This window comes from Legionellales bacterium (genome assembly GCA_026125385.1).
Classification (GTDB): domain Bacteria; phylum Pseudomonadota; class Gammaproteobacteria; order JAHCLG01; family JAHCLG01; genus JAHCLG01.
The window spans coordinates 1-104,344 of the sequence record JAHCLG010000007.1 but is presented as its reverse complement, the minus strand read 5'-3'; the positions used below and the strand labels follow the sequence as shown (position 1 = coordinate 104,344).

General features: G+C 39.6%; 79 protein-coding genes and 1 tRNA gene. 42 read left to right on the top strand and 38 right to left on the bottom strand.

Annotated elements, in window-relative coordinates; genetic code table 11:
* Nucleotides 1-3: 3 nt before the first annotated feature.
* Nucleotides 4-1,641, bottom strand: a complete 1,638-nt coding sequence (locus KIT27_04400) for an electron transfer flavoprotein-ubiquinone oxidoreductase (protein MCW5588886.1) — start codon at nt 1,639-1,641, stop codon at nt 4-6.
* 130 nt (nt 1,642-1,771) lie between these two features.
* Here KIT27_04400 and KIT27_04395 point away from each other — a divergent pair, with 130 nt between their 5' ends.
* Genes KIT27_04395 through KIT27_04385 form a run of 3 tightly spaced genes read left to right on the top strand, consistent with a single transcriptional unit; the run spans nt 1,772 to nt 4,839 of the window.
* Nucleotides 1,772-2,524, top strand: a complete 753-nt coding sequence (locus KIT27_04395) for an electron transfer flavoprotein subunit beta/FixA family protein (protein MCW5588885.1) — start codon at nt 1,772-1,774, stop codon at nt 2,522-2,524.
* A complete protein-coding gene (locus KIT27_04390; GenBank protein ID MCW5588884.1) occupies nt 2,521-3,465 on the top strand; it encodes an FAD-binding protein in 945 nt (314 codons plus the stop codon). Before KIT27_04395 ends, KIT27_04390 begins: the two co-directional genes overlap by 4 nt.
* Before the next feature lie 9 nt (nt 3,466-3,474).
* Complete coding sequence (locus KIT27_04385; protein ID MCW5588883.1) at nt 3,475-4,839, top strand: leucyl aminopeptidase family protein; 1,365 nt, start codon at nt 3,475-3,477, stop codon at nt 4,837-4,839.
* A gap of 37 nt (nt 4,840-4,876) precedes the next feature.
* Here the strand turns inward: KIT27_04385 and KIT27_04380 are convergent, their stop codons facing one another.
* The 5 genes from KIT27_04380 to KIT27_04360 all read right to left on the bottom strand — a co-directional run bounded on the left by KIT27_04380 (nt 4,877) and on the right by KIT27_04360 (nt 9,304).
* Nucleotides 4,877-5,140, bottom strand: coding sequence for a CopG family ribbon-helix-helix protein (locus KIT27_04380; protein MCW5588882.1), 264 nt, complete (start codon nt 5,138-5,140; stop codon nt 4,877-4,879).
* 92 nt (nt 5,141-5,232) lie between these two features.
* Nucleotides 5,233-6,012, bottom strand: a complete 780-nt coding sequence (locus KIT27_04375; GenBank protein MCW5588881.1) for a 5'-methylthioadenosine/adenosylhomocysteine nucleosidase — start codon at nt 6,010-6,012, stop codon at nt 5,233-5,235.
* A 125-nt stretch (nt 6,013-6,137) separates the two neighbouring features.
* Nucleotides 6,138-7,004, bottom strand: a complete 867-nt coding sequence (locus KIT27_04370) for a hypothetical protein (protein MCW5588880.1) — start codon at nt 7,002-7,004, stop codon at nt 6,138-6,140.
* A gap of 49 nt (nt 7,005-7,053) precedes the next feature.
* Nucleotides 7,054-8,226, bottom strand: a complete 1,173-nt coding sequence (locus tag KIT27_04365) for an MFS transporter (GenBank protein MCW5588879.1) — start codon at nt 8,224-8,226, stop codon at nt 7,054-7,056.
* 7 nt (nt 8,227-8,233) lie between these two features.
* Nucleotides 8,234-9,304: an alpha-hydroxy-acid oxidizing protein gene (locus KIT27_04360; GenBank protein ID MCW5588878.1), complete on the bottom strand. Its 1,071-nt coding sequence runs from the start codon at nt 9,302-9,304 to the stop codon at nt 8,234-8,236.
* Between the two features lie 504 nt (nt 9,305-9,808).
* On the opposite strand from KIT27_04360, the gene KIT27_04355 reads away from it, so the two are divergent.
* Nucleotides 9,809-10,084: a hypothetical protein gene (locus KIT27_04355; GenBank protein MCW5588877.1), complete on the top strand. Its 276-nt coding sequence runs from the start codon at nt 9,809-9,811 to the stop codon at nt 10,082-10,084.
* Nucleotides 10,085-10,276: 192 nt separating this feature from the next.
* Here KIT27_04355 and KIT27_04350 read toward each other — a convergent pair whose 3' ends face one another.
* Nucleotides 10,277-10,504 (bottom strand): hypothetical protein, encoded by a 228-nt coding sequence (locus KIT27_04350; GenBank protein ID MCW5588876.1) that lies wholly within the window; start codon nt 10,502-10,504, stop codon nt 10,277-10,279.
* Nucleotides 10,505-10,885: 381 nt separating this feature from the next.
* Between KIT27_04350 and KIT27_04345 the strand changes: the two genes are divergently transcribed.
* Nucleotides 10,886-13,177 carry a hypothetical protein gene (locus KIT27_04345; GenBank protein ID MCW5588875.1) on the top strand — a complete coding sequence of 764 codons (2,292 nt, stop codon included), beginning with the start codon at nt 10,886-10,888 and terminating at the stop codon, nt 13,175-13,177.
* Nucleotides 13,178-13,311: 134 nt separating this feature from the next.
* Here KIT27_04345 and KIT27_04340 read toward each other — a convergent pair whose 3' ends face one another.
* Genes KIT27_04340 through KIT27_04320 form a run of 5 tightly spaced genes read right to left on the bottom strand, consistent with a single transcriptional unit; the run spans nt 13,312 to nt 20,589 of the window.
* Nucleotides 13,312-15,312 carry an AMP-binding protein gene (locus KIT27_04340; GenBank protein ID MCW5588874.1) on the bottom strand — a complete coding sequence of 667 codons (2,001 nt, stop codon included), beginning with the start codon at nt 15,310-15,312 and terminating at the stop codon, nt 13,312-13,314.
* 2 nt (nt 15,313-15,314) lie between these two features.
* Nucleotides 15,315-16,217, bottom strand: a complete 903-nt coding sequence (locus KIT27_04335; GenBank protein ID MCW5588873.1) for a hydroxymethylglutaryl-CoA lyase — start codon at nt 16,215-16,217, stop codon at nt 15,315-15,317.
* Nucleotides 16,214-18,190, bottom strand: coding sequence for an acetyl/propionyl/methylcrotonyl-CoA carboxylase subunit alpha (locus KIT27_04330; GenBank protein ID MCW5588872.1), 1,977 nt, complete (start codon nt 18,188-18,190; stop codon nt 16,214-16,216). The genes KIT27_04335 and KIT27_04330 overlap by 4 nt, the downstream gene beginning before the upstream one ends.
* Nucleotides 18,183-18,971, bottom strand: a complete 789-nt coding sequence (locus tag KIT27_04325) for an enoyl-CoA hydratase/isomerase family protein (protein MCW5588871.1) — start codon at nt 18,969-18,971, stop codon at nt 18,183-18,185. Before KIT27_04325 ends, KIT27_04330 begins: the two co-directional genes overlap by 8 nt.
* Nucleotides 18,972-18,984: 13 nt before the next feature.
* Nucleotides 18,985-20,589 carry a methylcrotonoyl-CoA carboxylase gene (locus KIT27_04320; GenBank protein ID MCW5588870.1) on the bottom strand — a complete coding sequence of 535 codons (1,605 nt, stop codon included), beginning with the start codon at nt 20,587-20,589 and terminating at the stop codon, nt 18,985-18,987.
* Nucleotides 20,590-20,846: 257 nt separating this feature from the next.
* Here KIT27_04320 and KIT27_04315 point away from each other — a divergent pair, with 257 nt between their 5' ends.
* The 3 genes from KIT27_04315 to KIT27_04305 are packed head-to-tail and all read left to right on the top strand — an operon-like array spanning nt 20,847 to nt 22,816.
* A complete protein-coding gene (locus KIT27_04315) occupies nt 20,847-22,040 on the top strand; it encodes a hypothetical protein (protein ID MCW5588869.1) in 1,194 nt (397 codons plus the stop codon).
* A complete protein-coding gene (locus KIT27_04310) occupies nt 22,037-22,429 on the top strand; it encodes a response regulator transcription factor (GenBank protein ID MCW5588868.1) in 393 nt (130 codons plus the stop codon). Before KIT27_04315 ends, KIT27_04310 begins: the two co-directional genes overlap by 4 nt.
* Nucleotides 22,430-22,438: 9 nt before the next feature.
* Entirely contained in the window at nt 22,439-22,816 is a 378-nt protein-coding gene (locus KIT27_04305) for a response regulator (protein ID MCW5588867.1), read from the top strand.
* Nucleotides 22,817-22,917: 101 nt separating this feature from the next.
* Here KIT27_04305 and KIT27_04300 read toward each other — a convergent pair whose 3' ends face one another.
* Entirely contained in the window at nt 22,918-24,099 is a 1,182-nt protein-coding gene (locus tag KIT27_04300) for an acetyl-CoA C-acyltransferase (GenBank protein MCW5588866.1), read from the bottom strand.
* 14 nt (nt 24,100-24,113) lie between these two features.
* Entirely contained in the window at nt 24,114-25,274 is a 1,161-nt protein-coding gene (locus KIT27_04295) for an isovaleryl-CoA dehydrogenase (protein ID MCW5588865.1), read from the bottom strand.
* A gap of 157 nt (nt 25,275-25,431) precedes the next feature.
* Here KIT27_04295 and pyrD point away from each other — a divergent pair, with 157 nt between their 5' ends.
* Complete coding sequence (pyrD, locus tag KIT27_04290; protein MCW5588864.1) at nt 25,432-26,442, top strand: quinone-dependent dihydroorotate dehydrogenase; 1,011 nt, start codon at nt 25,432-25,434, stop codon at nt 26,440-26,442.
* 76 nt (nt 26,443-26,518) lie between these two features.
* Nucleotides 26,519-28,882 carry a penicillin acylase family protein gene (locus KIT27_04285; protein MCW5588863.1) on the top strand — a complete coding sequence of 788 codons (2,364 nt, stop codon included), beginning with the start codon at nt 26,519-26,521 and terminating at the stop codon, nt 28,880-28,882.
* Between the two features lie 2 nt (nt 28,883-28,884).
* Here KIT27_04285 and KIT27_04280 read toward each other — a convergent pair whose 3' ends face one another.
* The 3 genes from KIT27_04280 to KIT27_04270 are packed head-to-tail and all read right to left on the bottom strand — an operon-like array spanning nt 28,885 to nt 35,838.
* Nucleotides 28,885-29,790, bottom strand: a complete 906-nt coding sequence (locus KIT27_04280) for a 5'-nucleotidase (protein ID MCW5588862.1) — start codon at nt 29,788-29,790, stop codon at nt 28,885-28,887.
* On the bottom strand, nt 29,787-33,158 hold the full coding sequence (locus tag KIT27_04275; protein MCW5588861.1) for a UvrD-helicase domain-containing protein: 3,372 nt from the start codon (nt 33,156-33,158) through the stop codon (nt 29,787-29,789). Before KIT27_04275 ends, KIT27_04280 begins: the two co-directional genes overlap by 4 nt.
* Nucleotides 33,148-35,838, bottom strand: a complete 2,691-nt coding sequence (locus KIT27_04270; GenBank protein ID MCW5588860.1) for a PD-(D/E)XK nuclease family protein — start codon at nt 35,836-35,838, stop codon at nt 33,148-33,150. Before KIT27_04270 ends, KIT27_04275 begins: the two co-directional genes overlap by 11 nt.
* 585 nt (nt 35,839-36,423) lie before the next feature.
* Here KIT27_04270 and phaC point away from each other — a divergent pair.
* Complete coding sequence (gene phaC / locus KIT27_04265; GenBank protein ID MCW5588859.1) at nt 36,424-38,220, top strand: class I poly(R)-hydroxyalkanoic acid synthase; 1,797 nt, start codon at nt 36,424-36,426, stop codon at nt 38,218-38,220.
* Between the two features lie 249 nt (nt 38,221-38,469).
* On the top strand, nt 38,470-38,622 hold the full coding sequence (locus tag KIT27_04260) for a hypothetical protein (protein MCW5588858.1): 153 nt from the start codon (nt 38,470-38,472) through the stop codon (nt 38,620-38,622).
* A gap of 387 nt (nt 38,623-39,009) precedes the next feature.
* Here the strand turns inward: KIT27_04260 and KIT27_04255 are convergent, their stop codons facing one another.
* Together KIT27_04255 and KIT27_04250 are read right to left on the bottom strand one after the other, a co-directional pair.
* Nucleotides 39,010-39,942, bottom strand: coding sequence for an aspartyl/asparaginyl beta-hydroxylase domain-containing protein (locus KIT27_04255; GenBank protein ID MCW5588857.1), 933 nt, complete (start codon nt 39,940-39,942; stop codon nt 39,010-39,012).
* Nucleotides 39,943-40,018: 76 nt separating this feature from the next.
* Complete coding sequence (locus KIT27_04250) at nt 40,019-40,765, bottom strand: class I SAM-dependent methyltransferase (GenBank protein MCW5588856.1); 747 nt, start codon at nt 40,763-40,765, stop codon at nt 40,019-40,021.
* A 136-nt stretch (nt 40,766-40,901) separates the two neighbouring features.
* Between KIT27_04250 and KIT27_04245 the strand changes: the two genes are divergently transcribed.
* Nucleotides 40,902-41,171, top strand: a complete 270-nt coding sequence (locus KIT27_04245) for a hypothetical protein (GenBank protein ID MCW5588855.1) — start codon at nt 40,902-40,904, stop codon at nt 41,169-41,171.
* Between the two features lie 58 nt (nt 41,172-41,229).
* On the opposite strand, the gene KIT27_04240 is transcribed toward KIT27_04245, so the two are convergent.
* The 3 genes from KIT27_04240 to KIT27_04230 all read right to left on the bottom strand — a co-directional run bounded on the left by KIT27_04240 (nt 41,230) and on the right by KIT27_04230 (nt 44,468).
* On the bottom strand, nt 41,230-42,435 hold the full coding sequence (locus KIT27_04240) for an ATP-binding protein (GenBank protein ID MCW5588854.1): 1,206 nt from the start codon (nt 42,433-42,435) through the stop codon (nt 41,230-41,232).
* Nucleotides 42,436-42,504: 69 nt separating this feature from the next.
* Nucleotides 42,505-42,843 (bottom strand): P-II family nitrogen regulator, encoded by a 339-nt coding sequence (locus KIT27_04235; GenBank protein ID MCW5588853.1) that lies wholly within the window; start codon nt 42,841-42,843, stop codon nt 42,505-42,507.
* On the bottom strand, nt 42,840-44,468 hold the full coding sequence (locus KIT27_04230; protein ID MCW5588852.1) for an NAD+ synthase: 1,629 nt from the start codon (nt 44,466-44,468) through the stop codon (nt 42,840-42,842). Before KIT27_04230 ends, KIT27_04235 begins: the two co-directional genes overlap by 4 nt.
* A gap of 226 nt (nt 44,469-44,694) precedes the next feature.
* On the opposite strand from KIT27_04230, the gene KIT27_04225 reads away from it, so the two are divergent.
* From KIT27_04225 to KIT27_04210, 4 genes are all read left to right on the top strand, one after another.
* Nucleotides 44,695-46,308, top strand: a complete 1,614-nt coding sequence (locus KIT27_04225) for a hypothetical protein (protein ID MCW5588851.1) — start codon at nt 44,695-44,697, stop codon at nt 46,306-46,308.
* A 35-nt stretch (nt 46,309-46,343) separates the two neighbouring features.
* Complete coding sequence (locus tag KIT27_04220; protein ID MCW5588850.1) at nt 46,344-47,684, top strand: sigma-54-dependent Fis family transcriptional regulator; 1,341 nt, start codon at nt 46,344-46,346, stop codon at nt 47,682-47,684.
* A 182-nt stretch (nt 47,685-47,866) separates the two neighbouring features.
* The gene (locus KIT27_04215; GenBank protein MCW5588849.1) at nt 47,867-48,394 is read left to right on the top strand and encodes a GspH/FimT family pseudopilin; all 528 of its coding nucleotides are present in this window, start codon (nt 47,867-47,869) and stop codon (nt 48,392-48,394) included.
* A gap of 70 nt (nt 48,395-48,464) precedes the next feature.
* Nucleotides 48,465-48,998 carry a GspH/FimT family pseudopilin gene (locus KIT27_04210; protein MCW5588848.1) on the top strand — a complete coding sequence of 178 codons (534 nt, stop codon included), beginning with the start codon at nt 48,465-48,467 and terminating at the stop codon, nt 48,996-48,998.
* On the opposite strand, the gene KIT27_04205 is transcribed toward KIT27_04210, so the two are convergent.
* Nucleotides 48,995-49,213 carry a hypothetical protein gene (locus KIT27_04205; protein ID MCW5588847.1) on the bottom strand — a complete coding sequence of 73 codons (219 nt, stop codon included), beginning with the start codon at nt 49,211-49,213 and terminating at the stop codon, nt 48,995-48,997. The genes KIT27_04210 and KIT27_04205 overlap by 4 nt on opposite strands.
* A gap of 180 nt (nt 49,214-49,393) precedes the next feature.
* Nucleotides 49,394-50,788, bottom strand: a complete 1,395-nt coding sequence (locus KIT27_04200; GenBank protein MCW5588846.1) for an oligopeptide:H+ symporter — start codon at nt 50,786-50,788, stop codon at nt 49,394-49,396.
* Between the two features lie 190 nt (nt 50,789-50,978).
* Between KIT27_04200 and KIT27_04195 the strand changes: the two genes are divergently transcribed.
* Nucleotides 50,979-52,316, top strand: coding sequence for a hypothetical protein (locus tag KIT27_04195; protein MCW5588845.1), 1,338 nt, complete (start codon nt 50,979-50,981; stop codon nt 52,314-52,316).
* A 259-nt stretch (nt 52,317-52,575) separates the two neighbouring features.
* Here KIT27_04195 and KIT27_04190 read toward each other — a convergent pair whose 3' ends face one another.
* Nucleotides 52,576-53,304 (bottom strand): class I SAM-dependent methyltransferase, encoded by a 729-nt coding sequence (locus KIT27_04190; protein ID MCW5588844.1) that lies wholly within the window; start codon nt 53,302-53,304, stop codon nt 52,576-52,578.
* A gap of 1,051 nt (nt 53,305-54,355) precedes the next feature.
* On the opposite strand from KIT27_04190, the gene KIT27_04185 reads away from it, so the two are divergent.
* Nucleotides 54,356-55,867 (top strand): hypothetical protein, encoded by a 1,512-nt coding sequence (locus KIT27_04185; protein MCW5588843.1) that lies wholly within the window; start codon nt 54,356-54,358, stop codon nt 55,865-55,867.
* 182 nt (nt 55,868-56,049) lie between these two features.
* On the opposite strand, the gene KIT27_04180 is transcribed toward KIT27_04185, so the two are convergent.
* Nucleotides 56,050-56,664 carry a hypothetical protein gene (locus KIT27_04180; protein ID MCW5588842.1) on the bottom strand — a complete coding sequence of 205 codons (615 nt, stop codon included), beginning with the start codon at nt 56,662-56,664 and terminating at the stop codon, nt 56,050-56,052.
* Nucleotides 56,665-57,005: 341 nt separating this feature from the next.
* A tRNA-Ser gene (locus KIT27_04175) sits at nt 57,006-57,096 on the bottom strand.
* Between the two features lie 276 nt (nt 57,097-57,372).
* Between KIT27_04175 and KIT27_04170 the strand changes: the two genes are divergently transcribed.
* From KIT27_04170 to KIT27_04160, 3 genes are all read left to right on the top strand, one after another.
* Nucleotides 57,373-59,838 carry an acyl-CoA dehydrogenase gene (locus KIT27_04170; GenBank protein ID MCW5588841.1) on the top strand — a complete coding sequence of 822 codons (2,466 nt, stop codon included), beginning with the start codon at nt 57,373-57,375 and terminating at the stop codon, nt 59,836-59,838.
* On the top strand, nt 59,814-61,109 hold the full coding sequence (locus tag KIT27_04165) for an acetyl-CoA C-acetyltransferase (GenBank protein ID MCW5588840.1): 1,296 nt from the start codon (nt 59,814-59,816) through the stop codon (nt 61,107-61,109). Before KIT27_04170 ends, KIT27_04165 begins: the two co-directional genes overlap by 25 nt.
* 76 nt (nt 61,110-61,185) lie before the next feature.
* Entirely contained in the window at nt 61,186-63,285 is a 2,100-nt protein-coding gene (locus KIT27_04160; GenBank protein MCW5588839.1) for an enoyl-CoA hydratase/isomerase family protein, read from the top strand.
* Nucleotides 63,286-63,611: 326 nt separating this feature from the next.
* Here the strand turns inward: KIT27_04160 and KIT27_04155 are convergent, their stop codons facing one another.
* Nucleotides 63,612-64,790 carry a hypothetical protein gene (locus KIT27_04155; GenBank protein ID MCW5588838.1) on the bottom strand — a complete coding sequence of 393 codons (1,179 nt, stop codon included), beginning with the start codon at nt 64,788-64,790 and terminating at the stop codon, nt 63,612-63,614.
* A 239-nt stretch (nt 64,791-65,029) separates the two neighbouring features.
* Complete coding sequence (locus tag KIT27_04150) at nt 65,030-65,404, bottom strand: hypothetical protein (GenBank protein ID MCW5588837.1); 375 nt, start codon at nt 65,402-65,404, stop codon at nt 65,030-65,032.
* A gap of 562 nt (nt 65,405-65,966) precedes the next feature.
* Here KIT27_04150 and KIT27_04145 point away from each other — a divergent pair.
* From KIT27_04145 to KIT27_04130, 4 genes are all read left to right on the top strand, one after another.
* Complete coding sequence (locus KIT27_04145) at nt 65,967-66,215, top strand: hypothetical protein (GenBank protein ID MCW5588836.1); 249 nt, start codon at nt 65,967-65,969, stop codon at nt 66,213-66,215.
* Nucleotides 66,216-66,486: 271 nt separating this feature from the next.
* A complete protein-coding gene (locus KIT27_04140) occupies nt 66,487-68,862 on the top strand; it encodes a 3-hydroxyacyl-CoA dehydrogenase/enoyl-CoA hydratase family protein (GenBank protein ID MCW5588835.1) in 2,376 nt (791 codons plus the stop codon).
* A 30-nt stretch (nt 68,863-68,892) separates the two neighbouring features.
* Nucleotides 68,893-70,092 (top strand): acetyl-CoA C-acyltransferase, encoded by a 1,200-nt coding sequence (locus KIT27_04135; protein MCW5588834.1) that lies wholly within the window; start codon nt 68,893-68,895, stop codon nt 70,090-70,092.
* 30 nt (nt 70,093-70,122) lie between these two features.
* Entirely contained in the window at nt 70,123-71,433 is a 1,311-nt protein-coding gene (locus KIT27_04130; protein MCW5588833.1) for a transporter, read from the top strand.
* Between the two features lie 54 nt (nt 71,434-71,487).
* Here KIT27_04130 and KIT27_04125 read toward each other — a convergent pair whose 3' ends face one another.
* Nucleotides 71,488-71,892, bottom strand: coding sequence for a hypothetical protein (locus KIT27_04125; GenBank protein ID MCW5588832.1), 405 nt, complete (start codon nt 71,890-71,892; stop codon nt 71,488-71,490).
* Nucleotides 71,893-72,124: 232 nt separating this feature from the next.
* On the opposite strand from KIT27_04125, the gene KIT27_04120 reads away from it, so the two are divergent.
* The 7 genes from KIT27_04120 (at nt 72,125) to KIT27_04090 (ending at nt 80,965) form a co-directional block, all read left to right on the top strand.
* Complete coding sequence (locus KIT27_04120; GenBank protein MCW5588831.1) at nt 72,125-72,709, top strand: DUF924 domain-containing protein; 585 nt, start codon at nt 72,125-72,127, stop codon at nt 72,707-72,709.
* A 117-nt stretch (nt 72,710-72,826) separates the two neighbouring features.
* On the top strand, nt 72,827-73,165 hold the full coding sequence (locus KIT27_04115) for a DUF1820 family protein (protein ID MCW5588830.1): 339 nt from the start codon (nt 72,827-72,829) through the stop codon (nt 73,163-73,165).
* Between the two features lie 11 nt (nt 73,166-73,176).
* On the top strand, nt 73,177-74,199 hold the full coding sequence (gene nagZ, locus KIT27_04110) for a beta-N-acetylhexosaminidase (protein ID MCW5588829.1): 1,023 nt from the start codon (nt 73,177-73,179) through the stop codon (nt 74,197-74,199).
* On the top strand, nt 74,199-75,332 hold the full coding sequence (locus KIT27_04105; GenBank protein MCW5588828.1) for a mechanosensitive ion channel family protein: 1,134 nt from the start codon (nt 74,199-74,201) through the stop codon (nt 75,330-75,332). The genes nagZ and KIT27_04105 overlap by 1 nt, the downstream gene beginning before the upstream one ends.
* Nucleotides 75,319-75,879, top strand: a complete 561-nt coding sequence (locus KIT27_04100; GenBank protein ID MCW5588827.1) for a hypoxanthine-guanine phosphoribosyltransferase — start codon at nt 75,319-75,321, stop codon at nt 75,877-75,879. The genes KIT27_04105 and KIT27_04100 overlap by 14 nt, the downstream gene beginning before the upstream one ends.
* A gap of 11 nt (nt 75,880-75,890) precedes the next feature.
* Nucleotides 75,891-79,142: a DEAD/DEAH box helicase family protein gene (locus KIT27_04095; protein ID MCW5588826.1), complete on the top strand. Its 3,252-nt coding sequence runs from the start codon at nt 75,891-75,893 to the stop codon at nt 79,140-79,142.
* Between the two features lie 245 nt (nt 79,143-79,387).
* Complete coding sequence (locus KIT27_04090) at nt 79,388-80,965, top strand: hypothetical protein (GenBank protein ID MCW5588825.1); 1,578 nt, start codon at nt 79,388-79,390, stop codon at nt 80,963-80,965.
* Nucleotides 80,966-81,133: 168 nt separating this feature from the next.
* On the opposite strand, the gene mfd is transcribed toward KIT27_04090, so the two are convergent.
* Complete coding sequence (gene mfd / locus KIT27_04085; GenBank protein ID MCW5588824.1) at nt 81,134-84,583, bottom strand: transcription-repair coupling factor; 3,450 nt, start codon at nt 84,581-84,583, stop codon at nt 81,134-81,136.
* Nucleotides 84,584-84,668: 85 nt separating this feature from the next.
* Between mfd and KIT27_04080 the strand changes: the two genes are divergently transcribed.
* Together KIT27_04080 and KIT27_04075 are read left to right on the top strand one after the other, a co-directional pair.
* Nucleotides 84,669-85,580 (top strand): hypothetical protein, encoded by a 912-nt coding sequence (locus KIT27_04080; GenBank protein MCW5588823.1) that lies wholly within the window; start codon nt 84,669-84,671, stop codon nt 85,578-85,580.
* A gap of 9 nt (nt 85,581-85,589) precedes the next feature.
* Nucleotides 85,590-86,354, top strand: a complete 765-nt coding sequence (locus KIT27_04075) for an SDR family NAD(P)-dependent oxidoreductase (GenBank protein MCW5588822.1) — start codon at nt 85,590-85,592, stop codon at nt 86,352-86,354.
* 100 nt (nt 86,355-86,454) lie between these two features.
* On the opposite strand, the gene KIT27_04070 is transcribed toward KIT27_04075, so the two are convergent.
* The 7 genes from KIT27_04070 to mutS all read right to left on the bottom strand — a co-directional run bounded on the left by KIT27_04070 (nt 86,455) and on the right by mutS (nt 94,722).
* Nucleotides 86,455-86,922 (bottom strand): hypothetical protein, encoded by a 468-nt coding sequence (locus KIT27_04070; protein MCW5588821.1) that lies wholly within the window; start codon nt 86,920-86,922, stop codon nt 86,455-86,457.
* A gap of 168 nt (nt 86,923-87,090) precedes the next feature.
* Complete coding sequence (rpsT, locus tag KIT27_04065; protein ID MCW5588820.1) at nt 87,091-87,357, bottom strand: 30S ribosomal protein S20; 267 nt, start codon at nt 87,355-87,357, stop codon at nt 87,091-87,093.
* Between the two features lie 139 nt (nt 87,358-87,496).
* On the bottom strand, nt 87,497-88,792 hold the full coding sequence (locus tag KIT27_04060) for an MFS transporter (GenBank protein ID MCW5588819.1): 1,296 nt from the start codon (nt 88,790-88,792) through the stop codon (nt 87,497-87,499).
* Between the two features lie 3 nt (nt 88,793-88,795).
* The gene (locus tag KIT27_04055; protein ID MCW5588818.1) at nt 88,796-89,836 is read right to left on the bottom strand and encodes a succinylglutamate desuccinylase/aspartoacylase family protein; all 1,041 of its coding nucleotides are present in this window, start codon (nt 89,834-89,836) and stop codon (nt 88,796-88,798) included.
* A 116-nt stretch (nt 89,837-89,952) separates the two neighbouring features.
* Nucleotides 89,953-91,005 carry a hypothetical protein gene (locus KIT27_04050; protein ID MCW5588817.1) on the bottom strand — a complete coding sequence of 351 codons (1,053 nt, stop codon included), beginning with the start codon at nt 91,003-91,005 and terminating at the stop codon, nt 89,953-89,955.
* 4 nt (nt 91,006-91,009) lie between these two features.
* On the bottom strand, nt 91,010-92,074 hold the full coding sequence (locus KIT27_04045; protein MCW5588816.1) for a hypothetical protein: 1,065 nt from the start codon (nt 92,072-92,074) through the stop codon (nt 91,010-91,012).
* 101 nt (nt 92,075-92,175) lie between these two features.
* Entirely contained in the window at nt 92,176-94,722 is a 2,547-nt protein-coding gene (gene mutS, locus KIT27_04040) for a DNA mismatch repair protein MutS (protein ID MCW5588815.1), read from the bottom strand.
* Between the two features lie 55 nt (nt 94,723-94,777).
* On the opposite strand from mutS, the gene KIT27_04035 reads away from it, so the two are divergent.
* From KIT27_04035 to csrA, 7 genes are all read left to right on the top strand, one after another.
* Entirely contained in the window at nt 94,778-95,287 is a 510-nt protein-coding gene (locus KIT27_04035; GenBank protein MCW5588814.1) for a CinA family protein, read from the top strand.
* Between the two features lie 117 nt (nt 95,288-95,404).
* The gene (locus KIT27_04030; GenBank protein ID MCW5588813.1) at nt 95,405-95,677 is read left to right on the top strand and encodes a helix-turn-helix transcriptional regulator; all 273 of its coding nucleotides are present in this window, start codon (nt 95,405-95,407) and stop codon (nt 95,675-95,677) included.
* Nucleotides 95,678-95,785: 108 nt separating this feature from the next.
* The gene (recA, locus tag KIT27_04025) at nt 95,786-96,826 is read left to right on the top strand and encodes a recombinase RecA (GenBank protein MCW5588812.1); all 1,041 of its coding nucleotides are present in this window, start codon (nt 95,786-95,788) and stop codon (nt 96,824-96,826) included.
* Nucleotides 96,827-97,100: 274 nt separating this feature from the next.
* Complete coding sequence (locus KIT27_04020; GenBank protein MCW5588811.1) at nt 97,101-99,344, top strand: hypothetical protein; 2,244 nt, start codon at nt 97,101-97,103, stop codon at nt 99,342-99,344.
* A gap of 154 nt (nt 99,345-99,498) precedes the next feature.
* A complete protein-coding gene (alaS, locus tag KIT27_04015; GenBank protein MCW5588810.1) occupies nt 99,499-102,105 on the top strand; it encodes an alanine--tRNA ligase in 2,607 nt (868 codons plus the stop codon).
* 136 nt (nt 102,106-102,241) lie between these two features.
* Complete coding sequence (locus KIT27_04010) at nt 102,242-103,501, top strand: aspartate kinase (GenBank protein MCW5588809.1); 1,260 nt, start codon at nt 102,242-102,244, stop codon at nt 103,499-103,501.
* Nucleotides 103,502-103,688: 187 nt separating this feature from the next.
* Nucleotides 103,689-103,895 (top strand): carbon storage regulator CsrA, encoded by a 207-nt coding sequence (csrA, locus tag KIT27_04005; protein MCW5588808.1) that lies wholly within the window; start codon nt 103,689-103,691, stop codon nt 103,893-103,895.
* Nucleotides 103,896-104,344 lie beyond the last annotated feature (449 nt).

Sequence of the window (104,344 nt, the reverse complement as noted above, 5' to 3'; positions counted from 1 at the left end):
TCATTACATCGCCCCATAATTCGGTCCGCCACCACCTTCTGGTGGCACCCAATGAATATTTTGTTGCGGATCTTTAATATCACATGTTTTACAATGCACGCAATTTTGAGCATTAATCTGTAATCGTGCAGGTTCATTTTCCAGTTTAACGATTTCATAGACACCGGCGGGACAATAGCGTTGTTCGGGAGAGTCGTATAAATGATAATTCACATCAATGGCTAAGGCAGGATGACGCAATTGTAAATGACACGGTTGATTTTCTTCGTGAAAAGTTCCTGATAAATAGACACTCGATAAGCGATCAAAGGTGAGAGTATTATCGGGTTTAGGATAGTGGATCGGTGAATAAGCGTTACTGCTTTTTAATTGGGTGTGATCGGCTTGATGATGGAAAGTCCACGGTGTTTTACCTCGCAATAAATACGTATCCACCGCACAATAGAGTAATGCTGGCCATAATCCCCAGTGAAAGCTCGGGCGTAGATTGCGCACAGGATATAATTCCTCTTTGATCCACGATTGTTTTATGGCGTGATTAAATTCAATTAATTCAGGCAAGTAATTTTTTTCTGGATGCAGGTTTTTAAACAGTGTTTCTGCCGCTAACATCCCGGATTTCATGGCGGTATGTGAACCTTTAATTTTTGCCACATTTAAAAATCCAGCACTGCAACCGATGATCATGCCGCCAGGAAAGGTTAATTTAGGAATGGATTGCCAACCGCCTTCATTTAAGGCACGTGCGCCATAGGCAATGCGTTTTCCACCGCTAAATATAGGTTGGATAGCAGGATGCGTTTTAAATCGTTGCAATTCTTCAAAAGGACTGAGATAGGGATTTTGATAATCTAAACCCACGACTAAGCCTAAAGCCACTTGATGATTTTCTTGTAAATGATAAATAAACGAACCGCCATAGGTATTATTATCCAAAGGCCAACCGATGGTATGAACAACGCGCCCAGGATGATGTTGTGCGGGATCAACTTGCCATAATTCTTTAATGCCAATCCCATACGTTTGTGGATCGGCTTGTTCACGCAGCTTAAATTGTTTGATTAATGATTCGCTTAACGAGCCTCGACAACCTTCTGCAAAAATCGTTTGTTTCGCATGAAGCTCCATGCCAGGTTGAAAACGCGCCGTTTTTTCGCCGTTTTTATCGCGCCCTAGATCGCCTGTAGCAATGCCTTTGACGCTGCCATTATCATCCAATAAAATTTCACTGGCGGCAAAACCCGGATAAATTTCTACACCCAATTGCTCTGCTTGTTGAGCGAGCCAGCGGCAAACATTTCCAAGACTAACAATATAATTGCCATGATTACGCATCTGGGGAGGTGTGGGCAATCGATAGGATTTTTTTTCAGTCAATAATAAAAATTGATCTTCTATGACTGGCGTGGTGATGGGCGCTGCTAACTCCTGCCAATTCGGCAATAATTCATTTAAGGCGCGAGGTTCTAGTACCGCACCCGATAAAATATGAGCGCCAACTTCACTGCCTTTTTCGACAATACACACCGAAATATCACGATCGGCAGTTTGCGCTAATTGCATTAAGCGAATGGCACAAGCCAATCCGGCTGGACCTGCCCCTACAATAACGACGTCATAGCTCATCGATTCGCGTTCCATAGTTACCTCGCTGTCTTCTTCATGCTTAAGGATAGCGTTGAAGTATTTTATTGAGTTTTTCAGGCGCTAATCTTGACGGACGCAAGCCAACTCGTCAACATTAGCGTTTTATTGATAATTGGGAGATCGCATGAAAATTCTCGTGCCAATGAAACGTGTTATCGATGCGTATGTAAATATTCGGGTTAAATCCGATCACAGTGGCGTTGAAACCGCGAATGTGAAAATGTCAATGAATCCTTTCGACGAAATTGCTATCGAAGAAGCTATCCGTTTAAAAGAGCAGGGACTCGCCAGCGAAATTATTGTGACATCGATTGGTGAAACGGCTTGCCAAGAAATTTTGCGTACAGGTTTGGCGCTGGGGGCTGATCGTGCGGTGCTAGTTCAGAGCGATGACAATTTGCAACCCTTAACCATTGCAAAAATATTAAAAACCATGGTTGAACGCGAAGGCATTCAATTAGTAATCATGGGTAAACAAGCCATCGATTTTGATAATAATCAATGCGGGCAAATTTTAGCGGGATTATTAAATTGGCCACAAGGTACCTTTGCCTCCAAGATTACCATTCACGATCAAAAAATCGAAGTCACTCGCGAAATTGACGGCGGTTTAGAAACCTTGCGTTTAAATCTACCTGCAATTATCACCACGGATTTACGCTTAAATGAACCTCGTTATGCCTCATTGCCGAATATTATGAAAGCTAAACGAAAACCTTTAGAAACTTTAACATTAACGGAGTTAAATATTTTAGCCGATCCTCGATACACTATTGAGAGTATCACGCCACCCCCGCAACGCCAAGCCGGGATCAAGGTGGAGAGTGTTGAACAATTAATTGATAAATTAGTCAATGAAGCGAAGGTGATCGAATGAATATTTTAATTATTGCAGAACACGATAATCAAACTTTAAAAGCGAATACCGCGAATGTGGTGAGTGCGGCATTGCGCTTATCCGCGAATATTCACCTATTAATTGCAGGCTCGGCGTGTCAGCAAGTCGCACAACAAGCTAGTGCCCTGAATGATGTTAAAAAAATACTTCTAGCGGATCATCCATGCTATCAACATCAGTTAGCCGAAAGTTTAGCTTCATTAATTGCAAGTTTAAATTCGCAGTATGATTTTATTTTAGCGCCAGCATCAACGTTTGGAAAAAATATTTTACCCCGGGTGAGTGGATTAACCGATAGAGTGCTATTAAGCGATATCACGGAAATTTGCGATCCTCTCACCATTATTCGTCCGATTTATGCGGGAAATGCGTTTGCTAAAATTCGTTTATCGTCTGCTAACGCCTTATTAAGCGTGCGCACCAGTGCTTTTTCTCCAGCCTTGAGTGGCGAAGGACATGCAGCGATTGAAGCATTAACCACAGTATTTGAACATTCAGCCAGTGAGTTTATTCGCCAAGAATTAAATGTGAGTGCTCGTCCTGAATTAGGTCAGGCGCGCGTGATTATTTCGGGCGGTCGTGGTATGCAAAACGGCGAAAACTTTAAATTATTGGAAGAATTAGCCGATGTATTGCACGCCGCGATTGGTGCTTCACGCGCCGCCGTGGACGCAGGTTTTGTTCCTAATGATTATCAAGTCGGGCAAACAGGAAAAATTGTCGCGCCACAATTGTATATTGCCGTGGGCATTTCTGGTGCCATTCAACATTTAGCTGGAATGAAAGATTCTAAAGTTATTGTTGCGATTAATAAAGATGAAGAGGCACCCATTTTTCAAATTGCGAATTATGGCATCGTTGGTGATCTATTTAAAATTATTCCCGAATTAATTACGCAGCTAAAACAACGCCAGACTTAAGAGGACACCATGTTACCGTATTTTTCACAAGAGAATTCTGCAATTTTACTAACCGTGGTCACAGAAACTGAGTTTGCAACTTGGCTTACTCAACAAGACCCTATTTTGCAAAATAAACTTCAAGCCCAGGGATTTACCGGTAAAGAAAAACAAATTTTTTATCATCATGATGATAGAGGTTGTTTAAATACAGTGATTGTCGGTTGCAAAGACATTCAAGCATTTTGGGGATTGGCATTTTTACCTGAATTATTAACTCAAGGAGTTTATGAAATACGTGATGAGCGCCTTAATCCACAGAATTTAGCCTTAACGTGGGGCTTAGCGTGTTATCAATTTACCCGCTATAAAAAAAATGAAAAAACATTTCCCCAATTAAAATTATCTGAAAAAATAAATTATGCCTTATTAGAAAATATGTTGGTGAGTCATTATTTAATTCGCGATTTAATTAATACCCCCCCACAAGATATGTTACCCACGCAGTTGTGCCAAGTGGCTCGTGACTTAGCTCAACAGTATCAGGCAGAATTTACGTGTGTGCAGGGCGCAGAATTAGCGCAGCACTTTCCAGCGGTCTACACAGTTGGTAAAGCAGCAGACGATAAACCTTGTCTTGCTGATCTACACTGGGGTAATCCTCAACATCCTTTGGTTACGTTGGTGGGTAAAGGCGTGTGTTTTGATAGTGGTGGCTTAGATATTAAATCTTCCTCAGGAATGGCACTCATGAAAAAAGATATGGGGGGTGCCGCACACGTTTTAGGATTAGCGCAATTAATTATGGCGCAACAATTACCGATCCGCTTACGCGTGCTGATCCCCATAGTGGAAAATGCCATTAGTGGCAATGCCATGCGACCTAGCGATATCATTACCACTCGCAGCGGAAAAACGGTGGAAGTGACCAACACCGATGCCGAAGGGCGTTTAATTTTATGTGATGCGCTAACCGCAGCACTGGATGAGAAACCAGAATTAATTATTGATATTGCGACGTTAACCGGTGCTGCTAAAGTGGCGGTGGGCACCGAGATTGCGGCTATGTTTGCCAATCAAGATAGCACAGCCTCAGCCTTAGAAATCATCAGCCAAGAGTGTGCCGATCCCTTGTGGAGATTGCCACTGCATCAACCGTATTTAGACATGATGCAATCCTCGATTGCCGATTTAAAAAACTCAAGCGACAGTGGCTATGCCGGCGCCATCACCGCTGCGTTATTTTTACAAGAATTTGTCGATAAAAACACGGATTGGGTACATTTTGATTTAATGGCCTGGAATACTGCCGCCAAACCAGGACGGCCCCAGGGAGGCGAAGCACAATTGCTGAGAGTATTATTTGCGTATTTAGCGCAACGGTTTGGAGCATAATTTTTTTTATTGAGTGCTGGGTATCGTTAGGAAGATCCTATTCATCCTCGCTTCCCCAGCTATTGACCCAATTTGTGACTTGCGTATGATTAATAAATTTTGCACCTTTAGTATTGGCTTTTTTCAATGCTTTTTTAATAGCACTCACTTGCCAAGCTTGAACCGCTAAGTAGCTTTCAATAGCTTCTGTTGCTAAGAATGATTTTGTTCTGCCCGTTGCATCGGCAAGTGCTTCTAACTGATCGCGTATTTCTGGAGGAAGACGGACACTGAGTGTGGCGGTCGCGTTGGATTGAGCCATAATCTTTACCTTATCGTCCACGTTGTATACGAAAACTATAATGAATAAGGCCTTACTTCACAAGCACCAAAAATAAAAAATAAACCATCAAATTATGGAAGATTTTGTAATAAGGGTAAAAATTCTGCCAGTATTGAATTACAATAAGGCGCCGCAATTTTTTGCTTAAAACGATGATAGTGAGTAATAGATTCGTGGAGATAGGGACAATCTGAGATTACCCGAACCGCGATACAAGGAATGCCAAGCTCAGCACAACTTTGCGCTACCGCAGCGCTTTCCATTTCCACACATAATAAACTTGCATTAAATTCAGTGTTAATCGTTGCAATTAATTCATCTAGAACACTCGTATCAACAATAAATTTATCACCTGTGCCGATTAATCCACAGTGAACCACGGGTTTTTCAATACCAAATTCAGTCAATTGAGAAATATCAATTTTGCGGGACAAATTATTAACTAGCTGTTTACTTGCTTTAACAGCCAAACTACTGAGTAAAGGATCCACCGAGATAATAGCTTCATGAGAAAAAGGTATTACGAAGCGCGGAAAGTTAGGCCGAGCATCTACGTCATGTTGAATAAATTGAGTCGAAATCACAATATCTCCCACATGAATTTTTGTGGAAGTGCTACCCGCTAAACCAGTCAGTATAATAATGTCGACATTATATTTGGTTTTGAGTATACCTGCGGTCATGGCAGCATTGACTTTCCCAACACCACAAAGACACAATACGACCTCAGTACCATATAACTTTCCGATATACGTAGTTTTACGCCCAATTGAACTTTGGCTAACTTCCTGCATGCACGGTATTAGATCTTGAATTTCTTCTTGCATAGCAACCAGTAAACCTATACGCATGGCAAGTTCTTGTTGGCTAAATGTGAAATAAATAAAATATTCATATTCTGCTTTGCCTGATGTTGGATGCTTGATGTGAAATTTTAATAATATTTTTGATACACATAATTTTATTATTCATAACCTTACCTTAAACGATCAGAAGGCAATAATCGATGTATATCAAAGCCATAAGATATAAGTTCTTCAATTATCTCTGCCTTTGAAACACCGCTTGGTAATTCTAACTTTTCGCGAACATTTTTAATGTGTGTTTCAACGGTGCGCTTTGAAATAAATAATTTTTTTCCAATTTGAGTAGCATTCATGCCTAGAGAAGCTAACCGAATACAATGAATTTCTTTATGCGATAGGTAAGCCGTTTTATAGTTTCCATGAACTAGATAACGCTTTGGTTTAGTCGTTTTCACAAACTCGCTAATATTGAGTGTATCTTGCTCAAGATTAGAAATGACTTGGCGATATTCGCCTCGATCATTAAGTTTTATTTTATTCTGAGCATCACATGCACGGACAATGAGTTGATCTGCCGCAGTATAAAAAAAATGTGTAAATTGCACTAAGCAGTCTGAATAATTAGTATATAGTTGATTCATAAATTGATTTTCGTTTTTTGTGCCGAAATGAAAAAAATCGGCATAGCCATTGCGAATAAACAAAATACTAATACCAACCCCTACACCAAACAATTTACTTTGCGCTTGTCTTACAGGCGAATCATGAAATTGCGTCCACGGAATTACTTTAATTTTGTTAGCTAGGTATTCATTTTCCACGAAAACCTTATCAATTTTTACTTGTTTGTATAGTTTATTTTCATAGAAATGATTTGTCCATTCAGGATCTGTTGTTAAACAGGCCTCGGTACCATCTTCAAAACGGCGTACAAAATTCAAATACGATGTATTAAAGTGTGTTTTAAGTGGTGATGCTATATCATGCATGTCTTTTGCTGTTGTATTAAAAAACGATTGAAAACCCGAGCTTGACATCCACTTTCCTTAACTTTGCAAGATTAAATTTATTAATCTTAAATTATTTTCATGTCACCTTCAATAAAATAAAGCTTAATATTAATGCTGTGAATGATGTAATCGTAAGAATTAATACAATAATGTCGTGAGTATTCGTTAACTCTATGATAGAACCAATTAATGGATCAGACAACGCGATAAATCCAATTGAAACCGCGGAAACAATTGAGCTAGCTCGCGCAGCATGTTGACGGTTATTTAATTCAATAATGAGTGCTGCAGCAGGTGTTTGAGTGGTACAAGTAAATCCGGTAATAAAAAACGTTGCGATTAATGCAATTGGAGAATTGATAAAATTAATAGATAATATAGTTAAAAAGTTACAGCAGGCACCTATAGCCATAAGTTGGGATCGTGGTAAAAAACGATCGGAAATGTATCCCATAATTGGTGCTCCAATAATATCACCAATAAATAAAGTACTCGTTGCAATAGTGGCCTGTATTGCGCTGATATGAGTATGTGAAGTTAGATAGATAATGCCCCATGATGCACCTAGAATAAAAAGCGGCATATTTATCATCCCTGCAAATAATGCGATCAATATATTTTTATTCAAGCTGAGAAGCTTACTGAATACTTTTAGATCATCAATAAAACTTGATGATGATTTTTTAAAGTTCGAGTTGCTAAGCAACCATGCAACTACTATAATAACTACCAATGATAAAATAACGTTTACTATCAATATTGGCATAAGTCCCATTCGTTGTAATATAAAACTTAGTGGAGATTGAGCTACAACCCCTGCCAACATAATGCTAAAACCGGAAAAACCGATTAATACCCCTAAATTTTTAGAGTTGAAGTTATCCGACAGAACTTTTAAGGCGGTTAAATAACTAAATGCACCAGCAAAGCCAGCACCTGCGCGCCATAATAATGCACTTGCATAATGGGGAATGATAATGAATAGGCTTTGGGAAAGTGCATTAATAATCAAAGAAATGATAATTAAGTTTCGTGATTTGTATTTATCAAGCAAAAACCCGGCTGGGATCAGTAATGCGAAATTAATATAAAAGAACATTGAATTTATAATACCGAGCTGAATAGGAGATAGCATCAATAAATGTTGTAAATACGGAGATACTTCGTTCATCATATCTAGCTGAAAGAAATCATAAAATAAAAAGAGATAAATCCCTGATAATAACTTGATAAAACGTGAAGAAGGCATATGCTAGTTATTCCCAATAAATATAGTCGCGACCATAAAGATGCAACTCATTTAATTTTGAAATGCCACATAATCGCATGCCGTTAATCAACTCCGCTAACATTCGAACAAGTAGATTTTTAACCCCCTCACGCCCACTATGATGCAATGCCCATAAAATGGGTTTTCCAATCATCACAGCATTTGCACCAAGACAAAGCGTTTTTAGGACGTCAAAACCAGAAGTCAAACCACCATCGATAATAATGGGAAATTTATTACCAACATTTAGACGGATTTTCTCTAACACTTGTAATGGATGTACTGTAGTATCAAGTTGCCTCCCACCATGATTTGATAAAATAATACCGGCAAAACCCTTTTGAGCCGCTAATTCAGCATCTCGTGGATGCAATATGCCTTTGAGATAAATATTGGCATTACTACTCTGTTTAATTTCTAGCAATTCATCCCAACTAATATCTTTGGCAAAGAGCGACTGATTTTTATAATGACGGTTATTTTTATCAATATCAATTGCATTTAGTACGTGCAAGGGCATTGACTCAGGAAGCACATGGTGCTGAACATGATCATTTCTACGCATACCTAAGTATGCGCTATCAACGGTAATAATTATGTTGACAATATTATGCTCTTTGCAAAGATTCAATAAGGTTTCAAATTTATCTCGTTCTGCTAGTACATAAACTTGCATCCATAAGTCGGGAGATACTTTGGTTGTGGCTGAAAGTGAAGATGTAGACATTAAGCTTTGACAATAAATAACGTGGGCTTGTTTTGCACCATGCGCCGTTTCTATTTCCCCATTTTTATGTAATAAACCATGATACGCAGTTGGAGCAACGATCAATGGATTTGCTAGTTCAAGCTGATTAATCAATATTGAAGTATCTGGGTCAGTTAGTCCAGTTAGCACACGAGGTATAAATGAGATTTTATTATAGATAGAACAATTACTACGTAAAGTAACTTCATTTGATGCACCTCCAAAAAAATAATCATAGATCGGCTGTGTTAAATGCTGCTTTGCATATTCTGCCAACGTATCAATATCAGGAAAATACTTATCTGCCATAGTAAATTTTGATGAATATTATTTAGAGCTGCAATATTACAGAAAAAGCCCTTGTATATAAATAAAAAACATAAATTAAATTTCTTTAGATAGCCTAAGTCAATGTTATACCCAACGCACTTCAAGATGCGGCTGAAGTCAAAATCTAGGGTTAGAAATTTTCACTGATTGTCGAAGTGAATTATCCTGATAAACACATATTTTTCCTCTTTTTTTGCGAAAGCTTGCTTTCGCACTTATTACCTAACGCCTGCAATTTAATCTCCGACTCCCCGCATCTTCATTGGCGAGTGGTATAGCATAGTTTTACACTTCAACCTATCCAAATTAGACCGTGGAAAGCGTCTCGGAGACTATATGGATAATTTTTTTCAATAACACCACTGTAAAATCCGTATGCTCTACGGAGGCATGAATAAACAAAAAAATTTAACATACAACAGCTTGGTCAAAAGTGCGCAAGCACAAAGAGCAGAATTTAGGTAGTTCTATTAGGAGAAAAACATGCAAGATATTAGCGACTCTTTCAAAACTAATCACTCAAATACTTACAATAGGCGTTATCAAATTATTAAACATACCTATTTAAATTCAGAACCAGAAATAAGTTTATTTGATAATGAACTACTAACCGACAAAGAGTTAGTCCTTACTCAATTAATTGATCAAGATGAAATTTTAATTAACTTAAGTGCAAATGATATTCGTTCACTTATGTCAATGTGGGCAGAACATTTTATTAAACGTGAGAGGGAGGATATTAAGAACATAAAAAACTAGATCTTTAATTAATTTTTTTGGATAAATTTTCTACAAGACAATCGGATTTAAAAAATATAAGTTTTTGGCTTGCTGTCTAAGTTTAGGTGGTTATGAGCAATTATTTCCAACAATCTCTCTGTTATATCATAATCACCCTTTTATTAAGCAAGATTATTTTCTTTTACGCCGCCAATATCCATTTTCTAAATTTTACTCACAATCCACTTTAGAACAATCGTCAAAATAATTTGGCATTGTTTGTTTTAGGTCTTGCTGTTTTAAACTAATGAAGTGCTGGTTATCTCCAGGCGCTTTGGTTTGCTGTGCGCTGGGGCTCTGTTGATGATTGGTATTGCTGCTATTATCTGTTGGTGTTGCGGCTATCATCGTACTTGGAATGCCGAGTATAACGATAAGCACAATGCTTCGCATTAACATACTCCACCTCCCATTTGGTGAGAATTGTGAGAGCGATTATACGCCCGCCATTTTGGCAATGCTATAGGGCGATAATTAATTTTTTTAATAAATTTCACGCTGAATATTCTGTTAATGCTGAGCGGCACGAGCAAAGCTCGAGCTTGCTTGTCAAGGGGGAAAATCGCGATTTTACCTCTTGGGAACCTCCATCGCGATGTTTGGCCATTGAAGATGCTTACCACCTCTTGAAGGCCGTGAAGTATAGAAGGTATTGTGTTATTTTCCAGTTAAGGCAGCAAAAATATATACATTGTGAGAAGCGGTATTTTAATACATAATTAATTTAACAATAAAAAGAGAATAGGGATTAAAAGCGAATTACCAGCGTGGAGAGCCAAAATGAGTGGTAACGAACCTTCCAGCCAGAAAGCTGTAGTCTCTGGTGTTGATATTATAAACTCACTGTTATTTTCACCACCCCATCCTGCGAACGGTGCTTTTTTATTTCAGCATTTTAATACGCATAAATATAGTATAAAAATCCCACAGGCATTGGCCAAGAAAATCGTTATAACCGTGCCGCCTTCGCCTGATGAGCCTGCTACCCAAGCCCTGCTTGCTACGATGGATGAGGGTTCTAGCAGCAATAGTCTATCACCGATCCAGTTAACGAGTTTGGGTAGTCCAACTGATTTAATCGAACTGGGTTCACGATTATTTTTTGAAGAAAATAATAATGATTCTTCAAGCTTGCAAAATAAACTCGATTTTGTTTTTAATAATTTTGGCAATATTTCGCTGCAATTAACTGAGCTTGCCAATCGCAATTTTACTGACTTATCAAATACCAGTAATTTTAAAATTTCATCACCAGTATTTACTCCAATTGCTGTGAATGTATTAGATAATATCAGCAGTGAAAAGCAAACGATAACTATTCCAGTTAATAATGTCGTGGTTACCGTGAATGAAAATCTACCCGTAATTGCACTCCCTAATCAACCACAATCTAATATTCCTCCTGCTAGCATTGAAATTCCAGTGAATAATACGGAAACTATACCGCCAGTTTCTCAAGACGTTGTGGAATCACCTGCTCAATCAATCCCGAATGGGGATAATTCGCAGCCACCGATGAATACGGATACAGCAAGTGGTGGATCTGTTTCACCTCAACCAGAAAATCCACCACCTTCCATTGAGACCTCGACAGAGCCACCCACACAAAATCCTCCACTCGACAATAATTCCACCGGAGAAATTCCTGAGACACCAAATGCCAATGAAAATCACAATCCTACGCCAATTGCTATTCCGGAGATGGTGCGGGAAATTATAACAGGAACAGAAAAAGCCGATGTCTTAGAATTTTTTAATCGAAATATTGAGGTTAATACCGGGAAGGGTAACGATGTGCTAACCATCCATAATGGCAATAATCAGATTGAAATGGGCGCAGGAAATGATAAAGTCATTATTTTTTCGGGAAAAAATAACGTTTCTTTAGGTGTCGGAAATGATCAAATTACTTTAAATGGTGGGAATAATACTATTCTCAGTGGAAGTGGTGCTGATCAATTCACTATTTTAAGCGGAAATAATACGGTTGATAGCGGAGAGGATGCCGATAAAATTAATATTTATAATGGTAATAATACTGTTGTAACTGGAAGTGGCAACGATCGCGTTGAATTATTTAATGGACATACTCAGTTAGATACTGGCGAAGACGATGATACCATTATTATCAATAACGGTAATCATGAAATTCACACGGCTGCTGGACGCGATAATATTATTGTTCGCGATGGGAATGTTAGCATAGACACTGGAGCTGATGCCGATACTATCTCGCTTTACAATGGCAATACGAATATTAATTCCGGTGATGGTAGTGATGTATTGGCTGTTTATAATGGCACTCACGAAATTTATTCTGGCAGTGATCATGATCGAATAAATATTTTTGGTGGTAATACTATTATCGACACCGGGATGGGCGATGATCAATTTACCCTCCGTGGTGGTCAGAATATTATTATGGCAGGCGAGGGTAACGATACCTTTACTATTTATGCTGGCGATAATACTATCGACGCTGGTCAAGGCGCTAATAAAATCACTATTTACGATGGTAATAATTCAATAACCACTTATTTAGGCAACAATACTTTTATTATTCGTGGTGGTAATAATCATATTTATTCTGGCGATGGCGATGATACTCTAACGATTTATGCCGGCGATAATATAATAAGTTCAGGTGCTGGAAATGATAAAATTACTATTAGTAATGGCAATAATATTATTGATGCAGGAAGTGGAGACGATACCCTTCTTGGCAGTAGTTTTGCCGATCAACTTTTAGGTGGTAGTGGTGATGATTATATTCGTGGGAATAAAGGTGATGATGTGCTATTGGGTAATGATGGCAATGATACCTTTTATTATGGGCGTGGTGATGGCAACGATGTGATTGATGGGGGTGCTGGATTAAATTATTACGATGTATTATATCTGGCCTCGAATATTAATTATAAAACTTGGTCGGTGACACTTAACGATGGCAATGTCTTACAAGCAGGTAAATCGGATCACACCATGAATTTAGGATACGATGCCAGCGGGGTCGTTAATTTTAATGATGGCTCTAGTATTCAATTTGCGAATTTAGAGCAGATTATTTTTTGAGTTTTGGAGATCAGGGATCTCCGTTTTAGAGCGGATTATTTTTTGGCTTTTGGGGATCCTGGATCTCCGCTTACGCTCCGTTCCAGGCTACGTTACGCTACGTTCCAGGCTATGTTACGCTGCGATCCAGGCTACTAATGTTTTTTATTGTATTCATCACGCAATACTCGTCGCAAAATTTTATTGGATGCAGTGCGAGGTAATGAATTCGTAATTACTACATCGTGAATTTTAAATAAGGGATTTAATTTAGTTTTAATGATGTGTTGGCATAATTTCATTAAATCTTCTTTAGCAATTCTTTCACTCACCACCGCGTAAATCACTAAATATTCAGGACCGCCTTTAGGTGGTTGCACGGCAATGGCTGCGCATTCTTGAATGGCAGCCACATCGTTTAATACCCGCTCAATATCGGCAGAACTGGTTTTAATGCCCCCTAAATTCATGGTGTCATCGACTCGACCTTGAGCGCGATATAAACCATTTTCCAAACGTTGAATATGATCCCCATGACGCCGTAAAGGTTTGCCGCTAATCAGTTTCGGCATATTTTCATAATAGGTTTGATGGTGATCGCGATTTAATAATTGTGTCGATAAACCAATTGAAGGTGGAATTAAGGCCACTTCACCATTTTGACAAGCTTTGCCTTGTTCATCGATTAATACAAAATTTAAGCCACAGGTAGGTGTGGTAAAGCACGCCGGATAATTATTTTCGATCAGTGTGCTGGTTAAATAGGCTCCGCCAATTTCCGTACCGCCGCAATATTCAATCACTGGTTTATAACCGGCTAAATGCATTAAATATAACATGTCACTGGGATTCGAACATTCTCCGGTAGAGGCGAAACAATTAATGGAAGACCAATCATATTGTTCCATACACTGAGTGGCTCGCCAGGTACTCACTAAACTAGGCACGACGCCGAGCATGGTGACATGATTATCTTGCACAAAACGTCCAAAATCTTCACCTTGTGGAGCACCGCGATATAAAGCGATGGTGGCACGATTAATTAAACTGGCAAAAATCAACCAAGGTCCCATCATCCAACCTAAATTGGTGGGCCACGCTAAAACATCTTGTGCTTGGATATTTAAATGTAAAAAGGCATCGACTGCGCATTTAATGGGAGTAGTTTGCGTCCACGGGATGGCCTTTGGATCGCCGGTGGTACCTGAGGAAAATAAAATATTAATGATGTGATCGGGTGGTAAATAAATGGGATCAAATGTCGTTTTATCGCTAATAAAATCGTCAAAATGAAGATCGTGTGCGCGTAATTTTAATTCATGGTTACCGAGCATAATAATTTTCGCCGGTTTTGCTTGGCAGACTTTTTCGTACATGGGCAAACGTTTATTACCGCGCTGAATATAATCTTGCGTAAAAATAGCTTTTGCATTGGCAATACGTAACCGCGTGGCAATTTCTTCTGGCGCAAAACTATCGGCAATCGATACCACACGACAACCCGCTTTAATAATGCCTATATAAATGGCAACGGCATGTTCATCCATTAACATATCAATGGCAATGGCATCGCCCATTTTAAATCCTTGAGTAACTAATCCATTAGCAATTTGATTACTATACTCATCGAGTTCTTGATAGCTTAAGCGAGTTAATTTACCGTCTTCACTTTGACAAATAACGGCAGTATCGTTTTCATCGCCAGAAAATAAACTTTCTGCAATATTAAATTGCGCATCACACAACCATTGTGGTTCTTCAATAGTATTGGCATTAACAATTTGTGTGTAGGGTTCGTGAAATTTGATATTTAACGTTTTAACCATTAAATCCCAAAATTGTGGGTAATTGACACAACTCCAGCGATGAAAATTAGCATAGTTTTTAACATCAACCTGACGCATCATTAAATTTAAATTGGTATTAGGGTGACTCGGGGCGCGCCAGGCACAGCCAAGATCGTGATGATAAATTGTTTGATAAATCAATTCGTGCACGGCAAAGGGATCGTCTTTGCTTAACAAGCTTTGACTGACCACATGCCAAGCATCGATAGGCGATTCTTGTGCTATTAAATCATTCACTGTGTCTAGCAGAAAACGTGCACGTGTAGTCGATAAATTTAAATTTAATAATTCTTCCAGTTGAATAGTCATGATCATTTATTCCTTAATGCTTGAGCAACTTTCGATTGTGTTTGGCGTTGTAAAATCGTATCGATAAATTCACCACACGCCATTAATTTGGATAAATCAATTCCTGTGTCAATGCCTAAACCATTTAATAAATAGACCACATCTTCCGTGGCCACATTCCCACTCGCACCTTGCGCATAAGGACATCCGCCTAAACCAGAGACCGACGCATCGATGGTTTGAATACCTAATTGCAGTACGGCATAAATGTTAGCCAGTGCTTGGCCATAGGTATTATGAAAATGAGCAGCTATTTGGGTAATATCCACTTTTTTTAATACTGCATTAAACACGGCTTTGGTGTGTTCAGGTGTGCCGACGCCAATAGTATCGCCGAGCGAAATTTCATAACAGCCTAAATCTATTAATTGTTGGGCGACATTCACGACTTGCGCAATTGCCACTTCCCCTTCATAGGGGCAGCCATTAATGCAAGAAATATAGCCGCGTACTCGCAGGTGGTGAGCCTGTGCGCGCTTAATAACTTCACGAAAACGTTCAATACTTTCGGCAATACTGCAATTAATATTTTTTTGACTGAAACTCTCAGAGGCTGCTGCAAATACGGCAATTTCTTTGACTTGACACGCTAAGGCATTTTCTAAACCTTGTAAGTTGGGTACTAATACCGGATAGGAGATCGGTGAATTTTTTTGCGCTAAATACTGCATGATGGATTGATGATCGGCCATTTGCGGCACCCATTTCGGCGATACAAAACTGGTGGCTTCGATCACGGTTAAGCCAGTGTCGCTTAAACGTTCAATTAATTCAATTTTTTGGGCAGTAGGTATAATGCTTTTTTCATTTTGCAAACCATCACGCGCTCCTACTTCAACAATTTTAACCTGTTTAGGTAAACTCATGCGGGTATTTCCTCTAAGCGTAATAGTTCCATACCTTCATTTACTTGATCACCCACTTGATAAAAAATATCGGTTATGATCCCGTCATGGGGAGCACAAATAGTATGTTCCATTTTCATGGCTTCCATAATTAGCAAGGGATCACCACTGCTGACAGTTTGTCCTGGTTTAACCATAATAGCAATAACGGCGCCTGGCATGGGCGAAATTAATAAATTATTTTCTTCCAGGCCATCATGAGTTGCCAGATCGGCATCATGAAATGCTATTTCTAGCTGCAATGACGGACTGAGTAAATGAATCGTATGAGTGTCCAATAAGTAATGCAGTTGATAACGCTGATAATTAATTTCGGCTTGCACACAATCATTGTCGATTTTAATATTTTTTACGTTGTAAATAATATCCGCATGCTTAAATTGCCAATTTGAATGATGACGTATAGCATGGATCGTAATTATTTCGCTATTGAGTTTGATTGTCCATTGGTAGGTTGCCGGTAAATTCATTTGCCACGCATCTAAGGTGCCCCACGGCGACTGGGTGGGTTTAGTCTGAAATAATTTTATCAAGCAAGCTAAAATAATTGCTGGAAAATGCTGAGAGGTATTCTGTAACAGTAATTCATTGGCGTGCTCACCAATAAAATGAGTAGTGATTTTTCCCGCCTTCATCACGGGATGTAGCGCGAGTTGACGTAAAAAACTAATATTAGTTTTAACGCCAATAATATGCGTCTTTGCTAAGGCTTCCTGTAATTGTCTTAACGCTTTTTCGCGATGAGTATCCCAGACAATTAATTTCGCAATCATAGGATCATAAAAAATACTAATCGTATCATTCGTGGTAACACCTGCATCTATTCGAATATGCTGGTTTTCATTGGGTAAATTTAAATAAGTAATAGTGCCAGTTGAGGGTAAAAAATCATGTTCAGGATCTTCAGCATAAATGCGGGCTTCGAAGGCATGTCCTTGCGGTTGAATTTCAGCTTGAGATAAAGGCAAAGGTTTACCCTCGGCAATTAAAATTTGCCATTCGACTAAATCAATATTTAAAATTTTTTCAGTGACTGGATGTTCAACCTGTAATCTGGTATTCATTTCCATAAAATAAAATTCGCCACTACTGGCTAATAAAAATTCTACGGTGCCAGCTCCGGTGTAATGTATCGCTCGTGCTGCTTGAATGGCAGCTTGTCCCATTTTCTCACGTAATGCAGCGGGAAAATGAGGGGCGGGCGCCTCTTCAATCACTTTCTGATAACGACGTTGCGTTGAACAATCGCGTTCGCATAAATGAATTACATTACCTTGCGTATCGGCAAAAATTTGAATTTCAACGTGGCGAGGATGTTCAATATATTTTTCTAAAATAATATGATCATCACCAAAACTTTTTAAGGCTTCGCGTTTTGCACTGGTTAAGGCATCTTGAAATCCGGCTGCTTGATATACAATACGCATGCCTTTACCGCCACCGCCACTGGCTGCTTTTAATAACACGGGAAAACCAATTTTTTCCGCCTGTTTCGCTAAAAATTGAGGATCTTGATTATCGCCATGATAGCCAGGAACTAAAGGAACCTGAGCTTTTTCCATGATTTTTTTGGCTTCTGCTTTAGAACCCATGGCTTGAATGCTGCGTGTGGATGGCCCAATAAAAATCAAACCTGCTTGTGTGAGCTGTTCGGCAAAATGGGTATTTTCCGATAAAAACCCATAACCTGGATGGATAGCATCTGCTTTGGCGAGTTCTGCAATCGCAATAATTTTTTCACTATTTAAATAACTTTCTTGACTCGGGGCATTACCAATCCAATACGCTTCGTCGGCGAGACTTACATGTTTTGCGTGGTGATCGGCACTAGAATAAACGGCTACCGTACGAATACCTAAGCGTTTGGCCGTTTTAATAATTCGACACGCAATTTCTCCGCGATTCGCAATTAAAATTTTTTGAATGTTAGTCATTATTGATAATCCAATTTGGTTGACGTTTTTCTAAAAATGCTTGTAAGCCTTCTTGGCCTTCGTTACTGATGCGAATTTTCGCGATGCGCATGGCGGTATCGCGTAATAAATCTTCATCAATTGTGCGATGACTGACACGTTGAACCAATGATTTTGCGCATTTCACAGCAATTGGAGCATTTTGACTAATTAAATTAGCCAGGCGCAAGGCTTCTGGAAATAAATTTTCAAAATGGATCGATTCATGAACTAAACCTAATTGCATCGCGGTGGCACAAGAAAATTTTTCTGCGGTGATAAAATATCGGCGTGCCTGACGTTCACCGATCGCTGCAATCACATAGGGACTAATGACAGCAGGTATTAAACCTAATTTAACTTCAGACAGACAAAAACTCGCCTGCGGATCGGCTAATACAATATCTGCCGAAGCAATTAATCCTACCCCTCCACCTAATGTTGCGCCATGCACGCAGGCAATGACAGGTTTATTTAATAAATATAAATTTTTCATTAATTCGGCAAGTTCCATGGCATCACTCAAATTTTCTTCTAGGCTGTAGTCTTTTGCAGTTTGCATCCAAACTAAATCTGCGCCTGCTGAAAAATGTTTGCCGTTAGCTTTTAAAATCACTGCCCGCAGGGTATCGTCTTGTTGGATAGTGGTTAATTGCCGATTAAATTCTCGGATCAATTCTTGATTAAATGCATTGGATTTTTCAGGACGATTTAACGTGATACTGATTATCTGTTGCGTAATTTTTTCCACTAATAGGGTCATCTTAAATTTCCTTTTACATTCTGAATACGCCAAATTGGGTTGAAGATATTTTCGCATGCATGGTGGCGGCTAAGCTTAATCCTAATACTCGTCGGGTGTCTTTGGGATCAATAATTCCATCGTCCCACAAGCGCGCACTAGAATAATAGGGGTGACCTTCATTTTCATATTTATCGCGGAGTGATTTTTTTAATTGAGCTTCTTCTACATCGCTCCAATTAATGTGATATTTTTGATTTTTTTCGCGCGTAATTTGCGCCATCACATTGGCAGCTTGTTCTCCGCCCATCACTGAAATGCGCGCATTAGGCCACATCCATAAAAAACGCGGATCATATGCGCGGCCACACATCGCATAATTGCCCGCACCAAAACTACCACCAATAATTACCGTTAATTTCGGCACATTAGCACAAGCCACTGCCGTGACCATTTTGGCGCCGTGCTTGGCAATTCCACCTGCTTCGTATTTGCTGCCCACCATAAATCCAGTAATATTTTGTAAAAATACTAATGGAATGTTGCGTTGACAACACAGCTCAATAAAATGCGCACCTTTTTGCGCCGATTCTGCAAATAATATTCCGTTATTGGCAATAATACCCACCGCATAACCTTCAATGTGAGCAAAGCCACACACTAATGTAGTGCCAAATAAGGCTTTAAATTCGCTGAATTCGGAAGCATCGACAATTCGTGCAATAATTTCTCGCACGTCGAAAGGTTTGCGCGGATCTTTCGTCACAATTCCATAAATTTCTTCCGCAGGATAGAGGGGATCGCGAGAAGTTTGTTGTGGCGCTTGCGGATGAGGGCGATTTAATTCGCTAATAATTTGTCGTCCCAATTGCAGCGCATGTTCGTCGTTAGTGGCATAATAGTCGGCAACACCAGACACGCGACAGTGCACATCAGCACCACCTAATTCTTCTGCACTCACCACTTCACCGGTTGCCGCTTTTACTAAAGGCGGGCCCCCTAAAAAAATAGTACTTTGATTTTTTACCATAATGGATTGATCGGCCATCGCTGGAACATAGGCGCCGCCTGCGGTGCAAGAACCTAATACAATCGCAATTTGCGGAATATTTACACTGGATAAACGGGCTTGATTATAAAATATTCGGCCAAAATGCAGTTGGTCAGGAAATACTTCATCTTGTTTGGGAAGAAATGCCCCACCTGAGTCGACTAAATAAATACAGGGTAATTGATTTTCATAGGCAATCGTTTGCGCGCGTAAATGTTTTTTTACCGTCAGTGGAAAATAGGTTCCACCTTTTACCGTGGCGTCGTTGATGACAATGACACATTCTTGTCCGTGAATGCGTCCAATTCCAGTGATAATTCCTGCCGCTGGTACTTCATCGTCATAAACTTGGTAAGCTGCAAATTGAGAAAATTCTAGAAAAGGTGTGCCCGAATCCAGTAAATGCAATAAACGTTCGCGTGGCAGTAGTTTTCCGTGTTGTCGATGACGTTGGCGAGATTTTTCATCGCCCCCTAAGGCAATCGTTTGGACTTTATGGTGTAAGTCTTCACAGAGTTTTTGCATAAAATCGGTATTTTCTTGATACTCGGCCGATGCTGTATTCAAACGGCTAATTATTTTTGACATAAGCGAAATCTTCTTGAGTTTAAATATCACGCAGTGTATCAAATTCAATCCTTACGATAAACTTCGATTTTTACTCGCGCGAGGTTTTGCACCGTTTTCGCCATGATGGTATACGGGAGTGGGATGGCGAGCGCAAGCTCACTTGGCGGCAATAATTTTCCTTAGGCAGCGCGCAATGGTGTTCATAAATTCACACGGAGTGTAGCGAGATAATGGTCTATACTCAAAAGTGGGTAGATAATTAAAATGGTAGAAGAATGATGGAAGTAATACGGATCTTGATTGCTGGCAAGTATCAAGAAGAAACTGGATTTTGGCGAGATTTGTTACTTGCCGAAGCTAGCGGCCGTTTTTCTATTGATTGCGTTTCCTCATTTTATCAAGCGCAAGAGCGGATGACCAATCATCTTTATGATGTCTATTTATTTTCAAATACTTTAGATGATTGTAGTGGTTTGGATTTATTTTATAATACCAGTTCTTTGCGCCAAGGCGAAAATAATTATTTTGCAAAATTACCATGCTTATTCATTCTCGATGAAAATGAGGTAAGTCAAATTAATCAACTCTTAGAAGCGGGTGTAAGTGCATGTTTAATTAAGCAGGGATTAACAGCAGAAATATTAATTGAAAATTTACAACGAGTGATTCGCCAATATCATGTGCAATTTGAGTTGTTTCAACATAGGCAAATGTTTGAAAAGTTAAATTTGCAATTAGCTCAGCGTAATAATGAAATTCAACAATTTTATTATACCTTATCTCATGAACTTAAATCACCCTTAACATCCGTGCGTGAATTTATTGCAATCATTGCCGATAAATTATGTGGCGAAATTAATGAAGAACAAGAAAAATATTTGCATTTTGCTTTAGATGGCTGCGATCAAATTGCTAAATGTGTGAATGATTTATTAGACATTACACGTATTGAAACGGGTAAAATGGCAATTCAATTAGTAGAAACACCAATTGATCATTTAATTGAAAAAGTGATCCGTGGACATTTACCCCAAGCCTGCGCCAAGCGTATTCAGCTCAAGAAAAAAGTAGCAAACGATTTATTGCCTGCCTACGTTGATCCGCATCGAATTAGTCAAGTATTACAAAATTTAGTGGATAACGCCGTAAAATTCACACCAGAATTTGGGGAAATTTTAATTAGTGCAAAACATCACGATCACGAATTTCTAGCCATTGAAGTACGCGATACTGGACGAGGCATTGCTAGCGAAAAATTACCTTTTATTTTTGAACGTTTATATCAAGCTGAAACTACCGATACCAGTAAAGAGGCGGGTTTGGGTTTAGGATTAAATATTTGTCGTGAATTAGTGCGTTTGCATAATGGTGAAATTAATGTCACAAGCCAAGTAGGGCAAGGGAGTGTTTTTCAATTTACCTTACCCATTTTCAATGCCTATCAACCGGAAAGGAGAAAATCATCATGAAGTCGATAATGATCGTTGAAGATGATGAAAAAATTGTAGAAGCCTTAACGATACGACTTAAATCGGCCGGATTTCGCGTCTTTAGCGCACTCGATCCGGTGACTGGTCTTGCCAATATTGTTCGCGAGCAACCCGATTTAATTTTATTGGATTTAAATATGCCCGCAGGTGGGGGATTTTTAATGGCCGAACGAGTGTTGCGTCATCCGCAATTAAATCCTATTCCGATGATAGTCATCACCGCCAATAAGCAACCCGAAGCGCGCAGCAAAGCTCAAGAATTAGGTATTGATTATTTTATTGAAAAACCCTTTTCGAGTGAAGAATTACTAACCGCGGTGAATGATTTATTATTTTCATCTCCGGCAACCGGCAGTGGTATGGCTTAAAGGTGTGCGATGAATAACAAGGTTGTGATTATTGATGATGATGAAAAAATCGTGTGTGCGCTTAGCCTACGTTTGCGAGCCGCAGGTTATGAAGTATTATCCGCCTTAGACCCTATTCATGGTTTAGAATTAATTATCGAAGAAAAGCCGGCAATCGTTTTATTAGATTTAACCATGCCAAACGGTGGTGGACTCAATGTGGCTAAAGAATTACGCGCCTTGCCCGATCATTTACGCACCCCCATTATTATTATCACGGCAAATAAACAATTAGAACCGCGTTTTCAAGCTGACGAACTGGGAATTAATGATTATTTAGAAAAACCTTTTGATAGCAAAGTATTATTACAAACGATTTCCACGTGGATAGAAAAAAGTGAACAGTAAATTTAAGCAATGGTAACAATTACTGCAGGCTCATGAGTTTGAGTATCAAGTTTATCCGTCGCCCTTCATGATGACACTCGCAGCGTGAAGGGCGAGTGTCTTTATACCAACTCGATGGCCATAGCAGTTGCTTCTCCACCCCCAATACACAACGCAGCAACACCGCGCTTTTTTTGTTGGGTTTGTAAGGCTGAAATTAATGTCACTAAAATTCTCGCACCCGATGCGCCAATAGGATGACCGAGCGCACAGGCACCACCATGAATATTGACTTTAGCATGAGGTAATTCTAAATCGTGCATGGCGGCCATTGTGACAACAGCAAAGGCTTCGTTAATTTCAAATAAATCGACCTCGTCTTTATTCCAGTGTGTTTTAGTAAAGAGTTGTTTCATCGCGCCAACTGGAGCGGTGGTGAACCATGCTGGATCCTGCGAAAATGTGGCGTGTCCTTGAATGATAGCGATAGGTTGAATGCCGCGACGTTTTGCTTCGCTTTCAGTCATTAATACCAGAGCGGCTGCGCCATCGGAAATAGAACTGGAATTGGCGGCAGTCACCGTGCCATCTTTACCAAAAGCCGGTTTTAATTGGGGAATTTTTTCAATTTTAGCATTCAACGGTTGTTCATCGGTGTCGACAATTGTGGTGCCGGTGCGACTTACGACACTAACCGGGGCAATTTCTGCTTTAAAACGACCTTGTTCAATGGCGGCTTGCGCGCGTTTTAAGGAAGTCATGGCAAATTCATCTTGTTGTTCACGCGTGAATTGATATTTCTGTGCGGTGCGATCGGCGTAGACGCCCATTAAGGTGCCTTTTTCATAGGCATCTTCTAAACCATCGTAAAACATGGAATCTAATAATTGGCCATGACCCAAACGATAACCCGCACGGCCTTTTGCCAATAAATAAGGTGCATTGCTCATGCTTTCTAAACCACCGGCAATCATAATGGAATGCGTGCCAGCTTGTAATAAATCGTGCGCGAACATCACGGCTTTCATGCCAGAGCCACACATTTTATTAATGGTGGTGCAATCGATGTGTTGCGATAATTCCGCTTTTAATGCCGCTTGACGCGCCGGAGCTTGACCTAATCCTGCGGATAATACACAACCCATAATAACAGCTTCAGGATCGGTGGAGGTTAATTTGGAGCGCTCTAGAGCCACTTTAATGGCAACGCTGCCGAGTTCAGGTGCATTGACATCTTTTAAACTGCCTAACATACCACCCATCGGGGTGCGTGCAATAGCGGTGATCACAATTTTTTCTGACATCATAGTTTCCTCATTTACCGTGTTTCGTTAAATAATTCGCGACCGATTAACATGCGGCGAATTTCTGAAGTGCCTGCGCCAATTTCATATAATTTCGCATCTCGTAATAATCGTCCAGTGGGGTATTCGTTAATGTAACCATTGCCACCGAGACATTGAATAGCATCGAGTGCCATTTGGGTGGCATTTTCCGCGCAAAATAAAATAGCACCCGCGGCATCTTTGCGAGTCGTTTCACCGCGATCGCAGGCTTTCGCGACGCTATATAAATAGGCGCGAGAAGCATTGAGCGTGGTATACATGTCCGCAATTTTACCTTGCATAAATTGAAATTCGCCAATCGCTTGGCCAAATTGTTTGCGCTCGTGTAAATAAGGGAGTACCACATCAAGACAGGCTTGCATGATCCCCACAGGACCTGCTGCTAACACGACGCGTTCGTAATCTAAACCACTCATTAAAATTTTTACACCCTGGTGCTCTTCACCAAGTAAATTTTCGGCGGGGACTTTGCAATTTTCAAACACTAATTCACAGGTATTAGAGCCACGCATACCTAATTTATCGAGTTTTTGTGCCGTAGAAAATCCAGGAAAATCTTTTTCAATAATAAACGCACTAATTCCTTTACTACCCGCATCTTTAGCCGTTTTCGCATAAACAATCAATACCTCGGCATCCGGGCCATTGGTGATCCACATTTTAGTGCCATTTAGCACATAGTGATCACCGTGTTTTTCGGCAAATAAGCGCATGCTGACGACATCAGAACCTGAGCCTGCTTCACTCATGGCTAAGGCACCTACGTGTTCACCGCTAATTAATTTGGGGAGATAGTATTTTTTTTGCCTTTCATTGCCATTGCGACGCAATTGGTTCACGCATAAATTTGAGTGCGCTCCATAGCTTAATGCAACAGAAGCACTGGCTCGCGAAATTTCTTCCATGGCAATGACGTGATCGAGATAACCCATTGCAGAACCGCCATATTGTTCTTCAACCGTAATTCCGAGTAAACCTAATTCGCCTAACTTCGGCCATAAATCTCGGGGAAATTCATTACTGTGATCAATAGCGTTGGCGCGTGGTGCAATTTCTTTTTGGGCAAATTGGTGAATGGTATCGCGTAACATGACAGTCGTTTCGGGTAAATCAAAGTGCAGTGATTGATACATGTGCGGCAGTTTCCTAGTTAATAACTGTGCTCATCATAGTAAGATAATTCGTGCAACGCAACTGTCATATCATGTGGTTGGAGATTTTGTTTATACAGAGCTTTTGCTATACTCGAGCATGATTGTAACGTTTAATGTCTACAGATAAGGTGATGGTTTGCACGGATTGCTAAAAAAATGCTTGTTTCAATTGGACGCTGAACGCAGCCATCATCTGGCAATTAATTTATTAAAACTAGCTAATTTATTTGGTTTAACGGCTTTATTTGCCAATAAACAGGTAAAGCCAGTGAATATTTTGGGATTACAATTTCCAAACCCCATCGGTCTCGCCGCAGGGTTCGATAAAAATGCAGAATATCTTGATTGTTTAGCGCGACTTGGTTTTGGTTTTTTAGAGGTGGGCACGGTGACCCCGCTTGCACAACCTGGAAATCCTCAGCCGCGTTTGCATCGTTTAATCCAAGAAAGTTCGTTAATTAATTGTATGGGATTTAATAATCAAGGCGTTGAAGAATTAATTTCTCATATTCAACAAGCACAATATACGGGAATTTTAGGCATTAATATTGGAAAAAATAAATCAACGCCGAATGAGCAAGCCACTGTGGATTATGCCACGTGTTTAGAGCGTGTTTACCCCTATGCAAATTACATTACCATTAATATTTCTTCTCCGAATACGGAAGGCTTGCGCGAGCTGCAATACGGCGATTATTTAACGGCATTGTTAGAAAAGTTAACCCAAAAGCGCAAAGAGCTTGCGGGTCAGTATCATAAAAGCATTCCTTTAGTAGTAAAAATTTCTCCCGATTTAACCCCAGCGGAAATTCAGTGGCTGGCAAAACAATTTCTAATGTTTGATATAGATGGCGTAATTGCCACGAATACTACTTTAGATCGGAGTGTACTCGCCGATAACGCTTTACAGTATGCAACCATTCCAGGTGGATTGAGTGGAAAAGTATTGCAAGCAAAATCATTATGGGTGATTGAAACTATCATTAAAGAATTAAAAGGGCACATTCCAGTGATTGGCGTCGGTGGAATTTTGCAAGGCGCGGATGCCAAAAAAATGCATGATTTGGGCTGTGCTTTAGTGCAACTTTATACGGGCTTGATTTTTACCGGAGTACGTTTAGTGAAAGATTGCGTAAAGGCGTGGTAAATAACATAATATGTTAAAGATAATTAAAAATAGTATATACTCTTAATCACTTTTTAACCCTGATTTAAGGATGATGATGAGAAAAGTAATCCGTTTAGTAGGGATTGTTTTATTCAGTCTATTACTCATATTAATTGGATTTTATTTATATTTAGATCTGAGCACGCGTAATTCTTTTTCTGGTACGCTAAGCGTTCCAGGTTTAATCGGTAAAGTAACGATTACTCGCGATCAATATGGCATTCCTCACATTTATGCCTCGCAAAATGAATTAGACGCTTATTATGCGTTAGGATTTGTACAGGCACAAGATCGTTTTTGGCAAATGGACATGCAACGCCATATTGCTCAAGGCAGTTTAAGTGAGTATTTTGGTCTTGCCACGTTAAAGAAAGATGAATTTTTACGAACATGGCAATTTTATCATGCGGCAGAGCAAGCTTACGCACATAGCACGCCTGAATTTAAAACAGTTTTGCAACATTATGCTGCAGGAGTGAATGCGTTTTTACAGACCGAGAAATTACCCATCGAATATAAAATTTTAAGAGTTAAGCCGCGCGCATGGACACCCGTTGATAGTCTTGCTTGGGCGAAAATGATGGCGTTTGATTTAGACGATTCATGGACGCGTAAAATTAAAAATTACTTAATTCAAACTCAACTTAACCCACAGCAGATCCCAATTTTATTACCACCCTATCCTAAACAAGCTCCCACCATTTTATCCGTGCAAGATTTAATTCAAAGCCAATTAATTTCAAATCAGCTTAAAAAACCCTACATGAAGCAATCTGAGTTATTTCAGCTACGTAGTAATTTAGCAACGCTAGAAAAAACTATTCATGAAATTAAAAATCAATTAGGATTTACCGATGCGCCGAGTAAAGGTTCGAATAATTGGGTGCTCAATGGAAAAATGACGGTTTCTCATTTACCTTTATTAGCCAACGATCCTCACCTTGGTTTTCAAATTCCCGCGTTATGGTACTTAGCGGAAATTAAAGCGCCTAATTTGCATGTCATGGGTGCGACGTTGCCTGGTTTGCCTGGTGTCATTATTGGGCGCAATGATCATATTGCCTGGGGAGTCACTAATTCAAATTCAGATACACAAGATTTATTTATGTTAAAAGCGCAGGAAAAAATAACTCAGCACCATGAGGAAATTAAGATAAAAGGTCATAATCCAATTAATTTTATAACGGAAGTATCACAATATGGGCCTGTGATTTCTAATGTGATTACACTACCATTTCCCCAGAAAAAAATTGCCATAAAATGGACGGCCTTAGCGGATGAGGATGATACCGCTTTGGCATTTTATAAGATTGATCATGCGAAAAATTGGGCTATGTTTACCGAGGCACTTTCGCATTACAATGCACCGGCGCAAAATTTTGTTTATGCCGATAAAGAGGGTAATATTGGTTATTATCTAGGGGGAAATATTCCTATTCGTCAAGGTTGCGATCCAAGCTTACCTATTTTGGCAAGCGAGTCCTGTCAATGGCAAGGTGTTATTCCTTTCAAGCAATTGCCTCACGTTTATAATCCTCAAGAAAATTTTTTAGCTTCAGCAAATAATAAACCTGCACCGGATGATTATCCTTATTATTTATCTTTTCGTTGGTATCATACCCCCTATCGTATTCAACGAATTATTGATTTAATTTCACAGCAAAAGCCAGCCTCAGTTTCATTAATGAAAGTCATGCAAAATGATAAATTAAATTTATTTTGGCTTGCGTTAAAACCGCATTTAAATCAACTTAAACCCCAAGACAGTTATCAACGCATGGCATTAACAGAATTACAGCAGTGGTCTGGCACGATGGATCGTAAAAGTGTTGCTGCAACAATTTACGCTGCATGGTATGAACAATTAATTCATATGGCAGAAAATCGTTATTCATCAGCAGGCGCATGGCAAGAACCCTTATTTATTTTGCAACAATTAAATGATAACGGTGAATATTGTCGCCTACCTCATCACTCTACCTGTGATGCCTATTTGCAAAAAACATTTGTTAAAGCGCTAGGAGATCTGCGTCAACATTACGGAAATCATCTCATGAGTTGGCAGTGGGGAAGCGTACACTCAGCCGAGTTTAAAGAAATGGGATTGGGTGAAAATGCAATTTTAGGTTGGTTTTTCAATCGACATATTAGTACGGGTGGTGGCTTTTATACCCTTGATCCCGGGAGTTATTATTTTGATCATTTCGTGCATTATCATGGCGCAGGGTATCGACAAATTATTAATTTCGCGGATTTAAATCAAAGCTTATTTATGGTAACGCCGGGGGAGTCAGGCAATATTTTCAGTCCGCATTACGATGATTTATTAACACGTTGGCGTAATGGCCAGTACATTAAAATCAGTGCAAATGCCAAGGACTGGGGTAAAACAGAGGTATTAAACTTATCGGCAAAATGAATTCATAGCAATTCATTGACTACACCATGAGGAACATGGCCTGTGGCCACGACTTGACTGGCTTTTTCGCAGTGGGTGGTTTGATCATCAAAAAAAATATCGGCGCCGAATTCTTTTAAAAATAAGGTTTTTTCCATGCCACCTAAAAAAATTGCTTCATCGGTACGAATATTCCACGCCCGCAAGGTACGAATTGCTCGCTCATGCGCAGGTGCGTTGCGAGCAGTGATTAATGCGGTGCGAATAGGGCAATCATCGGGATTAAAGGTTTGTTGCAGTTGATGTAGAGTTTCTAAAAATAATTTAAACGGTCCATCACCTAACGGAGTTTTGGCACAAGCTTGTTCGGTTTGTTGAAAGGTTTTTAAATCGTGATGCTGAAAAATACGCTCTGCTTCATCAGAAAAAATCACGGCATCGCCATCGAAAGCAATCCGTAATTGATTTGAGAGCGTATTAAAGGGTGTTGCAGAAACCATGGTGGCAGCGGCAATACCATGATCAATAGCATTTTGCACATCCTGAATATTGGCCGATAAAAATAAATGTGCGCCAAACGCACGAGCATAACCATAAGGACTTTGACCACGTGTAAAGGCAGCACGGCTAATATTAAGCTGATGAGATTGAATGCTATTAAAAATTCGTAAACCGGTATCGGCACTGTTACGCGATAATAAAATAACTTCTACTAATGATTCTTGCTGATTCGCTTGTTTTAAACCTAATAATTTTTTCACGATGGGAAAGGCAGGACCCGGTTGTAAAATATTATCTTCGTTGTCAATTTGATATTGTTGATAAGCAAGCTCGCCTTGTTCTTCCCAGACTTGGTTACTCTCGCTTAAATCGAATAATGCGCGTGAGGAAATAGCGACTATGAGTTTTCCTTGTAAATTTACTTTCATGGTTGATACTCCCATTCGTGCCAAGCTGAAATCATAGGAAAGTATAATCCCAAATGAATTTTTCTGCTATCGAGTTGCTGAAAGGCACGAGCATATTGTTCGAGCTGTTGACGGTAGCGAATAAATTCTTGTTGTAAAAATTCATTGAGATCTTGTTTAGGTGCAGGTTCAGAGGATTTATAATCTATAATCCAACGTTTATTGTCTTCATCGACAAAACTGCGATCAATAATTAACGTTTTAACTCCATTTCTAGTTTTTAGGGTGAGGGCAAACTCATTTACGGCGAGTGGATGATTGGGATTGAATATCCATAGCCCACGCCGATCGGCAAATATCCGCTCTAATGCCGTAATGAGTTTTTGATACGCTGGGATGAGTGCTTGTTGCGGTATCCCCTGTTGTTGCAAAATGAATTTCCAGCGCATCTCTTCAGTAATAATAGTGTCTATTGTTAATTGTCCTTCTGCAATTTGACAGAGCATGCGATGCAAGACAATACCGAGGTGACGCGCTAGCGGATTATCGTATTCTGTGATTGCTAATGGCTGAACTGCGTTGAGGGGATTAATTTCAGGATCAAGCATGGATTGAGATTCAGCCGTTATCGAGTTGAATGTCATTTTCGGCAATTCATAGGCTAAACTTAACCGACGTAAATATTTAGGCGCCGCACCGGCAGCAAGATGATTATGTGTGGGTGATTGTTGTGCCAATAAGTGTTGGGTTTGTTCGTGAATATACGGCCATAAGAGTGCTAACAAACTACTATTACTGGGTGCTTTTACTTCATTTTCTGAGAAATGATTATGATACATTAAGTGTAATGATTTTTTAGCGCGCGTGCATGCGACATAAAATAAGCGTGCGGTTTCATAGGCTAATTTATTTTTTTCGCGGGTGAGTAAATATTGATAAAGCGGATCACAATCTTGATCACTTGCTCGAATTGGTGCTAATAATAATTGTGATAATTCAGAATCGAGTTGAGTATATTCTTCCCACAATAATAAACTCGGTTCATTATTAGCAGCTTTTCGTTCAAGTGCAGGTAAAATGACGTGATCGAACTCTAAACCTTTGGCTTTGTGCATGGTCATGATTTGTAAAGAACCATCCGCGTTAGGATCGGGATTTGCGAATAAATAATCAATATTTTTTTCAAGTGATTCTAAACTAAATTGATCAAAACTTAATTGTTTGAGTGCTGCAAAAAAAACCTCGCTGTCGGCAAGTTCACTGGCTTGATTTAAACAGGCAGGCCCACCTAAGGCCAACCAGGTATTGCGTACCAGTTGTGGTAAGGATTGACGTCCGCGTTGTTGCAGACTTAGTGATAAAACACCTATTATTTTTTCTAAACGTTTTTGGCCATCTTGGCTTAATGAAGGAATGGTTGAATACTGTTGAATGCGTTCCCATAAACATAATTGAATTTCTTCACTGGCAAGTGCATGGCAATCGGCGAGCGTTAAACCACACCACGGTGCGCGTAATATCGCAAGCCAAGCAATGCGATCGGCGGGATGCACTAAAGCGCGCGTCAGTGCTAATAAATCTTGGATAATAGAGCTTTGACTTAATGATTCAATATCCACTGCACGATAATTTATTTTTGCCGTTCGCAATGCCGGTAATAGATCCATGATGTGATGGCGGGCACGCACTAAAATCGCAATAGTGCCTTTAGGATCGCGCGCACGAAGTGTTTGGATTAAATCAAGTAAAGCGGAGGTTTGTGCGCTGGTCTCTGCTGCTAATAAGGGATGTAAATTAACGTGCTCAGTGCTTTGTGGATGAAAGGCGCTGGATGGACTATAACGGATAGCGCCTAGCGTCAAATCTTCGCGTGCAGGAAAAATACGTTGAAAATGATGATTAACCCAATTCACAATATTGGCCTGTGAGCGAAAATTTTCTGTCAGCGTTAGAGATTGCAGATGAATATTCCCCATACCGCGTTCGCGTGCTCGTAAAAATAATCCTACTTCCGCTTGCCGAAAACGATAAATTGATTGCATGGGATCGCCGACTAAAAATAAAGTTCGCCCATCTGCAGCTTCCCAGCCACGAGTTAATTGCTCTAATAAACGAAATTGCGTGATCGAGGTATCTTGAAATTCATCGACTAAAATATGTTGAATGCGATAATCTAAACTTAAGGCAAGATCGGTGGGATTTTCTTCATCTCCTAGTGCACGTAAAGCTCGTGTAGTAATTTCAGTAAAATCAACTTCACCGACTTCTTGAAACGTGATAATCAGTAAGGCGGCAAGCCTGGGAAGAATAATGAATAAACTATTAAGAATTTCCCATTGCTTGTCGTTGTAACTGAGTGGAGGTAAGTTTAAGAGTTGTTGCAGTTGTTCACGCAAATCATCGCGCGTCTGTAAGTGTGCTAATAACTCTTGCATACGCTGCTTCATCGCAACTTCCATTGGATTTTTAGTTGCCGGAAAACCTATAGTTTTATCAACACGACGACGAAATTCTCCGCTTTGCGTTAACAACAACGTCGCTAGCGCACGCCAAATAATTTTATTATTTTCCAAATCTTGATTAAAAGTCCGTGAATATCCTGCTTTAATGATGGAATCACTATTGCTTAACATTAAATTGTGCGCGGCATAATCGAGAAGTGCCATTAACTCTGTTTTTTCATCTGGCGTGATAAGCTTGGCAATGGTGATTAAGAGCTGTTGATTAATTTTTTTCAGTGTGCCTTGCAAGTGATAGCGCAAATCGTGCGGATCGTTTATCCCAACTAAATAATTTAACCATTGTTCGCGGCACTTCAGCATGGCTATTAACAATTCACAGACTTGTTGATAATTATTATCTAAATGTTGTAAAAGTTGTCGCAATGCCGGTTGCACCGTTTCATCTTCTTCAAGCGATTGCAACAATAATTCTGCAGCGTGTTGATATAAATTATCGCCGTGTTCTCCAATCACTGGACTTGCGCCCATTTGCGAGAGCAAAGGCATTTGTCTTACTAAACTTGCGCATAAAGCATCGATGGTTAAAATACGTAAACGATTGGGATTATTTAATAAGTTCCATTGCCAAGCGTTATCCTGGGCTAACGCTTTTTGAGCAAGTTGCCAGGTGTGACGGGCATGAGATTCTTGAGGTTCTTCCGTGGTGTGACCTCGATGTAAAGCGTTTAAAATGCGTTCACGCATTTCTGCGGCGGCTTTACGAGTAAAAGTGAGGGCAATAATTTCTTCAGGATGTCGTACTTGCGTTAATAGCACTAAAAAGCGTTGAGTTAATAATTCGGTTTTACCGGAACCCGCTGGTGCTTGCACAATAAAAGAAGTCTGGGGTTGAATGGCTTGTTGACGTTGAGCGCGATCATTTAGCATGTTCTGTTATCCTGCAAAAAGGCTGTAAATCGCAGAGACGACAGGTTTTCTCACCATCAACTGGATCTACTCGTGCAATACCTTGCAAAAATTCTTCTGCTAAGTGATGCAACGTGGTTTGCCAATGATGTAATAATGCATCCCAGCTCCAAACACCGTGTTCATGTTTAATTTCAGCAGGAATTTTTATTCCAGGGGTGGAGTTTGCCGAACGACAAATGCCCTTTAATGCCATTTCTTGGGAACGAATTTGCGCAAAGGCTATGCCTTGTGCGTTTTCCATTAAACAATATAATGGCAATTGTGGTTCAGATAATCTCGCATCACACCACCCCGCAAATGAGGTTTTCCCTGTTTTATAATCAATAATTAGCGTGCTACCATCGGCTAATTGATCAATGCGATCGACTTTTAAATTAAGTGACAATGAATTAATGGTCATCGTGCGAGCGGCTTCTACTTCTTTAACAACAAATGCTTCATGCGTTTTTTCAATCTCACACCATGCTATTAAAAGTTGAGTCACTCGCTCACATTCGAGTTGATAAAGTTCGCTATGAGTGGGTAAAAAATTCGCTTTTACTCGTAACGCATTTTGAACGGCATCTTGGATTAATGGGCGTAATTGCTGTGGCGATAATTCGAGTAATTGTTGTTGAGTCGATAATTTCTGCCAAATCAATTCTAATGCGCGATGAAGAATAGAACCACGGGTTAGCGCATCTAAACCTATACTGGGATTTTTTAACGCAGTGGCTCGTAAGCGATAGCGCGCGAATGCTTGAAAAGGGCAAACGGCTTGCGATTTTAACAGACCCGCCCCTCCGCGTATGGAGGCTAATTCTGTCGCCTGCATGAGTGGGGCTTGTTCATCGGTTAACGTTTCAATAGTTTGTTGAGAAAATTGAATTTCAGCAAAACTTAAGGGCGCTAAAAAAAATTCGGGATTACCAATCTCACAATGCAAAAATAAGGGACTTAATTGTAAGTGCTCATCATCAGCGTGTTGATGGTAACTGATATAAACAGTGGGCGCGCTGTGTTGAATGCGTTGAGTGATGTGCTGAGCGAAATGAAATTCTCGTTCACTGCTGGATTGTGGCATATGACATTGGCGTTGTAATGGCAAAGGTAAAAATGGGTTGGGTTGCGGGGGACTTGGCCATTGTTTATCATCCATTCCCATCACCCAGCACTGATCAAAATATAATCCACTGGCTTCTAATAGTCCTAATACTTGAATTTGGTTAGGATGCGATTTCGGTTGGAATACGGTTTTTTTCAGCATTAAGCATAATTTTTCCTGAGCACGTTCTAGCGTAAAACTATTTTGCAGGCCTGCTAATTGTGAAAATTCGTTTAAAACTTCATAAAATTTTTCGACAGTTTGGCTTTCATGAGAATTTAATTCACGAAGACCAGGCCATCCCCACAAGGTTAAGATGGTTCGCCAATAAACAATAAAATCGAGTGGTTGAGAGGGAACAGGTGTGCTGCGACGAAAGTGTTGGTAGCGTTCTAAACAGTCGGCAAACTCGGGACTATATGAAAAAACATGATCGTCGTTAGTGATTTCTTGCTTTGCGTAATCAATAATTTTTTGATAAGGCAATTCATTTAACTCTAATTCGCGTAAGCGCGCGTCTAAATTCGCACGAGTGAAAGCTTCTGATCGGGCACCTTTTAGATAAGGACTCAGTAATATTTCACGCAAGCTTGTTAATGTTAACGCAGAATCAGGCAAATTTAATAAGGTTAATGCTATTTTACACAGTGGATAGCTTGCTAAATTTTTTCCTGCCGAAATATTAACGGGCATGAGGGCAGAATCATCCAAATCGATGGTTAGTGAGTTTGTGGATGGGGGCAAACTCCACAGCTGTTCACGAAACAGTTGTAATAAGTCATCACGTTCATCTTCAAGATTTGGCACAATGCAGGCAAGAGATTGATGAGGATCGCGGGCTAATTGGCTTAATGCCCAGGCCACCATGCTGCGCATTTCCTGTTGTTTATCGACAAAGGCCAGCGATTGACATTGAGTGGAAGTGAGAGAGGATTTTAATTCTGTGACGGTTTTACCAAGCGATCGCCAGTAGAGTATTACATTTTCTAGGGCGGGTGAAAGTTGATCAAATCCACATAAATAAATGGTGTTTTGTTTCACCCAAGTTTTCGTTTTGGGAATGGTGAGTAATTCGGCGATAAGACAATGGGGGTCTTGCCAGTGATGTTGTGTTAATAATTGTTGATAAGCGTTAGCCCAGGTTAAAAAGGCGCTGCAATCGATATTGTCTGCTTCTATTGTCGATAATGGGATTTGCCAATCGGCGATTAAACGCCACGCGCTTTGCGCTTGCTCTGCTGTTTCATTGAGTTGTATTAATTCATGAGCATGCGTGGATTTGGCAATAATATCTAGCCATAAATGCAAAGTTTGATGAGGGGTTAATAAAAGTTTGGGGGGAAGTAAGCCCACTTCGTGGCATTCTTTCCAAGTTTGTTCCAACCAGGTATTCAACGCCAAGATAGACGCGGTTGGCCAAATGGGATTGGATTGGCCTTGATACTCTGCAAACGCAAAATGCAAGCTTGCTGCTAAACGTTGGGTCGCGCAGAGCACAAGAGCTGGTGTGTGGCTCAGCGTATTAAATAGCGATTGGTATTGCGCCATCATCATAGCAGCAGTCTCTGGGGTTATTTTGCGTTCAAGAACGAGATTGTCGGGGTTGAAGGCTGGTTTGTCTACTGTAATTTTTTCAAGAGTCGAAATGAGGATTGCGCAGGCGTTTAATTTTATCTGAACGTTTGGTAGAAGTAATCATGGATAAAAGTTGGTTTAAAGCTTGCATAAACCAATCCGTGTATGAAATGCGTAAACTTATTCACTTTTTTTCACAAGTCTCTGAAAGTGCCGCAAATTTATTATGACATTGTGAGGTACGCCAGATTAGACCAAAATAAAGTCAAATACTTAGCGTAACTTATTGATTATTCGATATAAATATTGAGTGTTCAAAAAATGAACAATTTGACATGAGGTCAACAAAATCAGTCGATGGGGCGATTTTTTGACGTCATTTCCACAAACTTATCCACAGCTTCTGTGAATAAATGAAGGGCTGCTCGTTTGCGGTACGCTGAAAAATCTCCCTAACGCTTGTGAGACATTTACCACTTGCACCTTGCGAAGAGATGCGGATAATATGTCTATCTTTTCGCACCGCCAAGTGCGATAACAGAGAAGAAGGGAGACAGCATTACGATGGAACCGTCTGCGGAAAATGGATTTAACGAATTAATGAAAAATGGCAGTGAAATTGCCGAGAAAACGTATCAAGTGCTCAATCAATTCATGTCGCGCTGGCAAGAAGGCCAAATGGGCGTAGGTTGGAATGATTTTGCCGTGCTTGGGAAGTTGTATCAAGATTATCTCCAGAATCTGTGGTCAGATCCTAATAAGTTATTCGCGCAACAAATGGCGTATTGGCAAAGCATGATGGGGTTATGGCAAAACATGACCTTGGCTTGGTTGGGCGAAAAAGTAGAACCTGTCATTCAACCCTCCGTAACTGATAAACGGTTTCGTGATACGCAATGGGATAATATTCCACTGTTTGCCTTTATCAAACAAGCCTATTTAATTTTTGCTCAACATGCTCAAGAATCGGTGGCGAAAGTTCAAGGCTTAGATGCTAAGCGCAAAAACCAATTAGCTTTTTTTACCCAGCAATTTGTGAATGCGATGTCGCCCAGTAATTTTATTCTGACTAACCCACAAGTATTAAATGCTACTTTACACAGTAAAGGCGAAAATTTAGTGAATGGGTTAAATAATATGCTAGAAGATTTAGCGAAAAATACTCAAGGGGCATTTACCATATCCATGACCGATATGCAGGCTTTTAGCATTGGAAAAAATATTGCAACAACCTCAGGGAGTGTGGTTTGGCAAAATGATTTATTGCAATTAATTCAATATCACCCCACCAGCAAAGAGGTTTATCAAAAACCCTTATTAATTATTCCACCGTGGATTAATAAATATTATATTTTAGATTTGCAACCTGAAAACTCACTGGTGAAATATTTAGTGGATCAAGGATTCACGGTATTCATGATTTCGTGGGTAAACCCGACTGAGCATCACCGTGATAAAGATTTTGCATCGTACCTGGCAGAAGGATCGCTGGCGGCAATTCAACAAATCATTAAACTGTGCGATGAAAAAACCATTAACGTGGTAGGGTATTGTATTGGCGGCACGTTATTGTCAGCAACGCTTGCACATTTAGCGGTTAAAAAGCAACAATGGGTTAATTCGGCAACTTATTTCGCGACGATGATTGATTTTAGCGAGCCTGGTGATCTCGGCGTATTTATCGATGAAGAACAAATTCAACAATTAGAAAAACTCATGAGTGAAAAGGGCTTTTTGCCCGGTGCAGCGATGGCTACATCGTTTAATATGCTTCGCTCTAATGAATTAATTTGGTCGTATTATATTAATAATTATTTAATGGGTAACGAACCTTTTCCGTTCGATTTATTATATTGGAATTGCGACAACACCAATTTACCGGCAAAAATGCACAGTTTTTATTTGCGGAAAATGTATTTGGAAAATGTTTTTTGTCAGCCTAACGGGGTGACGTTATTAGATACACCACTTGATATCCAAAAAATTACTGTTCCTGCGATGTTTATTTCGGCAGAGGGCGATCACATTGCCCCGTGGAAATCGACGTATCTTGGCGCATTATTACATCAGGGTGAGACTGAATTTGTCTTAAGTAGTTCAGGTCATATCGCAGGAATTGTCAATCCGCCGGTTAAGAAAAAATACGCGCACTGGATTAATAAAACCTTACCAAGCGATTCCATGGAATGGTTTTCTAAAGCGAAAGAATGCGAAGGATCGTGGTGGCCTTATTGGGTGAAATGGTTAAGTAAACAAAGTGGCGATAAAATTCCTGCGCGTAAAATCGGTTGTGGTAAAGTCACTGAGCTCGAGCCTGCACCCGGATCTTATGTCAAAGCGGTCGCGAAGAGGGTTGAGTGAGATTATTAAGATGATACCGAACCCGATCGCTATGATGAATTCCAGGTGAACAAATTAAATTTCAAAGCGCTCATAAAACAAGTTGACTAAATACGCACTTTGTAAGAAGATATGTTTTTATCAATAATTAAAATAAGGTAATTTATCATTATGTTTGGAGATATTCCTTGCCTAACGCCATCAGAACTGGTTGAACGTCTTGTTGTAGGTATTGCAGGAGGCGCTTTTGCTTCAACTCTGGGAAGTTTCATGTTCAGAGTTCTAGGCCATATTAGTCATAGTTCACCACAACAAATCGAAGGATTAAGTGAAATGGGTGGGTATCTTGGAGGTACGCTAGGTTTTTTGGCGGGGCAAATAGTGGTATCTCAACAGAATAATCGTAATCCTCGTAGACGATAAACACTGTTAGCCAGATATAAAACTCGATAATAAAAATAAAAAGGTGACTTCTATGTGTACTTGTTTCTGCCGATTCTTTTGCCCTCATAACGATAATAATGCAAGGCCGCGTGAGAACTTGCTGCCGTGGTATGGTTTTACTGTAGCGGGTGGTGTTATTGGCGGTGTTATAGGGCTTTTCTTGAGCGGTCCCCCGAAGATAGCTTAGCTCACAATTATAATGAATACTCATTAAACTTAATTATAGGCGGAGCTCTGACCGGCGCTATTTGTTCAGGCGCGGTTACAGCATGGGGTATGCTTACCCACCATGAAGAACACCGTAACAATAGACTCGGAGTTTAACTCTAAGTCATTTCATTTTATTTTACTAAGGTTCAGGGGTTGCTATAAATAAAAAATCACTAATAACACACTCGCTACAATTAACGTATATTTCGTCAGTCGAAACAGGGGTGGGTTTTTACGCTTGATTTTAGTTAATCCGTTTTTAATCGCGTGAATATAGCGATAAAACCGATTGATGCCGCCGGTGTCATCGTTGTTGAGATTAGGGGATGATGCGGCTGACATCACGTATTTTCCAAAGATATAATTAAACGCACGCATAAAACGGGTGTGAAGGGGGCGTTCAATATCGCAGAAAAAAATCAAGCGAGGTTTATCGGTGTGATTATAAGCATAGTGCAGATAGGTTTCATCGAAAATCACATCTTCGCCATCGCGCCAGGAATAGGGGACGCCATCGACAAAAATTTTACAGTCATCGGAATTGGGTGTGGCCAAACCCAAATGATAACGCAAGGAACCCGCATAAGGATCGCGATGTTTGGTTAATTCACCGTGTGGAGGCAAATACGCAAACATCGCAGCTTTAATATAAGGGATCTGTTTGACGAGTTCGCAGGTTTTAGGGCAATGCCGTAACGCAGAAGGATGTTGGTAATGATACCATTTAATATAAAAACGCGACCAGCCTCGTTTTAAAAATGAATTAAATCCCACATCATCATTTCGTTCTTTTTGTTCAATATAACCTTGTTGGAGTAAGGCCATACCCTCATCGCGAATAATTTCATAATTTTCTTTTAATGCATTTAATTCTTTAAATAAACTGCGATCGCAATACGCTTGGCGGGGCACGGCTGAAAACAAATACATCAGGGCGTTAATCGGAGCTAGTGCCGCGCTGTGATTAAATAATTGGCGACGAAACGCTAATCGATCTTTGCCGCGAAAATGTTGATAGCAAATGGAACCTAAAAAAACTGCAATAGTGATCGTTTTTATATTAATAAACGCAGGTAAGGCGATGACCATGGCAATTTACTCACTGGATTTTTTGCGCATGTTAACAGGAATACGCCTATTCGCCAATGACTGGATGAACAGAGCATTAGAGTTTTGTGGCCAGTGCTCTCACATGCGCACGATGATTAAAGCTCGAACAAAATTCAACCTTAAAACCCTGGCGTGTTAAGAATTGAGTTAATGAAGTAGGGGTGAAATACCACAGATGCCCAGGTGGGCTGAAATATTTCCAGCTCAGTCCCTGACGCTTAGCTTTGGGATGAGACACACAGGGCATGACTAAATAAAACTTCCCGCCGGTTTTTAATACGCGCTTAATTTCATGGAGAGTGGTTTCAAGATTTTGCACGTGTTCAATGACGTGATAGGCCACGATAAAATCGAAGCGGCTATCTGGAAATGTCATGTTCATGACATCCATTACCTGGGCATTCAACCCCCCTTGAGTCCGTGCGAAATTAACACACGCTTCAGAGTAATCGATGCCTTCCGCAATAATCGATTTGTCGTTGGCAACAGCTTTGAGTAATTCACCGCGATTACAACCAATTTCTAACATGTGCATAGGTCTTGCCTTGCAAATGTGTTTATACCACATCGCGAGTAGTTTATAGCGTAAAATACGGCGCCATTTAAAGCTTAAATTACCTTCATCTGTATAAACGGTATTATAAAACGTGGTGAGTTTTTCGGTGCTGGGGATATTTTTAACGTAAACTTGTTCGCACTGCTGACATTTCATCAGCTGATATCCGTCCATTACCGTGAAATCAGATTGCTGAGTGGCCAGTAAACAGGCTGGACAATGATTTAAAACGTACCCACTTGCCATTTAACTATCCTAGAAATTTTAATTGACGTGCATCCTATCATCGTATGATCCGAGCGTCAAAATAAAAATTTGGTTGTGTATTGACGCAGTTTATATGTATCTATATAGTACGCATGTAAAAATTTGAGATAATATCATGCTTAGAAATAATCAAAATCTACAACCTGCAGTTGATATCAATGATTTAATAAGAGACTTATGCAGAACAGTTTATGTTAGCGCTATGGGTTTGGGACTAGGAGGAATTGCCGGGGAACTGATATTTTCTTTGTATGCTTATGCTGCTGGTGTTTCCGATCATGAATTAGAAGATTATAGAGCTTTTGGTCGAAGGGCTGGAGGAATTGTTGGTACGGTAGTTGCGAATTGTCAAGAATATTATCAACGGCATCGGCCAGGGCATTGACATTATACAAATTTAATATTTCTGTGCACTCCCTGTATCGTAATATCTATCATCAAGCTCAATAAAGAAACCCGAAAAAAAACAAAGGGATGGTATTTTTACCAGCCAGTGTAATGCCATCTTTAATGAGAAAAGCAGGATTTTCAGTTTCTTTAAGTTGTTTAGCCGTTTTATTTTTCCCGCCAATTTCAAAAACATGAGAATGGGTATGGTAATCGCCGGTTTTGGAATAATACACGGGCTCGCGAGCGTCTCGTGTGGTTTGAATAAAATAAAGCTCACGTAATGTTCCTAGATTTAAATGATCATTCACCACTTGCTGGAAAGTGTAAAGTAAAGTTGTATTATGCAAAAATAATTTTTGTGGTTTGCGTAAGTATTGATTACCAGCTTCGGAAGGATAGATCAACTGAACTAAGCCAACTTTTTCTAAAATGGTGAGATAATTAAAAACAGTTTGATGGGAAACATCTAAATTTTTGGCAATATTATTAGTATTAACTTCACCAGGTGGTATAGTAGCTAAATAACTGAGTATTTTCCGAAACAAATACAAATTATGGGTTTTTAAATCATAATAATTCGGGATATCTTCAAAAATAATTTTTTCAATCACCCGCATCACTCGCTCATAATAACTGTGGGGATCGTCAAAAACAAAAGGATAATAGCCATAAGCCAAGTAGTGTTTAAAATAACCTAAGACGGTATGAATAGAGCCAAGATGATTAAATTTTTTCGGATCATCGATTAATGAAGCAAATTCAATATGTTGATGGTCACTTCGTGTCGCGAAATTGAGATATTCTCGGAAGGACATTCCTGGCAAATAATACAGTTTAGCGCGTCGAGACAGATCATGACTGCCTTGAGTAATTTCCAGCATAGAGCTACCAGAATAAATAATTTTAATATCAGGAAAGGCATCGTATAAATTTTTTAATTCTTGATTCCAGTTATTATATTTATGAATTTCATCAATAAAAAAAATCCGGTAGCCCTCCAGTTGATATAAATCGTTAATAAATTCTAATAGAGTGGTTTGTCGAAAATACACGGAATCGGCAGAAAAATAAAATACTTGCTGAGTACTAGCCAGATTTTCTTTAATATACTGCAACATTAATGTGGTTTTACCCACTCCGCGAGGGCCAACAATGCCTGTTAGGCGATGCAAACGCAAGTGAGTGTATAAATAACGTTTACACGATAATGAGGTGTGATCCAGCAAACGGTGAAAGGTTTCCGTCAGGAAGTTATCCAATTTAAGTGTACTCTAATATTATTTAGTATAAATTAAAGTATACTTTAATCATAGGCAAGTAGCAAACCTCTATAACGCATTATTATCCACTTCACCCGACCGAATGCGAATGGCTTTTTCTATAGTATAGACAATGATTTTGCCATCACCGACTTTACCGGTGCGCCCTGTTTTTACAATAATGTCTAGACAATCGTCTAAGCGTTCATCGTCAATAATGATTTCCATTTTAATTTTAGGGAGATAATTATCATGAAACTCCGTACCGCGATAGACTTGGCGTTGACTTTTTTGTTCGCCAATCCCGTAGACTTCAACGAGGGTCATGCCAGTAATGCCAATCTCGGCTAATTTTTGGCGGATTTCTTCTAACTTGGCGCGACGAACCACGGCCTCAATTTTTTTCATGCGATTATTCCTTTAAATCCCGACGTAATAGGGTAACGACGATCACGCCCGAACGCTCTGCTACTAATGCGGATCCCTGGCGGTGATTGACGGCGTTTATATTCATTGCGATCAATTAATCCACAAACTTTTTTTACCACTTCTGCCTCAATTCCTTTCGCTATAATATCAGTTTGGCTTAAATCCTGCTCGACATAATCGGCAATGATAGCATCTAAAATCGGATAGGGAGGTAAACTTTGTTCATCGGTTTGATCGGGCGCTAATTCGGCGGAAGGTGGGCGAGTGATGACGCGTTCAGGAATCACATACTGTTGTTGATTGCGCCAATTTACTAATTCGTAGACCGTGGTTTTATAAACATCTTTTAATACCGCGAGCGCTCCTGCAGTATCGCCGTATAAGGTGGCGTAACCTACGGCGGTTTCACTTTTATTACTAGTAGTTAGCACTAATTTTCCCGTTTTATTAGAAATGGCCATTAGCAACGTGCCACGAATACGAGATTGTAAATTTTGTTCGGTTAAATCGGGAGGTAATTCTTCAAAACGTGGGGCAAGTGCCGTTAAAAATGACTGAAACAGAGGTTCAATATCAATGATGCTATGCTCGATTTTTAAATTATTCGCGATTAAAACAGCATCTTCCACACTCATGGTAGAGGTATACCGTGAAGGCATTAAAACGGCTTCGACATTTTCAGCACCTAACGCATCGACGGCAATGCAAATTGTTAAGGCGGAATCTATGCCACCCGATAATCCTACCAACGCACCTCGTGCTTTATTTTTTCGACAATAATCGCGCACGCCCATGACTAATGCTTGATAAATTTTTTCATGATCATCAATGGGCTTAGCTAACATGGAGGAACTAAGGGTTAAAGCGGGCTTTAATTGACAATCGATAAGGAGTAATTTTTCTTGAAAAAAACCCGCATGGGCGATTAATTTTCCATGTTGATCTAACACCATCGAGCCGCCATCAAAAATAAACTCATCTTGGCCACCAACCCAATGTGAATAAAGTATGGGTAAATGATTTTCTTGAATACGTTGTTGCAAAATATGTTGGCGCTGTTGATCTTTTTCCAAACTAAAGGGTGATGCATTGGGGCTTAAAATAAGATCGGCTCCTGCGGCTTTGGTGGCAGCGAGAGGTTCTTTAGACCATAAATCTTCGCAAATCAGAATACCTAAGTTGACTCCGCGATAGGGGATCACACAGGGTTGATGACCTACGTCGAAATAACGTTTCTCATCGAAGACATTGTAATTAGGTAGGCATTGTTTGTGATAAATCGTGTGGATTTGACCTTGATGTAAAACAAATGCTGCGTTATATAATTGGTCATGAATTTGCTGAGGTGCGCCCAGGATCACCATGAGTTGTGGTGCGACTGTGGCAATTTTTGCAATCATCTGGTTAATTTGTTGATGCAGTTCAGGACGTAATAATAAGTCTTCAGGAGGGTAGCCACATAAAGTTAATTCAGGAAAAACCATAATATCGACGTTTAATTCTTCTGACTGGCGCAGCCAAGTCATAACATTTTCTGCATTGAAGGCCACATCGCCGACCATAAAATTCATTTGGGCGAGAGCTATACGTAAATTTTCACTCATTTATTTATCCTATCCACTATAATTATGCTAAGACTCTTATAGAGCCTGTTCAAAGTCTTCAAGCTTGAGTCAGAAAGTGTCGATTTTTGAGCACCGGAGCGCATTACACGTCAGTAAATGAGCACCGGAGCACAGAAAATCGGCAGTTTAGGGCCAAGATTGGAGACTTTGAACAGGCTCTTAAGTTGTGATTATAATTTGATCGCGTTAAGGTGCAAAGGATCTCATGCAAACTCAACCCGTACAATTGCATCAACAAACCCCTTGGGTAAAAATGCCAGCTTGGAATGCACTGTATATATTTAATGGTTATCGTTTAGCGTTGGCGGCAGGCTTATTATTAATTATATATTTTAATCACGATTTTTTTCCCCAGGCTATAAATCATCGGCAGTCGATTTTAATTTTGTTATGGGTTTATTTAAGTTTTGCCCTGCTGAGTATGGTGATGACGGTATTGCGACGTCCTAGTTTTTCGCTTCAAGTCATTTTGCCGGTCTTATTCGATATTTTTATTTTAACCATGGTATTGCATACGAGTCGCGCAGAAATTGCAATTTTAGGTATTTTAATGAATGCCTCCATCGCGGGCGGGAGTATTTTAACTGAAGGTCGCACCTCAATATTTTTTGCAGCCATTGCCAGTTTAAGTATTTTATTCGAACATGCCTATTCATTAATGGGTGGATCGGCTTTAGATGTCAATTATATGGAAGTGGGAATCGTCGGGTTAACTTTTTTTGCAACGGCAATACTCGGTCATACCCTTTCAAAAAAATTACGTGCCACCGAGGCGATTGCTTCTCAACAAGGTAAAGATTTAGCCTATATTTCTGAAATTAATCAGTATATCGTTCAACAAATTCGCTCGGGAATTATGGTGGTAAATTGTCGTCAAGAAATTGAAATGATTAACCATAGCGCACAAAAATTATTATTTCTCACTCAAGATGCTTTAGGAAAACCATTAAAAGCAGTTATTCCTGTTCTCGCTGACTTATTTTCGCAATGGCAAGCATATCGTGCCGCGCCTATTCCACCATTCCAATTGGATGAGCACGCCAATTTAATTAGTCCGCAATTTATTGATGTCGGTGATGAGGGTAAAGGGGTGGTGATATTTTTAGATGATTTAAGTTTAGCAACCCAACAAGCCCAACAACTTAAATTAGCAGCCCTTGGACGTTTATCGGCGAGTATTGCGCATGAAATTCGTAATCCGTTGGGGGCAGTGAGCCATGCGGCGCAACTATTAGAAGAATCATCACAATTAACTTCCCAAGATAAACGTTTATTACAAATTATCCGTCAACACGCCGATCGCATGAATCAAATTATTAAAAATGTTTTACAATTATCAAAACGCAGCACACAGGATCTTACCGCTTATCCCTTATCGCCCTGGATTAATGAATTTTTTGCAAGTTATCAACAAACACATCATCCTGATGCCATTATCGACATTGAAATCACCGAAAAACAGTTACCAGTTTATTTTGATTTAAGTCAATTAAGCCAAATTTTAACGAATTTATGTGATAATGGCTTACGATATAGTTATCAAGCATCGGGACAAAAACGTATCAAGATTATTGCAGGGATCGAAAAATACGAAAATTACGCTTATATTGATATTATCGATTTTGGCGATGGAATTGAAACTCATCAATTAGATCATTTATTCGAACCATTTTTCACGACAGAGCAACAAGGAACAGGACTGGGATTATATATTGCTAAAGAATTATGTGAAGTCAATCATGCTAATTTAAAATATTATGATTTAACAACTGGCGAAAGTTGTTTTCGGATTTACTGGTCGCTTAAAGACAATGCTTGAAAATATCGTAAGAAAGTTACAATTAAGGATAGACTATGACAACACCTCTGGCATTAATTATTGATGATGAACCTGATATTCGTGAATTATTAAGCTTAACCTTAACGCAAATGGGTGTGGAGGTGAACGATGTCGCCACGATTAGCGAAGCAAAAACGTTATTATTAAAAAAAACCGTTAATGTATGTTTTACCGATATGCGTTTACCCGATGGCAATGGCTTAGAACTCGTAGAGTTTATTCAGCAACACTGTCCTTTTGTGCCTGTGGCCGTAATTACGGCTTATGGCAATATGGAATTAGCGATTACTGCACTGAAAACGGGCGCCTTCGATTTTATTTCTAAACCCATTGATTTAGGTAATTTACGTAGGTTGGTGCGCCAAGCGCTACAATTAAAGGATGAACATAAAGTAGATGATTTCTCCCAATATGGTTTATTGGGAGAAACTCCGCCAATTAAACAATTGGTCACTACCATTCGTAAATTATCACGCAGTCAAGCACCTGTATATATCAGTGGTGAATCGGGCACGGGAAAAGAATTAGTGGCAAAATTAATTCATGAACTAGGGCCAAGACAGCAAGCTCCTTTTGTTCCAGTGAATTGTGGTGCCATTCCCGAGCATCTTATGGAAAGTGAATTTTTCGGTCATAAAAAAGGAAGTTTTACTGGAGCAGTGAGCGATAAACAGGGATTATTTCAAGCGGCGCATGGTGGTACATTATTTTTAGATGAAGTAGCCGATTTACCGATGAATATGCAAGTAAAATTATTACGCGCCATTCAAGAAAAAGCAATCCGTCCCATTGGCCATGCGCAAGAAATCGCTGTGGATGTCAGAATTTTAAGTGCCACGCATAAAAATTTACCTAAACTCGTGCACGAAAATCATTTTCGTCAAGATTTATTTTATCGGGTCAATGTCATTGAGTTACATGTGCCGAGTTTACAAGAACGTCAAGCGGATATTCCTTTATTAGCTGAACATGTTTTAGAAAAATTAGCAAAGCGTGCGCGGGTGAGTAAACCTAAATTATCAGCCACGGCATTAACTGCATTAAACCACTATGCTTTTCCAGGTAATATTCGTGAATTAGAAAATATTTTAGAACGCGCGATGACCTTATGTGAAAATAATCTAATTACGCCAGACGATTTGCAATTAAGAGTAATGAGCGAGGATGTGAATAGCCTATCTACTCCCAGCTTAAATTCTGATTTACCATTGGAACCTTATCTTGATGAAATTGAAAAACAAAAAATTTTGGCAACGCTCAATAAAACTCAAGGAAATAAAACGCGCGCCGCGAAATTATTAGGTATTACTTTACGCGCCTTGCGCTATCGTTTAGAAAAACTGGGAATTAGTTAAAGGCTATTTAAAATCTTGTTATTTTTTCTGCGCAGAGGCCCAAAAATCGCCACTTTATGGCGCAAAGTCTGAAATGTTGAACAGGTGTGCAATGAAGGAAATATACCGCTTTTTGTCACTTGTTGTTTAGCGATTAATTTTATAACGTAAGTCGTAAGCAGCATTGACAAAAGGAAATCAAAATGACGATTCGTCAGGCTGCTGCATTTACGTTATTAGAAACATTAATCACAATTACGATTTTAGGTATTTTGTGTTCAGTGCTGATTCCGAGTTTTTATCATGCCAAACAACGACACGATCAACAATTAGCGATCCGAGAATTGCTATACACCATCAATTTAGCGCGTAGTTTGGCGTTATCGAAGGGTACGGCTATTACTCTTTGCCCCACGTTAAATGGCTGGGATTGTGAAGCGCAGTGGGCATTAAAACGAATGATATTTGTTGATCATAACCACAATCATCGTCGCGATCCCTCAGAACCACTTTTACAAGAGATGCCAATAATACGCCATTATCAGATAACATTGTCGAGTTTGGGTTCTAAATCCTATTTAATCTTCGATCCCAGTGGCAAACTCTACGGCGGTGCTGGACGTTTTGCACTCTGTTACGGTAAAACGGATACGTCACAGGATGTTAGGCTCATCTTTAATCGCTTAGGACGTACTCGTTGGGTTCTCGGTAATGCCGATTGCCAGAAATAGTCTTACAAATAGCATATATAGTCTATACTTAAAGATACTCTTATCCCTTATTTCGAAAAAACCAGTGAAGATGAAATTTTGTAAAGGTTTTACATTACTCGAAGCGTTGGTCACGGTTACCATTGCCGGCATTCTCTTGGCTGCCGGTGTGCCGGCGATGCGTTCAACGTTGCAAAATAACCGTTCTTACATGGCAGCTAAGGAATTTGTCACCATGGCCCAGTACGCGCGTTATGAGGCCATTAAGCGGGGGGTACCCGTTTCCTTGTGCGCAGCCGATCCCAATAATTTTGGTCTATGTGTCGAGGATGGTAATTATTTGATTGACGAAAGTTGGAGTAATGGTTGGCTTATCTTTATCGACGCCACAAGCAGTGGCCAAGTGGCAGCCGCGGGTGATGTATTAAAAATTCGCCCAGGATTGAGTACCACTGCCTTAGTCCAATCGACAGCTCGCCGCATTACTTACGATCGCGATGGCTTTCCAACCGCAGGCACTGTCGATTTTACCTTTCAAGCGCCAGGCTGTGTAGGGCAAAATGGGCGGATTGTATCCATTACGCCAAGTGGTAGAACCTCGGTGGCACTGAGTAATTGCAGTTAATGTTTTGCTTTAACGACACGACGCCGTTGCCATATATCCACGCCCAACATCATTAAAAAACTGATGAGGCAAATACTCATGGCCGTGATATCAATAGGCTCTGCAATTTCTGCCAAAATGCAAAAAATTACTAGAGGATAACATAATAAACGCGTGCGTGAATTAAATACAATTAAGGCAAATATGGCAAAAATAGCCGGAATAATTGTAAGCATGATTCAGTCCTTTGATCACGTTTTATCAGTAGATTTAACTAAGTATAGCTGATATTGCAAGAGATAAAAATTTTAGGTTTTGGCGTCGCGCTAACGCTGCAAAAGATATATTCAGTATACGCTTTTGAGTATTTTTATACTTAGTGCCTCACTAATAATGTAAGCCTATGGAGGCTATTTTTATTCAATCAAATGCGTGATTTTTTTATTAAATCCAAAGGCTACCAGTGTAATTAATGTAATAAAGCTGGCGATGAGCAAAAATGAATTGGCATAATAATGCGTTTCTAAATGGAAATGATTGATCACTAAATGTGAACCATTGGCCAATAAACTACTTAAATATCCACCAAATGCCATAAATAAATACCACGCTCCCATCATAATGCTAGTAACATTTTTGGGGGCAATATCACTAATGGTAGCGAGCATGATAGGAGTAATCGCGAGTTCTCCCATGCCCAGCAAAAAGATGCCGAATAAAATAAAGCTAATTACATAGGGCAGGGAAGCGGCAAGTGCGAAACAAAAAATGCCTAAACTTGCACAGATTAAACCAAAATTAAATTTATGGATAATAGAAATAGGGCATTGACGTTTTTCGTAATATTTCCACAGATAATTTAATAAAGGTGCAGAAAAAATAACAAAGGCGCAATAGAGAGCGCTAAAGGCATTGGCGGATAATTTAGTGTGAATGATCCCCGTTTGAATTTTGTTACTAATAAATAAGGTAATGGTGATGCCAATTTGAAAAGCCGCCGTGTAATAAATCATACCTAAAAAACATAAAATTAATATTGCAACAATATGTTTCCGCTCTTGCTGATAATGTTGAAAAACTATCCAGCCTAAATAGATCAGCGCTAGCAAAAATAATAGTAAGATAATGGGAGTAATAAGCCAAAGGGTATTCAATAAAACGCTTAAGAAAAAAATGAGCAAGCCAATTAACCCGAGAAAAGATACTTTTCGCGAGAAAGCAAAAATGGGTTCATTTAATTTAATAAAGTGTAAGAAAGGCAATAGAGCTATAAGTGTTATTAATAAACCAATACCATTCATTAAAAAACAGATATTCCAATCGTGGTAATAAATAGCCAAGCTATAGAGTAGCGGGCTTAATGAACCTCCAACATTAATGGTGAGATATAAGATAGTGTAAGTTAGTTCTTTATTTGCTTTGGCAACTTTTAACTCTTGTAATATTCCTAATAATCGTGAAGAACTGCTTTTAAAAAAACCCATGCCAACAATAAAAAGTGTTAAGCCCAAGGTGAAGCAGTAATAATGATACGAGAGCATAATGATATTGCCAAGCACAGTTAAACCAAGCCCCAACAGCAATGCCATTTTAATTCCCAACACTTGATCGGCGGCAATTCCGCCGAGAATAGGCATGGTGTAAATGATAGCGACATAGGCACCGTATAATAAAATGCTGTCCTGATTTGAAAAATGAAATACGTGATTGAGATATAGAACCAGCACGGTTTGAATACCGTAGTAGGCAAAAGTAATCCAAAAATTACCTAGGATTAACAAGGCATTGACGATGCTATGTTTGTTTACCATAAAACCTTCTGTAGGTTGCGCTATTTCTGAGAGTAAGTCTAAGGCTAATGCCAGAGTCAAGCAAGTACAGGTTTGCTGGGGGTGATTTTATTGGTTGATTAAGATCATTTTCATTTGCAGTCAAAATAGGTATACTTTGCAGTGAAAAACATCATGTAGGATTTTTAGCAGGGATTCATCGAGTAGTTAAATGACAGAGATATATCATAATAAATTTATCCAAGAAATAACTTGGGATGAGGCAAGGCCATCCTTGCATAAATTACAACCCGAATTAACCAACATTATCGACAAAATAGGACCAAGTAGGGAGCACACTTTTTTTAAGGTGCGTTATTATTATGGGATGAATATTCTTAAGCATGGGATATTTTATTTACCGAAAGATAATGGAGAGTTAAAACCATTAACAGATTTTCCCCCAGAAATTCGGAGTAAATTAGATTATAACTTATATTCAAATCCGGTTACGGCTATTTTAAATAATTCGGTGGAATTGTTTTTAAGTTTTGAAGATCGAGTAATCCCTCTTTATAGTTTAATTCACTCAGGTAAAGTGTTTGGCGCATGGCGTGTCACTAAAAAAAAACATACTCATCATCCTAAGTTTATTTGGGACATGACGGCTGGGGCGCGTTCGATCTTTATGTTGCCTAAAATTCAAAAAGCAGTTCAGCACACTAATTTAATTAAACGTTGGAGAATTACGGCGGATGTGCCTAAACAATTGATGGATCATTGGTATATTTTCAAACAAATCGCCCAATCTCCTCACGTTCAAGACAAATGGTACACAGAGTTATTATTTTTTACCAGTCCATGGTTTGAGCACCTTGATGACTCAGCATGGGAGCCGTTCAATTATTTTATTTTAAAACAATCTTGGGAAAGTAGTGATTTTTGGCGTAGCGAATTTATTTGGAATATAGTTCTATCGCTAATCCAGCAGCGGCGCATGATTAGACCTAACGCTTATATTGCTAACATTATTAAATATTTATTGGGTATTGCTGCTGGTGCCACTCCAGGATTTGCACCGGCAGTGGATGATACCTCTGGTCCTATTGAACTCATCCAAACCGCCTATATTGAAGATTATCATTTGCAAGAATATGCGCCAATTATTATGCATCCAAAATTATTTGATTTGTATAGTGAAGATAGCGAGCCTGTGTATTATGGTTTGCAATTTCCCATTGCCTATGAATTTGCTATGAAATCCAGTGAAAGGCAAACCGTTATCTCTGAATTATACAGCACCAAATTACTCATGGATAAATATTTAAATGAAATTCGTGAAGGTAATTTTGCGCTTGAAACTACCCCTTTACACGATTTAACTGAACTCGCCGAGTTTAATTATTATCATAATGATGTTAGCGATTATCGAGGGTTATTAGAAAGTCAAGATATGCCATTAACCGATAAACGCTTTTGCTTGGATAAATTTAAGAACGATAAATTTCCCAATTCAAGTTCTTTTGTAAAAGGATGTGTGAAAATCCAGAAAAAAATAAATAATGGCTAGGATATGTTTAATTGATGTGTGTGTTTCGCTATTTGTTTACTGAGTATAAACGGTGTGCTAATGCTTAAAACTCAAGTTCTAATAAAATTAGCGCGCCCTGATAATGCTATTCTGCTGACAGAATCTCGTTGATTTTTTTACTCTCTTGCTCATTTTACTGGCTGAAAGCTGCTATGATACGTAAAAAAATCACTTGGTTATATCTCACTATAGCGAATTTTCAATACACTCTAAACTGAGTTAATTTAACCACACATTTTTATTTTTGAATTATATAGAGATTTCTGTTTCGCTGTGTTGGTGTAATGTAGGGCATGTGTTCAATGCTATTAACAGCCAGTTGCTCAGCATAGGAAGTGATTTCTTGAGGGGTGGGTAAGTAGGCATGAACACTCACTTCATTATTGACTTTAATAAGATGATCTCGATTTAACAATGCCTCCTGATTATTTTCACTACTCACAGGTGTATGAGTAGGGGAAAGTGAGTCAATAATTAATTTCCCACCGCTTTCTAATTTTTTCACTAACGATTTAATAATCAGAGGTTGTTCATATTTATTGAAGTCGCAGATCCCAGACCACAACCATAAAATAACATCAAATTTTTCCTTGGTTTGAAATAGTAAAATATCAGTATGATAGAGTTTGATAATCGAGTTGAATTGACTCTTAAGAATTTCACACATGCGTTGACTTTTTTCAACAGCTACAATACGGCCATAATAATGATGTTTTAAAAGAAAACTAATGACACGCCCGTAACCTGCCCCTACCTCAAGAATTTTTTTAGTATTTTTGATGTGATCGAAAATAAGGTTAACGTCATATCCATCCGCTATTCCTCCTTGTTGGGCTAAATTTTTCAACGTTTCGATTTCAATATCATCATAAAACGCAATATTATCTTTGTTTGCCCAAATAGAATTAGTGGGCGGTAGGGAACTTAGCGAATTTTCTTGGACCGGTGGTGTAGATATACTTTTCATATTGTTCATCTTTAAATTTAGTATAAGCATTAAGTTTTTTTGATCTGAAGCATGATTTATGTGCGTATTTTTTCTTGTGTTTGAGTTCACTAAAAACACGCTAAGTTATTCTTAACAACTTAAAAATCAAGATGCTTCATTAGTACAACATAGTAATACAAAATCAGCAAAATCACAAAGAAATATTCCTCACCATAAATTGGGTATTGTATTTATGAGAACGTTTAAACATATTCACAGGAGTCTGTGGTGAGCTTATTCGGCTAAGAATATTTCCTTCTTTCTATAGCATAAACATCTTGACTTTTGAGATATTAACCTTCTAACACAGCATTATTTAAGCTTTATCGGCATGATATGCTTGGTTTATAAGTATTTTATTCGCTTAATCAATCATCGCGATGGGGTTTCCAAGCGGGCAAATGCGATTTTCCCTCTTGGTGAGCGAGCACGAACTTTGCTCGTGCCGCTCATCATCGAAAGAATATACCGCTCGCCATCTTTTTATCCCGCATCTTGATTGGCGAGCGGTATAGAAGGCAATCAACTAAAGCCTGATGAGATCAAAGGGGGCATCCAGATGCAAGAGCATTTCCCAGGTAGAGAGCCGGATGCGCCTGAGGTAAAACGCGATTATGTTGCGTCTGATCTTACCCCACTTCAATAGACACTAAATTTATCAATATTATATTAATTTACAAAGAGTTGTCAGATAAGGTACATTATAAATAATCGGTTAAGCCGCCATAAAAGAGGCTAAATAGATAAGATAAATGATGCTTTCAAATGGATTCAACTGGGATGGTTTTTATCGTCAGAGGATGACTTCGCCCCGGCGCACTGGATAGTGGCATTTTGATGTGGTCTTCTCGAAGTATGACGATGGTCTTTAAAAATCAACGTAAAATGGGTGCATTTCAGCTTTATCATCTTGGAAAAATCGAACCACAAGGGAGTTTTCATTAAAAATGTATGATGGGGATCATATGTTTATTGAAACCTCAGAGACTATTTTGATACAAGATGTAAAAAACGTCATAAGGAGCATGGTATGAAGTCAGGGATCTTGAGTATTTTTATAATATCTTTATTGGCGATGACCGTGATCACTTATGCTAGCGTCGATCCCAAATCTCCCTGGCAAATAATGGCCTATCACGATTTAGCAATTACGCGAGAACGGTTATTAAGTAGTGTGCCAAAAACAGAAGATAAAAACACTCATTATGGATACTGGTTACAAGCAGGTTACGAGAAAGTCTTGGCGATGGTACCTAAGATAAACTCATTTTCTGGCTATATTTACGCCTTACGATTTTATTTGAATGGTTTTCGAGATTATCACACAGAAGTTGTTCCGTTATTAAAAATCATTAATCCGTCTGAAAAATGGCCTGGTTTTATTATTGGCAAAAGAGACGGTCAAATTAAAGTTGTTTATCGTGACACAACGTCAAATTTCAAACAAACACTTCCTGCTGTTGGAGCGACGTTAATCAGTTGTGACGAAACACCTGTAGAAAAATTAATTGAGAAACAACTCTTACCTTATTATCCCATGCAAAAAGATGATCCTGCGACTTGGTCAGAATATATTCCACAATTACTGATTTGGGATCAAAATCCATTTATTAATCAATTAAAAAAATGTACTTTTTTAGATGACGATCATACCAAAATTTATCATTTATCTTGGCAAGTCGTACGCAATCCTTCACCGTTATCCTTAGGTAAGTTAGATTTTCCAGAAAAAATAGATGATGCCGCTTTTGGTAAAGTACCTAAATTCACCATTACGAAATTTAAGGAAAACAGTGTTTGGATTTCCATTCCTATTTTTGCATGGGGACTACCTACAGATGGTCGCACCAGTGATCAATGGTTAACAAAAATTGCCGATCAAATTAGCCAATTTAGAAAAGCAAAATTATTGGTTTTTGATTTACGTGGCAATACGGGGGGCGATCCCATCTACATGGAACCTATTATTACTCATTTATATACCAAAAATTATTTAAGAAGTTTAGGTAAACGATTTGATTGGAATCAAGTTCAAAAAATCAATTTTTTTGCGAGTAAGAATAATTTACAACATTTTATTGAAACAAAATCGCCTAATAGCATGATTGAAGGAATGAGTAAGGCAATAAAAGAACATCAAAAAAGTTTTATTTATCAAAATCAAATTTTGTCACCGGGTTCTAAATCGCAGGTTAATCCAGTTAGTGCAAAAGTTATTTTGTTAACTGACGGTCGCTGTGCCAGTGAATGTAATAGTTTCGTGTTAGCCATGAAATCTATCCCCGGCGTTATTCAAGTAGGACGAGCTACAGCACCTGTGACCAATTCAACTTGGAACACTGTATACGTTTTCAAAGATAATGTGGCGGCGATAGTATATCCCTTAGGACAAATCCAGAGTCCAAAAATGGCTGATGGTAAAGCACTTCACCCGATTTTTGAGTATGAAGGTGATATGGGCGACACAGGTGCGCTACAACAATGGATTTGGCACCTGTATCAAGCCGGTAAACTAAACTCGTTTGTGACTCAGCAAGGATAAAATCAATTTTAAAAAAACTAGTTATAAAGAAGTATCTGGTGATGGTAAAGATATCGTGCTGATTCACGGCTGGCCTGTGATTCGCGTTATATGCAACCTATCGCAGATATACTCGTGCAGATTCGTCAGACCATACGTTATAGCAAGCTGTCGGTCAGAATTATGCCCTGTGGCGGATTGTATTATCGTCCGAGGTTAATGCGTGATTGTGCACTATCTGCGGTAATGTCTATTCCTAATTTTTTTATTACTTCTTCCCGGTAATTGATGGCAATGTCGCTTAAATCATAAGTAATTTTAGGAGAGGCTATTCTTATAAAAGAGTTATTGTTTCCAGCTATTGCTTTTTCATTTGCTGTTAATAAGCTCCATGAATCCTCTTTCCAAAAAGTCCTACCAAAAAAAGTCAAACTCACTTTTACAGAGCCTTGCTCGGTTTCCAGTGTTTGAGTAACTTGAAAATCTACTCCAGTTTGAATTTTGCTATTATCTATTCTTCCAGAGCTTTCAAGACGAGGGGAAACTTTTATACCATAATCCTTAGACACGAGATATTCCGATGCGCATTGCGGAAAAATTCTAGCTAATTCAGCAACACATTTTACAAACAAATCGAATGTATCAGGCGCGAATGCTACTAAATTTTTTCCTGCAAAAATATTTGCAATATTAGAGCAAATAATTTCTTGATCAAAATTGGTATAATCCATTATGGGATTAGCAAAATTTTTTATTTGTTCCAATTGATTATTAGAACAGGTGGGATCATGCTCTTGGTTTGAGTTGGGATGTGTCAAGTTGAGTTGTGCTAATTCATTATTAACTTCTAGAGGTGGATTGATTGCCGGTAAAAACTGTCGAATCAGTGATTGTTGACTATTTTCGTTATCTTGTTCACTTGTTTACGGTGACAAAAATCCAGATGTTCTAGATTAATCCGCAACTTATAATTAGCAACATTGCGCAACTGATTGTGTGGTACAAGCAGATATGCAACATAAAACTCATCGGCTTGTGAGCTAACTATTCTCGATTTTGGCATAATAGGGCTATTTCGGCTTAGGTTTATTCACAAAGTATAGCCGAACTTTCTAGAAGATGATTTTAATTGTCTATGTGTGCTGGTTTTTAATGAGTTTGGCGGAGAGAGAGGGATTCGAACCCTCGATACGCTATTAACGTATACACACTTTCCAGGCGTGCGCCTTCAGCCACTCGGCCATCTCTCCCGATCGTACTTGCTCATTTACTTTACATTGCCCACACATTCCACCTTCGGTGGAAGAGAGAGAGGGATGGATTCGTCATTCACTTCGTTCATTCCTCACCCTGAGCCGGTGCGATAGACTATATGAAGTTGTAGGAGAACTCAATATTTAATTGCGAATATCATTAAACAAAACAAAAAATTCTGATTTTTTTATGACTTAGCCTCAATAAAATGACTTGTGAGTAAGGCGTTCAGCCGCTAGAATGCGTGATATTTTCAGTGGAAGGGGTTAGTTATGCTAGTATTACTCGAGTTTTTAACATTATTGGGCATTGTTTGGGGATTAGCCGCCTATCAAGTGTCTAGACTCGTGTGGACGCCGGTGGTGGGGTTAACTCTGTTGGCGTTTTCCGTGTTCAGTCATTTAAGTTGGCCGGTATTAACCCTGTGTTGGTTGCTCTATTTAATTCCTGTCATCATTTTTAATGTGAGCTTTATCCGCTATGAATTAATCAGCTTACCAGTATTAAAATTTTTCCGTAAAGCCTTACCTCCTATGAGCGAAACAGAACGCGAAGCGCTAGATGCGGGCGATGTTTGGTTGGAAGGCGATTTATTTTGTGGTCGCCCCAATTGGCAACGTCTGTTTAACACTCAATACACGGTGTTAACCGCCGAAGAGCAAGCCTTTATCAATCATCAAGTTCCTGCACTCTGTAACATGTTAAACGACTGGGAAGTGGTGCACCAAGAGCACGATATTCCTGAGCGCGCATGGAACTACCTGAAAAAAGAAAAATTCTTCGGCTTGGTGATCCCAAAACAGTACGGTGGATTGGGTTTTTCGGCTTTAGCTCATGCGGCGGTCGTCACGCGACTTTCTACGCATTGTATTTCAGCTGCTGTCACCGCCATGGTGCCAAACTCCTTAGGCCCAGGTGAATTATTAGTAAAATACGGTACCGATGAACAAAAAAATTATTATCTTCCTCGTCTTGCTGCGGGTGAAGAAATTCCCTGCTTTGGATTAACTGGACCCGATTCGGGTAGTGATGCGGCGAACATGAATGATCTGGGCGTTGTGTGTCGTGGAAAATTCGAAGGCAAAGAAATGCTGGGTATTCGCTTAAATTTCGAAAAACGTTACATCACCCTCGCACCAGTGGCGACAGTCATCGGTGTTGCGTTTCGTTTAACCGATCCCGATCATCTACTCGGTGAAAAAACAGAAATTGGTATTACGCTTGCACTTTTACCAGGAGATTACCCAGGTATTCAGCACGGCGAGCGTCATTGGCCATTAGGCATGTCGTTTATGAATGGCCCTGTGCGTGGCAAAGATATCTTTGTTCCTTTTGATTGGATTATTGGTGGTAAAGAAAAAATGGGGCAGGGGTGGCGCATGTTGATGGAATGTTTATCCATCGGTCGTTCCATTTCTTTGCCGGCGATTGGTGTCGCCTGTGGGCAATTAGCCTTTCGTACAACGGGTGCCTACGCGCGCGTTCGTAAACAATTTCGCATGTCGATTGGAAATTTCGATGGCGTGCAAGAAGCCATGGGACGCATTGGTGGTTTAACCTATATTAATAATGCCGCACAAAAACTAACTTGCACCGCAGTCGATCAACACGTGAAACCCGCTGTTGTTTCAGCGATTGCTAAATTGCACTTAACCAATAATGCGCGTCAAATCATTAACGATGCTATGGATGTTCATGCCGGACGCGGCGTGCAAATTGGTCCCAACAATTACCTTGCACACGGTTATTTTGCGTTACCTATCAGCATCACCGTTGAAGGTGCAAACATTTTAACGCGTAATTTAATTATTTTTGGCCAAGGCGCTGTGCGTTGTCATCCCTTCGTGCGCGATGAAATGGCGGCAGCAAGCATCGAAAATAAAACCGAAGCGTTAGAAAAATTCGATCGCTTATTATTATCTCATATTGGGTTTACCATCAGTAATGTTGCGCGCAGCTTGTGGTATGGTATTAGTGGCGGACGTTTTATTGCTTCTCCGGTAAAAGGAAAAACTGCAAAATATCATCAACAACTCACTCGTATGAGTTGCGCTTTAGCCATGATGGCCGATTTTTCAATGATGTTTTTAGGCGGGGCATTAAAACGGAAAGAACGTTTATCCGCGCGCTTAGGTGACGTATTAAGTTATCTTTATTTAGGCAGTGCGGTATTAAAATATCACGAAAGCCAAGGTCACGCGCAAGAAGATTTACCCTTTATTCATTGGGCAATGTCGTATTGCTTATTCAATATTCAAGAAGCGTTTGCGAATTTTCTTGATAATTTTCCCATTAAAAATGTTCGTTGGTTATTTCGCCGGTTTATTTTCTTCTGGGGCAGAAGCTATGAGCCACCACGTGATTCACTCGATCGCAAAATTTCACAAATCATGATGGAACCTTCCGCCTTGCGCGATAGAATCACGGAAAGCTGTTATTTAAGCTCCGAGCCCACTAATCCCGTGCGCTTAATGGAAGAAGCCTTGCAAAAAATGGTGGCCTGCGATCCCATTCAAAAGAAAATTTATAATGCGCAACGCAATGGCGTATTGGCTCGCGATGCTCATTTTGAAGAAATCGTGCAAGCCGCGTTAAAAGCCTCGGTGATCGATGCTAACGAAGCAAAATTATTGCGAGAGTTTGAAAGCATTCGTGAACAAGTGATTGCAGTGGATGAATTTCCAGCCGATTATTTCAAGAGGAATTTAGAATCATGTCTAAACACCAAAGTCGCGTAGTCTATATTGTCGATGGCGCACGCACGCCATTTTTAAAAGCGCGCAATGCTCCAGGTGTGCTGAGTGCAGCAGATTTAGCCGTTCATTGCGCTCGCCAATTATTAGCACGCCAACCTTTTTTACCGGCGGATATTCAGGAAGTCATTACTGGCTGTATGGTGCCGAGCCAAGATGAAGCGAATATCGCTCGCATTATTGCTTTGCGTTTAGGGTGTGGAAATAAAGTTCCTGCATTCACCGTGCAACGCAATTGCGCCTCCGGTTTGCAAGCCTTAGATAATGCCTATCAAGATATTCAGCTGGGGCGACACGAATTAATTTTAGCCGGCGGTGTCGATGCCATGAGCCGTGCGCCGTTAATTTATCAACAAAAAATGGTGCAATGGTTTTTAAACATGAGCGCGGCGAAAAACTTTCGTCAACGTGTTGGGCAGTTGTTAAAAATTCATCCTGGTGCTTTATTCTCACCCATTATTGCGCTGATTCGTGGCTTGACCGATCCGGTGGTTGGCATGAATATGGGGCAAACGGCTGAAGAACTGGCTTTTCAATTTAATATTACACGCCAAGAAATGGATGAATTTGCTGCGCAATCTCATCAACGCGTATTGAATGCGCAAAAAAATCATTTCTTTAACGAAATAGTTCCACTCTATTGTCAGGATGGTTCCGTGTTAGAGCAAGATGATGGTGTGCGTGATGATAGTACAGTGGAAAAACTCGGAAAATTAAAACCGTATTTTGATCGCAAATTTGGGCAAGTCACCGCGGGTAATAGTTCACAAATTACCGATGGTGCTGCATTCTTACTGTTAGCTAGTGAAGAAGCCGTCGAAAAATATCAATTGCCGGTGATGGCAAAAATAATTGATATCGAATGGGCAGCATTGTCACCCAAAGTCATGGGATTAGGGCCGGTATATGCGGCAACTGCATTACTCAAACGTCAAAGTTTAACGAAAGACGATATCGATTTTTGGGAAATCAATGAAGCCTTTGCAGCGCAAGTTTTAGCGTGCTTAAAAGCGTGGGAAGATCCCCAATTTTGCCAGCAAGAATTAGGATTAGAAAATCCTTTAGGTAGTATTGATCGTCAAAAATTAAATGTCGATGGTGGAGCCATTGCTCTTGGGCATCCGGTGGGGGCAAGTGGAGCACGAATCGTATTGCATTTAGCCAACGTGCTTAAACAACGCCAAGGCAAATTAGGCTTAGCCAGTATTTGCATTGGTGGTGGTCAAGGCGGTGCCATGCTCATTGAAGCTGTTTAAAATAATCGAAACGATTGAATGATAAGTGAGGCGCCGACTTAGAGCGGTGAAAAAAACATTATTTATGGAGAAAGGAATGAATACATCCTATCAACATTGGCAATTACAACGTGATCAACACAATATTGTTTGGTTAACCATCGATCGCCAAAATAGTTCCGCCAACTCATTAAATAATGAAGTCTTAGATGAATTTAAATTAATTCTAGACGACATCGAAAAAAATCTCCCAGCCGGATTAATCATTCAATCGGCTAAAACCACGGGTTTTATTGTGGGAGCCGATATCGAACAATTTACGCATTTAAACAGTGTCGAAGAAGCTGTAAATTTAATTCAACACGGTCAACGAATTTTTAATCAATTAGCCCAATTAACTTGTCCTACCTTAGCATTAATCGATGGTTTTTGTTTAGGTGGCGGTTTTGAATTAGCGTTGGCTTGTCGTTATCGCGTGGCGTGTGAAGAGGCAAATACCAAAATTGGTTTACCAGAAGTGATGCTGGGTATTCATCCCGGTTGGGGTGGCACCGTGCGTTTACCTAAATTAATTGGCAGCGCGAAAGCATTACCGGTGATTTTATCCGGTCGTTTTTATGATGCGCGCAAAGCCTATAAGTTGGGAATGATTGATGCTTGTGTGCCAAAACGTCATTTAAAAAATGCCGCTCTGCATTTTATGTTAAATAAACCGCCTGCACATCGCCCAAGTAAAATGGCTGTGCTTTCTAATAGCTGGCCGCTACGTTATTGTGTTAAACAATTACAAACCCATGCGGGATTAAATCGATTTTTACTCAAGCTCCCCAAAATCGGTCACCAGTTTCGCGGTAATTTAATTAATATGATTAAACCCGAACATTATCCTGCACCATTTGCGGTAGTGAATAATTGGTATCAATATGGAGTGAATGCTAAAAATGCCGATGAGATTGAAGCACAATCCATTGGTAAATTATTATTACATCCTACTGCAAAAAATTTAGTGCGCTTATTTTTCTTAACCGAACGCTTAAAATCGCAAGCAAAATTAAAAGGCTATCAAGCCAAACGCGTGCACGTGATTGGTGCTGGCGTGATGGGTGGAGATATCGCAGCTTATTGCGCGCTGAAAGGTATGCAAGTTACCCTGCAAGATCGCGAACCAAAATTAATTGGCCCTGCAGTCAAACGCGCCCATCAATTATTTAAAAAGAAATTAAAAGATCCACGGTTAATCCAAGAAGCCATGGATCGTTTCATGCCCGATCCGCAAGGCTTATGCATTAAACAAGCGGATGTGATTATCGAAGCCATTTTTGAAAATTTAGCAGCCAAACAAGAATTATTTAAACAATTAGAAAAAATGGCAAAACCCGATGCTATATTAGCCACAAATACCTCGACAATTTTATTAGATGACATTAATTCTGTGATGAATAATCCGCAACGTTTAGTAGGAATTCATTTTTTTAATCCCGTATCTAAATTAAAATTAGTCGAAGTGATCCACGGTTCAAAAACCGCAGAAGACGTCATTAAAAAAGCGATGGCCTTTGTGGGAAAAATTGGTCATTATCCCGTAGCCGTAAAAAGCAGCCCTGGCTTTTTAGTGAATCGCATTTTAATGCCGTATTTAATGGAAGCGATGACGTTAATTCAAGAAGGTGTACCGCTCGCTGCTATCGATCAAGCGGCTGAACAGTTTGGTATGCCGATGGGTCCCGTCGAATTAATCGATAATGTGGGCTTAGACATTGGTTTAGCCGCCGCACAATATTTAACGACAGCCTTCGGTGGCGAAATCCCTGAGTTATTAAAACAAAAAGTTCAGCGCGGAGAATTAGGTAAAAAATCAGGTAAAGGTTTCTATGACTATAAAAATGGCCACGCCATAAAACCCGCATTGCCGCGCGATTATCAAGCCCCCAGCGATATTACCGATCGCTTAATCTTACGAATGATTAACGAAGCAGCCGCGTGTTTGCGTGAACACGTCGTAGCCGATGCTGATTTATTAGACGCGGCGATGATATACGGCACCGGTTTTGCTCCATTCCGCGGTGGCCCTATGCATTATTCCTCGAGCATTGGGCTAGAATCTTTTCGTGCGAAGTTACAGGCCTTAGAACAAATTTATGGAGAACGGTTTCGGGAGGATAGTGCGTGGGATGGTGTGATCTCGATCAGAGAATAAATATTATTTTATATAAACTGCCTTTATAGCGAACGCATGTTAAAATTTGGTGAGCACTTTGAAGTGTCGATCATCATTAAAAGAATATACTGCTCGCCATCTTTTTATCTCGCATCTATACTCAAAACAATTGGATTTTAGGCGAGGCGTCGAGTTAAAGATGTGAAGGAGTGTATACTAAATATATGACTGAGTAGCTTTAACTCGACAACAAAGCTTAAAATTCAAGTGTGAGGTATATATTGGTGTGCGGCATAGTATTCAAAAATCAGAGAACTACGCCTCAGTATAGTGAATTATCAATACTCCTTAATATGTCCTGGGAATTATTTAGTTTTCCTTTGTGGCGTGACTTGTGGATTTGCATCAGCAATTGTTTTATTCAGCGAGTCAATATTTAAATTTCTGAGAAATTGCAGAGAAGAATTTAATGATCTCACAAGCTCACTTTTAGTGAGACCTATTTTGCCTAGTAATGAATGTTGAGCGTGATCACGTTGCGCTTCAAAGATAAATACAAACACAGTATTAATGAGTAGGGTATTAATATTGTCTTTGCGATCATCACAAGCAGAAGAGGTAGTATGTGTTGATGTGAAATCGTGCGTGCTGAGTGTTTTTCTGAGTTCTGTGGCAACATTAAGTCTTGTTGAAGACGATGGCAGTCCCCATACGTCTCTTTGAGCAATCGTTGAGTAATAGTTTGTTATTCCTTGAACAACTAATATTTTAGTTAAGGCGTATTGTATACTTTCTTCAATTTGAGAAATGGATTTTTTTCCAATGATTACTTGCCCAAGTTGCGTTTCGAAATTTTTCAACAGACTTGTTATATTCGACTTATTCAAGGAATTTTTGAGTTTGGATAAATAGGCGTCACACGTTTTGATGAAATCATTATTTTCTGGAAATAACTTTTTGACAACTGTTAGATAGAAATGAGATGGTATAGTTTCTGGCGGTGCTTGATGGGTGAATGAGTTTGGTAAATGATAAAATTCCCCAACTATTTTCGAGCAGCAAATTACCTGTGGAATGAATTGTTTTTTAGTAGAATCAAACTCACAAAAGCTATAAAAATTACCACTATTCTGCCTTTCATAAGGATCTTCATTTTCAAGACCCTTTTCAACCATTGCTAGACTCATAGAAAGAAGATAAATTTTTTGATCCCGAATAATTAAATAAGAATATTTTTTACCCTTGGCAGGTAAAAGTTGTTTCTCTAAATTTTCAGTTTGCATTAATCGAATTAAAAAGTGTATATCTTGGTGGTAGGTTTCGTTAAGATCAATGACCAAATCATGAAGCTGAGCTTTCAGAGTTACTAGTTCTGTTTTTTTTCCATTATAAATAATAATATTTGTTTGAGCACGTTCAGAAGAAAAATCTGTTTCAAATGGGGTGGACTGAGCTTTATTAACAGGCAAGGTTAACTTACCTTGATTTGTAAACTCAGGTAGTAATTGGTTTAGAATTTGAGTTGAACCAGTCAAAGTAAACATTTCTTTTCTCAATTTAATACTTATTATTCTCACACGTCTAAAAGACGTGATTAACCTTTTCCCCCATCCCTGTGTGTCTATTAAAAAAGCAAATTCCTGAACTGAGGAATTCATTGTCAGCGATAACGCTATTTCTTTGTAATAAAATATAATTGTTTTAATGCAGCGCAGTATAGCGCGTCGGTTAGAAAAAACAATACACCTAAATAGGTTATATTCGCGTGAAAGGTGAAAAATTTTTACGAAAGTTTAAACCACATGCGGTTTTCTCCGCCCAATTGCAAGGCTAAATAGATGATAATTGGGCTGGCATATGGTACCAAAACTTGCATAACCCCATGATCTAAATGGATTAAATTCAATGCAGAGCTTATTATTGCGCTTAAACACAAGCCATAAAATCCGATTTTTCGCCAACAAAATAGCCCAATAATGCAAGCAATATTTAAAATATACAACGCACCAATGACATTCAGCATCAGGCTGGGTGAAATCCCATTTTTTAAACCTTGGCCTGCCACGAGAGCAAAGATACCCGCCATTAAAATGTTACCACTGAGCATAAGGCTTAAAATTAATGTCGCCAAAAGATTACGATGATAAGCGATAATCATGACTCACCATTTTCTATAAATTGATGTGCATATGGTATCACAATCGCGCGAGCCAGTACTATACCCAACGCACTTTAAGATGCGCCTGAAGCCAAAATCTAGGGTTAGAAATTTTCACTGATTGTCGAAGTGAGTTATCTTAATAAACACCTATTTTCCCTCTTATTTTGCGAAAGCTTAGCGAACGCACTTATACCGATCGCCTGCGACTTAGTCTCCGACTCCCCGCATCTACATTGGCGAGCGGTATAGTCTTAATAATTTTCAATCACAACATGAAAAAAAGCTTGCTAAATTCTAATTTTATTGCAAAATCTATTCAGCAATACGATTTTGACTGGGATCAATAAGTTATACGCAAAGTGATTGGATTTTAAGCGCGGCGTTAAGTATAAAGATACCAAGGAGTGTAGAGATAGTAGCTTTATGCTTAGCAACACAGCCTAAAATTCAAGCGTGAAGAGTATAGTGTCGTATTGTGATTAAGTTTTAATTATTCGAGACACACCGAGTTTCTGAATAAGGTTGAAAATAAGCAAGAGTGTTAAGAGGTAGAGAGCAGATGAGTGATCGTTATTCGGATACCGAAGAAGATGAAAACGACGAGGATTTGTTCCCTGAGGATGAGGAATTTGAGGAAGGTCTACAAGAGAGTGAGGTGCCCATGGATCAGGACGCGCAACCTAGTAAATATTCAAGACGCAGTGTAGAAGATTATATGGAGCGTAAACGGCTACGCGAAGAGTTAAGCTCCGTATTTGATGACGACGATGAATTCGATTTTGACGACGAGGACGATGAAACCGAGTAGGCAAATACGTCTGTTTAATGGAATTCATTGATACCGCGGCTTAATGCCGCGGTATGTTTTTGGGGAGGGTGAGATTTATTACGTTTTAGAAACTTTACTCGTTATTAAGCTGATCAAAATTTAAGTAAACATACCATTCCTCGCCGCGCGAGTTTATCATTACCCCCCCTTCATTTGCTGCACCGCACCGACTGTTTATGCTTTCCACGCCACAAAATTATGTTACCATGGCGGCCTTTGATCATTCATATCGATTTAGGGGGATTTTGAGATGACAGGAACGATTGCCGTGCGCAAAGCGGCTGTGTTGGGTGCAGGGGTGATGGGAGCGCAAATTGCAGCACTGTTAACCAATGCGAATGTCGAAACCATTTTATTTGATTTGGCCGATGAAAAAAATGCCGACGTATCACACATCGCCAAATCCGCGATTAAACGCTTAACCCAATTAAAGCCAGCACCACTGGCGGAAACGGCCAAAGCTCAGTATTTGATTCCTGCAAATTATAAAACCGATTTAGCCTTATTAAAGGATTGCGATTTAATCATCGAGGCAATCGCTGAGCGCATGGATTGGAAAGTCGAGTTATACGAGCATATCGCCGATTATCTTCATGACAACGCGATTATTGCCAGCAACACGTCTGGTTTAAACATCAATCAATTATCTGATGCGCTACCGAAAAAATTACGTTCGCGTTTTTGTGGTATTCATTTTTTTAATCCACCGCGTTATATGAAACTGGTCGAAATCACCCCTTCGGCAAAAACCGATCCCACAATGTTACCGAACTTAGAAACTTTTTTAGTGACGACTCTTGGTAAAGGAGTTATTTACGCCAAAGACACGCCAAATTTTATTGCTAACCGCATTGGGGTTTTTTCTTTTTTAGCCACTTTGCATCATGCGGAGCAATTCAATATTCCGTTTGAAGTCGTGGATGAATTAACCGGCACGAAAATTGGTCGCGCTAAAAGTGCCACCTATCGCACCTTAGATGTGGTGGGCTTAGATGTCATGGCGCATGTGGTTAAAACCATGTTTGATCAGTTGCCAGATGATCCTTGGCATCGTTATTTTCAATTACCCGACTGGCTCATGCAGCTAATCGAAAAAGGCGCGTTAGGTCAAAAAGCCGGTGCAGGGATTTATCGTAAACAAGGAAAAGTCATTCAAGTTTTTAATCCTAAAACTCAGGACTATCAAGCCGCACAAGCGACGGTAGATGCGGGTGTTTTAGAACTGTTAAAAATCAAACAACCTGCGGAACGCTTCGCTAAATTGCGTCAAAGCTCTCATCCACAAGCTCAATTTTTATGGGCTATTTTCCGCGATTTATTTCATTACACGGCGTATCATTTAACCGATATCGCAGAAAATGTTCGCGATGTCGATTTAGCGATCCGTTGGGGATTTGGCTGGAAACAAGGTCCATTTGAAATTTGGCAATCCGCCGGATTTCAAGAAATTTTTCAAGCCATTGAACAGAATATTCAGCAAGAAAAAGCTATGGCTGTAGTGAGTTTACCCGAGTGGGTTAATCGCAATGAAGTTTATAGTGCTGTGGGTGCATTTTCACCTAAGCACAATCAATTTCAATCACGTTCGGATCTGCCGGTGTATCAACGCCAATATTTTCCCGAGCCAGTACTCAATGAGGTGTTTAACGAAGGCCACACGATTTTTGAAAATGAAGGTTTGCGTCTATGGCATTTTGCCGATCACAACATTGCAATTGCAAGCTTCAAAACCAAAATGAATACTGTGAGTATGGCCGTATTAGACGGATTGCAAGAAGCTATTCGTATTGCTGAACAAGATTTCGCGGGATTAGTGCTTTGGCAACGTCAAGGCGAGCACTTTAGTGCGGGTGCCGATTTATCGGGTGCTGTGAGTGCAATGCAAGCAGGACGTTTTAATGATGTCGAGCAATTAGTCGCAAAATTCCAAGAGACTTCAATGATGCTGCGTTATTCGCGTATTCCCACCGTAGCTGCGGTACGTGGTTATGTGTTTGGCGGTGGTTGCGAATTAACAATGCATTGCGATCATGCGGTGGCGGCCTTTGAATCTTATATTGGCTTAGTCGAAGCCGGCGTGGGGTTATTACCCGCTGGTGGTGGTTGTAAAGAATTTGCTTTACGCGCGCATCACTTAGCGACGCGCTACGGCGATGAACCGTTTCATTACTTGCAGCATTATTTTAAAAATATTGCCATGGCAGAAGTCGCAGGTAGTGCTATCGAAGCGAAAACGAAATTTTATTTACGCGAACAAGATACCATTGTCATGAATAGCGATGAAATATTATTTGTCGCCATCCAACAAGCGCAAGCGTTAGCAGCCGCGGGTTATCGTCCGCCGTTACCCACGCGCATTCAAGTCGCTGGTAAAGCCGGTATTGCGACATTACACATGTTACTCGTTAATTATCGCGAAGGTGGATTTATTTCCGATCACGATTTCCATATTGGCTTAAATATCGCAAACGTAATGTGTGGTGGCGATATCGAAGCCAATTCCTTAGTCGATGAAGCCTGGTTATTACGACTCGAACGCGAATTATTTGTAGCCCTGGCCCAAACGGAAAAAACTCAAGCCCGTATTGCCCATATGTTGCAAACCGGTAAACCTTTACGTAATTAATTAACGCGCGAATTTCACGGAGAACGAATGATGACAAAACTAATTCAAGACGCTTATATTGCAACTGCACTGCGCACACCCGTGGGCAAAGCGCGAGGTGTTTTTCAACACGTGCGCCCTGATGATTTAGCCGCTCACGTCATTGCCAAAGTTATGGAAAAAAATCCGCAAATTCCCAAAGAAAAAGTGGATGATGTGATTTTAGGTTGTGCTATGCCAGAAGCCGAACAAGGCATGAATGTGGCGCGAATTGCTTTACTCTTAGCCGGACTCCCCGATACCGTTCCTGGCATGACTGTCAATCGCTTTTGCTGTTCTGGAATTCAAACCGTGGCACTCGCAGCGGAACGGATCATGCTAGGGCACGCCGATGTGATCATCGCTGGTGGCACCGAAAGCATGACCATGGTCCCTATGGGCGGCAATAAATTTGGTGCGAATCCTAATTTTTTTACTAACCAAGGTGAACATGAAAACATCGCTTATGGCATGGGTTTAACCGCCGAATTGGTCGCCGAAAAATATCACGTCTCACGTGAAGAACAAGATGCCTTTGCCCTAGAAAGTCATCGTCGCGCTTTAAAAGCCATTGAAATGGGCGAATTTAAAGATGAAATCGCGCCGATTATGGTGCGTGAAAATTTCGCCGATTTAGAAACCGGCGAAATTATTGCTAAACAGCGCGAAATCACCCTCGACGAAGGACCTCGTGCGGGTTCCACCATGGAACAATTAGCCAAATTAAAAACGGTATTTAAAGCCAATGGCACAGTCACCGCCGGCAATACCTCGCAAATGAGTGATGGTGCAGGGGCATTATTAGTGGTGAGCGAACAAGCGCTAAAAGATTATGATTTAACGCCGCTTGCACGCTTTATCACCTTTAACGTCGCCGGTGTGCCACCGCAATATATGGGCATTGGTCCGATTGCTGCGATTCCTAAAGCCTTAAAAGCCGCAAATTTAAGCTTAGATGACATCGACTGGATCGAATTAAACGAAGCTTTTGCCGCTCAAACGTTAGCGGTGATGAAAGAAGTGAAATTAGATCCGGCTAAAACCAATCCATTAGGTGGTGCGATTTCTTGGGGACATCCTTTAGGGGCCACCGGCGCTATTCGCTCGGCAACCTTACTACATGGTTTAAGACGTCATCAATTAAAATATGGCTTGGTCACCATGTGTATTGGCACGGGCATGGGGGCTGCTGGAATTTACGAAGCGTTATAAAAAATATTAGGTAGGGGGATTTTATTTATCATGAAAAACACATTGCGTTTGCAATTGATCAAAGCGGGGATACTAAGCTTACTAGCGGGAATATCCTTGAGCACGTTTGCGTCGGGCTTTCAATTACTCGAAGAATCGGCTGCTGGCACGGGGGATTATCAATCAGGTGGTGCGGCACTTGCCAATGATGCCAGTACCGGATTTTATAATCCCGCGGGTTTAGTTCGACTCAAACATCAAGAATTGAATTTAGGCGTAGCAGGAATTATTACCGACATTCAATTTACCGGCCAAGCCAGCACCAATTTGGGTTATTCGGCAACCGGTACGGCGCAAGCGGGTAATGCCAATGCGATCCCCAATTTTCATTATGCCGCTCCTTTAAGCGATCGCGTGGGCTTTGGTTTTGACGTGACAGTGCCATTTGGTTTAGAAACCGCGTGGAAAGAAGATTCGATTGTGCGTTATTCAAATACTTTAACTTCGGTTAAAACAGTCGATATTAGCCCCTCACTTGGCTTTGCGCTCACGAAGCAATTATCCGTAGGTGCCGGTTGGGACGCGCAATACATGAATGTGCAATTTAACCAAGTCGCCGGCGTTGGCCCCACGAATGTGGTCGATACCACCAGTCGTAACAAAGGAAAAAATTGGGGGAATGGGTGGCATGCGGGTGTCTTATACCAGTTTACACCGCAAACTCGTATGGGTATTTCCTACCGTTCAAAAGTGGTGCACCACTTAAAAGGCACGAGTTATTTTTGGGGACTCTTGGCGTTAAATGTTCCTCCTGTTGATCAATTTAATAGTAATACCTTAACAGCAGATATCACCTTGCCAGCGACAACCACGATCAGTTTTTACCACGACATGAATGATCGTTGGGCGATTTTAGGCAGCGCCTATTACACGCAATGGGATGTCATTAAACGCTTAGTATTAGTAAATGTCGCAGGATTAGATCAAAACTTTAATCTCAATACACTGACTGCGGGTGTAGATGCTTATTATCGTAACACCTGGAATTTTTCATTAGGCACGCACTATAAATTAACCGATAAAATTACTGCAAAATTGGGCGTGGGTTATGACAAAGCACCGATTAAAACCCTTTATCGTAATTTACGTCTTCCCGACTCCAATCGGATTGCGGTGGCGGTGGGTGCTCACTTTCAACCAAGCGAAGCGCTGGGTATCGATGTCGGCTGGACGCATTTATTTTTACAAAATGCGCCAGTGAATAATCAAGCATCGGTCGGCCCTTCAACTACGACGGTTATCGGTAATGTGAAATCTCATGCCGATGTTTTAGGAGCTGAATTAAGTTGGAAGTTTTTGTAAGCCAATAAAAATAAAAAGGGAAGCTTAGGCTTCCCTTTTTATTTTGGTGATCAACTAGTTTGATATGGTAACAGTGACGTTGCTGCTTGCTTGATTTAACGGTGAAACGGACGCGCTATAGCCAGTAATTGTTGTAACATCATGAATATTTCCTAGACTATCAGAGTTTGATAAATCCATACTGGCTTTACCGATTTGATGAGAATAATTTGCATCATCGTAAAATGTCCAAATATTTCCAGTCTCTTGTTTACAAACAAGAATATTAAGCAAATACCAAGGAAAGTTTGATGTACTGCCAACGGTTAAATTAACTGGATCTTTATGGGTATTGCATTCTGCGTAAATAGTTTTATTGGTATTATTAATCATTGTAATACCATTCGCATAGCTAACAACGGAAGAAAATAATATTCCAACTGCTGCAATAACGATTGCTGTTTTATGGGTTAATTTCATAGTAATTTTTCCTTCTTGAAAATAAAAAAACTCATATTCAAAGTGATAATTTTATTGTTGTATTATCACGTTAAAATGCTCGCCTACTATAGTCAACCCAAGAGCAATGCGCAAGCAGCAAAATAATCCTAAAATAATCAGCAGGTTAAGATAGCGCAATGGTAAAAAATCAGGTATGCTCAATAATTATCAAGGTGAAGAAATTCGAGATTGAGGTAACAAGAGGGCAAGCATGGAGCGAATTGAGGCAATTTTGAGTTATTGGTTTGGTCCCGCCGAGCATGCCGACTTACCCGATGATGAACGCACTCGTTTATGGTTTGGTGCAGAAGCTAACACCGATGAAGAAATTCGCCACCGTTTTCAACCCGTGTTACTCGCCATTAAAAATAACGAATTAGCCCATTGGTATGAAACACCGCGAGGATTACTCGCCGCGATCATTGTCTTAGATCAATTTTCTCGCAATATTTACCGGGGTAAACCCAGTAGTTTCGCTCAAGACGACCAAGCCTTGCGATTATGTTACGAAGGGCTGGAAAAAGAATTTGATCAACGTTTAAGTTTAATAGAACGAGTCTTTTTTTATTTGCCGTTAGAACATAGCGAAGATCGGGAAGATCAAATCAAATCCGTAGTGGGATTTAAAAGTTTAGTCGATTTGGCCTTACCTGAAACCCGTCCTATCTTTGAAAATTTTTATCATTATGCCCTAGAACACTATCGCATTATCGAACAATTTGGCCGTTTTCCTCATCGCAATGCCATATTAGGCCGGAAAAATACCTCACAAGAAGAAGCGTATTTAACTCCGTGATCCAGCCGTTGAACGCATGCCAAGCATTTATTCATCGAATATGGGCGATAATTCGCATTTTTCTCCTCAATCAGTATAATACTCCACTTTCCCTGAAAAGATATTGAGTAATAACGCATGAGTAACCGCAAAAAAATTTATCGAGTTTCCTTTGTTAGCCACAATAAAATCTATGAAGTCTACGTGCGATCCATCGCTAGCAGTGATTTATTTGGTTTTATTGAACTCAGTGAATTTGTTTTTGGTGAAAATACGCAAGTCGTTGTTGATCCTTCCGAAGAACGCTTAAAACTGGAATTTGCCGATGTTACCGTCAGTTTTGTGCCCATGCATGCAATATTGCGCATCGATGAAGTTGAACGCGAAGGCTTAGCTAAAATCACCAATGTCAGCAATAAAGAAGGTAACATTACGCAATTCCCCGGCCCCATTTATACTCCACGCGATGTGAGTTAGGAGAAATCACTATGTCACGTTTAATTATTGATCTTAATGGTAGGGAAATCGCCGCCGATGAATACGATTTATTACGCCACGAGGCCATTGCTGGAATCATTTTATTTTCGCGCAATATCGACACTCCCCAGCAAGTACAAGCACTAACGCAACACATTCGCGACATCAATCCTGATTTATTCATTTGTGTCGATCAAGAAGGTGGGCGCGTACAACGATTAAAACATCAATTCACCCCATTACCACCTCTTTATTATTTTGGCCAACACTTTCGACAACAACCACAAATAGCCTTAGCAGAATTAAAAATGATGGCTACCCAACTTATCGCAGAAACGCTCGCGGTGGGGATCGATTTTAGTTTTGCACCGGTATTAGATTTATATCGCAGAGACAGTTCAGTGATAGGCGATCGCGCTTTTGCTTCCCATCCCGATGAAGTCATTAAACTTGCGGAAGTCTTTATTGATGCTGCTCATCAAGCGGGTGCGGTGGTGTGTGGAAAACACTTTCCCGGACACGGCAGCGTAGAAGCCGATTCTCATTTAACCAGTGTTTTCGATCAGCGTGAATTTGCCGAGATTGAGCAAAACGATTTAAAGCCATTTAAAGCCTTAGCGGCAAAACTCGATTTAATTATGCCGGCGCATGTCACTTATGCAAAAGTCGATAAACTTCCGGCAGGATTTTCTCCTTATTGGCTACAAACGGTGTTACGTCAACAACTAGAATATTCTGGACTCATTGTCTGTGACGATTTATCAATGAAAGCAGCGTGCAACCTAGGTGATATTTTTACCTGCTTAACACTCGCGTTTGAGGCCGGATGCGATCTCGCGCTCATCTGTAACGATCGCCCTAATGTGCTGGCGGTACTCGAAAAATGGTCTTATCCCATCGATCAAACACTCAATAAAAAATTATTGAACTTGCGTCACTCAAAAAAATATTCTTGGGAAGAATTACAACATTTGCCAGAATGGCAAGTGCAAGCTGAATTGATCGCAAAAATGAAATCAGGAGATGTCCAGTAATGTCTTGGTTTAATAGCATTCATGATTTTATCTTAAAACACGGTTGGATTTTACAAACTTTTCTTATTATTTTATTAACCACAGCCATTCATGCGCTGAGCGCTAATATTTTTAAACGTTTTAAACCGCATGTTAAATTCAGTAAAAACCATATTGAAGATGCCATTTGGTTTGCCATTCGTAAACCAATTGGATTTTTAATTTGGATTTTGGGAATTACGTACGCTGCCGATGTGGTGCGCGCTTATGCCGAGCAAAATTTAGCGCTATTTCAAGCGACCACCAGCGTCAGAGCACTCGGGATCACGATTTGTGTCGCTTGGGGATTAATTCGTTTTATTCGCCGCATGGAACACAACATCATAATTAATAATTCTAGCAAAGGTGAATTTGATAAAACGGCAATTAATGCGATCGGGCAAATTCTCCGAGCTTCGGTGGTCATTACTTCGGTATTAATTGCCTTATCCATTTTAGGTGTGCCCATTTCTAGTGTCATCGCCTTTGGGGGTTTTGGGGGTATCGCTGTTGGTTTTGCCGCAAAAGATACTCTAGCCAATTTTTTTGGTGGCTTAATGATTTACCTCGATAAACCGTTTAAAGTGGGCGATTGGGTGCGCTCGCCCGATCGTGAAATTGAAGGAACCGTTGAATATATTGGTTGGCGATTAACCTGTATTCGCACCTTTGATCAACGGCCACTGTATGTGCCTAATGCTATTTTCTCAACCGTATCAGTCGAAAATCCCTCGAGAATGTCCAACCGTCGAATTAAAATGACCATAGGATTGCGCTACGAAGATGCCACCAAGATGCGCGATATTTTAACTGAAATAGAAACCATGCTGCGTCACCATCCTGAAATCGATCAACAACAAACCTTAATAGTGAATTTAATTAATTTTGGTCAATCCTCGTTAGATTTTATGGTTTACACTTTTACTAAAACCACGAATTGGGTAAAATTCCAAGCGGTGCAACAAGAGGTATTGTTAACCATCATTGATATTATCACAGCCCATGGGGCAGAATGTGCTTTTCCATCACGCACGTTATATATTCCCGATCACCTTAAAATTGCAGAACAACCCGTAATGAACGTAGAAGGACAAATTCAACATGAGCATTCCTAGCGATATTCAAGAAGTATTTAATCAAGCCACCTGTTTACACACGCGTGAAGAAGTTGAAGCGGCAATCGATCGCATGGCGAATGAAATCACGCGTGATTTACACGCCAAGCATCCGGTCGTATTGTGTGTGATGATTGGCGGTGTGATTCCCACCGCGGGATTATTATCGCGCATGGAATTTCCGCTCGAATTAGACTATGTTCATACTACGCGTTACGGAAAAGAAACGCACGCCAGTGCTTTAGAATGGCGCAAAGAACCCACCATCGATTTAACCGATCGCACCGTATTAATTGTCGATGAAATTTTAGATGGGGGTTTAACCTTAAGTGCCATTATTGAATATTGTCAGCAGCATCAAGCGCGCGAAGTTTATTCTGCTGTATTAGTCGATAAAATGCGACCTCGCGAAGAAGGAGGTATTGCTGAAGCCGATTATTATGGCTTAAAAGTCATCGACAAATGGTTATTTGGTTATGGCATGGACTACAAAGAATATTTACGTAACGCTCCAGGAATATATGCTGTGGCCGATCATCATTTATAACGAGCAAGACTGTGTTGCAAGTATTCATTAATAACTCACTGATTACCGAAAAGGACATCAAAGAAAATTTTGACATTTCAGTCGTACAACGCGGTCGCCAATATGCCTTGCAAGGCCGCGTTAAACAAGTGCAATTTCATCAAGACGATTATCAATTTCCCATTTCTGCGCGAGTGCAAGGAGAATCTTTGTATAGCGTGCGCATAGGTGCCTATGCCGATGGTGAGGTGTATATTCAAGGCGTTTGTACTTGCCCTTATGCGGAAAACTGTAAACATGCGGTTGCTGTTTTATATTACTTAAATCAACACCCAGAAATATTAGCTTCTCAAAATATCTCGCAATTACCGATTGAAAAAAAATATTCGCACTGGCTACACGAAATCAAACAATCGCTACATGAAAAAAAACCACAACAACCGCTAGAGATAATCTACTTAATCGATTTGATTGTTAGCGACAATAAATTAAAACTCTGTGTGACTCCACAAGCAGTCATCGATAAAAAAATAGACGATATTAATATTCATAAACAAAACAATTTAAATGAAGTGGATCGTGACATAATTATTTTATTACAATTTATTAGTAAAAAAACCAACGACAAACAATTTATATTAGATCATACCTTAGGAGAGGCGGTTTTAAACTGTTTGTTAAAAACTGGGAGGATCTATTGGAAAGAGTATACTAGTGCTAAAAAAATTCTCTCAGGTCAGCCTAAAAAGATCACCTTGCAATGGCAATATGGTGAAGAGGGCACCCAACATCTCAATGCTAAAACCGAAGATGATAAACCGGTTTATTTATTAATTTTAGACAATGCTTGGTATGTTGATCCTTTTAATTATGGTATTGGTCAGCCAATTTTAGATTTAAATGTTAAAACGATTCAGAGTTTGTTAGAACATTCTGGAAAAATCTTACCTGAAGACAGTGAAGCCTTAAACAAAGCGCTGCAAGCCATCGACAAAAATTTACCCTTACTAAAAACCCATAAACAAAAAACCGTTAAAGTCACTAAACCACAACCCATTTTAGAAATACTCATTGAAGAATTTAAAGAAGGCCGTCATCATTTTAAATTAGCGATTGGGCATGTCTTTTTTCGTTATCAAGATGTCGAAATTAGTAACTGTGATCGCCGGCAATCGATCTATAAAATCGCCGATGATGATCTTAACGTTTACGATCGCGACTTGGCATTAGAAAAGTCTCACTTACGCGAACTTGAACAATTAACTATTTTACCACTTTCGGCATTACGTGTCGGTGCACAACGCATAGAAGGTTTTCATTTTGACGAACGCTTTGTGCTGGCTGATGGTAGTGAAAGTGAAGCAGTTCGTGAATTTCATATTAGTACTATCCCCAAATTGCAAAAATTAGGTTGGGAAATTCGACGTTTACCAAGCTTTCCCGACTTTAAAACCATTGAGGCCAATGATGACTGGTATACTGAGGTTAATTATTCAAAAGATAAAAACTGGTTTGATGTTGAATTAGGTGTAATCATTGATGGTAAAAAAACTAATCTAATGACCTTTTTATTTAATTTTTTGCGTAAAAATAAATTGTCTGATATTCCAGATAAAGCAACTCTTGTAGCTAATCTTGAAGATAATAAAATGTTAAAATTTGATTATCAGCGCATTAAAGGTATTTTACAATTATTAGAGTCACTTTACCTATCTTCATCGGATTCGAGTACAACCCATATTGGGATCTCGAAATTTCATGTCAATTTATTATCTGATATTCATCAATCACTGCAAAGTCAATGGTTGGGTGATCAAGAAATTTTAGATTTTTCAAAAAAATTACGTGACTTTTCTGAGATAAAAAAAGTACCTGTCCCCACACCATTACAAGCAACTTTGCGCGATTATCAACAGCAAGGCTTAAACTGGCTGCAATTTCTCCGTGAAATGAATTTAGGTGGAATTTTAGCGGATGATATGGGTCTCGGAAAAACCATCCAAACCATCGCTCATTTATTAGTTGAACACCAAGCCCAGCGCTTAACCAAACCGTGTTTAATTATTTCCCCGACCAGCGTCATTAGTAATTGGAAAAACGAGCTCACGCGATTCGCGCCTGATTTATCAGTGCTGTATTTGCACGGCATGGACCGCAAAAAACTCTTCAAGCAGATCCCAAATTTTCAGATAATTTTGACAACTTACCCATTGCTCTCTCGAGATCAAAAAGACTTATTAACACATGAATATTATTATGTGATTTTAGACGAAGCACAAACAATAAAAAACTCTCAAGCGCAAATGACCAAAGTCGTGCAACACATTAAATCTATGTATCGCCTGTGTTTAAGTGGAACACCACTTGAAAATCATTTAGGTGAGTTGTGGTCGTTATTTAATTTTCTAATGCCAGGAGTGTTAGGTAGCCAGCGTCAGTTTCAACAAACGTTTCGTACGCCAATTGAAAAGCATGCTGACGAGAGTAAACGAAAAATGCTGGCGAATATGATCAAGCCGTTTATTCTACGCCGGACTAAGGAAATGGTAGCAAAAGAGTTACCACTAAAAACAGAAATTATTCATACCATCGAATTACAAGGAAAACAGCGCGATTTTTATGAAACGATCCGTATTTCTATGAATCAGCGAGTTAAAGAAATTCTCCAACAGCAAGGGATCGATCGCGGCCGTATTATGATTCTCGACGCGTTATTAAAATTACGCCAGGCTTGCTGCGACCCCCGTTTAGTGAAACTTGCTGAAAATGAGTCGATTAACGCTTCGGCAAAATTAGAAGCGGCGATGGAGCTAGTAAAACAGCTCTTAGAAGAAAATAGCAGAATTTTATTTTTTTCGCAATTTACTAGTATGTTATCTTTAGTAGAAATAGAATTAAAAAAAGAAAAAATTCCTTATGTTATATTAACCGGACAAACTAAAAATCGCCAAGCAGTTATTGATGACTTTCAGCAAGGAAAAGTATCATTATTTTTAATCAGTTTAAAAGCCGGTGGTACCGGACTTAATTTAACAAATGCGGATACGGTAATTCATTATGATCCGTGGTGGAATCCCGCGGTAGAAAAACAAGCCACGGATCGTGCACATCGCATTGGCCAACAAAAAGCAGTATTTGTTTATAAATTAGTGGCTAAAGATACGGTAGAAGAAAAAATTCTTGCATTACAAAAAAATAAACAAGCATTAGCCGATGAAATTTTAAATCCACAGATCGGCGATTTAAACATAAAAGCCACCGATTTTGAATGGCTTTTTTCATAATTGTAGGAACGTAGCTTAGTGTGTAGCCTGGAACGTAGCGTAGCCGTAGCCTGGAACGGAGCGTAGCGGAGATCCAGGAACAGAATATTAAAAAAACTCCGATCCTGGATCTCCGCTACGCTCCGTTCCAGGCTACGGCTGCGCTACACGCTGGCTACGATCTTGGCTACCTGCAAAATAATTTTGCATTTTTGCTTTATTCACGGTAGATTGTTTCAAACAGGATGTTAATAAGAAGAAATAATATGAGTTTTTCAAATTTATTAACAACATTAGGGATCTGTTGTGTTGGAAATCGTCAAAGACTCATGCCCGCAGCAAGTCATTCAGATGAAATTGACTTGGTGATTCTCGATCAATCTTTAAATTTTCTGACTCGCAACCAGCGGCAAATCATACAACAATTCACCTCTTCGCAACGTATTAAATTTCTTGCCCTTCGTGACACCTATGATTTAAGCAACTTAGTCATTCAACGTCTACTGGACTCACTAGAAGATCGAAAGGAACTTGCAAAAAATTGGACTACAGTGTGCGAAATATTTTTGAAACAATTAAATGCTTATGAAAATGGCGTAGACACCTTACAAGAAATTATTAGTCATTACTATCATAATGCCATTATAGAAATGCACAAACGCACTCAAGATAAAATGACTTATCATACTCACTATCATGCGGCAGAAGTTACCCATTATTTTGAGTTAGTATATTTTAATTATTTAGAATTTTACCCCCCATCTCAACATGCCGTATTAAATACTTTATTAAAACTTTTTTTTTCACTCATTGTTTGTTTACATGATATTGAAGTTAGTAAAGAAAGAGTAATCAATGAAACAGAAAGCGCTGAATACGCTAGCACCATACTCCAACAAATTTTTAGTGATTTTTATAATAATTTTGCTATTAGCAATAATCAAAGTATTAAAAATTTTTTAAATTTATTAATACTCTGTGCAAGAATTATTATAATTGATGGCACAACCTTAGTGGGAAAATATGGCGAAAAATTATGTTCCATTTCGTTTGTCATGCAAGAGTTAAACAGTATATTGAACGATAGTGATTTATTTGTAGAGCCAAACACAATACGAGCAGTGAATATGGCAGAGTTAATAGCAGGATTTTGTGATGTTCATTCATTTTCTTTATTAGATAATAACTATAAAAAACTAGGGCTTTTAGAAGCACAGCATAAACCTTATATGCAATTAAAACCACAGCAAGATAAAATTCACCCCTATCGTTTAACCAAATTACCGAAGGCAGTGACAGAGGCCATTAAGGTGATTACGGCAGTGAATTCATCTCCAGCATTTTTACGCGGCTTACAACAAGGTTTTTTATTATTGTATGAGTTTAATTCTAAAAAATCTGAGCTGCAAGCCTTTCCTCAAATGCTCGATTATTGTCGACAGCATAATTTAGCAGAAATAAATTTAGATGTTTTTGGTAAAAAAGCCAGCGAGCTCGAGTTTGATTGTGAAAAAGTGGCAGAGATTTATCAAAAGGCATTAGAAAATGAAATTTTATTTGCCAAAAGTCAAGACTTAAGTAGCTTTAGCGATTTTGCTAAGGTCTATGACGTTGAAGATTTTTTTGAAACTATGATCGATCTTAATTGCTGGAGTGATCACATTAAAAATCTTGAAAAACTTGCAAATACTCTGCAAGAAATAAAACCCGAAGAATTATTGTATGCGTTATTCATGTTAAGCGCTCATCAAGAGGGCTTGTATTTAATTTCTACTGATCCTGCTTTAACAGAAAAACTAGCAACGACACATCAAGCTACCCCCAAAAAACGCCTTTGTTGTTAACTTGTTGTAGCCTGGAACGCAGCGGAGCCGTAGCCTGGAACGGAGCGTAGCATGTAGCCTGGAACGCAGCGCAGCCGTAGCCTGGAACGGAGCGTAGCGGAGATCCAGGATCGGTAAATCTCTAAAACTTCGATCCTGGATCTCCGCTACGCTGCGTTCCAGGCTACATTATATAAATCTTTTTAAGAGGTCTTGTAAAAATTGAATACGGTCTTGCTCATTTTCTGTGACTTGAAAATAGCGTAAGCGATTTTTGCCGTCGAATTTATACGTTTGCGGTTGAGTTTGAATTAATTGAATAATTCTCATCGGATCGATATTTGGTTTATCGCTAAAATCAATGCGTCCACCTTGAGAACTGGCTTCTATTTTGGTGATACCGAGTTTTTCGGCGTGTAATTTAATTTGAGTGACTAAAATTAAATTTTTCACAGCAGCAGGCAGTAAACCAAAACGATCGATCATTTCTACCTGTAACTCATCCAAAGTAGTTTCATCTTTAGCATTCGCAATCCGTTTATATAACATCAAACGCGCATGCACGTCGGGTAAATAATCGTGAGGAATGAGTGCAGGAATTTGTAAATCGACTTCCGTTCCCATGATTAATGGTTCGTCAATATCAATTTGTTTGCCTTGCTTTAGCGATTGAATAGCGCGCTCTAATAATTCCATGTAAAGGCTAAAACCAATTTCATGAATATGTCCGCTTTGTTCTTCGCCTAGTAATTCACCGGCGCCGCGAATTTCTAAATCATGTGTCGCCAAGGTAAATCCAATACCTAAATCTTCCAGCGAACTAATGGCTTCCAAACGCTTTTTGGCATCAGCGGTGATTAATTGTTCAGGCGGTGTTAATAAATATGCGTAAGCTTGATGATGCGAACGACCCACACGACCGCGTAATTGATGTAACTGGGCGAGACCTAAATGATCGGCTCTATCGATAATAATGGTATTAGCAGTCGGAATATCAATTCCTGTTTCGATAATGGTAGTACACACTAATACATTAAAACGTAAATGATAAAAATCTCCCATGATCGTTTCTAATTCGCGTTCGCGCATTTGCCCGTGGGCAAAACGAATTTTCGCTTCTGGGACGAGTGCTGCTAAATCAGCAGCGGTTTTTTCAATGGTTTCGACTTTATTATGTAAAAAATAAACTTGTCCACCCCGCATAATTTCACGCAAAATTGCTTCGCGAATAATAATATCATCCCTTGTATGAATAAATGTTTTTACCGATAAGCGTTTTGCGGGTGGTGTCGCGATGATAGATAATTCTCGGAGTCCCGACATCGCTAAATTTAAGGTACGCGGGATTGGTGTTGCTGTTAACGTTAAAATATCAACTTCAGCACGTAATGCTTTGATGCGTTCTTTTTGACGGACACCAAAACGATGTTCTTCATCGATAATTAATAAACCTAAATCGGCAAATTTAATTTGGCTTTGCAATAATTTATGCGTCCCAATTAAAATATCAATTTTATGATCACGGATCAGTTGCAAAATGCCTTCTGCTTCTTTTGCCGTTTTAAAACGCGATAATACGTCAATGCGAATCGGCCAGTTGGCAAAGCGATCGCGAAAATTTTGATAATGTTGTTGCGCGAGCAAGGTCGTAGGAACCAACATTGCAACTTGTTTACCGTTATTCACTGCAAGGAAAGCAGCACGCATCGCGACTTCTGTTTTACCAAATCCCACATCGCCACAAATTAACCGATCTATAGGTTTTATCGAAGTCATATCTTTAATCACATCGCGGATCGCGTCTTGTTGATCGGGGGTTTCTTCAAATTTAAATTCTTGAGTGAACGTTAAATAATCATCGTCAGTATTTTTATAACAATATCCCTGACGAGCTTCACGCTTGGCGTAGAGTTCTAATAATTCTGCGGCGACATCGCGCACCCGTTGCAAGGCTTTGTGTTTGGCTTTGCTCCAAGCATCCGTACCCAAACGATTTAATGGCGCATGCTCAAGTTCCGCGCCACTGTAGCGGCTGATTAAATGCAGGTTTGCCACTGGCACATATAATTTATCTTGTCCTGCGTACTGAATGGTTAAGAATTCTGTTTCCGTATTATTAATGGTGATAGTTTGCAATCCTAGATAACGACCCACACCGTGTTCTAAATGTACCACCGGTGAACCGATATGCAATTCTGCTAAATCTTTAACAACATTATCCGGATCATGGGTGCGTTGGCGACGACGACGGCGTTGCATGATGTGTTGAGAAAATAATTGGTTTTCTACAATCACTGTAATGGCTGGTTCTTTTAAGACGAGTCCGCGATCCAAAAGGGCAACGGTAATATTAATTTTTTCATCATTATTTAAAAATTGTTGAAAATTATCAACGCTGGTGGGATGAAGCTGAATTTTAGCTAATAATTCTAATAAAATTTCACGACGTCCATTACTTTCAGCACACAATAAAATTCGTTGTTGATTATTGTTAAGATAATTTTTTAATGGATGAAAGGGTTGCTCTGTTTGACTGGTTAAATGCAATAGCGGAGGTTCTTGAGTATTAAAATGATGCGCATAAGATTTTGTGGTATTTAGTTTTTCTTGAGTAGTAATTCGACGAAATTGTTTTAATTGTTGATGCAATTCATTTTCAGGTAATAAAATTTTATGCGGCGCTAACAGCGGGCGAGTGATATCATGTCCACGTTGTTGATAACGATTATTGACATCTTGCCACCATTTTTGTAGGGCAGCGAGATTTTCTTCACAATCAATGAGAATAGCCTGTGAAGGAAAATAGTCAAATAACGTCGCGGTTTGTTGAAAAAATAATGGTAAATAATATTCAATACCTGCTGGAAAAATCCCTTGGCTGACATCTTCATAAATCGGACAAATCCGTGGATTACCGGCAAATTCACTGCGCCATTGTTGGCGAAATAAGGTGATGGCTTCTTCGTGCGTGGGAAATTCATGTGCAGGTAATAATTCAAAGGATGCGATTTTATCGAGTGATCGTTGTGATTCTGGATCAAATGTGCGAATACTATCGATCTCATCGTCAAATAAATCAATGCGCAGCGGTAAAGCACTTCCCATGGGAAAAATATCCATGATCGAACCACGGACGGCAAATTGTCCGTGTTCCATCACTTGGCTCGTCGCTAAGTAGCCAGTGCGTTGCAATTGGGTGCGCATGCTTTCTAAATTAAAGGTTTGTCCGGTGTGTAATTGAAAACTGTGTTGCTGAATAAACTCCACAGGCGCAAGCCGTTGCATTAACGTATTAATCGGAACAATTAGAATGCCGTGGTTAAAATGAGGCAATTGTTGTAAGGTGAGGATACGACGGGAAATAATATCTTCGTGAGGTGAAAAGGTATCGTACGGCAATGTTTCCCAATCGGGAAAGCTCAGCAGAGGAAGGTTGGTGTCTTTAAGATAAAATCGTAACTCATATTCTATAGCCAGCGCTCGATTAATATCAGGAGTAATTAAAACCAACGGTGCATCTTGATTTTTTAGCAACGAGGCTAAACCCAAACTTAAACTTGAACCATATAACTCGTCCCAATAAACTCGTTCGTGGGAGGCCAGCGGATAGGGCGGTTGCAAAAGACTGGTATCTGACATTTTTCTTGTAACTGTTGATTAAAAAACGCTATTCTACTGCAAGATAGACGACGCGCCAAAATCATTTTCGCTAGGAGTAAGTATAATGAGCAAACGGATTGATTTCTCAAGTCCACTCGCCCTGCTGGGAATTTTTATACTAGGATTGCTTTTAATTCTGGGCTTGGGCTATGGATATTTATATTACCGCTTAACGAGTCAGGCCCGGCAGGATATCAATAACATCATCAAGCAAACGCGCGCCGGTTTGCAAATTGATTATGGCAGTTTACGCGGCAATGTTTTTACCAACGATATTATTCTAAAAAATATCGAGATTAAACCACTCGCAACTACGGCAAATCCCGTCTCAATTCAAGAAATTCGTTATAATCTGCAAAAAAATGAAGATGATCAATTAATTGGTTTAACCTTACACGTTAAAGAAATGCAAACACAGTTAACTGAGCAATCCGTAAATCCGCTGATGAAAGCAATGATGCAAGAAATGAATGTCGATAAATTAAAGGCTAATATTAATTTACTTTATCGCTATTTACCCATCGAAAAGAAAATATTAATTAAACTCAGTCAAGAAATGACGGGTATTGGAACGTTTAACCTGGGAGCAATTTTAGTTCGTGTTGAAAATACTAAAACCAACAGTAAGGCCATTTTAAATTCAGCCGTAATGCATATTCGATTACAATATATTGATCACGGATTTGTAAAAAAATTAGTGGATAAATTAACGGCGATGAGTGGTGGCGATCGGCAAGCATTTTTTAATAAATTGGATCAAACGTTCCAAGAAAAATCCATTAAAGAGCGTCCATTACAAGCGCCTATTGTGCAAAAAACCTGGCAACAGATCCTGGTATTTTTAAAAAATCCTCAAAAAATTACCTTTGATTTGAAACCGGATGAGCCAGTGGCCATGTTTGAATTATTTTTTATTTCCAAAGCGCCGCAAGATATTCTGAAGCGTTTAAATTTACAAGTCATCGTTAATCAGTAAGGAAAACTCATGGATATTAACCAGCGTCATGTTTTAATTTCAGGTGGAGCTTCTGGTCTGGGAGCTGCGACCGCTGAATATCTAGCCGCACTCGGCGCTAAAATTACCTTGTTAGATATTAACGAAAAAATATTGCAGACAACGGCGAAAAAAATAAATGGTTTAGGCTTGGTGTGTGATATTACCCAAGGTGAAGCGGTTGAAAAGGCTATTCAAGAGGCCATCCAACAATTCGGTGATTTACGTATTGTGGTGAATTGTGCGGGAGTGGCTCCCGCCAAACGCATTGTCGGGCGCGCAGGTCCCATGCCTTTGGATGAGTTTAATCGCGTGGTCCAGATTAATTTAATTGGGAATTTTAATGTCTTACGAGTGGCAGCGCATGTGATGAGTGTAAGTGAGCCCTTGAATGCGGATAATGAGAGGGGTGTCATTATTAACACGGCGTCAGTGGCAGCGTTTGATGGTCAAATTGGGCAAGCTGCCTATAGCGCTTCCAAAGGAGCGGTGGCCTCAATGACATTGCCAGCAGCGCGAGAACTTGCTCGTTTTGGGATACGGGTGATGGCGATTGCCCCAGGGATTTTTCTCACACCGATGATCGAAGGCATGCCTCATGAAGTGCAAGCAAGCCTTGCTCAACAAGTACCTTTCCCACAGCGCTTAGGCAACCCACAAGAATTTGCTCAGTTGGTGAAAAGTATTATTGAGAATCCGATGTTGAATGGCAGCGTTATTCGCTTAGATGGTGCTATGCGCATGCAAGCTCAATAGGGCGAATGGTGTAAGCGCTTTATTCCGTGCATCGAACTGACACTAAGATCCTGCTCAAAATCAGCCGTAGAGGTTTTAAATAGGCGCTAAAGATTTTTTTTTAGCCCGCTAAAAAATTTAAAAATCCATGATTAAAGCCTAAATGGCTAATATGAGTAACCCGATTATTGTTAGCGGTGATAGTATAATCTCCGCAGTGATAAGATTGCGTGACTAGAGCAGCATTATTTTTAGCCCGTGCAGAATTATTCACACATTCATTTTTTCCTGAAAAAGCAATCAATGCGGCACATTCACTCATACCAATTTTAATTTTTTGCGATGAAATCATTTTCCAATCGGCGGCAGAAACCAGATGACGTTTGGCAATTTCGTGTTTGAGACGCGCATTGGGATTGAGCGCATAAGCGCTACACAAAGCATGATTATCGAGTTTTGCCAGTTGATAAGGAGCGTTTTTTGCGGTTTTAGAAATAAAGAAACCTTGCGGGGGTGCAGATTGAGAAGGATTAGTGACGCAACCTGCCATCAAACTACTGAGTCCAAGCGTAATGAAAATCCGTTTCATGTTCAAACCATCCATTTTTTCACTGACGAAATTATACACTGAAGAATGTTAAAAAGGCGAGCAGAGAAATAAAAAAATTAAAAAAAAGACTAAGCCATGAGTGATGGCGAAAGGCAGAGGTGGGGCATTCCCGTATTGGGCTTGCGCTCAATACGGGCTAGCGCAGAATTAAGCTTGCATATTCTTGATACGAAGATTCAACCGACTTTTGTGACGAGCCGCATTGTTTTTATGAATTAAACCTTTGCTTGCCATTTTATCGAGCACAGGAACAACTTCCTTAAACGCATCGCCCGCTTTGGTTTTATCGCCCGTTTGAATCGCTGCAATCACTTTCTTCAGCGAAGTACGCATTCTTGAGCGCAAGCTCATGTTGTGATTGCGATGTTTGATGGATTGTTTTGCACGTTTACGCGCTTGTTTTGTGTTAGCCAAGAGGGTATCTCCACTTAATAGTATCCAGTAAAATCGACCGTGAATATTGCCAATTTGAGGTTGTTCTGTCAAGGGTTAAGTTAGGGTAAGCAGCAATTCTTCTTGTTTGAACTCATGGATCACTGAGACTCTTTCTTTCCTAATGAGTCGATTCTGGAGCTAATAAAACAGATTCACGCTTTGATTTACAAAAAGTTTCTTCGATATTAAATAGGGATAAGCATAATGCAACAGCGAATAGTAAGGGCATAATACTAAACGCCAAAATAAACCCGTGAGCAGTTAAAGTGCTCGAATGAGGGTTAGAAAGTTCGATGATATAGCTAATAATAGGGGGAACAATGGCGCTGAGTAAGGTAATCATACCATTGTTTAATCCCAGGGCAGTAGCCTTAGTTTCTGCGTCAACGTGTTCAGCAATAGCTGCAAATCCAACGTTTTGTCCGGCTGCGGCAAAACCAATTAAGAAAAATAATGCTAGATACATCCAAATAAATGGGATAGTAAAATAGATTAAATAAGTTGTTGCTAGCAATCCAATAATTGCTGCTAGAGTTAGCGCTAGATTTCTTCTTTTTATATAGTCGGAAAAAAAACCCAGAGCAGGACAACCTAAGGCATACCCAACCCAGGATGTTGAAATAATATCTGCTGATATTACTTGAGACAAACCACGCGCTTCTAAATAAATGGTGCCCCAAATTGCACCTAAAATAACCATAGAGACATAAACAAAAGAAGAGTAACTCGCGATTAACCACGCTTGTTTATTACAAAATAATTTTTGCAAACGTGGGAAAATTGGGCCTGATTGATGCAAAAAAATAATTCTTTGTTCTGGATCACGTTGTTTATTTTTGATGACTAATAAACTTAATAGAGCTAATACTATCCCAATACTACTGATTTTTAACAGGGGTGTTCGCCAATTACCCTGATCAGCCGCAACTAATAACATTAAGGGACCGCCCGCTAAAAAAGGCCCCATCGTGCCAACAAATTGTGAAATGCCGGAGAATAAACCAAAATATTCTTTAGGAAACCACGTTGCAGCAATAACCAGTAAACAGACAAATGCAAAAGAAGAACCAAATCCCATTAAAGTGCGCGCAAAAAAAGCAGAATACAATCCAGTCGCTTGCGCAAAGTACATGGTTGCAAATGAACATGTTAGTGTTGCAAAAATAAGAATAATTTTTATTCCAAACTTATCGACTAAAATGCCAACCGGAATTTGCATGGAACCATATGCAATGTAATAAGCAGAACCCAGTAATGCAAATTTTTCTGGATCTAAGTTGAGGGCAGGAATAATCTGGTGCGCTAAGGTTCCAATAAAGGTTCTCAAAAAAAATTCATACAAAAAAAATCCGGCAGCAATAGCCCATATACTTAAACCCAATAGTGAAATATTAAATGATTTTTGATATTGCATTGTTTATGATTCTTGCGAGTGACTGGTTAATTTTTCGCGCTGCTCTTGCCAGTCTTCAAAATGAGTCTCTGCCTGCTGCATTCTGGAAAATACAGCTAATTGAAATAGGGCTTCACCTTCATGCACTAAAGGTAAATTATTTTTGCCAACAATAATCGCATCTTCTGGATTATAAATATTGACTTTCTCACTAGCGCCAAATGGATCCTGAATAGTCGCTAATAATTTCCCTTTTTTAACTGATTGACCCAATTTGAAAGTGGTTTGGCTTAGTCCGCTTGTAGAGGCTCTAACCCAGATATTTTTTTCAGCAACAAATGAAGGTATGATTTTCTTATCTTTTATATTCTTGTGAGGCAGCATATCAAGAAATTTAAGGATATTAAGAATACCTGATACACCTGTGCGAATTGCATGTTCATCAAAACGCATGGCTTCACCCGCTTCATAAACAATAAAAGGAACGTGATCTTGTCGCGCCATATGATGCAGAGAGCCTGGCTCATCTGCTAAATGGGAAATCACTGGTGCATTAAATGATTCAGCCAATTTTTGTGATTCACGATCACCGAAATGATAATAGATTTGTGGGAGATTACTGTAGTTAATAAATCCGGTTTGTAAGTCGATACAATATTGTGCTTTAGCAAAAATTTCTTTATAAAATAGGTGAGCCACACGTGAAGCATGTGTTCCATTTTTACTACCAGGAAAACAGTGATCTAAATTAATTCCGCCAGGCAATAAACGGCTGCGATTAATAAAGCCATAAACATTTACAATAGGAACGGCAATAAGCGTTCCGCGCAATTGCTTTATGACCTTTAAATTAAGAAGACGATTAATAATTTCTGTTCCGTTTAATTCATTACCATGAATGGCCGCCGTAATCATTAATATTGGGCCTGCTTGTGTGCCATGAGCGATTTTAATCGGCATGTAGAGAGGAGCACAGCTAAATAATTCGGGAAGTGGTAGCGCTAATGATAGCGTTTCTCCTGGATGAATAGTTTCATTACAGATTTGTAGAGCTTTATTTTTCATCTGTCCATCTTAACAAAATGAGCATGAAAATGGAATAAAACGAGATTTTTCTTGGTAAGACATTTAAAATGTCGTTAGACTCTAGCGTTGTATCTTTATTTGAGGGTGGTTTTTAGCTAGCCCCTTTTCTTGGTGTAAGATCGCAACAGTGGCTCTAATGAGCGTGAAATCGCTGGTGGTCTTCCATCAACTTCAATTTCGTCATCAATAAACGCTTTAGTATTACTCCTGTTGTTAATATTAGTTGCTGGTTCGGGTGTCGCTTTATGTGAGTTAGCATATTTCACGCCTAATTTTTCTCCACACATATGAGCAACAGTGGTAACAAACGCAAGGGAACTTAAATTCATTGCGGTAGCCAGATGATCTTCGCTGAAATACAGAGCAAATAAAGTAGGTATGGTTTTAAAGAGAGCGCTTAAATGAGGCGAAAACTGGTTCGAGTTAAGAAGGTAGCGAAGAATTTTTTCTACGATCGGCACAGATATCGCAGCATTAGGATCCATCACCCATAAATTCAATAGCATTGATTTGAAGGTATCCACAATATAGTGGTGGTTGGGTTTTAATGAATGTTGAAGATAACTTGAAAAAAATGCATCACAAAAGGAAACCAATCCAAAATACATTAGACGTGAATTGGGCGAAGATAGTTTATTGCTATTCAATGATTCTGCCTGTATGTTGCGCTCGTCTCTCAATAGCTTGAGTAGCGTATCTTTTTGTGCTGGATAAAGCGGCAGTTGTTGAACAATACAGTTGAGATTTTGCGTATCAATATTTTCAGGCTGAGAAAGATGCATGTGCTTATGGAGTTTATTTAAATTTTGATCGTCATTAACATGGAGTAAGCTATGTTTTGTATATTCACTCACTTCTTTTATTACTTTATCTAAGAAGGATAATTCTGGTTTTTCTAAATCATGAATCATTTTATCAACATAACTTCGCGACCAAAATTCAACAAGTAAATCTTGTGTTGGGATGCCATTTTTACATTGATAGTACGGCCTTAGAGGGAGATGTCCTAACTGTTTATCGTGATAGATTGTTACGGTATTTTTATCATTCTGAACAACAGATAATTCTTTCATATGAGCAGAAGCTAAGGGCGAAGTCCTAAAAAAATAAGCAAATGCTTTAAGAGATTGTGTTAATAACCATTGCATAGTGTTAGACCTTCAAAATTGAAATTGATGAACGTGAAATTTCAGGTGGTTTCTCATCAACTTCAATTTCATCATCGTCATCTGAATAATTCCTGTAAATATTGGTTGCCGGTTCGTTAGTTGATTTATCTGAGTTAGCATATTTCACCCCTAATTTCTCGCCAAAATAATTAGCAGTAGAGGTGACAAAAACAAGAGAACTTAAATCAATTGCAGTAGCCAGATAATCTTCGCTAAGAGATAATGACAATAAAGTAGAAAGAATGTTCTGGTGCCTAATCACATAAGCAGGTGAGTGGGCTAATTTTAAAAAATAATTAAGTAATTTTGTTATTAAGGAACTCGAAACGGCAGCGCTTGGATTCATCACGAATAAATTAAAGGCAATGGTTCGGAGTATATCGATTAGAACATCACTGAAATTTTCTTGCTGACCTTTATTTCTTGTTCTTTGTTTAATGTAACTAGAAGAAAATGCCGATAAAAACGCGATCAATCCATATCCTGCTAAGCTTGATGCTTTTTCATACTGCTCATGGTGGATGAGGGTTAATCTTTCTTGTTGTGCTTTAACTAATTTATTATATAAATTAGTTTGTTGTTCTTCGGTAAAAGGAAATTGTTTGATCACACATTTCAGGGCTTCTGGATCGTCTAAATTAGCATGATAATGTTGGAAGTGAATATGAGGTCTTTTGTCGCTCAAAGAGATATCGTTATGTAATTGCCAGTGGACTGCTCTAATTCTTTCGAGTATTGCATTTTGAGTATTTAAATCCAATTGATCGCGCTCGAAAGCTCGTGCTAACTGCGCTTTATGTGCGTCAGACCCAACGGTATTAAATGCTGTGTGATATTGTGGTTGATTTTTTTGGCATGGATGATAATTTTTATGAGAAAGCTCTGAATACGTTGGTGTAGAGACATTGCCTAATATCGTCATGGCGTGAGAGTCGTGGACAACAACATCTATATCTGAATGTTGATCATCCAGCTTGGCGTTCACGACTACGTAGGGAGTTTGAAAAAAAGAAAGCACATAATCAGTAATAACTTTAAAGAATGGCATCGGTAATTTCTTCTTTGTTTTTATAGTGCATAAATAGTATACAAAAAGCAACGTCAATTCAATGGCTGATAAAAGTTTTTATACCTCACTCATTCTTAAGCTTAAGATTTTGCTAATTGACACAGTTGATATAATTTTTCTAAGGCTTCTTTCGGGCTGAGATCATTGGGATCTAGTTGATTTAATGCGGTTAATGCCGGGTGAGTAGGTGAGGGAGAAGTAATGGGTAATTTTGAGGGGGAGGGCTTAATTTCCAATTGATTTAATTTAGCTTTTGCAATATCTAACACCTTTTGAGGAATACCCGCCAGTGCTGCAACTTGTAAACCAAAACTGCGATTCGCGGGGCCTTCTTGTACGGTGTGTAAAAAAATCAGGGCATCGTGATGTTCGGTGGCATCCAGATGGATGTTGCGAATGGTGGGATTTTCTTCAGTGAGCGAAGTTAATTCAAAATAATGCGTGGAAAATAACGTGTAAGATCGTAATGTCGTGGCGAGATAATTGGCGGTGGCATAAGCAATGGCCATGCCGTCGTAGGTGCTGGTGCCGCGCCCAATTTCATCGATTAATACTAAACTTCTTGACGTGGCTTGATGCAAAATGCCTGCTGTTTCACTCATTTCCACCATGAAAGTCGATTGTCCGCTGGCTAAATCATCGGAGCTGCCAATGCGCGTGAAAATGCGATCAATCGGCCCTAATAGGGCTGATTGGGCGGGAACATAACTGCCAATATATGCGAGAATACAAATTAATGCGGTTTGCCGCATATAAGTAGATTTACCACCCATATTCGGTCCGGTAATGATCAGCATTTTTTCTGATGGGGTTAAATTTAAATCATTGGGCACAAAGGGTTGTTCTTGAAAATATTCCACCACGGGATGACGGCCTTGCTCAATACGAAGCATTTCCTCTGGTGTGAACTCAGGTTTTACCCAATTAAAATAATGAGCGCGTTCGGCAAAATTACTCAATACATCTAGCCAGGCTAAAGCCTGTGCGAGTTGTTGAAGCGGGATTAATTCTGCGGCAATGATCATTAATAAATCGTCGTATAATTTTTTTTCTAAGGCTAACGCTTTGGCGCGCGCGGTGAGGGCTTGTTCTTCAAATGTTTTTAATTCTGGGGTAATAAAACGTTCATTATTTTTTAACGTTTGTCGACGAATATAATCTTCTGGCACCAGTTTCGCTTGCAGACGTGAAATTTCAATATAATAGCCATGAATGCGATTATAACCCACTTTGAGCGTGCTAATGTTTGTGCGCTCTTTTTCGCGCTGTTCTAGTGCCATTAAAAATTCATCGCCATGTTCACTAATATTACGCAAGCGATCCAATTCACTATCGTAACCGATTTTAATCACGCCGCCATCGCGAATTAATTGCGGTGGGTTATCGATAATGGCTGTGGTTAATAAATTTAATAACGTCGGACAAGGATGTAGTTGGGCGCGCAACTCATGCAGAATATCATCGTTGATGGGCTTTAATAGTGTGGTGAGTTGTGGCAATAACGCTAATGTGGCGCGCAATGCCGTTAAATCGCGAGGGCGTGCGGATTTTAGTGCAATCCGCGCGAGAATACGTTCGACATCGCCACATTCTGCTAAAATCGCTTTAATTTCTTGAAATAAACCATCAGATAATAAACGGGTTACCCCTTGTTGGCGCTGACGAATTTTTTCTTGCGACGTTAACGGGCGATTGACTAAGCGTTTTAATAATCGTGATCCCATGGAGGTTTCCGTATTATCTAAAATGCCGACTAAACTGTGATTTTCTCGACCTTTCAAGGTGCTGTGTAATTCTAGATTATTGCGCGTGGTGCTATCTAAAAGTATTGCATCTAAAGTGCGTTCTGCATGAATGGCGCGAATATGCGGTAAATTGGCTTGTTGCGTGTGTTTGACATAATTGAATAAACAACCTGCCGCGCTGATAGCAATGGGTAAATCATCACATTGAAAGGCGGCTAAACTGTGAGTTTGAAATTGTGCGCAGAGCGATTTTTTGGCGCAATCTAAATCAAAATCCCAGGGAGGTAAACGTTTGCAAGGGTATTGTTTTGCAATAGCATCCGCTAAAATTAAATTCTCCGGTACTAAAATTTCAGCCGGCGTTAATCGTTGAATTTCGCTGAGTAAACTTTCAGACGAAGCAACTTCGAGTAAATAAAAATGCCCACTGCTCACATCCAAGTGCGCAATGCCAAATTGTTTTTTATTCGCATAAATCGCCACGATTAAATTATCTTGCCGATCGTTTAATAGCGAAGCATCGCTGACAGTGCCTGGAGTGATAATTCGAGTCACCTGACGTTCAACCGGGCCTTTACTCGTGGCAGGATCGCCAATCTGTTCGCAAATGGCAATGGATTCGCCTAATTTAATTAATCGTGCTAAATAATTATCGGCTGCGTGATAGGGAATGCCGGCCATGGGAATGGGCGCGCCATTGGATTGTCCGCGTTTGGTTAAGGTTAAATCTAATAATTTCGCAATTTTTACCGCGTCGTCATAAAAACATTCATAAAAATCGCCCATGCGGTAAAATAGTAGCATGTCTTGATGGTGCGCCTTGATGCTTAAATATTGGCGCATCATTGGCGTGTGTTGAATAAGTTCACTGCTTTCAATCATGTCGCGCAGTTTAGCGGTAGCCCATCCACAATGACAAGACCCTTGGAGAAATATCATGAAAAATTTGCAAGATGAAATAATACAAGCTGCGCAAGCCGTGGGAACTTGGTTAAGTAAACGCAATAGCGTATTGGCTACTGCCGAATCGTGTACCGGCGGCTGGATTGCCGAAGCGATTACGGCCATTCCTGGCAGTTCAGCGTGGTTTGATCGGGGATTTGTGACGTATTCTAACAGTTCAAAAGTGCAAATGCTCAATGTGGCCATGCCGTTATTGGATCAATTCGGTGCGGTAAGCCAAGAAGTGGTGAGAGCAATGGCCGAAGGTGCAATTGATAACAGTGATGCAGAAATTGCGATAGCCACCAGTGGTATTGCCGGTCCCACCGGTGGAAGTCCTGAAAAACCCGTGGGTTTAGTCTGGTTTGCTTGGAAAACGCCAACTACGCTTTTCAGCGAATGCCAATATTTTTCAGGTGATCGCAGAGCTATTCGCGCGCAGGCAACATTATACTCGCTCAAACAATTAATAGTGTTAGAGCCTGTTCAAAGTCTCCAAGCTTGAGTCAGAAAGTGTCGATTTTTGAGCACCTAGAAAATCACTGACAAAACGTAACGGTTATAAAAACAATCATCGTCATTTTATACTCCTTGCGTCAACGCTATAGAGGAGAAATTGACGATGTTAAGTATTATCTTACCCGATATTTGCCAAGGCCTGCGCTTATCAGAAGATTTAAATAAACAAGAATTAGTGAATGCTATCGCGTCGATGATCCAGCATTTGCGTCATCGTTCGGAGTTAACACAAATGGAACTTGCCAAACGCGCGGGGACTTCGCAACCGGTGATAGCACGCTTAGAAAGCGGTACCGATGCTAGGCTGCCATCGTTGTATTTATTAGCCCGTATCGCGCAAGCCGCTGACGTTAAATTATCCTTAAACTTAGAATAGGATTCTCGGTAAGTTTATGTGATAATCGCAACACACGATTACGACGCGATAATTTAAATCCACTTCCGCCTATTTCTGGGCGGAAATTTTTATGCGGAGGTTTCTTTGATGGAAGATAATAAGCGTAAAGCGCTCGATGCAGCGTTAAGTCAAATTGAACGTCAATTTGGTAAAGGTTCGGTGATGCGTTTAGGCGATGATACTGCGGTGCGCGATATCGAAGCCATTTCCACCGGATCATTAGGATTGGATATCGCGTTAGGTATTGGCGGATTACCACGGGGGCGGATCATTGAAATTTATGGCCCAGAATCGTCAGGTAAAACCACGTTAACCTTGCAAGTGATTGCCCAATGTCAAAAACTCGGTGGCACTGCTGCTTTTGTGGATGCTGAGCACGCACTCGATCCGAGCTATGCCGCTAAACTTGGGGTGAATGTGGATGATTTACTGGTTTCCCAACCGGACACTGGTGAACAAGCGCTCGAGATCACCGATATGTTGGTGCGCTCCGGTGCTGTGGATGTAGTGATTGTCGACTCGGTGGCGGCCTTAACCCCGAAAGCCGAAATTGAAGGCGACATGGGCGATTCGCATATGGGATTGCAAGCGCGTTTAATGTCGCAAGCGTTGCGTAAACTAACTGCAAACATCAAACGTTCGAATACTTTGGTGATTTTCATTAACCAAATTCGCATGAAAATTGGCGTGATGTTTGGTAGTCCCGAAACCACGACCGGTGGAAATGCCCTTAAATTCTATGCTTCAGTGCGTTTAGATATTCGTCGTATTGGTGCAGTGAAAAAAGGCGAAGAAGTTGTGGGTAGTGAAACACGCGTGAAAGTGGTGAAAAATAAAGTGGCGCCACCTTTTAAACAAGCCGAATTCGATATTTTATATAACGAAGGCATTTCATGGGAAGGCGAAGTGCTAGAACTTGGCGTGCAATTAGGTATCGTGAATAAAGCCGGTGCTTGGTACAGTTATAACAACGAACGAATTGGTCAAGGCAAAGATAATGTTCGTCAATATTTCCAAGAGCATCCTGAAATGGCCAAAGAAATTGATGCGCAAATTCGCACACAACTGTTACCAAAACGTAATTCTGCGAAAAATACTTCTGAACAGGAAGCAGTAACTGCGGAATAAGTACACGCTACTAGCAAATGCTTATTACTTCGTGGAGTGATAAGTGCTATTAAAAAACACGGTATTTCGTTTTTAATCGCGAGATGCCGTGTTTTTTTTATTTATAGCGGAAGTGTTTTTAGGGGAATAAAAAATAATGCGAAAAAGTTTGCTCATCTTAAAAAAATCAGGCACAATGAAATCATTTTCTGTGACATTTAGGTGATAATTTAAGTATCGTGACAATATTAAGTTTTAGGGTGACGATCTAAACTAACTTAAAGGTGAGCCATAAATGCTATCAGTCTCCGATATATTTGATGCGATTGATTCCGAAAATTACGCAGATGCAACAGAATATGCGCTTACTTTTTTTAATGAAATTTCAAAGCTCCATAGTGAATATGATGATGGTGATATTCCCTTTAGTGACTTTATTGAGTTCTACATTTTTAAGCTATTTCAATCTCGTTATTTAACCTATGCTAACCTAGCTCTTTTTTACCAAAAGTTATGTCAATGGAATTTTCAAGATCCTTCTAACGATAATATTAATTCTAAACATGTTAAAATAATTAAACATAAATTACAATTTTGCGTTAACTATAAACTGACTATTTTTGGAATCAAATGTGATCAGAATGGGAATATTAGCGAAAATATTTCTGATGATGATGTAATTGATGGAGAGCTCTATGATTTATTTAGTACGGGAAGCTGTCATCTAACACGCAATCTTGATTTAAAAGCCAAGCTATTAAAATTTGAAAATAATGAAATTTCTGATGAATATTTAATGATTTTTTCAAGTGATATTAAAATATATCAGCACGTCAGGGATTTATTAGTATATAAACCGAAAATATCTGAAACTGACTTAAAGATAATTTTCGAATATTATAATAACTGTAGCTTTGAACAGCTACAGCATGAATTAAACTATTGCGACGAGACTATAGATTTTTATATTGATAGTATCTTATCTTCTGAGATTCATGATATTAATTGTTTTGATCAGGATATAAAAGATTTAAAGCAAAAAAAACAGCTTATTCAAATAGCATTAGTAAAACAAAAATTAAATAATCAACATGAGCTTCTAGATAGTCTAATTCTTGAGTTTAAAGATTTACCTAAAGATATATTTGTTGACGAATTACTTTTATTGGCGGCAACTCATTATGAATACGAATATGTTAAAGAATTATTGAATATTCGTCCAGATGTTAGGTCTACTGACCGTGAAGAAAAACTAAACAGGTATGCAAAGAATTTTGGTAATCTTACTATTGAGCAATGTTGCATTGTGTTGAAAAATAAGCTAGCAAGATATGCGGAACGGATTAATAATTTTATTCATGAAATATCACAATCCAATATTAGAAATATTCATTATTTTGATAAAGAAATAACTCGCATGAAAAAAAATCAGCAGGTTATTGCAGAAAAGGTTAAATGTTGCCAACATGCTAAAAAATTATTGGGTATGCAGCCTGTTATTAATCGTGAAGAACGTGAGGCAATACTACAGAGTTATGTAAAATTTTTGGGTGTTCGTACTATTAAAGAATGTTGCACTGTATTGAAAGATAAGCTAGCAAACTATACTGAACGGATTAATAATTTTATTAATGAAATATTACACTCCAATATTAGAGATATTTATTGTTTTGATGAAGAAATAACTCGCATGAAAAAAAATCAGCAGGTTATTGCGGAAATGCTTAAATGTTACCAACATGCTAAAAAATTATTGAATATGCAGCCTGTTGTTAATCCTGAAGAACGTGAGGCAATACTACAGAGATATGCAGAGGTTTTGCGTAAGTGTACTGTTGAACAATGTTGCACTCTATTGAAAAATAAGCTAACAAGTTATGCGAAACGGATTGAGCATTGTATTAAAAGTATATTATCTCCCGATACTAGAGATATTTATTGCTTTGATCAAAAAATAACTCGTATGAAAAAAAAGCAGCAAGTTATTCAACAGCTATTAAATGTTTATAAATCTTATCTCCAACTAGTAAGTGAATCAAGCATAAGCCCAGTGCAGAGTGAACAGACTCCCCCGACTTTTAATAACAATACACAATCTAGCAATGAAACTATTCAGCCTCTTTCAATCTTACCTTCAGGTGGAAGTGCTGTCATTCCTGATCGTAATACTAAAGATGTTAAGGAAAAGGAATCAAAACAAAATACTTTATCTTTTAACTTTGAGGCATTAGAAAAAAGAGTCACTGATTATCAAGAGGAAATACAATCTTTAGAATCCTCCAGGTTTTTTTCTTTTTTTTATAACAAAGATTTAAAAGAATACAAGAAACAACAGCTCATAAATTTAAAAGTTGAACTATTAAATACGGATGAGATTTTTCACATAAAGGAAATCATTAGCAAATTTCTGAAGGATACAAAATTAACCCGTGGATTTGATGGTCGCGCATTGCAGATAATAACAGGGTTAATAAAACAGTTTAATCAACAAATCAAAAATTCTAATTCAAAGTCGGGTAGTTACTGTATGAATAAGTAAACTTTATTAACTTAAAATATATTGAAGACATAAATCTCTATAATCTCTGTTTTACATAACAACCACCAACCCTTATTTTTCACCCCATTTCCAATCTCCACCCCTTGCGACTTTTCCCAAATGTAAGGATAATGGCGCCGCTGGAGGAAAAGATATGAAAACGAGTGATATTCGCCGACAATTTTTAAATTTTTTTGTGCAACACGGTCACACTGAAGTGGCATCAAGCCCGTTGGTGCCAGGCAACGATCCCACCTTATTGTTCACCAATGCGGGCATGGTGCAATTCAAAGATGTATTTCTAGGCTTAGATAAACGTGCCTATACGCGCGCCACCACCAGCCAACGTTGCGTGCGCGCTGGCGGCAAACATAACGATCTCGAAAATGTCGGTTACACTGCGCGCCATCATACTTTTTTTGAAATGCTTGGAAATTTTAGTTTTGGCGATTATTTTAAACAGGATGCTATTCAGTTTGCTTGGAATTTTTTAACCCAAGTTTTAAAACTGCCTCCCGAAAAACTGTGGATCACCGTATTTAAAGACGATGATGAAGCAGCGGCAATTTGGTTAAACGATATTGGGATAGATCCTAAACGCTTTTCTCGTTGTGGCGAAAAAGATAATTTTTGGGCGATGGGCGATACCGGCCCGTGCGGTCCGTGTTCTGAAATTTTTTACGATCATGGCGAAACCATTGCCGGTGGTCCACCCGGAAGTGCCGATGCCGATGGCGATCGTTATATTGAAATTTGGAATTTAGTTTTCATGCAATTTAATCGCGATGAAGCAGGGAAGTTAACGCCACTGCCTAAACCGTCGGTGGATACAGGCATGGGGCTTGAACGCATCGCAGCAGTGATGCAGGGAGTTCATAACAACTACGATATCGATTTATTTGTTGATTTAATCCAAGCAATTGCCACTATTTTGCAATGTAACGATTATCATAATAATTCCTTACGGGTGATTGCCGATCACATCCGCGCTTGCAGCTTTTTAATTTGCGATGGCGTGATGCCGAGCAACGAAGGACGCGGCTATGTGTTACGGCGCATTATTCGCCGCGCGATTCGGCATGGTCATAAACTAGGAATGCAAGAACCATTTTTTCATCAGATCGTCAAACCGCTCGGCGATGTCATGGGCGATGCGTATCCCGAATTAATCAGCGCGAAACCGCATATTGAAAAAATTTTATATAACGAAGAATTGCAATTTGCTAAAACCCTCGATCAAGGTTTAAAAATTTTAGAAGAGACCATCGCGCAATTAAATAATACGATTATTCCAGGAGATATTGTTTTTAAATTATACGATACCTATGGGTTTCCGGTGGATTTAACCGCCGATATTGCTCGCGAACGTCAACTCACTTTAGATCTAGAAGGGTTTGATCGCGCCATGGCCAAGCAGCGGGCAGGATCAAAAGAAGCCAGTCGCTTTCATCTCAATGTAAAAAATAATTTGCAACTGGATTTAATCACTGAATTTCATGGCTATGAAGTCGCAAAAGAATCGGCAACTGTGTTAGCGATTATTGCGGATCAGCAAGAAAGAACTACGTTAAACGCTGGAGAGCAAGGAATTATTATTTTAGATCATTCGCCTTTTTATGCCGAAAGCGGTGGCCAAGTAGGGGATATCGGAAAATTAACTTCTGCGACGCAATTATTCGAAGTCATCGATACCACTAAAAATCAACACGCGCATTTGCATCATGGAAAATTACTTCAGGGTACGATTAACGTTGGTGATCGTTTGCTGGCTGAAATTAATTTAACTCATCGGCAAGCCGTGCGCTTAAATCACTCAGCGACGCATTTATTGCACGCCGCCTTACGCGCAACGTTAGGCACGCATGTTCAACAAAAAGGATCACTCGTTGCTGCGGAATATTTACGGTTTGACTTTTCTCATTTTGAAGCGGTGAATGAAAGTACCCTACACACTATAGAGCAGATCGTTAATCAAGAAATTCGCGCTAATCATGCTGTGGTTACGGATGTCATGTCGGCCGATGCGGCGATGAAAGCAGGGGCAATGGCATTATTTGGTGAAAAATACGGTGAACACGTGCGGGTGCTGAGCATGGGAGATTTTTCTAAAGAATTATGCGGTGGCACACATGTCGATCGCACGGGCGATATTGGCGTGTTTAAAATTATTTCTGAAAGTGGCATTGCCGCCGGTGTTCGACGCATTGAGGCAGTAACAGGGCAATTTGCCTTAGAGTGGATAACTCAGCAACAGCAAATTTTGCGTGAAGCCAGTCGGTTATTAAAAAGTTCTGTAGAGGATGTGCCCGCGAAAATTACCCAGCAACAATTGTTATTACGCCAACACGAAAAAGAAATTACGCGCTTAAATGCCAAATTAGCCAGTGCCAAAGGCGATGAGCTGACCGAGCAAGCGCAAGAAATCGCTGGTATTCGTGTGCTGGCGATAGAGTTGGTGGGGGCGGATAATAAAACCTTACGCGATACGTTGGATCACTTAAAAAATAAATTAGGCGAGTCTGTCATTGTATTAGCCAGTGTTATCGATGAAAAAATTTCCTTGATTGCGGGTATCACCTCTGCAACTTCTGCGCGCATTTCTGCTCACGATGTGGTAAATTACGTTGCCAAACAGGTGGGCGGTAAAGGGGGCGGGCGTGCTGAAATGGCGCAAGCCGGTGGAAGTCAAGTCGAACATTTAACACAAGCGCTAAATTCTGTGGCGCCTTGGATTGAACAAAAATTACAGGCTCACTCTTAATCTCCTGTGAGATATTGTTAACGGGTAGCTAAAGTAATTTTTTTATTGGACTTGCTTTGTTATACTAACGATCAGTAAGTCTAATAATAATAGAGTGGCCAATGCCGACTTCAGGACGGGGGAAAAATAAAATAACATGGCATTGTTAATACAAAAATTCGGTGGGACATCGCTCGAAACCTTGCCCCGCATTCAACAAGTCGCCGATAAAATAGTCGCGACACGCAGGGAAGGGCACGATATTGTGGTCGTGGTTTCTGCTATGGGCGGCGATACCGATCGCCTCATTCACATGGCCAAACAAATGCAAGAATTTCCCGATCCGCGTGAATATTCCATGTTAGTTAGCTGTGGCGAACAAATTTCTATTGCTTTATTAGCGATGGCGTTGCGCACACGCGGTTGTCCTGCGGTTTCATTCACGGGTTGGCAAGCCGGAATTAAAACCGACGATCGCTTAAAAAAAGCGCGTATTCAAAAAATCGAATGTGATAAATTGCGTGAAGAAGTTCGTAGGGGTATTATCCCTGTCGTCGCCGGTTTTCAAGGGATCAGTGAGGCAGGTGATATCACCACGTTAGGGCGTGGCGGTTCAGATACCACGGCTGTTGCTTTAGCGGCAGCACTTCAAGCCGATGAATGCCAAATTTATACCGATGTCGACGGTGTTTATACCACCGATCCGCGAGTCGAACCCAGGGCACGACGTCTTGATCAAATCACCTTTGAAGAAATGTTAGAAATGGCAAGTTTGGGTGCAAAGGTTTTACAAATTCGGTCGGTCGAGTTCGCGGGAAAGTATAATGTGCCATTACGCGTATTATCAACATTTCAGCCTGGCCCAGGCACATTAATCACACTAGAAGGTGGAAAAATGGAAAATGCAATCGTTTCGGGTATTGCCTTTAATCGTAGTGAAGCTAAAATCACCATCCGCGGCGTACCGGATTTACCGGGTGTGGCTTATCGCATTTTAGGCCCAATCAGCGAGGCCAATATTGAAGTTGATATGATTATTCAAAATATCGCCGCTGATGCGACAACCGATTTCACGTTTACTGTTCATCGCGATGATTATGAACGAGCGTTGGAAATTTTAAATGGCGTATGTGAGGATCTTAAAGCCCGTGTGGTGCTGGGAGATAATCATATTGCCAAATTATCTTTAGTTGGTGTGGGGATGCGTTCCCATTCTGGTATTGCCAGTAAAATGTTTTCAACTTTAGGTAAAGAAGGGATCAATATGCAACTGATTTCAACAAGCGAAATTAAAATCTCTGTTGTAATCGATGAAAAATATATTGAGCTAGGTGTTCGTGCTTTACATGCTGCTTTTGATCTAGATAAAACGGCTCAAGAGGAATTTGATCCTCGGCCAGAAAAAAATATGCACTAAATCTAGACAAATGCTCGTTTTAGTTAATACTTAGTAGTAAGGATCGCTGTAGGTATCCGGATCTATCTGAAAAGATAGGATCTTTTTGGTAGTGTATTTGCTGGTTAACCGGTCTACTCAACGGATTTCAAGGCATCGCTGATTGAAATTTGGAAGATGTTAGCTGGATTGAAAAGAGGAGAGCGTCATGCTTATTTTGACAAGGCGTGTTGGTGAAAGTCTCATTATTGGAGACGATGTCACAGTGACCGTATTAGGGGTAAAAGGAAACCAAGTTCGTATTGGTGTCAATGCTCCCAAAGAAGTTTCCGTGCATCGCGAAGAGATTTATCTTCGCATCCAACAAGAAAAAGAACACAATGCCGAAACAAGTGATAATCCAGGAAATAGTTAAGACGATACTTATTTGACATGGCTTGCCCAACTTTTTTGTCATGTCCAATCAACAGTCCTGACTAACCAATCCTCCCGCGGCTTAGCCCGCGGGACGCAGAGAACGGTAACATTTCCCATCGCTGATTCGCAAATAAGTAACGAGATATTTTCTTGTGGCTTCCTTTAATATTTTTTTGTAATTTTTATTTTTTCCAAACATTCCTTTTTGAAGAACTCCTGACTTATGGCGTCATCATAATTCACTATAGTTTAGCGTAGATCATTGCTTTTTGAGCACTAGCGCGCAGGTTACACGCAGTCAAATGAGCAGCCGAACAGAAAAAATCAACGAGCTGCAGCCAGCAGAGTAGAATTGTTTAGCTGTTTAATATTTTTTAGACTCATCGATTAAAATGTCACAAAAAAACTTTTACAAGTCAAAGTTATTATTGCTATAATCCCCGACCT

What these genes read in the sequence shown, in the direction of transcription:
- KIT27_04400 (MCW5588886.1), bottom strand. Translation starts at nt 1,641, where the DNA reads ATGGAACGCGAATCGATGAGCTATGACGTCGTTATTGTAGGGGCAGGT.
- KIT27_04395 (MCW5588885.1), top strand. Translation starts at nt 1,772, where the DNA reads ATGAAAATTCTCGTGCCAATGAAACGTGTTATCGATGCGTATGTAAAT.
- KIT27_04390 (MCW5588884.1), top strand. Translation starts at nt 2,521, where the DNA reads ATGAATATTTTAATTATTGCAGAACACGATAATCAAACTTTAAAAGCG.
- KIT27_04385 (MCW5588883.1), top strand. Translation starts at nt 3,475, where the DNA reads ATGTTACCGTATTTTTCACAAGAGAATTCTGCAATTTTACTAACCGTG.
- KIT27_04380 (MCW5588882.1), bottom strand. Translation starts at nt 5,140, where the DNA reads ATGGCTCAATCCAACGCGACCGCCACACTCAGTGTCCGTCTTCCTCCA.
- KIT27_04375 (MCW5588881.1), bottom strand. Translation starts at nt 6,012, where the DNA reads ATGCGTATAGGTTTACTGGTTGCTATGCAAGAAGAAATTCAAGATCTA.
- KIT27_04370 (MCW5588880.1), bottom strand. Translation starts at nt 7,004, where the DNA reads ATGTCAAGCTCGGGTTTTCAATCGTTTTTTAATACAACAGCAAAAGAC.
- KIT27_04365 (MCW5588879.1), bottom strand. Translation starts at nt 8,226, where the DNA reads ATGCCTTCTTCACGTTTTATCAAGTTATTATCAGGGATTTATCTCTTT.
- KIT27_04360 (MCW5588878.1), bottom strand. Translation starts at nt 9,304, where the DNA reads ATGGCAGATAAGTATTTTCCTGATATTGATACGTTGGCAGAATATGCA.
- KIT27_04355 (MCW5588877.1), top strand. Translation starts at nt 9,809, where the DNA reads ATGCAAGATATTAGCGACTCTTTCAAAACTAATCACTCAAATACTTAC.
- KIT27_04350 (MCW5588876.1), bottom strand. Translation starts at nt 10,504, where the DNA reads ATGTTAATGCGAAGCATTGTGCTTATCGTTATACTCGGCATTCCAAGT.
- KIT27_04345 (MCW5588875.1), top strand. Translation starts at nt 10,886, where the DNA reads ATGAGTGGTAACGAACCTTCCAGCCAGAAAGCTGTAGTCTCTGGTGTT.
- KIT27_04340 (MCW5588874.1), bottom strand. Translation starts at nt 15,312, where the DNA reads ATGACTATTCAACTGGAAGAATTATTAAATTTAAATTTATCGACTACA.
- KIT27_04335 (MCW5588873.1), bottom strand. Translation starts at nt 16,217, where the DNA reads ATGAGTTTACCTAAACAGGTTAAAATTGTTGAAGTAGGAGCGCGTGAT.
- KIT27_04330 (MCW5588872.1), bottom strand. Translation starts at nt 18,190, where the DNA reads ATGACTAACATTCAAAAAATTTTAATTGCGAATCGCGGAGAAATTGCG.
- KIT27_04325 (MCW5588871.1), bottom strand. Translation starts at nt 18,971, where the DNA reads ATGACCCTATTAGTGGAAAAAATTACGCAACAGATAATCAGTATCACG.
- KIT27_04320 (MCW5588870.1), bottom strand. Translation starts at nt 20,589, where the DNA reads ATGTCAAAAATAATTAGCCGTTTGAATACAGCATCGGCCGAGTATCAA.
- KIT27_04315 (MCW5588869.1), top strand. Translation starts at nt 20,847, where the DNA reads ATGATGGAAGTAATACGGATCTTGATTGCTGGCAAGTATCAAGAAGAA.
- KIT27_04310 (MCW5588868.1), top strand. Translation starts at nt 22,037, where the DNA reads ATGAAGTCGATAATGATCGTTGAAGATGATGAAAAAATTGTAGAAGCC.
- KIT27_04305 (MCW5588867.1), top strand. Translation starts at nt 22,439, where the DNA reads ATGAATAACAAGGTTGTGATTATTGATGATGATGAAAAAATCGTGTGT.
- KIT27_04300 (MCW5588866.1), bottom strand. Translation starts at nt 24,099, where the DNA reads ATGTCAGAAAAAATTGTGATCACCGCTATTGCACGCACCCCGATGGGT.
- KIT27_04295 (MCW5588865.1), bottom strand. Translation starts at nt 25,274, where the DNA reads ATGTATCAATCACTGCACTTTGATTTACCCGAAACGACTGTCATGTTA.
- KIT27_04285 (MCW5588863.1), top strand. Translation starts at nt 26,519, where the DNA reads ATGAGAAAAGTAATCCGTTTAGTAGGGATTGTTTTATTCAGTCTATTA.
- KIT27_04280 (MCW5588862.1), bottom strand. Translation starts at nt 29,790, where the DNA reads ATGAAAGTAAATTTACAAGGAAAACTCATAGTCGCTATTTCCTCACGC.
- KIT27_04275 (MCW5588861.1), bottom strand. Translation starts at nt 33,158, where the DNA reads ATGCTAAATGATCGCGCTCAACGTCAACAAGCCATTCAACCCCAGACT.
- KIT27_04270 (MCW5588860.1), bottom strand. Translation starts at nt 35,838, where the DNA reads ATGATGATGGCGCAATACCAATCGCTATTTAATACGCTGAGCCACACA.
- phaC (MCW5588859.1), top strand. Translation starts at nt 36,424, where the DNA reads ATGGAACCGTCTGCGGAAAATGGATTTAACGAATTAATGAAAAATGGC.
- KIT27_04260 (MCW5588858.1), top strand. Translation starts at nt 38,470, where the DNA reads ATGTTCAGAGTTCTAGGCCATATTAGTCATAGTTCACCACAACAAATC.
- KIT27_04255 (MCW5588857.1), bottom strand. Translation starts at nt 39,942, where the DNA reads ATGGTCATCGCCTTACCTGCGTTTATTAATATAAAAACGATCACTATT.
- KIT27_04250 (MCW5588856.1), bottom strand. Translation starts at nt 40,765, where the DNA reads ATGGCAAGTGGGTACGTTTTAAATCATTGTCCAGCCTGTTTACTGGCC.
- KIT27_04245 (MCW5588855.1), top strand. Translation starts at nt 40,902, where the DNA reads ATGCTTAGAAATAATCAAAATCTACAACCTGCAGTTGATATCAATGAT.
- KIT27_04235 (MCW5588853.1), bottom strand. Translation starts at nt 42,843, where the DNA reads ATGAAAAAAATTGAGGCCGTGGTTCGTCGCGCCAAGTTAGAAGAAATC.
- KIT27_04230 (MCW5588852.1), bottom strand. Translation starts at nt 44,468, where the DNA reads ATGAGTGAAAATTTACGTATAGCTCTCGCCCAAATGAATTTTATGGTC.
- KIT27_04225 (MCW5588851.1), top strand. Translation starts at nt 44,695, where the DNA reads ATGCAAACTCAACCCGTACAATTGCATCAACAAACCCCTTGGGTAAAA.
- KIT27_04220 (MCW5588850.1), top strand. Translation starts at nt 46,344, where the DNA reads ATGACAACACCTCTGGCATTAATTATTGATGATGAACCTGATATTCGT.
- KIT27_04215 (MCW5588849.1), top strand. Translation starts at nt 47,867, where the DNA reads ATGACGATTCGTCAGGCTGCTGCATTTACGTTATTAGAAACATTAATC.
- KIT27_04210 (MCW5588848.1), top strand. Translation starts at nt 48,465, where the DNA reads ATGAAATTTTGTAAAGGTTTTACATTACTCGAAGCGTTGGTCACGGTT.
- KIT27_04205 (MCW5588847.1), bottom strand. Translation starts at nt 49,213, where the DNA reads ATGCTTACAATTATTCCGGCTATTTTTGCCATATTTGCCTTAATTGTA.
- KIT27_04200 (MCW5588846.1), bottom strand. Translation starts at nt 50,788, where the DNA reads ATGGTAAACAAACATAGCATCGTCAATGCCTTGTTAATCCTAGGTAAT.
- KIT27_04195 (MCW5588845.1), top strand. Translation starts at nt 50,979, where the DNA reads ATGACAGAGATATATCATAATAAATTTATCCAAGAAATAACTTGGGAT.
- KIT27_04190 (MCW5588844.1), bottom strand. Translation starts at nt 53,304, where the DNA reads ATGAAAAGTATATCTACACCACCGGTCCAAGAAAATTCGCTAAGTTCC.
- KIT27_04185 (MCW5588843.1), top strand. Translation starts at nt 54,356, where the DNA reads ATGAAGTCAGGGATCTTGAGTATTTTTATAATATCTTTATTGGCGATG.
- KIT27_04170 (MCW5588841.1), top strand. Translation starts at nt 57,373, where the DNA reads ATGCTAGTATTACTCGAGTTTTTAACATTATTGGGCATTGTTTGGGGA.
- KIT27_04165 (MCW5588840.1), top strand. Translation starts at nt 59,814, where the DNA reads ATGTCTAAACACCAAAGTCGCGTAGTCTATATTGTCGATGGCGCACGC.
- KIT27_04160 (MCW5588839.1), top strand. Translation starts at nt 61,186, where the DNA reads ATGAATACATCCTATCAACATTGGCAATTACAACGTGATCAACACAAT.
- KIT27_04155 (MCW5588838.1), bottom strand. Translation starts at nt 64,790, where the DNA reads ATGTTTACTTTGACTGGTTCAACTCAAATTCTAAACCAATTACTACCT.
- KIT27_04150 (MCW5588837.1), bottom strand. Translation starts at nt 65,404, where the DNA reads ATGATTATCGCTTATCATCGTAATCTTTTGGCGACATTAATTTTAAGC.
- KIT27_04145 (MCW5588836.1), top strand. Translation starts at nt 65,967, where the DNA reads ATGAGTGATCGTTATTCGGATACCGAAGAAGATGAAAACGACGAGGAT.
- KIT27_04140 (MCW5588835.1), top strand. Translation starts at nt 66,487, where the DNA reads ATGACAGGAACGATTGCCGTGCGCAAAGCGGCTGTGTTGGGTGCAGGG.
- KIT27_04135 (MCW5588834.1), top strand. Translation starts at nt 68,893, where the DNA reads ATGACAAAACTAATTCAAGACGCTTATATTGCAACTGCACTGCGCACA.
- KIT27_04130 (MCW5588833.1), top strand. Translation starts at nt 70,123, where the DNA reads ATGAAAAACACATTGCGTTTGCAATTGATCAAAGCGGGGATACTAAGC.
- KIT27_04125 (MCW5588832.1), bottom strand. Translation starts at nt 71,892, where the DNA reads ATGAAATTAACCCATAAAACAGCAATCGTTATTGCAGCAGTTGGAATA.
- KIT27_04120 (MCW5588831.1), top strand. Translation starts at nt 72,125, where the DNA reads ATGGAGCGAATTGAGGCAATTTTGAGTTATTGGTTTGGTCCCGCCGAG.
- KIT27_04115 (MCW5588830.1), top strand. Translation starts at nt 72,827, where the DNA reads ATGAGTAACCGCAAAAAAATTTATCGAGTTTCCTTTGTTAGCCACAAT.
- nagZ (MCW5588829.1), top strand. Translation starts at nt 73,177, where the DNA reads ATGTCACGTTTAATTATTGATCTTAATGGTAGGGAAATCGCCGCCGAT.
- KIT27_04105 (MCW5588828.1), top strand. Translation starts at nt 74,199, where the DNA reads ATGTCTTGGTTTAATAGCATTCATGATTTTATCTTAAAACACGGTTGG.
- KIT27_04100 (MCW5588827.1), top strand. Translation starts at nt 75,319, where the DNA reads ATGAGCATTCCTAGCGATATTCAAGAAGTATTTAATCAAGCCACCTGT.
- KIT27_04090 (MCW5588825.1), top strand. Translation starts at nt 79,388, where the DNA reads ATGAGTTTTTCAAATTTATTAACAACATTAGGGATCTGTTGTGTTGGA.
- mfd (MCW5588824.1), bottom strand. Translation starts at nt 84,583, where the DNA reads ATGTCAGATACCAGTCTTTTGCAACCGCCCTATCCGCTGGCCTCCCAC.
- KIT27_04080 (MCW5588823.1), top strand. Translation starts at nt 84,669, where the DNA reads ATGAGCAAACGGATTGATTTCTCAAGTCCACTCGCCCTGCTGGGAATT.
- KIT27_04075 (MCW5588822.1), top strand. Translation starts at nt 85,590, where the DNA reads ATGGATATTAACCAGCGTCATGTTTTAATTTCAGGTGGAGCTTCTGGT.
- KIT27_04070 (MCW5588821.1), bottom strand. Translation starts at nt 86,922, where the DNA reads ATGAAACGGATTTTCATTACGCTTGGACTCAGTAGTTTGATGGCAGGT.
- KIT27_04060 (MCW5588819.1), bottom strand. Translation starts at nt 88,792, where the DNA reads ATGCAATATCAAAAATCATTTAATATTTCACTATTGGGTTTAAGTATA.
- KIT27_04055 (MCW5588818.1), bottom strand. Translation starts at nt 89,836, where the DNA reads ATGAAAAATAAAGCTCTACAAATCTGTAATGAAACTATTCATCCAGGA.
- KIT27_04050 (MCW5588817.1), bottom strand. Translation starts at nt 91,005, where the DNA reads ATGCAATGGTTATTAACACAATCTCTTAAAGCATTTGCTTATTTTTTT.
- KIT27_04045 (MCW5588816.1), bottom strand. Translation starts at nt 92,074, where the DNA reads ATGCCATTCTTTAAAGTTATTACTGATTATGTGCTTTCTTTTTTTCAA.
- mutS (MCW5588815.1), bottom strand. Translation starts at nt 94,722, where the DNA reads ATGATTGAAAGCAGTGAACTTATTCAACACACGCCAATGATGCGCCAA.
- KIT27_04035 (MCW5588814.1), top strand. Translation starts at nt 94,778, where the DNA reads ATGAAAAATTTGCAAGATGAAATAATACAAGCTGCGCAAGCCGTGGGA.
- KIT27_04030 (MCW5588813.1), top strand. Translation starts at nt 95,405, where the DNA reads ATGTTAAGTATTATCTTACCCGATATTTGCCAAGGCCTGCGCTTATCA.
- recA (MCW5588812.1), top strand. Translation starts at nt 95,786, where the DNA reads ATGGAAGATAATAAGCGTAAAGCGCTCGATGCAGCGTTAAGTCAAATT.
- KIT27_04020 (MCW5588811.1), top strand. Translation starts at nt 97,101, where the DNA reads ATGCTATCAGTCTCCGATATATTTGATGCGATTGATTCCGAAAATTAC.
- alaS (MCW5588810.1), top strand. Translation starts at nt 99,499, where the DNA reads ATGAAAACGAGTGATATTCGCCGACAATTTTTAAATTTTTTTGTGCAA.
- KIT27_04010 (MCW5588809.1), top strand. Translation starts at nt 102,242, where the DNA reads ATGGCATTGTTAATACAAAAATTCGGTGGGACATCGCTCGAAACCTTG.
- csrA (MCW5588808.1), top strand. Translation starts at nt 103,689, where the DNA reads ATGCTTATTTTGACAAGGCGTGTTGGTGAAAGTCTCATTATTGGAGAC.